Source organism: Xanthomonas translucens pv. cerealis (genome assembly GCF_006838285.1).
In the GTDB taxonomy this organism is placed as follows: domain Bacteria; phylum Pseudomonadota; class Gammaproteobacteria; order Xanthomonadales; family Xanthomonadaceae; genus Xanthomonas_A; species Xanthomonas_A cerealis.
This window is the reverse complement of record NZ_CP038228.1, coordinates 3,483,808-3,598,333: the sequence shown is the minus strand read 5'-3', so window position 1 is coordinate 3,598,333 and position 114,526 is coordinate 3,483,808. Positions and strand designations below refer to the sequence as shown.

The window sequence follows — 114,526 nt, the reverse complement described above, 5'->3', positions numbered from 1 at the left end:
ACCACGTTCCGCTTCAACCCGGCCGCCTTCCAGGGCGTGCTGGTCAAGGAAGCGGACCTGGAGAACACCACCTACCGCTTCGAACTGGAAGACGGCAGCGTGGTGGACGTGAAGGGCAACGAGCAGATCGAATACGACGGCGAAATGCACAGCGCCGCCAACCTGTTCGATGCCCTAAAAGAAGGGTATTACGGCAAGTTCTGAAGGCCACGTGTTGCGCCCTCCGCAGCGGCGGGGGGAACACGGCGGCGGCGGGAAACCGGCGAACGCGGCACGCCGTGCTTCCCAACGTTCGCCTAGCGCCTGTCATTTGTCGCCACATCCGGCTCCACGCTTTGCTTCAATCGGTATAGCATCGCCCGCGTACATAAACACTGACACCCTGAGGAGGGTTTTTTATGAGCAACGGTAATGGTGTGACGGCGACGCTGACGCAAGTCGCCGAAAACGTGAAAGAGACCGCCAGCCACATGGGCGACGCGATCGCCGCCACCGCCAGCGACGCCGTCGCCAGCGTCAAGCAGACCGCCGAGAACGTGCAAAAGCGCGTGCAGGACCAGGTCGCCAAGACCCGCAAGGTGGTCAAGAAGGCCGAAAAGGCCGTGGCCAAGCGCGCGGAGAAGGCCGGCAAGTCGGTGAAGAAGACCGTCGCCAACGCGCGCAAGAAACTGGAAGCGGCCAAGGTCAGCGCCCAGTCCGAAGCCGCCGCGCTGAAGAAGGCCACCAAGAAGACCGCCAAGAAGGCGGCAGTGAAGAAGGCCCCGGCCAAGAAAGCCGCCGCTAAGAAAGCCGCAGTGAAGAAGGCGCCGGCCAAGAAGGCCGCACCGAAGAAGGCGGTCAAGACGGTCGCCGCCAAGAAGGCTGTGACCGCCAAGAAGAGCGCGGTCAAGAAAAGCGTCGGCGCCAGGAAGGCCGTCGCCAAGAAGGCAGTGAAAAAGGTCGCCAAGGCCGTCAAGCAGAGCACCGCCAAGGTCGCCAAGAAGAGCGCCGCGGTGAAGAAGACCGCCGTGCGCAAGAGCGCCGGCAAGCAGGCCGCGGCCACCCGCGCCAGGAAGTAAGCCGTCCCAGCTGCACCCTCTCTCCCGTGCGCGGGAGAGGGGCAGGGCGAGGGACGCGCGCCCCAACACGACACGCACATCAGGAACGCATCATGGCCGTCAAGATCGACAAGAAAATCAAGGGCTACGCCGTCGTCACCGCCGAAGACAAGGCGCGCGACGCGGCGCCACCGGTGCCCGCCGCGTCGATCGACCGCGCCACCGCCCAGGCCGACGTGCCGGTGGACAACATCATCCACATGCACGAGCGCATCGAGCGCCCGGACGTGCTGATCGGCAGCACCTACAAGATCAAATCGCCGTTGGTGGAACACGCCATGTACGTGACCCTCAACGACATCGTGCTCAACGCCGGCACCGAGCACGAACTGCGCCGCCCGTTCGAAATCTTCGTCAACTCCAAGTCCATGGAACACTTCCAGTGGATCGTGGCGCTGACCCGCATCATGTCCGCCGTGTTCCGCAAGGGCGGCGACGTCACCTTCCTGGTCGACGAAATGAAGGCCGTGTTCGACCCCAAGGGCGGCTACTTCAAGGCCGGCGGCGTGTACATGCCCTCGCTGGTGGCCGAACTGGGCTACATCGTCGAAGAGCACATGAAGTCCATCGGCCTGCTGCACGACCCGGAGATGAGCGACCACCAGCGCGCGCTGATCAACGAAAAGCGCAAGCAGTACGAAGAGCGCTCAAAAAAAAACAATGAAATGAAGCCGGCTGTTCCTTCTCCTACGGGAGAAGGTGCCCGAAGGGCGGATGAGGGTACGGTTTCGAGCGACTCCACCGCCGACCACGAAGAAGACATCGCCGTCACCGGCGACGGCGCTAGCTTCCCGCCATCGGCCACGATGTGCCACAAGTGCAACACCAAGGCCTTGGTCATCATGGATGGGTGTGCTACTTGTTTGAATTGTGGGTATTCGAAGTGCGGGTGAGCAGGTATCTCTAGTTGGTTTCCAATGGAACTATAGATTCACTAGTGACACTATGGATTCAAAGGCATCTAATTTTTGGCGAAAATCACATGGTTGAGATATATGGAAGAACTAAAAATAGGTGATCTAGATCAGCTTCAGTCTCTTTTTGCAGAAGGAACTGCAGAAAGTGAGGCGTCGTTCTTGTCTTCAATATTTGTTGCCCCAGAAGATTTTGATTACATCTCTAACCTTAAAAGCGGGACTCCCCGCCTTCTTATTGGAAAGAAGGGGACGGGGAAGTCAGCCTTGGTTCGTGAGCTCGTAAAGAAATGGACGATTGAAAGCAAGCCGGCGCTATTGCTTAAGCCAAAAGATATTCCACTCGGCGCTGACTCCAATGCGTCACTTGGAGAGCTAACGGCTGCTGCTGAAGGACTCTTGATTAAAGCAATTGCCGCCAAAGTTGGCGAGCTTGCAAATGGAATACTTGATCCGGAGTTGGCACTTCTAGACGCTGAAGCTCAGAGAGAGGGCACAAAACGACCGGATTTTGTTCAAAAATTGCGAGGACTTTTAAATCCAATTGCAGCAATGTTTAGTCTGGATTTACCAAGTGACACTGGTGTTGCGCATGCGAATAAAGCGCGTTTCAAGGCGGCTGTGGCGCGTCTGCTTCAAGTCTCTGGCACAACCATGTTGATTGCCCTGGACGATACTGATCAAATTGCACGTGGTGGCGGTGCTGCGGAGCTAGATAGAATATGGGCGTTGATCTTGGCGTGCCGCTCGATCCAGGAAGAATGCCCAAACATAGTTGCAATAATTGTATTACGGTCAGAGGTCTGGCGTCGCCTCGCATCAGAAGGGACTGCGCATCGTGATCAAGTGGATCATTTTAGGAATTCAATATATGAGCTTTCGCCAGGTGTTGATGACGTTCGGACTATATTGATAGAACGATTCAAGGCGGCTGCAGAAAATGCGCGTGGTCCGAAAGCTCCTCCGGCTGAAAGCATATTCTTTGCAGAAAAAGACGTGGTGATTCCGACTTCTGTGGAGCGACGCACTTGGATGGACTTTATCGTCGGGCGGTCTCGCAAGCGGCCTAGAGATTCGATTCAAATGGTAGCGCTACTGGCGGAGCAGGCTAGAAGGCGGCGAAAAGAGGATAAATCAAAAATCAATTCTATTGATGCATCGAAAATAATTGAACGCTATTCTGAAGAGCGAATCGATGATTTGCAAGTGGAATTCGGGGTTGAGTGTCAAAAGTTGAAAGAGGTCCTTAGAGATTTTGCGTGGGCCGAATTCGATGAGGATAGTTTTACATTTACGGCAGATAAGGCTAAGCGATTCATTACTTCTATTTTAAATAATAAACAAGTCATCTTGGAGGGGCAGGTTCTTAGGTCATCAAATAATGATCACGTCTTCTCGCTTTGGCGCCTTCTTTACCAATCTGGATTTTTGAACGCGAGAGTTAGGGATGAGAGTAGGCCGGGTGGATATGCGCATATTCAAGAGGAGAGTAATGCGGAATTCGCTTCTTCCAATCGCTGGAATGAAATGCAGGGTGCGTATTGGGAAGTCAATCCCGCGTATCGGGACTATTTATTGAAAGTGCAGAAAGACTCCCCAATTGGTAAAAGGCTTCCTCCAAAGCGTGAAAAGAGGAGGGTTGATCCAAGGAGCGGCCGACGTTAAGGGGTGTGCCAGATCAAAGGAAAGGGGCGTGCTGGATCAGTGTTAGATTTTTAGAATACGTAGGTGGAATGCCTGGCTCAGAAATTTTATCGATGAATAGTTTGCATTCTTGTCTACAAAGCTAGTTGACGCTGGCTTTGTCAAAGAGCACGATTGAATCGTTGCGTTAAATCACGCAGCCGGGCTTGGCAGCCCGATCACTCAGGCGCACCAGCGCCCATCTTCGATGCCCGGCGCTTTTTTGTTGCCCGGCGTTATCGTGGGCGATAGCTCGCATGCTTCATGGCGGGCGGTACGTGGAGGCCGCAAGGCCTGCCGGTCCCTGAGTCCGGTCTGCCAACCCGTACCGTCCGCCACCCTGCTTGGCAGCAGTGGGCGGACTTCTTTCAACTCAGGAGAAGTCGTCTATGTCCCGCAAAGCAACCGCACCCAAAAGTACCCAAGCTCCACGCCGTACCCGCAAGCCAGTAGCGCCGGAGGCGGCGCACGCCACCACCTCGCCGATGCTGGGGCTCTCGCTCGGCGACATGGCGCGCACCACGCTGTTCCATCCCGTTCCGACGGACGACGAACGGCCGCCCAAGCGCGCGTCGCGTCCGCGCCAACCCGCGCAGTGCACCATTGGCGCCACCTGCCACGACGTGCTGGTGGACGGCCGCTGGCAGAGCCAGGAAATTCCCACCTTGCGCCTGAGCGGTCAATGGCTGGCCGCACTGGGATTCGTGCCGGGCAGCAAGCCGCAGATCGCCGTCGTCGATGGCGCTCTGGTCATCACGGCCGCGCCGCAAGAGTAGGCGCCGCACAATCGCGCTGATCGACGTGTCCCGTCGATCGGCGCTGGTTGTGGATGCCGGCGCCCGCGCCTCGACGGATCATCCGTTCTGCTCGCTATAGATGGGGCAGGTCAGGTTTGCCCTACAACCGCCAGCGTCAGATTTTTCTGACGCCGCTGTGCGGGCTCCGCCTATGTTCCAGGTGCTGGATTGCGCCATTGTTAGTATCGCTGGCAACGCGTTATCCCCGGTATCGGGTCGTCCAGAGCGCGGGGCCGAAGGGGGACGTTCGGCCTGCCAGCCCTTCTTGGTTGCGTCATCGTCTCTTTGGGAGGCAGGTGTGAGCGCCTTGATTGCGTCCTCTGGCGCACGCGTAAGTCAACGCGTCCCCGTCCATGTCTGGGGCTGACCGATCTGCTGCGCGATGAGGTCACGCGCATCGCGCGCATCGAGGTCCACAAGCCGCCGGCGGGCGGCGGCTGACGCCCCTCCCGCATGTGCGGTGCTGCCCGCCACCCTTCCACCGTTCTTCGTTCCACAGGATGCCTGTATGACCGAATCCTCCTATGTTGTCGCCCAAGCCAGTGCGCCGCTGCTGTGCAATCGGATGGGCGATCGTCAGGTACAGGTGCCCGCGGACCGGCCGGGCATCGTGATCTTCATCCACGGCGTCAACGACCCGGGCGCTGGCTATCCCACTGTGGAAACGGGGCTGTGCCAGGGCCTCAACGAGCGCCTGAGCCGTGTGGATCTGCGGGCTGGGCGGTATGGGGTCAAGTATGCTGAAGCAAAGAAATCCCGGCTGAAGCCGGGCGACCAAGGCTACAAGGAAGTGGCGTCGGTCAAATACGACCCGGATACCTACCTTTACCAGCGCAGCGAAGATACCAGCAGCACCACGCCCACCCACAGCATGTTCATTCCGTTTTACTGGGGCTACCGCGCCAGCAACAACGAGATCGCCAAGGACAAGCGCGGCAACCCGACGCGCCTGCGCAGCCAGTATCAGGACACCGCCGGCAACCGGCTGGATGCCAACTTCGCCAAGGCCGGCGGGTTCTTCGCCAATGCCACCAGCAACCTGCCGGATATGTATCGGGAGGGGTTCGACACCAGCCTGCTGACTGCCACGATCCAGCCGGTGGCCTCCGACTTCACCTACTTCGGCAAGGCACCGCCACGGCGCTATTTCGTGTTGGCGGCCGAACGGCTGGCGATGCTGGTGAGCGAGATCCGCCGCTTGGCGCCAGACGACACCATCACCATCATGGGGCACAGCCAGGGCACGCTGATCAGCTTGCTGGCGCAGGCCCTGCTGGCCGATCGCAGCCAGCGCTGCGCGGACTGCCTCATCCTGGTGGACAGCCCCTACAGCGTGCTCGAACCCAATGGCGAGCAGCAGACTGCGCAGGCCAAGCTGCAGACGCTGATCAATATCGTCAAGGCGGTGACCGCCAGGCCGCACGCCAGCCCACCACTGAGCGCACTGCAGGCCGGTCAGCCAACGCAGGGCGGCCGCGCTGGACACGGGTGGACCGCCACCCAGGGCACCCGTCTGGATGCGCAAGGCAAGCAAATCGTGTTCGCCGAGCGCGACAACCGCGGCAAGGTGTACCTGTACTTCTGCCCGCAGGACACCACGGTGGCGCTGGATCAGGTGCAGGGCATCGGCACCTACGGCGTGCCGGACACGGTGCAGGTGGCGTGGAAGCGGCATTTCTACAGCGCCGAGCGCACCGCCACGTTGCCGGCGATGGATGCGCTCAAGGGCCTGCGCTTCCACCAGCGGATGTGGACCAAGGTGCTGCGTGGCGGCAAGCCGGTGCTGGTGGGCCTCCCGCCGCAGCACATCGCGCTGCGCGTGGAAGGCGAGGCGCCCTACCCCGGTGGCAGTGGTGTCGCGGCCAAGGCCAGCCAGACGTCACTGCCGCAGGAGGGGCGCTACATCAACGGCGAGGCGCTGCAACCGCCACACGCCCCTCAAATGGAGGGAGGCGAGGCCGATTCGCGCAAATACAGGAGCAACACGCCGCTGCGCGGCACCCCTACCCGCGCCGGCAAGGACGCACCGGACGATGTGTCGGTGAACGTGGCCTTGGGCAACCCGGCGGCACGCTTGCGACAATACATGGTCACCGAGCGCTTGTCGGAGAAGGAGCTGTCTTCCTCCGAGCTACAGGAGTTGACCCGTCAGTTCAACGTCAGCCGTCCGGACGTCAACGACCAGACGCCCGGCTATGAATGCAACGGTAGCGAGGACATGGGCTGGGCGGTGCAGCGGCACGCCACACCCAACGAGGTGCGTGCAGAGATGGCGCGCAATCCGTCTGCGCTGAGCGACAATTCCTACCATTCGGCGATGCTGCGCAGCACCGAAAACCACCGCTGGGTAACGGCGATGGACGTGGCGATCGGACAGGCGCAGACATTGGACGATCCGGAGTGGCGCAAGGTGCTCATTGCCTTCGCCAACTGGCGCACGCCTTTTCAAAGAAAAAGGAGAGACGACGCTGATTCGCAGACATATTTCAGCGAGCTTGCGAATTTCGAGAAGCTCAGCCCTGGAGCGAAAAAATTGGTTGAAGCGAGTTGCCTCTATTACGAGAAAGGGGTCTTTCCTGCTGGCCTGGTGTCTACATTGCCCCCGGCCAAGTATGTGGAGAGCAGGACCCGCGAGCAACGTGCGGAGAGCAATCAATGAGTGCGTTTCAAAGGCCTGGCATCCTGCGCTACGTGCTGATGTGGCTGGGTGCGCTGCTGGCATGGGTGGCGCTGATCCTTTTCATCTACTATCGCCAATGGCAGTCAACAGGCGTGGAGGGTTCCGGCTTGGGCAACGATATCCGTAATGGCGTGTTGGCGATCACCGCGCTGGTGGGGTTCGCATTTGGGGGACATTGGCTGTGGAAGGTGCGCAGCGCAGTGGCCAAGCAACCAGCGGCCATGGCAAGCGCGCAAGCCACGGCGGCGACGGCCGCGACCCCGCATGGGCGCATGCTTGCTGGCGAGGGGGAGCGCTATGTGCTGGAAGTGCGCGGCCTGGGGTTAGCCGTAGATCGCTATTACCAGGAGGACACGTGGAGGTTGTTCAAAGACAAGGACGACAACTACGTTTCAGTGTTGTCGAAAGACCCGAAGGACTACGACCCAAACACGCGAATTGGCAGTGCGAGTATGGCAGCCAGTGCTGCTTTCGGATACGCGGCCAAGCAGGCGGTGGAGCGTTGGCCGTTGCCGGTGATCATTCTAGGGCCGCCAACGACGATCAACGATGGAAGCACCATGGCCAACGAGATTGCACTCAACAGGCAGTCCGAAAGCCTCGGGCTGACGCTGTTTCTTTGGCAAGATGACGCTAACGTGGTGAGTGCGCAGGCCACGCTGGAGCGGCTGTTCCAGTTCTTCGACCAACATCCTGATGTGCCGGAAGTGCTATTGGTTAGCAGTGACTCTGAAGCAGACCGATATGGCTGGAAATCACCTGGAATGCCAGAGCGACCCGCTGGTGTCCATGTTCCGCTACTGCCCAACAGCATGACTGCGCTATTGGTGGCACGCAGCGATCGGGTAGACAGGTTGGTGCGCCCGTATGCGGTCGATGTGGACGATGGCATCAACAAGGACGACGCGCAGTACGACATCATCAAATTGTGGAATTTCTTCTGGGATAAGTCGGATTCGCAAGAGGAAGGCAGCTTCGATGCGTATTACCGCAAGCTGGCAGCAGAGAAGCACTACGCCTCGGACTATCCACCCGGCACCATGAAAGCCGATTGGTGGATTGCGCAACTGCCCGAGTTGTGGAAGCAGATCAGCAACAAGGGTCCGGGTGAGTTCAAGCCCAGCGCGTATCTGCCGGTACGCTGGGCGCGCTGGCAGGTGCAGCAGTTCGACGAGTCGCCGTTGCTGGGCTACCTGCATCGCCCGGTGCATGTGCCCTTGACCGACGAGCAGGGAAAGCCAATCAAGCGTACCGCGCAGGTGGAGGCGCTGCGCAAGGGTTGGGCGCAAGCGGTGTCGGCACTACCGGAAGATGCCAAGCCAACGCGTGTGTTCTACGACACCAGCTTGGATCGCGAATGGGTCATCCCCCTGACCCAGGCGCTGCATGAGAACGCCGAGGGCATCGAACTGGACGATAAGCACCAGGGCTACGACATCGGCCGGCGGCTGGGCAATACCGGTGTGAGCTCGGCGTTGGTGCAGATCGCTCTGGGTATCGTCTCCGGTTACGACGATGGACGCACCAGTGCCACCGTCAACCTGACCCCGGATGGCTATGCCGGCATCGTGATGGTCAGCCCACCGGACGAGGCCAGCAAAGCCGCCGCAGCTCAAAATGGAAAGCATCCGTTCGACGACCTTTTGCGCGACAAGAAGGCCACGCCATGAGCCGTGCATTCATCGTCGAAGGCGACGCCCACAGCCACGGCGGCCATGTGCTGGCCGGTTCCGAGCACGCAGTCATCGATGGTCAGGCGTTTGCGTGTGAAGGGCATCCTGCGATCTGTCCGTTGCATGGGCGAACCCACATTGCCAGCGCCTCCAGCCACCTGAACATCCATGGGCGCCGGGCCGCTCTGGACGGCGACACACTGGCCTGCGGCGCGACGCTGATCGCAGGGCGGCAAGACCGCGCCAAACACAAGTAATCCAGTCGCCCAATGATGGCGATGTCCACCCCACCTCGCCGATGCGGGGACTCTCGCTCGGCAACATGTCGCGCACCACGCTGTTCCATCCCGTTCCGACGGACGACGAACGGCCGCCCCAGCGCGCGCCGCGTCCGCGCCAACCCGCGCAGTGCACCATTGGCGCTACCTGCCACGACGTGCTGGTGGACGGCCGCTGGCAGAGCCAGGAAATTCCCATCTTGCGCCTGAGCGGTCACTGGCTGGCAGCACTGGGATTCGTGCCGGGCAGCAAGCCGAAGATCGCTGTCGTCGATAGCGCGCTGGTCATCACGGCCGCGCCGCAAGAGTAGGCGCCGCGCCGGATCATCCGTTCCGGTCGCTATAGCCGGTTTGGTCTACACCTGCTCAAGACTTTCACTTTATGCTGTGCTCACACCGCCACGTGGCAGCGCACGGTGATGGCACGTAGAACAGCCGAAGGCATGTTGCGTTCCGCCCTGCTGACGTTGGTTTCCCTCACAGCGGCAACAGGATGTAGTGCCATGAACGATGCCAGCGTTCCGCCGTCCGATACGTTCGCAGATCAGCAATCCGCCGCCGAGGCCAAAGCCCCGTTGGCGCGCTGGATCACGCCCGACGCAGTCATGGCCGATGCTTTACAGACGCCTGGGACACATGGGTCTTCCCGCAGGGCCGCCGCGCCTGCATCCTCCAGTGAACCGCTTTACCAAGCCGTCTACCAACGACAAGCGGACGGTTCCATCCGTGCGTTGCCAGCGGCGCAGGTCAACCTCATCGATCCCGCGCTCCTCAAGAATGCCAAAGTTGTGCAGCAAGAGGCCGCGCCCGAGATTGGCCGCTTCCAGGCGAAGCGCATGAGCGTGTTGGAGCCTGGCGAGATCGAACAGCAGTGGATATTCAAGCAAACGCTAAAGAGCCGGCAGATGGTCAGCCGAACGAATCGTCTAACAACCCTTTAGGAAAGGATGGAAATATGATTCCAGCATCAGGGGAATAGCGGCATCTGCTCGTCGGCGTGAGATTTGGTTCGTATGGCGTTCTAGAACGAGTAAGGGACATATGGTTTCCATTCAAGTGGGTGGCAAGGACAAGACTGCAGAGATCAGAAACTGGTGGATCTGGAGCGATAAGGACGAAGGCCTGCAACTGAGGTGCTCCTACTTGAAAGGGGGGCAGGCCATACATCCGCTCAGTGACTGCCGCATCTCTCCCGTTCGCGAGCTGAGTGGGATGTTGCTGACCAAGTCTGGCAGCACGGTTGTCACGCCCATCGCCAAGGCGAAAATCTACGGCGAACGGTACGCAGTCGTGCACTATCCGGATACCGACAAGCCCATCATTTACAAGATGGACGGTATCGGCTTTGCCGCGCCGACGGCGATGAAGGACACGCCGGTCTTCCGGTATTTCGCTGCTGTAGCCAATTCACGGCAGGATCAGGCGGAGTCGGAGACCGACCGCAAAATCGCCGCCAATATCGTGCACCAACTCGGCAAACTGCCCGCCAGTGCCGACACCGCCTTGCAGGCCTATTGCACGGGACGCAACGGCGCGCTGGCGCCGGGCCAGGGGCTGATCTATCCGTTCGGACTGAACGAGAGCCAGCTCGCGGCGGTCGAGCAAGCGTTCCGCGCGCAGGTCAGCGTGATCGAAGGCCCGCCCGGAACCGGCAAGACCCAGACCATCCTCAACATCCTCGCCAATATCCTGTTGCGTAGACAGACGGTAGCGGTGCTATCCAACAACAATGCGGCTGTCGAAAACGTCTACGAGAAGCTGGAGAAATGTGGCCTCGGCTATCTGGTCGCCAAACTCGGCAACCAGGACAACCGCGAGGAGTTCTTCGCCGATCTGCCGTCTTGGCCATCCTGCGAACCCGAGTCCGCGCCGCCTCTGAAGGAGATCCAGGCTCTGCTGGCGCGCTTGAAGCAATATCTGCACGATCGTAACCGGTTGGCGCAATTGCGAGTGGAAATCGACGAGCTGGCCATCGAGCGGCGTTACCTTCAGCAATGGCAGGCAGACAGCGGGGTGGAGGCGGCCACCTCGCTGGACAAGTATGGACTGTCGCCGCGCAAGACCGCAGACCTGATGGCCTATCTGGCCCATCTGGGTGAGCAGCGCATCCGTCTTAAGGATCGCGTCGAGCTGTTGTTCAACTTCAGGATCTTCCGTACCAAGCCGTTTGTTCAGGGCGATGCGCGCCTGTCAGTGTTCCATGCGCTGCAGATGCACTATTACGACAAGGCGCTACGCGACAAGCAAGCGGAGCTGAAGGCGTTCCGCGATTCTCTGAATCGCGGAGATTTTGATGTCTCGCTTGAGCAATTGAAAACAGCGTCGATGCGCCATTTAAAGCAGTACTTGCAGAATTTACCGCGGCCATCGGAAAACTTTGATGTCAAGACGTATCAGCAGCAGTTCGATGCCTTTGTGCAACGCTTTCCGATCCTGGGCAGCGGCACTCACTCCATCGTCAACTCGATCGCGCCGGGGGCGATTCTTGACTACGTGATCATCGACGAGGCCTCGTTGCAGGACATCGTGCCGGGCATCCTGCCGCTGGGCTGCGCGAAGAATCTGATCGTGGTCGGCGACAACCGCCAGTTGGCGCACATCCCCGTGGTGCTGGGCCTGCCGGCGCCGGCCGAGGCCTACGATTGCGAGCGCTACAGCCTGCTCGATTCGTGTATCGGCGTGTTCAAGGAGGCGCTGCCCAGAACGCTGTTGAAAGAGCATTACCGCTGCCATCCCAGGATCATTCAGTTCTGCAACCAGCAGTTCTACGACAACGCCTTGGTGCCGATGACCGAGGACAGGGGGGAAGCACCGCTGCGCCTTGTGGTGACCGCCAAGGGCAATCACGCCCGCCAGAACACCAACCTGCGGGAGCTGGATTCCCTGCTCAAGCTGCTCGACGACGAGGGCGAGCCCGTCGGGCTCGATAGCGACGGCCGTGGTTTCATCGCGCCGTTCCGGGCACAGGTCAACCTCTCCGGCACATGCCTGCCCGCGGATTTCGTCAAGGACACCGTGCATAAGTTCCAGGGCCGGGAGTGCGACGAGATCGTCTTCTCCACCGTGCTGGACAAGAAACGCTACAACCAGGAGCGCAAACGCCTAAATTTCGTCGATGACCCGCGCATGATCAATGTGGCAGTGTCGCGGGCCAAACACCGCTTCACCCTGGTGACGGGCGACGAGGTGTTCACCGGCAACAATGGTCACATCGCGGCTTTGATTCGCTACGTCGCGTATTATGCGCGAGACGAGGATCTCGTGCGTGCGCCCGTGGTGTCGGCCTTCGACCTGCTGTACCGTGAGTACGACCAGTCGTTGGCGCGCTTGAATGCTCGCTTGCGGTCCGAGGATTCACGCTATAAATCCGAACAGATAGGCGCGCAACTGCTGCGCGAGGCGCTATCCGGCCCAGAATGCCGTGCGTTGATGTGTCATGGTCAAGTCAAGCTGGATCAGGTCGCATCACCGAACAACCCGGATTTGACGCAACCCGAGCGGGCCTTCATGGTGCGTGCCAGGTGCGATTTCGTGATCTATTTCAAGGTGGGCAAGATCCCCCTGGGAGTGATCGAAGTCGATGGTGGCTCCCATGACCGGCCCGATCAGTTGGCCCGGGACGCACTGAAGAACGGTATTCTTGCGAAAAGCGCCATTGCTATCCTGCGTCTGCGCACGGTCGAGAGTCGCATCGAAGAGAGAATCGCCGACTTCATCGCCCAGTGGGCGAGCCCTGCGCTCGGCGCGTAAAAGAACGTCGGAGCGCCCCGTTCTGAATCGTCTCTTCGTGGAATGGGTTCGGCCAGTATCACGCCTGGCCATTAGGTGAAGTGATGAGAAAGTACATCATTCTGTGCACTGCCCCACTTTCCATCGCGCTTGCCGCGTGTGGAACACCAGATAAACCGGAAGCTGGCAGCGCTTCGGTGACACCACCGTCGCAGGTGGCCGTTTCCCCGGCCGACGCAAGCGAACAGCGTTCCGCCGCCAATCCAGCCGATCACGAACGTACCCAGGCGTCGGCGCAGCACCAGGATGCCAGCCAGTATCTTTGCCAGGGCGACGCCGATGCCTGCAAGGTCAGAGGGCCGCTGGTGGCCGATTCCGAGGCAGAAGCGCAGTGGCTGCTGGCGCATGGCTACCCGACGCAGGCCGAACTGGCGCGCCTGGAGCCAATGAGCCTGGTGCAGTTGAAAGCGCAGGCGCAAGCCGGCAACAAACCCGCAGCCGTGCTCTATGGCAAGAAGACCGCGATCGAGGGTGGGCGCTTCCAGGAAGGCCTGGGCATTCTTCGGCAGGCGGCAACGGCGGGGAACCTGTATGCGTACTACGGGCTGTCCGCCGTGTATGGCGCCGAGACGAAGAACAAGAACCTGATCGAGAGTGCAGCCTACCTGCGGCTGGCTTACTTGTTGGGTGACGCACAGGCGTCGGCCGGCACGGTGTTGCATGGCTTGAGTGCCGTTGAACGTGTCGCCGCGGATGAGCGCGCGGCTTTGCTCTACAGGACAGTCGCAACGTATCGCAGCGCGTCGCCCAGGCCGATTGAGTGAATATTTAATGATCCGCAGACGTTGGGGAGTGCCCTTGGGCTTTTCCGATGTCGATCCAACGTGGGCGAAGGCGGCCGGCGGCGCCATCGCCCACCATCGGTGAATCATCTCGGTTCTTTAGCTGGTTTTTTGCGTGGTCTCGACCATGAAGTGTCCGTCCATGCATGTCATCGCCGAAAACCCGATAAGTTTCTGAAAATTTATCTGTTTATTCAGGTTATTTGGTCGCGGCCTTCAAATTCATTTACATGGAATGAATTATTGCCCCGAACGCAGGCGCGTCATTTCGCTTCGGCACCGGGACATTCGCAGACCGATTGCACCCCCCTATGCCGGCAGCGTCAGCATTGTTGCGTCCCAGCATTTTTGGTTTCTGGTATGCGTATACAGCAAAAAAACAGTTCTGCCGGCCAGCTCGCTCCTGCGCTCGGGGAAGCGCCCGTCGCACCGAAAGACGTGCATGTCGCCGACGGGTGGCCGTTTGGGCTTGCGGCGCTGAAGAACAAGAAGAAACCGACGCTGGCCCGGCTGGACGTCGGCCACACGTCGCTGGATGCCGGCCACACGTCCCTGTGGCAATGCGGCGAGGACATCGTCGCCGATATCCAGGAGGCCGAGGCGGCCTACGACGCTTTCGTGGTCGCCAAATATCTTGCCGATCCCTTGCACGGCACAGCCGACAATACGGCCGAACTGATCAACGAGGTGCCCCCGTCAGGCGACTCTGAGTCTGCCCCGAAAGCCGAGCAGCCCGTTCCTCACGAACACGCGCACGTCGACCACGCGCCGGCACACGATCACGCTCGGCCGGCTGCCGATGCCGGGCTCCACCAGGAGCCGCATCCGATCGAAGAGCAGACGCACGAGGGCATCCTGCACACGTTGGCCGAACAGGGCGCACCGGATGGCACCTTCGAGCTGGCGCTGAATTTGAGCATCAGCGGTGCGATGCTGCCGCTGTCGGGCCTGGCGATCTACGCCGCCTACAAGGAAACGCGCGAGGTTTCCGAACAGCGCAGCGCGTTGCGACAGCGCAGCCAGCAGCTGCAATCGGAGCGGGCCTTGCTGCAACCTGCATTGGAGAGCGGCCCGCTTGCGGCTGCGGCAGGTACCGCGATCCATGCCCTGAACGATGCGATCGAAACGGTGGCTTATCACCAACAACGCAACAACCGCGATGGCCACATTGCGCTGACCTCCATGGCGTCGGCCAGCGTGATCTCCGCCAAGGCGACGGAAGGGCTCGCACTGCAGGGCGGGCTGGCGATCGGCGCCAAAAGCACCACGGCCACAGGCCTGATCGGTCACAGCGCCGCGGCGGCAGGCGCGGCCTCCGCTGCGAGTATTTCCAGCACCTTCGTGCTCGCCCCGTTGGCCAGCGTTGCGGCCGTGGGGCTGGGCGGCGCGTTCCTGCACCAGTCGCGCAAGGAGAAAACGCGCATCGTTGCGGATGTGGCGCGTGTCGAACGCTTTCTGCAACAACTGGAACCCAGCGAGCTCAGCCCTGACGCGCAACGCTACCAGCACTTCCTGAGCACCAAGCTGGAGCAGCGCAGCAGCTTTGCCGGCAGCTTCAACGCCTGGAACAAGGGGTTCGTTGCCGGCGGCGCCACCTACACCGCCAGTACGCTCGCCAAGACCGGACTCAGCGCTGCGGTGCTGCTCGGCGGCGCCACCGTGACCGGGCCGGTGGGTACCGGGTTGATCGTCGGTGCCGGCCTGCTGGGTGCGGCCACGATGGGCGTCGGCGGACATCAATTCCTGCTGGCGCATGGCAGGCAGAAACGCTATCGCAATTATGAGACATCGGACACGCCGGGTGCGGACCGGGCATTGCTGGCTGTGGCCGACCTGCTTCCTGCCGCCGAGGCAGCGGCGGCGGCCAGCCAAGATCCAGCCAGCCAAGATCCAGCCAGCCAAGATCCAGCCAGGCTGCGCAGTGCACTGCCCGCCAGCGAGCCCGATCGGGAAACGCCAGCGCAGACGGTCGTGGAGGGCAGCGCCGGCGAGCGACGCAAACACGACCGTACGCTGTCCGGTTCCATCGATGTAGCCATGGCAACCGCGCAACCGGCCGGGCCGGATCAGGTATCGGCTGCCGTGGCCGAGGCGTTGCCCGAGGCCGAGACCACGCCGGTGGTGCCGCAGCATGGATTCGAACTGCGCAGCGCGCTGCATGCCTGTGCCGACGGCCAGGAGAAAGCGCGGGAAACGTTGTTGCAGCGCTGTGCCGGCGATCGCAACAAGCAGTACCGTGCGGTGCCGCGTTCCACCGACGCGCACACCGCACTCGGTCAGCCGGCGCACAAGGCCTCGCTCACGCAACGGGCCAAGGCCGCGCTTTTTGCAGGTGCGACTTACGGGCGCGCCGTGTTGAGCGGCAAGCACCGCCAGGCAGGCGAGAAGGCCGCGCGCAGCTATGCCAAGCACGCCGACACGTTGACCGAAACCGCACTGGCGCAGTGGCTGCAAACCTCGGACTCGGTCAAGCCACAGATCGACTACATGCAATGTTGCCTGGAGTTACAGAAGAAGTACCTACAAACCAAGCTGAGCGCGCGGGTGACGCTCCCGCCGCTGGATGCCGGCACCGATCCGGTCGGTGACGCACAGCGCGAAAACACGCCCGAGCAGCAGGCGCAACTGCGCCTGGCGACCCAATTGCGTGAAGCGCAGGAGCGCGACGAAGTGCAACTGCGCACGGTGAGCCTGATGCTCGAAGAGCTGGGCATGGCAGAGACAGAGCAAGCGAGTCCGGACGCAAGACAGCGTGCGCGTGCGGAAAACAGGCTGCAAGGGCTGCAACAGCGCCTGGTCGGCGCGCTGACCGCGAACGAAATCACGCCGCAACCGGGTGCCGCGGGCTTTGCGCACTTCTGCATGAAGCAGGCCCGTCAGTACACGACCGATTTGCGTGGCACCTTGCTGTCCATCGAAATGCAGGCGGCCCGCATCCGCGAAGACGCAGCGGCCGGCGCAGGGGCGACGGCCGCGCCCGCTGCCTGAGCGGCTGATACGTGCATGCGCAGTGCCCTGTGCGATCGAGGGTGGGCATGGCTCGGGTCGGGGCGCGATGCCACGGCGGTGCAAGCGGACGGCGCCGCCGCGGTGCAAGGCGCGGTTCGGCATCCGCCTAGCCGCGCCGCGCGCGGCTTGCGCCACCACAGGGAGACGCCGGTGAAGGACGGCCTGGTGTTCATGCGTCCCGGGCGAACGGTCGATACCGCCGCGGCACCCGTGCCCCGGTCCATGCCGCGGCGGGCGGCGACTGCGCTGCCGACGGGATGCGAGCGCATGCCGCTGCGGGCACCGTGAGTGCGCCACTACGACTTCCGGCAGGGGAGCGCCGGCAGGGCCTGGCGTAGCATCGGCGGACGCCGCGCAAGGATCGCGTCCCGTCGCCCGCACCTGTCCGCTCCGGAACCCCCACGCCATGCCTTCCCCGCTCCTTGTCCCACGCTCGCTCGGCGCCGTCCTTCTGGCCATCCTCCTGCCGGCCGCCGCCGCCGCGCCGGCGCCGGCCGTCACCGCCGCCGACTATGCGCGGGCCGAGCGCGCGCTCGGGCACCTGACGCAACCGTTGCTGGACCATGCGGTGGAACGCGTGGACTGGCTCGACGCCACCCATTTCGCCTATGTCGATCACGACGCAAACGGCGACCACTTCATGCGGATGGACGCGGTCAGCGGCCAGCGTGCGCCGCTGTTCGACCAGGCCGCGCTGGCCGCGGCGCTCAACAGCTTGCTGGCGCTCAGCGAGCGGCCGCTGGCCGCGGCCGACCTGCCGATCAAGTCGCTGCGCCTGGCCGCCGATGGCCGCTACCGTTTCAGCGTGCGCGACATCCAGGTGTTCTGCGACGCCGACGCGCATTGCAGCCAGGTCTACGCCAAGGACAAGCCCGAGCCGGGCGTCTTGTCGCCGGACAAGAAGACCGAGGCGTTCGTCCGCGACTGGAACCTGTGGCTGCGCGACCTGGCCTCCGGCAAGGAAACCCAGCTCACCACCGATGGCGTGCAGGACTTCGGCTACGCCACCGACAACGCCGGCTGGAAGCACAGCGACACGGCGATCCTGGAGTGGTCGCCGGACGCGCGCAAGATCGCCACGTTCCAGCAGGACCAGCGCAAGAGCGGCGACATGTACCTGGTCAGGAGCAAACTGGGGCATCCGGAGTTGTTGCAGTGGAAGTACCCGATGCCCGGCGACAAGGAGGTGACCATGATCGAACGGGTGATCGTGGACGTACCCACGCGCAAGGTGGTGCGGCTGCAGATGCCGCCGGACCAGCACCGCTCGACCCTGTGCGACGACGTCAGCTGCGGCCCGGACGGCGGCTGGGACGATGTGAAGTGGGCGCCGGACAGCAAAACCCTTGCGTTCGTCTCCACCTCGCGCTACCACAAGGATGCCTGGTTCCGCATCGCCGACGCGGCCACCGGCGCGGTCCGCACCGCGTTCCGCGAAACCGCCAAGACCTACTACGAAAGCGGCCAGGTCGCGGCGAACTGGGCCTACCTGCCGGCGCGCAACGAAGCGGTGTGGTTTTCCGAACGCAGCAACTGGGGCCAGCTGTACCTGTACGACCTGGCCACCGGCAAGCCCAAGCGTGCCATCACCACCGGCGAGGGCAATGTCACCGAATTGCTGAAAGTCGATGCCCAGACCCGCAGCGCCTGGTTCCGCGCCGTCGGCCGCACCCGCGGGCTGGATCCGTACGACCAGCAGTTGTGGAAGGTGAGCCTGGACGGCGGCGCGCCGCAGCTGCTGACGCCGGAGCCGGCCGACCACAGCATCGCCCTGTCGCCGGATGGCCAGCGCTTCGTCGACAGCTACTCCACCACCACGCAGCCGCCGGTGACGCTGCTGCGCCAGGCCGGCGACGGCCGCACCCTCGCCACCGTGGCCAAGGCTGACAGCGGCCGCCTGCAGGCCGCCGGCTGGGTTCCGCCGGTGCCGATCACGGTAAAGGCGCGCGACGGCAAGACCGTGCTGTACGGGCTGATGTTCAAGCCATCGCAGTTCGACCCGGCCAGGAAGTACCCGATCATCGACTACATCTATCCCGGCCCGCAGACCGGCTCGGTGCGCGGGCGCAGTTTCCTGCCCAGCCATGGCGACAACCAGGCGCTGGCCGAACTGGGATTCATTGTCGTGGCCATCGACGGCATGGGCACGCCGTGGCGCTCCAAGGCCTTCCACGACACCTGGTACGCCGACATGGGCGACAACACCTTGCCCGACCAGGTGGCCGGGTTGAAAGAGCTGGGGCAGCGCTACCCGTGGATCGACCTGCAGCGCGTGGGCATCTGGGGCCACTCCGGCGGCGGCAACGCCTCCACCGACGCGATGCTGCGCTACCCGGACTTCTTCAGGGTGGCCTGGTCGGAAAGCGGCAACCACGACAACCGCAACTACGAGGACGACTGGGGCGAGAAGTATCAGGGCCGGCTCAGCGTGGACAAGGATGGCAAGGGCAGCTACGACAACCAGGCCAATCCGCTGCTCGCCGCCAATCTCAAGGGCCGGCTGATGCTGGTGCACGGCAGCCTGGACGACAACGTCCCGCCCTACGAGTCGCTGTTGATGGCCGACGCGCTGATCAAGGCCAACAAGACCTTCGACATGCTGGTGCTACCCAACGCCAAGCACGCCTATGGCGAGGCCGACACCCCCTATGTGACCCGCCGCCGCTGGGATTACTTCGTGCAATACCTGCTCGGCACGCCGCCGCCGGACAACTACCCGATGCAGCCGCTGCCCAAGCATTGACCCGCCAGCGCGGCGCGCGCAGGCCCTGCCGCACGGCGGCCTAGGCCGGTGTGCCGTCGCTGCGGGGTGCAGGCAGCGCCGCTGCCACGATCGCGTGCAGCCGCTGCGCCATGACCTTGCGGTCGGTGCCGTGATCGAGGGCGATCGGCGCGTGGAAGGTCAACCGCACCACGGCGCCGGACATGCCCAGAAAGCGCATGACATGGACGCCGGCCTGCATCGTGCCGTAGAACGCGTAAGCGTCGCGCTCGCCGCCCTGCGCCAGCGGTCGGCCATCGACGGACAGCACCTGCAACGTGAACGCTCGCAGCGTCCATGGCCGGGTGTGGGCGTCGCCGCCCAGGAACAGCGAGAACAGGTTCGACTTGAACGCAGCGACGCGCTCGCCGGAGGAGGTGATGCCTCCGGCGAACAGCACCACGTCATGGTCGGGGCGGATCTGCGCAGCGACGGTCGCTGCCACGTCGGCCGCGTCGATCTCGGCGGCGGCTGATGAACAGGGGCTGCGCCAGTGCGCCGAGGCGGCGCATCCCCCGCGCTCAACGCGGATGCCCATCAGCGTACGCAGGCCGGCGAACCACAGCCGCGGCAGCACGAAGGCGCCGCGGCCGCGGGTGCAGTGCATCAGCAACTATTGCAGCGGCAGCAACGGCACGCTGATCAGGGCCAAGGCGGCGAGCTTGGCGTTCACGCGCAGGGTGGCGAGAACAGTGCCCGCTGCGAGGCGGGACGAGGCGGCGTGGTTCATGGATGAGGAAGGGCGGCCGGGGCGGTCGTGCGCGCAGCGCAACGGGCGCCGGCGTGGGGACGCCGCCGGCGCCGCCGATGGTGGCCGACGCTGCCGCATCCGGCATCCGCGGGCAAGGCCGCGGCAGGATGCGCGCACGGGCAACGGTGCCCGGCGCCATCCGCGCATGCAGCGCATGCGGCGGCAGCGATAGATCAGGTATTGCCGGATGGGCAGCGGAGACGTTGCTCCGCATAGTCGCAGACGCGGCCTGTGTGCGGTGCGCATCGGCGGCAATCCTGCCATCCGACCTCAAGGAGTCATCCATGTATCCCTCGATCAGAGTCGCGCTGCTTGCCGTCCTCGCCCTGTCGGCTGCGCAGGCGCAGGCACAGAAAGCCCCGCCGGGCTGCGGCGCGCTGCCCACCTATGTGCGCGAGGCCATACGCGATGTGTCCGCTTGCATCACCATGCCCAATCCGATCGTGGCCTGCGGTGCCGGCGCCGTCGATGTGCAGGTCTTCGGCAACGACGAGCGGCGCCTGCCCCAGGCCAGCCGTGGCCAGACCTACTACGAGGGCAAGGCGCGGCGCGATCCTGGCGGCGCGGCCGGCACCTATCGGTTGGTGTACTTGGTCACCGACGGCGCTCGGAAGTCTGTCATCGACAAGCGTTACTACTCCGCCGATCACTACCTCAGCTTCTGCGCGATTCCCTGAGCGCTCGCGTGCAGCGTGTCCGCTATCGGCGGGCACGCTGCGCGTGTGGCGTCGTCGGTGGCCCGCAGGCAGCGCTTGCAGTGCACGGTGCACTCGTCGCGGCAGCGGCGGCGGCGCTCGGGTAAACTTTGCCGACTTGCCGACGCGCAAGCCGTGTTCTAGCGCCAGCCCCAGTCGTGAGAATCCGCACAGCGGTGGTCGATGCCGACCTCGGCGCCGCCACCACGCTGAGCGTGGGCTACGACTATCGGAAGAACCGGTCCAAGGGCGTGACCTGGGGCACCTACCCGGTGTTCTACGACGACGCCAGCTTCCTGGGGTGGCCGCGTGGCTTCAGCAGCGCCGCGGACTGGAGCTACTGGAACACCACCGCCACCGCCACCGCCTTCGCCGATCTCAAGCACCCATTCGGCAACGGCCGGATGCTGCGGGCGCTGGCCAGCCAGCGCGCCACCGACGGCGACATGGCGCTGTTCTACGTCTATGGCTTCCCGAACCGCGCCACCGGCGAAACGTTGGTTCCGTCCGCCTACCGCAGCCGCGACCGCGGCCGCCAGAACATGCGCGATGTGTACGCGTCCGGCCCGTTCCAGGCATGGGGCCGCGCGCACGAACTGGTGCTGGGCATGAGCGGCTCGCGCTACAGCAAGACATCACGGGTGAACGCCGCCGAGGCGCTGGCGCCGATCGGCGATGTCCTGCAATGGAATGGCGACTATCCGTCTCCGCAGTTCGCGGCCAACGCCGACAAGGTCACCGACATCCGTCGCAAGACCGTGCCCTGTGCCGGGCTGATCTACGCGATCACCCCGGTGTATTCGGCGTTCGTCGGCTATACCGAGATCTTCGACCCGCAGGACAACCGCCGCCGCGATGGCAGCTTCCTCGATCTGGTGCTCGGCAGCAGCCGCGAGATCGGCCTCAAGGGCCGCCATCTCGATGGTCGCCTCAACACCACGCTGGTGCTGTTCGACACCCGTCAGGACCACGTGGCCGAGGCCGATGTCGGCAAGACCCTGCCCGACGGCCTGACCCAGGCGTACGTGGCGGTGGACGGCACGCGTTCGCGCGGCGTCGAATTGGACGCGTCGGGCGAGCTGAGCGAAGACTGGAGCGCGTCGTTCGGCTGGTCGCATTTCGCACGGGAAGGCCCGGCGGCGCCGACCTGCGCACCGCGCTGCCGCACAGGCTGCTGCGCGTGTTCAGCACCTACCGGCTGCCCGGTGCCTGGAGCCGGCTCAGCGTGGGCGGCGGCGCCAACTGGCAGTCCGCCAGCCATGCCGCGGTGGATGGCCCCAATGGCCCGCAGCGCGTGGACCAGGCCTCGGAGACCCTGCTCGGCGCGATGGCGCGCTACGCGTTCAATGCGCAGGCGGCGCTGCGGGCGTGTTCGAGGTGGAGCCGCTCGCCTGCGTTGCCGAAGGCGCGGCGACAAGCGTTTAGCGCAGCATCTCGGTGAAGGCGCGGTCGGCCTCGATCACGTCCGGCAGCGCGGCGAACAGCGCGTCCAGGTCCACGTCGTCCAGCAGCGGGCCGCCGACCGCCTGCCGCGCTTCCGTGGTGGCGCCGCCATGGCGCTCCAGCGCATCGGCGACCAGCGCCGCCTGCGCCACCACGCGCGGCATCGGCTGGCCGTCCGGCGCCTGCAGCGGCCGTGCCTGGAAGGCGATCGCGGTCTGGATCACCTGCGGCAGCTGCCAGCGCCGCGCCAGTTCGGCGCCCACTTCCGGGTAGCCGAAGCCCAGCTGCACGGTCTCGTCGGCGGCGCGGCCGCTGGAGGACGCGCCCGGATGCAGCTGCGCCGCGTAGTCCGGCGCGCCGGTCTGGATCAGCAGCTCGCCGATGTTGTGCATCATTCCGCAGGTGAACGCGGTTTCCGGATCCAGGCCCTTCTGCTTGGCCAGCAGCCGGCAGATGCCGGCAACCTCGAAGCTGTGCAGCCAGAACGCGCGCAGGTCGAAATGCGCCGGCGCGTGGAACGCGTCGGTCATCGACGAGGCCAGCACCAGGGTGCGCAAGGTGTTGAAGCCCAGGCGCAGCGCCGCGTCCTCGACGCTGGTCGAATCGCGCGCGCCGCGGAACCGCGCCGAGTTGGCCAGACGCAGCACCTTGGCCGCGATCACCGGGTCGCGCTCGATGCTGCGCGCCACGCTGTCCAGGCTGGTGGTGGGATTGTCGAATTGCAGGATCAGCTCCTGCGTCACCTTGGGGATGGTGGGCAGGGTGTGCAGCTGGTCGAACAGCACCTCTAGTTTCATGGGGACCTCAATACGGAACGGGAGGGGTACGCCGTCGGCGCAGGAAGCGGCGGCGCCCGCCACGGGGGCGAACCCCGCGCATCGTAGACCGAATCGCGGCAAGCGGCGTGCACGCCTGGGTGCGCGGTTTGGCACAGATTGCCGGACGTCTGTGGCCCCGTGCCGGAGGTTGCGAGGCAACATTCGCTTGCGTATGCACGCAGGTGCAGCGATCTGCAGGCCGGTTGGCGAAGACACCGCAGCAACAGCGCGAACAGGCGAATGCGTGGCGGTGCAAGCAAGCGCGCGAGCAAGCCGAGCCGCCGCAGATCGCTGCGGCGTCCGCCGGCGCGGCGGCGGGCGATGGCCGCGCAAAGCGCCGCTTCGCCCGACAGGCACCGCCGAGCCGGAGCGGCCAGGCCGTGGCGGCCCACGTCTGGCGTATGTCATCCCGCCGTCACCGGACTGACCCAAACTTGCCGAACTGGGGAGCCGGTCCTGTTGACCGCGCGTCCTTTCTTCTTCGCCAAGGCGACAGGATCGAACCATGAAATACACAGTGCTGGCGCTGGCATGCATCCTGGCGGCACCGGTGGCGCTGGCGCAGTCGGGGTATGTGGAGATCGAGCGTCGCTTGAGTGCCGAGCAGTTGCGCGAGGTCGGGCTGACCCCGACCCAGCTGGCCACGCTCAATCGCCTGCTGCGCGACGCCGAGACGCGCGAGGCGTCGCAGGCCCCGGCGCGGCCCGCCGCGACGCCGGCGGTCGCGGGCGCCGCAGTGGCCGACCCCCAGGCCGAGCAGGGCATGCTGATCGGCCTGGACGACGGCCCGATCAGCGCCCGCGTGCAGGGCGAGGTCGCCGGCTGGGCGCCGGGTACCGTGTTCGTGCTGGACAACGGCCAGCAGTGGAAGGTGCTCAAGGGCAGCATGACCCTGCGCACCGCGCTGGCCTCGCCAGCGATCAAGGTCGTGCCCGGCATCGCCGGACGCTGGTTTCTGCAGGTGGACGAAGACCTGCCGAAGGCGCGGGTTTACCGGATCCGCTGAGCGCCTGCGGCTATCGCGCGTCATGTAGAAGCGGTTTCAACCGAGGCAGCGGCATGAGCGCGGGGCGTCTGCCGCCGCCGGGGCTGATGGCCCAAGGCCACCCAGAGCCCTTTACTGCAGTGCTTACGGCTGGCTCGCCCCCTGTGGGAGCGACGTCAGTGGCGACGCACGAAGCAGAGAACCTGATTGCTTCGGATCGCGTCGGGACAGCATCGCACTGCGATCGACTACGGCTCCTGTAGGAGCGGTTTCAACCGCGACGCAAGGCCCCGGCACGAGGACGGCTTCTGCTGCGGGGCGGATGGCCAGACGGCCACCCCGTGTCCCTCCTGCAGAAACACGCTGGCCCGCGTGCGCATCGCGCACGCCGCCTCACCCCGCCGCGCGCAGCCGCAGGGTCAGCCCTTTGAGGAAGTTGCGCAGCAACTGGTCGCCGCACAGGCGGAAGTTCTTGTGCTCGGGCTGGCGGAACAGCGCCGACAGCTCCGGCTTGGACACCGGGAAGCCGGCCTCGGCGAAGATCTGGTGCATGTCCACATCCTTCAGCTGGAACGCCACGCGCAGCTTCTTCAGCACCACGTTGTTGCTGACCCGGGTTTCCACCGGGCGCGCCGGCAGGCTGTCGTCGCGGCCGCGGTAGTGGAACACCAGCCCGTCCAGGAAATGCGCCAGGACCCGGTCGCTGCATTCGACGAAGCCGTCCTCGTCCTCCTTCTTCAGGTAGGCCGGCACCTCGCTCCTGTCGATCGGGAAGGCCGGATCGGCGAGGTGCACCGTGTCCACGATCATCTGGTCGCTGAGGTCGAGCATGTAGCGGATGGAGCGCAGTACGTCGTTGTTGATCATGGCCGGTCCGGTGCTGCCGGTGGCGTCCGGCGGGGTGCGTAGTCTAGGCCGTGTCGTCGATGGCCGGGTAGGCGCGTCGCGTGGCGCAACGCCGGCCGCGGCTGCGTCGATGCGATGTACGCGATCGCGATCGCGATCGCCGCGGCCGCCTGCGTTTGCATCGGCCTGCGCATGCGCCATCATCGGCGCATGGACAACACGACTCCCAAGCCGAGCGCGGTGCCTGCGCTCAATCCGCGCCAGGAACAGCTGGTGGCGCTGGTGCGACAGCAAGGCTATGCCGAGGTGGAAGGGCTGGCCACGCGTTTCGAGGTGACCCCGCAGACCATCCGCCGCGACCTCACGCTGCTGTGCGAGGCCGGCGTGCTGCGCCGCTACCACGGCGGGGTCAGCCTGCCGTCGAGCGTGGAGAACCTGGCCTACACCGCGCGCAAGGCGCTGCAGGCGCTGGAGAAGCGGCGCATCGCCACGCTGCTGGCGCAGCACATCCCCGACGACGCGTCGCTGTTCATCAATATCGGCACCACCAACGAGGACGTGGCGCGCGCTTTGATGGGGCATAGCGGGCTGCGGGTGATCACCAACAACCTCAACGTGGCGGTGATGATGAGCGCCAATCCGAGCTTCGAGGTGATGGTCGCCGGCGGCCGCGTGCGCGGCCGCGACCAGGGCGTCACCGGCGAGGCCACGATCGAACTGATCCGCCAGTTCAAGGTGGATTTCGGCGTGATCGGCATTTCCGGCATCGATCCGGATGGCACCTTGCTGGATTTCGATTTCCACGAGGTGCGGGTGGCGCAGGCGATCATCGAGCACTCGCGGCAGGTGTTCCTGGCCGCCGACCACAGCAAGCTGGGCCGCAACGCCATGGTCCGGCTCGGGCCGATCGCGCGGGTCCAGGCCTGGTTCACCGACCGCGCGCCGCCGCCGGAGCTGGCCGTGGTGCTGGACGAGGCCGGGACCCGCGTATTCGTTGCCGAAGGCGAGGCCGAGGCGGAAACGGTGGCCGGCGACCAGGCCGATCCGGACTGAGCCGCACCGTCCGCTGGCGTGCAGCGGAGGCCGGGTTACCGTGGGGAGCGACGGCGGACACGGCGATCCCGCATTGCGTGTGCGTTTATGTTCGTATCATTTCGTTATTGTGACGTTACATGCTGCCGGGAGTCGCTAGCGGCGGGAGGCCGGCTGCCGCAAATGGAGCGGTCGCCACACGCCCATGCCGCCCACAGCAAGGCTTTGCGCTGACGTTACGCTGCACTGCAGCGTGCTATGTTCGGAAATGTTCGTTTACGATCTTTTCGTCACTCGTCGTCGTCCCCGGCCTTCTCGCCGCGGACACGACGCTTCCGGAGTCAGGCAATGCGCGAGATCTACGATGTGCTGGTGGTCGGTGGCGGCATCAACGGGGTGGGCATCGCCCGCGACGCGGTGGGCCGTGGTCTGTCGGTGTGCCTGTGCGAGCGCGACGACCTCGCCTCGCATACCTCCAGCGCCAGCACCAAGCTGATCCATGGCGGGCTGCGCTACCTGGAGCAGTACGAGTTCGCGCTGGTCGGCAAGGCGCTGGCCGAGCGCGAAGTGCTGTTGCGCCTGGCCCCGCACATCATCTGGCCGCTGCGCTTCCTGCTGCCGCACCAGCCGCACCTGCGCCCGGCGTGGATGATCCGCACCGGCCTGTTTCTGTACGACCATCTCGGCCGCGGCCGCCGCACCCTGCCGGGGTCCAGGCGCATGGCGCTGCGCTCGGATCCGGTCGGTGCGCCGCTGCGCGAGGAATTCCGCACCGGCTTCGTTTATTCCGACGCCTGGGTGCAGGACGCGCGGCTGGTGGTGCTCAATGCGATGGACGCAGCGCAACGCGGCGCGCGGATCCTGACCCGCACCCGCTGCGTCGCCGCGCGCCGTGTCGGCGGCGTCTGGCAGGTGCAGCTGGAGCAGGCCGACGGCCGCCGCCAGGAGCTACAGGCGCGCGCGCTGGTCAATGCCGCCGGGCCGTGGGCGGTGCAGTTTCTGGACGACGTGGCCAAGGTCGGCCACGACCACGCGCTGCGCTTGGTCAAGGGTAGCCACATCGTGGTGCCGCGGTTGTTCGAGCACGACCATGCCTACATCTTCCAGCAGCCCGACCGGCGCATCGTGTTCGCGATCCCCTACGAGCACGACTTCACCTTGATCGGTACCACCGACGTGGACTACCGCGCCGATCCGTCCGCACCGAAGATCGATGCCGAGGAGACGCGCTACCTGTGCGAGGCGGCCAACCGCTACTTCCTCAAGCAAATCGCGCCCGACGACGTGGTGTGGAGCTACAGCGGCGTGCGCCCGCTGCTCGACGACGAAGAGGACAACGCCGCCGAGGTCACCCGCGACTACCTGCTGGAACTGGACGCGGACGCCGGCGCGGCATTGCTCAATGTGTTCGGCGGCAAGCTCACCACCTACCGCAAGCTGGCCGAGGAGGCGGTGGACCGGCTGGTCGCGCACGCCGGGCGCAAGGCGCCGGCGTGGACCGCGCGCGGCGCGCCGCTGCCCGGCGGCGAGCGCCGCGACATCCATGCGCTGGCGCAGGAACTGCGTGCGGCGCGGCCGTGGCTGGGCGAGGCGACCGCGACGCGGCTGGCGCGCAACTACGGCACCCGCGCGGTGCAGTTGCTGGGCGCTGCGGCCTCGCTGCAGCAACTGGGCGAACACTTCGGCGCCGACCTGTACCAGGCGGAAGTGGACTACCTGCGTGTGCACGAATGGGTGACCCAGGCCGACGACCTGCTGTGGCGCCGCAGCAAGCTCGGCCTGCGCATCGACGCCGCCGGCCGCCAGCGCCTGACCGACTATCTGCAGCAGGCGCCGGCCGCGCTGGCCGCCGCGCCCGCATGAGGCAAGCACCGCGGCCGGCGTGCCCCGTTGTGGGCGCCGGCCGCGCGTGCGCAATCGCCGCGCGCATCGGCAACCGCCGCCGCACGCGAACCTGGAAACGACCGTGGAGGGTGACAGGCATGTACAAGACGACGACCGGGATGACCGGCAAGACGACGACCATAACGCAGGAGCGGCGCGCATGAACCGGCAACTGCTTGGCGAACTGATTTCCGAGGCGGTGGCGATGGTGATCATCATCGCCTTCGGCTGTTCGGTGGCGTGCATGTACGTGCTGTACGACCCCAGTCCGTACCAGAACGCTTACTGGGGCGTGTGCATCGCCTGGGGCCTGGCGGTGACGATCGCCATCTACGCCACCGGCTCGGTCTCCGGCACCCATGCCAATCCGGCGGTGACCCTGGCGCTGGCGCTGTTTCGGGGGTTCGCCTGGAACAAGGTGCTGCCGTACTGGGTGGCGCAGGTGGTCGGCGGGTTCCTCGGTGCGGGCATCGTCTACCTGCTGTTCGCGCCGGTGATCGACCACTACAACCAGGCCCATCAGCTGACCCGCGAAGCGGGCGGCGCGGCCGGCGTGTTCTTCACCGCACCGGGCCTGGCGATTACCCCGATGCATGCGCTGCGCGACCAGGTGATCCTGACCGCGTTCCTGATCTTCGGCATCTTCGCCATCACCGAGCGCTACAACGAGGCCGCGCCCACCGCCAATTCCGGTGCGCTGATCATCGGCCTGCTGGTGGCGACCATCGGCGCCTCGATGGGCTACCTGGAAGCGTGGGCGATCAATCCGGCGCGCGATTTCGGGCCGCGCCTGTTCGCCTACGTCGCCGGCTGGGGCTCCTCGGCGCTGCCGTCGGCCAACAGCTACTGGTGGATCCCGATCATCGGCCCGCTGATCGGCGGCGTGATCGGTGGCGGCGCCTACCAGCTGCTGATCTATCCGTTCCTGCCGGCGCGGGTTAAAGCGCTCGAGGAAGCAGCGGCGTCGCGCCGGGCTTGAGCCGGCGCGCGGTATCCAGCGCCGGCGTCGCCGGCACGCCCCCAATCATTCCGGGCGCCGCCGCGGCGCGCGCCTCACGACCCCCGCAGGAGTCACCGATGGAAAAGAAATTCATCCTGGCCATCGACCAGGGCACCACCAGTTCGCGCGCGATCCTGTTCGACCGCAAGGGCCACATCGCCGGCATGGCGCAGCGCGAGTTCGGGCAGATCTTCCCGCAGCCGGGCTGGGTGGAGCACAACCCGCGCGAGATCATGACCAGCGTCTACACCACGATCACCGAACTACTGAACAACCAGCAGGTGGACGCAAGCGCGATCGCCGGCATCGGCATCACCAACCAGCGCGAGACCGCGGTGGTGTGGGACCGCGCCACCGGGCAGCCGATCTACAACGCCATCGTCTGGCAGTCGCGGCAGACCAAGGATATCTGCGAACAGCTCAAGGCTGCCGGCCACGAGGACATGGTGCGGGCCAAGACCGGGCTGCTGATCGATGCGTATTTTTCCGGCACCAAGGTCAAGTGGATCCTCGACCATGTGGAGGGCGCGCGTGAGCGCGCGCAGCGCGGCGAACTGGCGTTCGGCACCATCGACAGCTGGTTGATCTGGAACCTCACCGCCGGCAAGGTCCACGTCACCGACTACACCAACGCCTCGCGCACGCTGCTGTACAACATCCACGCACTGCGCTGGGACGAGGAATTGCTGCAGATGCTCGACATCCCGGCCTCGATGCTGCCCGAGGTGCGGTCCTCCAGCGAGATCTACGGCACCACCCAGGGCCAGTATTTCTACGGCCACGAAGTGCCGATCGCCGGCATCGCCGGCGACCAGCAGGCGGCGCTGTTCGGCCAGGCCTGTTTCGAGCCGGGCATGGCCAAGAACACCTACGGCACCGGCTGTTTCATGCTGATGAATACCGGCGAGAAGGCGGTGGAATCCAAGAACGGCCTGCTCACCACCATCGCCTGGGGCGTGGACGGCAAGGTGGAGTACGCGCTGGAAGGGGCGATCTTCGTCGCCGGTTCGGTGGTGCAGTGGCTGCGCGACGGCCTGCGCATGTTCGGCAAGGCCAGCGACTCGCAGTCCTACGCCGAACGCGCCGGCGATAACGACGGCGTGTATTTCGTGCCGGCTTTCGTCGGCCTGGGCGCGCCCTACTGGCGCAGCGACATCCGCGGCGCGGTGTTCGGCCTGACCCGCGGCACCACCAAGGAACATTTCATCCGCGCCGCGATCGAATCGATGGCCTACCAGACCCGCGACGTGCTGACCGCGATGCAGGTCGATTCGGGCATCGAGCTGAAGGAACTGCGCGCCGACGGCGGCGCGATCAGCAACGACTTCATGGCCCAGTTCCAGAGCGACATCCTCGACGTGCCGGTGCTGCGTCCGGAGGTGGCGGAAACCACCGCGCTTGGCGCTGCCTATCTGGCCGGCCTGGCGACGGGCTTCTGGAAGGATCGCGCCGAGATCGCGCAGCAGTGGGCGGTGGACCGCCGCTTCGAGCCCAGCATGCCGGCCGAACGCCGCGAGGAACTGTATGCCGGCTGGCGACAGGCGGTGGAGGCGACGATGGGCTTCCGCATTCGTTAGCAGCTGCCAGCGCGTCCTGTGCTTGCTGTAGGAGCAACTGTCTTCAGCCGCGACGAACGCAGTGGTGAATGTACCCAACCGGCGTGCAGTCGGGACTGACGTCCCTCCCACAAGCGGCCTCGCAACTTCAAGGCGCCGGTGAAGCCCGTGTGGGAGCGACTTCAGTCGCGACGAGCGCAGCGGCGAGCCTTGCGGCTTCGGACGTTGTCGCGGCTGAAGCCCTTGCTATAGGGGTTTTCGCGGCCGAACGCTACGCGTACTGCGTCGGCCCACGCGGCCCTGGCACCGGGGCATCGACGTCGCCGATCGGGTCGCTGATCGGCGGGATGGTCGGATCGATCGGCTGGTTCGGGATCGGATCCACCGGCCGGTCCGGTGTCGGGTCCACGCCGGGATTGGGGACCTGTCCCGGCACCTCGTTCGGTGGTTGCTGCGGATCCTGGCCGGGGTTGGGATTCTGCATCTGCATATGCACCTCATGATTCGGAAACCAGGCTGCACCGTGCGCGCCGCGCCGAACGCAGCGCGTGAAGCCGGAGGCAACGGCGGATGAAGGCGCGCAAGCGGCAAAGCGTGATTCCTCCACCCGCATCGTCACCCGGCCGCAAAAACCGCGCGCTGGGTGTTGACTCTGGCAAGCGTTGGACAGCGTTGCGCAACGGGATGGTCGCGCCAGCGCTGGTGGCGCGGCCGCTGCTGCGGCATGCTGCCGCCACATGCGCCGCTACGACCTGGTCATCTTCGATTTCGAAGGCACCCTGGCCGATTCCTTCGCCTGGTTCCTGGACACCATCAACGACGTCGCCGACGCGTTCGGCTTCCGCCGCTTCGAACCGGAGCGGCTGCAGGAAATCCGCAGCCTGAGCGCGCGCGAGCTGATGGCGCGCAGCGGCATCCGCTGGTGGCGAGTGCCGGCGGTGGCGCGACGCATGCGCGCGTTGATGGCCGCACAGATCGAGCGCATCGCCCTGTTCGACGGGGTGGCCGAATTGCTGGACGCGCTCGCGCGGGCCGGCGTGCAGCTGGCGCTGGTGACCTCCAACAGCCGCGACAACGTCGAGCGCGTGCTCGGCGCCGAACTGACCGCGCGCTTCCGCCATATCGGTTGCGGTGCCGCAGTGCTGGGCAAGCGCCGCAAGCTGCGCGCCGCGCTCAAGGCGTGCCGCGCATCGGCCGCGCGCGCGCTGTGCGTGGGCGACGAGATCCGCGACGCCCACGCCGCACGCCAGGCCGGCATCGCCTTCGTCGGCGTCGCTTGGGGCTACACCCTGCCGGCCGCGCTGCAGCCGCACACCGCTGCCGCTGCTGGAACACCCGGCCGACCTGTGGGACCGGCTGGGCCTGCCAAGCCCGGCCTGAGCGCGGCCCGGGGCGCATCGGTGACCGCTGCGTCCACCCGATTCCCCGCTCCCGGTCCGCTCGCACTCCCGCCGCGCCAGCGAGCTGCGCTCCCAACCATTCCCGATTGCCCATTGCCCAATGCTGCACCGCAACGTGCTGTTCACTTGTGATTGATATATTCATATGCGAACAGCTGGCAGGCAGCGTCCGCAATAGTGGCGCCGCGAGCCGGCACCATCCGATTAGCCCATGTGGGCGGAGGCGTGCCATGCGCAACCCCAGCAGCAACCGGTCCCGGAGCGCGCGCGGGGCGTGCGCAGTTGCCACTGGCGCGCACGCCGGCAGGTGCCGTTGAACGCCGTCGGCGCCGCCGCCGAACCCGGCGCGATCGCGCAGCGCCTACTCGGCTGCAGCGGCGTGCGCATCGCCACGCTGGGCTTCGGCGCCGCACCGATCGGCAACCTGTACGCGGAAGTGGACGATGCGGTGGCATTGGCCGCGGTCGCCGACGCCCATGCCGCCGGCATCCGCCATTTCGACACCGCGCCGTATTACGGCTACGGGCTGAGCGAACGCCGGCTCGGGCAGGGCCTGCGCGGGTTGCCGCGTGCGAGCTACACGCTGTCGACCAAGGTTGGGCGCCGCGTCTATGACCAGGCCGGTGCTGCGCCGGGACGCGACGGCTTCGCCGTGGCCGGGCGTGGCGCCGCGTTCGACTACAGCCGCGACGGCGTGCTGCGCGAATTCGAAGCCAGCCTGCAGCGGCTCGGCACCGACCACGTGGACGTCCTGCTGCTGCACGACATCGGCCGCCTCACCCACGGCGAACGGCACCCGGCGATGCTGCGCCAGGCGCTGGACGAGGCCTTGCCGGCAATGGCCGAACTCAAGGCCAGCGGCGCCTGCCGCGCGATCGGCATCGGCGTCAACGAAGAAGACATCGCGCTGGAACTGATGCCGCTGTTCCCGCTGGACTGCGTGATGCTGGCCGGCCGCTACACCTTGCTCGAACAGCACGCGGCGCAGCGGATCATGGCGCAGGCGCTGCAGCACCAGGTCGGCATCCTGGTTGCCGGCCCGTACAGCTCGGGCCTGCTCAGTGACGCGCGCGGCCCCGGCGACACCTACAACTACGCGCCGGTGGACCCGGCCACGCTGGCGCACGCGCAGCGCCTGTTCGCCGCCTGCGCGGCGCAGGGCGTGGACGTGGGCGCGGCGGCGCTGCAGTTCCCGCTCGCGCACCCGGCGGTCGCCGCGGTGGTCGCCGGCATGCGCACCCCTGCGGAGGTGGCCAGCGCCGCCGCGCGTATGCACGCGCCGATCCCGCCGCTGCTGTGGCAACAGTTGCGCGACCAGGACTTGCTGCAGGCGCAGGTGCCGACGCCGTGAACGTGGTCGATGCGCACGTACACTTCTGGCAGCTGGCGCGCGGCGACTACCACTGGCTGAAGCCCGAACTCACGGTGCTGTATCGCGACTTCGTGCCCGAAGACCTGGTTGCCACGCTCGATGCGCACGGCGTGGCCGCGATCGTCGCCATGCAGGCGGCGCAGACCGAAGCGGAGAGCCGCTACCTGCTGCAGCTGGCGCGCGCGCAGCCGCGCATCGCCGGGGTGATCGGCTGGATCGATTTCGAGGCCGGCGACGCCGCCGCGCGCATCGCCGCGCTGTGCGCCGAGGGCGATGGCCTGCTCAAGGGCCTGCGGCCGATGGTGCAGGACCTGGCCGATCCGCAGTGGCTGGCGCGGCCGCAGCTGGACCCGGCGTTCGACGCGCTGCTGCGTCACGATCTGGCGTTCGACGCGCTGGTCAAGCCGCTGCACCTGCCGGCGCTGCAGGCGCGCCTACAGCGCCATCCGCATCTGCGCGTGGTGCTCGACCATGCCGCCAAGCCGGCGATCGGCGGCGACGGTTTCGCCGCCTGGGCCGACGGCCTGGCGCAGTTGGCACGGCACCCGAACGTGCTGTGCAAGCTGTCTGGCCTGCTCACCGAACTGCCCGCCGACGCCGACCTCGCCGCGATCGAGCCGTACGTGGCGCAGGTGTTCGCCTGCTTCGGTGCGCAGCGGGTGATGTGGGGCAGCGACTGGCCGGTGCTGACCCAGCGCGCCGGCTACGGCGACTGGCTGGCGCAGGCGCAGGCGCTGGTCGCGCGGCATGCCGCCGACGCCGGCGCCGATGTATTCGCCGCTACTGCATGTCGTTTCTACCGTTTGCCCGAGCCGATTCTTTCCCCCTGAGCGAGAGTGCCCCACCATGACCATGTCCGCGTTTCACCCACGGAGCCGCGCATGAGCGGCCGGCTGCAAGGCAAGCGTTGCCTGATCACCGCCGCCGGCGCCGGCATCGGCCGCGAAAGCGCGCTGGCCTGCGCGCGCGAAGGCGCGCAGGTGCTGGCCACCGACATCGATGCCGCCGCACTGCAGGCGCTGGCCGCCGACTCCGCTGCGATCGTCACCCAGACCCTGGACGTCACCGACGCCAGCGCGATCCAGGCGCTGGTCGCGGCGAACGCGCCGTTCGACGTGCTGTTCAACTGCGCCGGCTACGTGCACCAGGGCAGCATCCTGGATTGCGACGAGCCGGCATGGCGGCGTTCGTTCGCGATCAACGTCGATGCGATGTACTACCTGTGCCAGGCGGTGTTGCCGGGCATGCTGGAACAGGGCCGCGGCAGCATCGTCAACATGTCCTCGGTGGCCTCCAGCATCAAGGGTGTGCCGAACCGCTTCGCCTATGGCGTGACCAAGGCCGCGGTGATCGGGCTGAGCAAGGCCATCGCCGCCGACTACGTGGCCAAGGGCATCCGCTGCAACGCGATCTGCCCGGGCACGATCAAGACGCCGTCGCTGGGCCAGCGGGTCAAGGCGCTGGGTGGCGACGAGCAGGCGGTGTGGAAGAGCTTCACCGACCGCCAGCCGATGGGCCGCCTCGGCGACCCGCGCGAGATCGCGCAGCTGGTGGTGTACCTGGCCTCGGACGATGCTTCGTTCACCACCGGGCAGACCCACATCATCGACGGCGGCTGGTCGAACTGACCGCGCCTGCCTTCCGCTTCCAAGAGGACATCCCATGAAACTGCTGCGCTATGGCGAACCCGGCCACGAACGTCCTGCCCTGCTCGACGCCGATGGTCACCTGCGCGACCTGTCCGCGGTCATCGACGACCTCGCCGGCGCACACCTCACCGCCGCCGGCCTGGACACGCTGCGCGCGCTCGATCCGGCCACGCTGCCCAAGGTGGAAGGCGAGGTGCGCTACGGACCGGCCGTGGGCCGCGTCGGCAAGTTCATCTGCGTCGGCCTGAACTACGCCGACCACGCCGCCGAGTCGGGCATGGCGGTGCCGGAGATGCCGGTGCTGTTCATGAAGGCCACCACCGCGATCAGCGGCCCCAACGACACCGTGACGATTCCGCGCGGCTCGAAGAAGAGCGACTGGGAAGTGGAACTGGGCGTGGTGATCGGCGATGTCGCCCGCGACGTGGCGCTGGAGGACGCGCTCAAGCACGTCGCCGGCTATGCGGTGATCAACGACCTGTCCGAACGCGAGTTCCAGCTCGAGCACGGCGGGCAGTGGGTCAAGGGCAAGAGCTGCGACGGCTTCGGCCCGCTCGGCCCGTGGCTGGTCACCGCCGACGAAGTGGCCGACCCGCAGAACCTGTCGATGTGGCTGGAGGTCAACGGCCATCGTTACCAGAACGGCAACACGCGCACGATGGTGTTCGGCGTGGCCGAGCTGGTCAGCCACATCAGCCGCTACATGACGCTGATGCCGGGCGATGTGATCAGCACCGGCACGCCGCCGGGCGTGGGCCTGGGGCAGAAGCCGCCGATCTACCTGAAGCCGGGCGACGTGATGGCGCTGGGCATCGAAGGCCTGGGCGAGCAGCGTCAGGCCGTGATCGCCCACCCACGCGACGCGCAGTAACGCTCTAAAGCCCCTCTCCCCTCGGGAGAGGGGTTGGGGTGAGGGTACGGGGCGAAGCCACCTCGCGATGCATGCGCAGCAGTCTTCTTCAGCGCCTTGCTTCGCATATCCCGCGTGTGCAACACGGCTGCTTGCTTTTGCTTCGTTCGTGTTCTGCAGGGGCGGCGACAGTCATGCACTCCCGCACCCTGACCCCAACCCCTCTCCCGGAGGGAAAGGGGCTCTTCACTGCAGTTTCTTCTTTTTCTTCTGCCTCACCACCAGGATCCCCATGAGCAAAATCGTTGCCCTCGAGACCTTCGACGTGCGTTTCCCCACCTCGCGCGAACTGGACGGTTCCGATGCGATGAATCTGGATCCGGACTATTCGGCCGCCTACCTGCGGCTGCGCACCGATACCGACGACGGCCTGGCCGGCTACGGCCTGGTGTTCACCATCGGCCGCGGCAACGACGTGCAGAGCGCGGCGATCGCGGCGCTGTCGCACCATGTGGTCGGGCGCGACGTGGACGCGGTGATCGGCGACCTGGGCGGCTTCGCGCGCAGCCTTACCGACGATTCGCAGCTGCGTTGGCTGGGCCCGGAGAAGGGGGTGATGCACATGGCCATCGGCGGCGTCATCAACGCTGCCTGGGACATGGCCGCGCGCCGCGCCGGCAAGCCGCTGTGGCGCTACATCGCCGAGTTGTCGCCGGAGCAACTGGTGAGCACCATCGACTTCCGCTACCTGAGCGACGCGCTGACCCCCGACGAAGCGCTGGCGCTGCTGCGCGCGGCCGAACCGCAGCGCGCAGCGCGGATGCAGACGCTGTTCGAACAGGGCTATCCGGCCTACACCACCTCGCCCGGCTGGCTCGGCTACTCCGACGAGAAGTTGGTGCGCCTGGCCAGGGAAGCGGTGGCCGACGGCTTCCGCACGATCAAGCTCAAGGTCGGCGCCAACGTGCAGGACGACATCCGCCGTTGCCGCCTGGCGCGCGAAGCGATCGGCCCGGACATCGCGATGGCGGTGGACGCCAATCAGCGCTGGGACGTGGGTCCGGCGATCGCCTGGATGCGCCAGCTGGCCGAGTTCGACATCGCCTGGATCGAGGAGCCGACCAGCCCCGACGACGTGCTCGGCCACGCCGCGATCCGCCAGGGCATCGCCCCGGTGCCGGTGTCCACCGGCGAGCACACGCAGAACCGCGTGGTGTTCAAGCAGCTGCTGCAGGCCGGCGCGGTGGACCTGATCCAGATCGACGCCGCGCGTGTGGGCGGGGTCAACGAGAACCTGGCGATCCTGCTGCTGGCGGCCAAGTTCGGCGTGCGCGTGTTCCCGCATGCTGGCGGCGTCGGCCTGTGCGAGCTGGTGCAGCATCTGGCGATGGCCGATTTCGTCGCCATCACCGGCAAGATGGAAGACCGTGCGATCGAATTCGTCGATCACCTGCACCAGCACTTCGTCGATCCGGTAAGGATTGCACACGGCCGCTACCTGGCACCGACGCTGCCGGGCTTCTCGGCCGAGATGCACGCGCACTCGGTCAGCCAGTACCTGTATCCGGACGGCCCGTTCTGGAGCGCGGACCTGGCCGCGCAGCAGGCATGACGCGACAAGTGCGCGCGGCCCAGTGCCGCGCGCGCACCCCTGTAGAAGCGACTTCAGCCGCGACGTGCTCTACCGATGCACTCTGTCGCGGCTGAAGTTGCTCCTCCAAGGCGGTTTCGGTCTTGCCTCAGTCGCGCTCCTGCATCCGCGCCTGCTCCGCCAACGCCGCCTGCAACGAAAAGATCTGCAGCGCCTCGCGCCATTTCTCTCCCGGCGCCGAACCCGGCAGCGGTTTCTGGAAGCGCCACATCAGCGCCTCCCAGGCCTGCACGCGCGGGTCGGCTGCATCCGCGGCGGCCTTGGCCGCGGGCGAATAGTCGTCGTCCACCTCCATCAGCATCACCAGGCGGTCGCCGCAGCGATGGATGTCCAGTTCGCGGATGCCGGCGGCGCGCAGCGAGGCGACGATCTCCGGCCACACCGTGTCGGGGCGATGCCAGCGTTCGTACTCGGCGATCAGTGCCGGGTCGTCGTGCAGGTCGAGCAGATAGCAATGGCGCGGCATCTCAGGCTCCCGCAACGGTGGCGCGCGTCGCGGTCGCGCGGTCGCGCGCATAGCACGCAAACACCAGGATCACCGCGAAGCACAGCGCCGGCACCGTCATCGCCCAGTGGATGCCGGCACGGTCGGACAGTGCGCCCATCAGCGCGGTCAACGCCGCGCCGCCGATGATCGCCATCACGATCAGCGAGGAGCCGAGCTTGCGCGCGTCGTCGTCCAGCCCGTCCAGGCCCAGCGCGAAGATGGTCGGGAACATCACCGACATGAACACGCTGCTGGCCACCAGCGCGTACAGCCCGGTCCAGCCCGGCAACGCGATCGCCACGCCGCACAGCAGCAGGTTGAGCAGCGCGAACGCGCCCAGCAACACCGCTGGCGACACGAAGCGCAACAAGGCGGTGCCGATGAAGCGGCCGGCCATGAACAGCACCAGCGAGACGGTCAGGAAGCTGGCCGCGGTCTTTTCCGGGGTGCCCGGCACCGCGTCCTGCAGGTAGCGGATCAGGAAGCTCCAGATGCCGACCTGGGCGCCCACGTAGAAGAACTGCGCGACCACCGCGAACACGAAGCGGCGGTTGCGCAGCAACGGGCCAAAATAGGCCTTGCCGGCGCTGGCCACGGCGCCGCTGTCGCGGGTGACCGGGAAGCGGGTCAGCCCGATCAGCAGCGCCCACAGCACCACCACCGCGCCGATGATCAGATACGGGGTCTGCACCGCCGCCGATTCGGCGGCGAAGAAGCCGGCGCGCGCGGCCTGCGCCATCGCCGCCAGTTGCTGCGGCGTGTGCTCCACGCCGGACAGGATGAAGTGCTGGCCGATCAGCACGCCGGTGATCGAGCCCAGCGGATTGAACGCCTGCGCCAGATTCAGCCGCCGCGCCGCGCCTTCGGCCGGGCCGAGCACGGTGACCAGCGGATTGGCGGTGGTTTCCAGGAACGCCAGGCCGCTGGCGATCACGAACAGCGCCAGCAGGAACAAGCCGTAGGTGTGCTCCTGCGCGGCCGGGTAGAACAGGAACGCGCCGGTGGCGTACAGCAGCAGGCCGAGCACCACCGCCGCCTTGTAGCTGAAGCGGCGCATGAACATCGCCGCCGGGATCGCGAACACGAAGTAGCCCAGGTAGAACGCGCTCTGCACCAATCCGGCCTGCAGATCGGACAGCTCGAAGGCTTTCTTGAACTGCTTGATCAGGATGTCGTTGAGGTTGTTCGCCATGCCCCACAGAAAGAACAGGCTGACGATCAGGACCAGGGGCACGATGGCGGTACGCGCCAGGCTGCCGGGCGCCGCTGTTGCGGTGTCGCTGCTGTAGTGCATGCCGCCTACCCCTCCCAGGATGTGCCGCGTCGCGTTGATTGTGGCCGGAGCGTACTGCGCCCGCTGTCGCCATGCAAATATAAAATTCGTGTTTATATTTGCATGGCGGGTGTGGCGTGTCCGCCGGTTGCGCTTGCCGTCCATGCAGGGGCGGTACCGCTCCGCACGGGTCGCCGCGAGCGCGCGATCGGGCCATTGGTGCAGCCCGCCACTGGCCGGATGCGGCGCGCCTCCGTGCAGGGGTATTCCCTGTACCCTAGCGCCCTTCCACTTCCTTGCCGGGTCTCGACGGAATGACCACGCCCCCGCCCAAGTACCGTGCCCCCGCCCTGGACAAGGGCCTGGACATCCTCGAACTGCTGGCGCGCGACGCGCGGCCGATGACGATGAGCGAGATCTCCCAGGGCATCGGCCGCTCGCGCGGGGAGATCTTCCGCATGCTGCAGGTGCTGGAAGAGCGCGGCTACCTGACCAAGGGGCCGGGCGAGGGCGGCTACGTGCTGACCAACCGCCTGTTCATGCTCGGCATGCAGCAGCCGCAGGTGCAGAACGTCACCGACGTGGCGCTGCCGGTGATGCGCCGGCTGGCCGAGGCGATCCGCCAGCCCTGCCACTTGGTGGCGCCGTCGGACGACCAGATCGTGGTCATCGCGCAGATGGACGTGCCCAGTGACCTGGGCCTGGTGGTGCGCCCCGGCCACCGCCGCCCGCTCGCGCATTCCACCTCCGGCCTGGTGCTGTTCGCGTTCCAGCACGAAGACGCGCAGGCGCGGTTGCTGCAGCGCCTGGACGCCAGCGACGTGGCCTACGACCGCGCCGGCTTCCTCGCCGCCGCCGCGCAGGTGCGCGCGCTGGGCTACAGCATCCATCCCAGCGAAGCGGTGGTGGGCGTGATCGACCTGACCGCGCCGATCCTGCAGCACGGCAGCGCCATCTATACGTTGACCGTGCCCTTCATCGAACGCCGCCCGCAGGAAATCGATGCGCAGGCGGCGATGCAGGCGGTGTGCGCGGCGGCGGCGGAGATCAGTGCGGGGTTGGGCGGGTAGGCAGTCGCGTAGCACGGCAGCACCGGGTGGTCTTGCCAGTAGCGGCGCACACAGCAATGGCAGGGCGACAGCGTCACGATCGGGGGATGCGCACGCTTGAACGGGTGGCAAGACAGCGTCGTGTTCGCCGCCGTCGTCGCGTTCGCCGGTTGCGTGGCGTTGCTGTGGTGGCTGCAGCGTCGTCGCGATTACCAGACGGAATCGTCGGTGGAACAGTCCTTCCGGTGCATCTCCTTCACCAGCGACGGCGTGCTCCCCACCGGCGTGGATCTGGTCGTGGTGAAGAAGGCGCAGCAACTCATGGACGCCAATTACGATGCGACCTTCATGCTCGATGGCGACGCCATGAACGGCAGCAACGCGTTCTGGTATTGCAGTGGACCCGGTGCGCGCTGGTTCCTGGCGATCCCGTCAGTTAGCAACTGCGGTGGTGGGGTGGACGTGCGCTGGGCAGTGCGCCGGCTGACCGAGCAACGCATGCGCTCGGTGCTGCCCTTCGATCGCGTGGCGGATCGGCGCGCCTTCGGCAAGACGCCCGACAAGGCATAGCGACGCTGGCAACGACGCGGCCATGCAGGCGTCGGTCAGCTCAATTGTCGTTGTCGCGGAGATGGGTGAAACCAGCCCGAAAGACGCCTGCTGCAGCGCCGCGTGCATTGGTCACGATTTAATAATTACATCGTAATTACAATTTCGGCCGGCTCCGCCACGGCGCGGCGCCGCCCTCCATCCGCCGCCGGAAAGCCTTATGTCTCAGGACTGGAACACCCTTGCTGACAATCGCCGGCAACGCCTGCAGCGCGCCGAAGGGCTGGCGCGCGGGCGCCTGGTGGAGGCCAGGGATGCGGTGGCGCTGCTGGAGGCGGTGATCGAGCCGGGCGACCGCGTGTGCGTGGAGGGCAACAACCAGAAGCAGGCCGATTTCCTCTCGCAATGCCTCACCGAGGTCGATCCGGCGCGAGTGCACGGGCTGCACCTGCTGCAGTCGGTGCTGGCGCTGCCGGCGCACCTGGACGTGTTCGAACGCGGCATCGCGCAGCGCCTGGATTTTTCCTTCTCCGGGCCGCAGGCGCTGCGCCTGGCGCGGCTGGTCGCCGACAAGCGCATCGAGATCGGCGCGATCCATACCTACCTGGAACTGTTCGGCCGCTACTTCGTCGATCTGACCCCGCGCGTGGCGCTGGTCGCCGCGCAGGCCGCCGACCGCCACGGCAATCTCTACACCGGGCCGAACACCGAGGATACGCCGGTGATCGCCGAGGCCACCGCGTTCAAGGGCGGCATCGTCATCGCCCAGGTCAACGCGATCGTGGACACGCTGCCGCGCGTGGACATCCCCGCCGACTGGGTCGGCTACGTGGTGCAGGCGCCGCGCCCGCACTACATCGAACCGCTGTTCACCCGCGATCCGGCGCAGATCTCCGAGATCCAGGTGCTGATGGCGATGATGGCGATCAAGGGCATCTACGCCGAGTACGGCGTGGACCGGCTCAACCACGGCATCGGCTTCGACACCGCGGCGATCGAACTGCTGCTGCCAACCTATGCCGAGTCGCTCGGCCTGCGCGGCAAGATCTGCCGGCATTGGGCGCTCAATCCGCATCCGGCGCTGATCCCGGCGATCGAGTCGGGCTTCGTCAACTCGGTGCACTCGTTCGGTTCGGAACTGGGCATGGAGCAGTACATCGCCGCGCGCGCCGACGTGTTCTTCGCCGGCCCCGACGGGTCGATGCGCTCCAACCGCGCGTTCGCGCAGACCGCGGGCCTGTACGCCTGCGACATGTTCATCGGCTCCACGCTGCAGATCGATCTGCAGGGCAACAGTTCCACCGCCACCCGCGACCGCATCGCCGGTTTCGGCGGCGCGCCGAACATGGGCTCGGATGCGCGCGGCCGCCGCCACGCCAGCCCTGCCTGGCTCAAGGCCGGGCGCGAGGCCGCGCGCCCCGGCGAGATGCCGCGCGGACGCAAGCTGGTGGTGCAGATGGTGGAGACCTTCCGCGAACACATGGCGCCGGCCTTCGTCGAGCGGCTCGATGCCTGGGAACTGGCCGAGCGCGCCAACATGCCGCTGCCGCCGGTGATGATCTACGGCGACGACGTCAGCCATGTGCTGACCGAAGAGGGCATCGCCAACCTGCTGCTGTGCCGTACCCTGGAGGAACGCGAACAGGCGATCCGCGGGGTGGCCGGCTACACCGCGGTCGGCCTGGGCCGCGACAGGCGCGTGGTCGAGAACCTGCGCGACCGCGGCGTGATCCGCCGCCCCGAGGATCTGGGCATCCGCTTGCGCGACGCCAGCCGCGATCTTTTGGCCGCGCGCAGCATCAAGGATCTGGTGCGATGGTCCGGCGGCCTGTATGCGCCGCCGCAACGTTTCCGCAACTGGTAGGGAACCCGATGGAAACCCTTCGCTATCGCTACGACGGGCGCCTGGCGCCGAACGGCCGGCGCGACCACGTGCTGGTCGGCGTGGTGTCCTCCGGCAATCTGGAAGTGCTGATCGAACCGCTGGACCTGGGCGGCGCGATGCAGATCGAGATCGTCACCGCCGCCGACGGCTTCGGCACGATCTGGCAGGCGGTACTCGACGATTTCGCCGCGCGCCATCCGCTGCGCGACGTGCGCATCTCGATCAACGATGTCGGCGCCACCCCGGCGGTGGTCGGACTGCGCCTGGACCAGGCGGTGGAAGCCTTGCAGGAGGAGGCGTGATGCGTTCCATCCGGACACCCGCCATCGCCATGCTCTCTGTAGGAGCGGCCTCAGCCGCGACGGTGTCTGGAGCTGGCGATAGTTTGGCTTCGTTCGTCGCGGCTGAAGCCGCTCCTACAGGGAGCGCTACCCTTTCGAGAGATGCTTCGGTTCCGAAGGCATCCGCGATGGTCGCGGTTCGGGCTTCGCTCGTCGCGACTGAAGTCGCTCCCACAAGGGATGTCGTGTCTGCGAGCAGCCCTGTTGTGGGAGGGGCTTCAGCCCCGACGCGATCCTCCGGCAGCGCGTGGATGGCTGCGGCCGCGATCCAGACGCCTGCTGCAATGAACGAGCGTCCTGCATTGCCCATCCGGCGAGTACGCCGACCACAGCGGAGCTGCGCATGAGCGCGATCCCCAACAACCGCCGCCCGCGCAGCTTCTACGAAGCCGACGCGCGCGAACGCATCGCCGGCCTGCTCGATCCCGGCTCCTTCTGCGAATTCGTCGGCCCGCGCCAGCGCGCGATGAGTCCGCACCTGGCGCAGCTGGACCAGCCCGGCGCGTTCGACGACGGCATCGTGGTCGGCGAGGGCCGGCTCGACGGGCGCACGGTGCTGATCGCCGCGCAGCAAGGCCAGTTCATGGGCGGCGCGGTCGGCGAGGTGCACGGTGCCAAACTCACCGGGCTGCTGCAGCGCGCTGTGGCCACCAGGCCGGCAGCGGTGCTGCTGCTGCCCGACACCGGCGGCGTGCGCCTGCACGAGGCCAACGCCGGGCTGATCGCCATCTCCGAGATCATGCGCGCCACCCTGGACGCGCGTGCCGCCGGCGTGCCGGTGCTGGCGCTGATCGGCAGCGGCACCGGTTGCTTCGGCGGCATGGGCATCGTCAGCCGCTGCTGCTCACGCATCGTGATGTCCGAGGAAGGGCGGCTGGGCCTGTCGGGTCCGGAAGTGATCGAGACCGTGCGCGGGGTGGAGGAATTCGATGCGCGCGATCGCGCCCTGGTGTGGCGCGTAACCGGCGGCAAGCACCGCTATCTGCTCGGCGAGGCGCAGGCCCTTGTCGCCGATGCCATCGAGGACTTCCGCGCCGCGGCGATCGCCGCGCTGGCGGCGCCGCCGGCCGAAGACGACGACGGCCTGGCGCGCATCGCCGCAGAACACGCCGCGCTGCGCCAGCGCCTGGACGCCTACGGCGATTGCCGCGACGGCGTGGAGATCTGGCGCCGTCAGGGCATCGCCGATCCCGACGCGTTGCCGCTGCTGGACACCGACGCTTTCCTCGCCGCCGTCGCTGACCGGAGCCCGCGATGGAACTGACCCCTCTATTGCAGCAACTGTTTCCGCTCGGCCACCGGGTCGAGGTGCGCGCTGGCGTGATCGGCGGCAGCGCCAGCACCGCGCTCGGCGAGGTCACCGTGATCGGCAGCGCCGAAAAGCTGGAAGTGGGCGTGGAGCACGCGCTGGCGCTGGCCGCCGCGGTGCTGGACAGCACGCGCACGCAGCCGCAGCGGCCGATCGTGATGCTGGTCGATACCGCCGGCCAGCGGCCGTCGCGCAAGGACGAACTGCTCGGCATCAACGGCTATTTCGGCCATCTGGCGCAATGCCTGGACCTGGCACGGCGGCGCGGCGCGCGGCTGCTGACGCTGGTCTACGGCGAATCGGTCAGCGGCGGTTTTCTCGCCTTCGGGCTGATGGCCGACGCGATCTACGCGCTGCCCGAGGCGCAGGTGCGGGTGATGGACCTGCGTGCGATGGCGCGGGTCACCAAGCAGCCGCTGGAGAAGTTGCAGGCCTTGAGCAAGAGCTCGCCGGTGTTCGCGCCGGGCGTGGAGAACTACGTGGCGATGGGCGCGGTGGACGCGCTGTGGCAGGGCGATCTGGCGCAAGCGCTGGTCGCCGCGTTGCAGGCGCCGCTGCACGGCGACGTGCGCGCGCAACGCGGCGCCGCGCGCAACGGCCGCCTGCTGGCCGCACCGATCGCCGCGGAGGTCGCCGCCGGCCATGCATGAGCCGCTCGCCCGGCACGACCTGGTCTGGCTGGCGGCCGATGCGCCGTGGCAGGCGCGCACGCCCGGTGTGCAGGCGCGCCTGCGCGACTGGTTCGCTGCCGGCCACCCGGCGATCGTCGCGCGCGGCGATCGCCGCGACGCTGCGCCGCTGCTGCGCCTGGGCGTGCCGTTGCCGCCGGCCGAGGGCAAGCAGCGGCTGTCGCTGTCGGTAGAGCGTGACGCGGTGCGGCGGCAGCGCGCGCCGCTGACGCTGGACGAGGTCTGCGCGCAGGTGCCGGCACTGCACGATTGGCAATTGCCGCTGCGCGAACTGCAGGCAGTGGCCGCCACGCATGGGCTGATCCCGCGCGTGTTCGGCGCCTTCGCCTGGCAGGCGCTGACCGGCTTGCGCTACGTGCAGGCCGGTTCGGACATCGATCTGCTGTGGCCGGTGCCGTCGCCGGCACAGGCCCCCGCGCTGCTCGCCGACCTGGCGCGTTGGGAGCAGCGCCACGGGTGCTGCGCCGATGGCGAAGTGCTGCTGCCCGACGGCGACGCGGTGAGCTGGCGCGAACTGGCCGGCGACAGCGCGCAGCTGCTGGTCAAGGCGCTGCGCGACTGCCGGCTGCAGCCGCGCGCCGAACTGCTGCAGGCATGGGGGGCGTGATGGACCTGCAGGCGCCGCGCGGTACGGAAGATGGCTGCTTCTTGCAGGCGCCCACAGCCGTGGACGCCTCGGCGCCGGAAGCGGTCGGGACTGGAGCCCCTCTTACAGTGGCCCCAGCAGGTTCGCAGGCTCCTGCAGGAGCGGCTTTGACCGCGACGAACGTAGCGTCAAACCTTCCCGCTTCGGAAGCCGTCGGGACTGAAGTCCCTCCCGCAGTGCGGGTAGCTGGCCATCCGCGAGTCCCTGTGGGAGCGGCTTCAGCCGCGACGAACGCAGCCGCGATCTTCCCGACACTGAAAATTGTTGGGGCTGAAATCCCTCCTGCAATGCAATGCACTGGCTATGCGCAAGCGGCTTTATCTGCGGCGAACACCGCAGCGAACGTCCCCAACGCCGCAGCCATGCCACATCGCCTCGGCCGTCTCGCCGTCGCCAGCCTGCATGCCGAGCTGGCCTGCGCGCCGAAGCCCGGTCTGGTCACGCCGTTCGATCGCGGCAGCCACGACGACATGGACGCGTCCACGTTCCTGCGCAGTCTGTTCGCGTTGCGCGGCTACTTCGTCGCGATCGCCGCTGCCGGCATGGCGGATGCGCCGTTCGCCACGTTGCGCCAGCGCGGCATCGAGGCCGAGCGCGCCATGCTGCGCGCCACCGGCGGCGTCAACACCCATCGCGGTGCGATTTTCAGCCTGGGCCTGCTGGTCGCGGCGGCGGCGCGGTTGCGCAGCCAGCAGCATGCGATGCCGGACGGCGTGGCGGTCTGCAATGCCGTTGGCCACTGGCACGATGCGTTGCTGGATGCGCCACTGGATCCGCATAGCCACGGCCAGCGCATGCGTCGCCGGCATGGCGTCGCCGGCGTGCGCGAGCAGGCCGCTGCAGGCTTCCCGCTGCTGCGCGAGGTGGCGCTGCCGACGCTGCGCCGCGCGCTGCGTGCAGGCGTTGCGCACGATGCCGCCATGGCGCAGACCCTGCTGCAGCTGATCGCGCAGACCGACGATCTGAACCTGCTGCAGCGCGGCGGCCGCGATGGCCTGCGCTTCGCGCAGCGCAGCGCGCGGGCGTTCCTCGAGGCCGGCGGTGTGGCGCAGCCGGACTGGCGCCAGCACCTGGCGTGCATCGGCGACGCCTTCGTCGCGCGCCGATTGAGTCCGGGCGGCAGCGCCGATCTGCTTGCCTGCGCCTGTTTCCTGCAGCGCCAGGAGGCCGCATGAGCCTGGCACTGCTATGCCCGGGGCAGGGCGCGCAACATCCGGCGATGTTCGACTACAGCGCCGGCGCGCCGGCGGCCGAGGCGGTGTTGGCCGCGGCCGCGCAGGTGCTCGGCGCCGATCCGCGCGCGCTGGCCGGCGCCGACGCGCGCTACGACAACGCGCTCGCGCAGCCGCTGGTGTGCGCGGCGGCGCTGGCCAATGCCGCCGCGCTGCTGCCGCAACTGCCGCCGCCGGCGTTGCTGCTCGGCTACAGCATCGGCGAACTGGCCGCGCATGCGTTGGCCGGCGGCATGGAGGCGTTCGCCTGCCTGGCGCTGGCGCAGCGGCGCGCGCAGCGCATGGATGCGGCCAGCCGCAAGGGCGACGGCCTGATCGCGGTGCAGGGCCTGTTGCGCGATGCGGCCGAGACGCTGTGCGCGCAGACCGGCCTGCACATCGCCATCGTCAATGGCGACGATCACCTGATTCTTGGCGGTCATGCCGATGCGCTGGTGCAGGGCGAGCGCCAGGCGCGTGCGCAACGCGCGCGGGTCACGCGCCTGCCGGTGGCGGTGGCCGCCCATACGCCTTTGCTGGCCAGCGCTGCGCAGGCGTTCGCCGCCGATCTGCGCGCCGCACCGCTGGCCGCGCCGCGCGCCGCGGTGCTGGCCGGCATCGACGGACACCGCATCGGCGACCGCGACGACGCCATCGGCGCGCTGTCGGCACAGCTGGGCACGACGCTGGATTGGGCCGGAACGCTGCGCCAGGCCGCCGAACGCGGTGCGCGGGTGTTCCTGGAACTGGGGCCGGGCGGGGCGCTGGCGCGCATCGCGCGCGAGCTGCTGCCGCAGTGCCAGGCGCGTTCGGTTGAAGAGTTCGGCAGCCTGGCCGCGGCGGCGGCATGGGCGCGGCAGGCGCAGCAACGCCTGCAGTAAGGCGGCTGCGGCGGCGAGGGGGGACGGCGATGGCCGCCGTCGCGCCGCAACGGCGGTTGGCAGTGGGCGATCGACCCAGAATGGCGGGCGGCCATTCGCGGCAGTGGGACGGATCCAGCAAGCTCGGGAGGGCGCATGAGTCCACAAATCGCGACGATCATCGGCTTGATCGTCATGTTCATCGTGGCCACGGCGTTGCCGGTCAACATGGGTGCCGTCGCGTTCGCGTTGGCCTTCATCATCGGTGGCGTCTGGGTCGGCATGGACGGGAAGGAGGTCCTGTCCGGGTTTCCCGGCGACCTGTTCCTGACCCTGGTCGGCATCACCTATCTGTTCGCGATCGCGCGCAACAATGGCACCATCGATCTGTTGGTGCATTGGGCGGTGCGCGCGGTCCGCGGCAAGATCGTGGCGATCCCGTGGGTGATGTTCATGGTCACCGCGGTACTGACCGCGTTCGGCGCGTTGGGACCGGCGGCGGTGGCGATCATCGGCCCGGTCGCGCTGCGCTTCGCCAGGCAGTACCGGATCAGTCCGTTGCTGATGGGGTTGCTGGTGATCCATGGCGCGCAGGCCGGCGGCTTTTCGCCGATCAGCGTGTACGGCGGGATCACCAACAAGGTGGTGGAGAAGGCCGGGCTGGACGTGACCGAGATGGCGGTGTTCCTGACCAGTCTCGGCTTCAACCTGCTGATGGCGCTGATCTGCTTCTTTGCCTTCGGCGGCCTGGCGTTGCTGCGGCGCGGCCATGCGCCGTCGTTGGCCACCGCCGCGTCCGTGCCGGTGGGCGATCAGTCCTCGCATCGCCAGTTCGCGATCGAAGGCCATGGCGCATTGCTGTCGGCCGGCGGCGGCACCTTGTCCACCGATCCGGTGGCGCTGGAGACGATGAGCCTGAACCGCGATCGGGTGCTGACCCTGTTCGGCCTGCTCGGCCTGGGCATCGCCTCGCTGCTCTACAACCTCAATGTCGGCCTGGTGTCGATGACCGTGGCGGTGGTGCTGGCGCTGCTGTCGCCGAAGGCGCAGAACGGTGCGGTGGACGGCATCAGCTGGTCCACGGTGCTGCTGATCAGCGGCGTGGTCACCTACGTGGCGGTGCTGCAGCAGAGCGGGGCGGTGGACTACATCGGCAACGGCGTGTCCGACATCGGCATCCCGCTGCTCGGCGCGCTGCTGGTGTGCTACGTCGGCGGCATCGTCTCCGCGTTCGCCTCGTCGGCGGCGGTGCTGGGCGCGACCATCCCGCTGGCGGTGCCGTTCCTGCTGCAGGGCCAGCTCGGCGCGGCCGGGGTGATCTGCGCGCTGGCGATTTCGTCCACGGTGGTGGACGTGAGCCCATTCTCGACCAACGGCGCGCTGGTGGTGGCCTCGGCCGCCCCGGACGAACGCGAGTCGCTGTACAAGCGCTTCCTGATCTACAGCGGCCTGGTGGTCCTGTTCGGCCCGCTGCTGGCGTGGCTGCTGCTGGTGGTGCCGGGCTGGTTGTGAGGGACGCGGACCGGGGAGCGGCGACCGCCGATCGCGCTTCCCGATCCGCAACGCGTTGAACAAAAAAAGCGCCGTCCCCTGGGGCGGCGCTTTTGTGTGTATGGCTCTCCGCGAGTGCCTTGCAGTGGCAAAACCTGAAGCGCCGCTTTTTACGACTCCCGCGTCGCGCCTCGCGCGTCCCGCCCACAAGGCAACGGCGCCGGCACATTCAACTTGCCGCCGGCGGCCACGTACATCGCCAGGGCGTTGCCCTGGCTTTGCAGGTGCCGGTTCATGGTGCGCTCGGCGCCTTCGGCGTCGCCGCGGCGGAAGCAGTCCATCAGTTCGCGGTGTTCGCACAGCGATTGCTGCATGCGTCCGGGCGCCAGCAGCTGGCGCCCGCGGTGCATCTTGAGGATGCGGTGCAGGTCGTGGGTGACGCGGATCAGCCAGGGATTGCCGGCGAATTCCTGCACCGATTCATGGATCAGGTAGTTCTGCCGGTAGTACTCGGCCAGGTCGCCTTCGTCGGCCGCCTGCTCCATGCGTGCGTGCAGCGCTTCCAGCCGCGCCAGGCCGGCGGCGTCGACCTTGCGCACCGCCTCGTAGGCGCAGCGGCCTTCCAGCAGCGCCATCACCGGGAACAGCGCGTTGAGGTCTTCCAGGTTCAGCCTGGTCACGCGCGCGCCGCGGCCGGGCTCGATCTGCACCAGGCCTTCGGCGGCGAGCAGCTTCAGGCTCTCGCGCAACGGGGTGCGGCTGATGCCCAGTTCGGCGACCAGCGCCGGCTCGTCGATCCACTCGCCCGGCGGCAGCACGTAGTCGTAGATCTTCTGCCGCAGCCGCTCGGCCACGTCTTCGTACAGCGCCACGCGCTTGCGCGGCGCGCGGGTGTCGGGCGCGAGGGTCATCGGCGGATTGGAACGCTCTGCAGCCGTGCTGGCGATGTCGCCATTCTAGCGGCCGGCGCATGCGATTCACGCGGGTTTGCGCCGCGCCTGGGCAAGGTAGGCGCTGGCAAACCAGGAGCATCCCATGACCCCGAGGCGCATCACCATCCGGCTTTCGATTCTCGCGGCGCTGGCCGCCGTGGCGCTGAGCGGCTGCGGCAAGCCGGGCGAGCAGACCTCGCGCACCGCACCGGCGACCTCGCCGGCCCCGACCGTAGCCCCGGTCGGCGGCGAAAGCGGGCGTGCGCCGATCGCCGGCGACGCCTCGGCCAAGGCGATGCTGCAGGTGCTGGAGGGCAACGCGGTGGCGCTGTCGCAGCAGGCGTTGTCGCGCAACGTCAGCGGCAGCGTCGCCGACTTCGCCCGCGAAGTGGTCGCCGCGCATCAGGGCGCCGCGGCCGCGGACGCAGGCAAAGGTGGTCCCGGCGATGCGCAGAAGATCGCCGCGCAAGTGGCCAAAGGCAAGGCGCAACTGCAGGCGCTGGACCAGGAGACGGACGATTCGGCTTACATGAACGCCTACATGGCGACGATGGTGCGCAGCTATTCCGATGCGCTGGCGGTGATCGATGCCGAACTGGTGCCGGCGGCGCAACAGGACGCGACCAGGCAGGAACTGCAGCAGGCGCGCAAGCGCATCGCCGAGCAACTGGAGCGCGCGCAGGCGCTGGCCTCGGCGCGCTACTGATGTAGCCCCTCTCCCGCCGGGAGAGGGGTTGGGGTGAGGTTCCGGCGCGAACCGGCGCGAAAGCGACTCGCGGAGTTTGGGTGCGCGAGGCTCCGCCCGTACCCTCATCCGGCCCTTTGGGCCACCTTCTCCCGAGGGGAGAAGGGACAGCAGGTTCAACCTTCCCCCGAAAAGGAAGCCATAGTCCCGAGGGAGAAGGGACAAGCGGCATGTGCACAGCACGGCGCGCTACGTTTCCACACGCGCTAACCGTTCGCGATGTCCGCGGCTGCCGCGTGCGGTGCCGGCCGCTCCTCGCGCCCATCCGGGTGTCGCGCGAAGCGGGCCGGATCGCTGCCGTGCACCGGCGCCTCGTCGTTCCATGGCCAGCCGCCGAACTGGGTGCGGCGGTAGTCGGCCATGGTCTGGGCGATCTCGGCCTGGGTGTTCATCACGAACGGGCCGTGCTGGGCCACCGGTTCGGCGATCGGCCGGCCCTGCAGCACCAGGAACTCGCTCACGTCCAGATCGCCGTTGACCAGCTCCACCGCCTGGTCGGCACGCAATTCGATGGCGGCGTGGCGTTGCACGTCGCGTCCGCCCACGGTCACCGCTGCGCCCTTGAAGAAGTACAGGCTGCGGCGCGTGCCGCGACCTTGCGCGGCGGGCAGCGTCCAGCGTGCGCCGGGCGCCATGCGGATCGTCCAGATCGCCACGTCGGCATCGTCCTGCGCCGCCCACGAATCCGGTGGCGGCGCCAGCGGGCCGCCTGCCGCGCCGGGCGCGGCGTCGACCGGGCCGATGCGACCGGCCACGCAGGCCACCTCGGTGCTGCGGCCGGCGTCATCGCTGGCGCTGAAGCGCGGCAGGTCGTGCGCCCAGAACATGGTGAAGTGCGGCGCCACCATCTTGCTGCGCGCCGGCAGGTTGAGCCAGATCTGGAACAGTTCCAGCGGGTTGGGTGCGGTGGTTTCGAGCAGCGGGAACATCTCCGAATGGACGATGCCGGCACCGGCCGTCAGCCACTGCACGTCGCCGGCGCCGAAGCGCGCCACCGCGCCGAGCGAATCGGCATGGTCGATCAGCCCCTGGCGCACGATGGTCACGGTCTCGAAGCCGCGGTGCGGGTGGCCGGGAAAGCCGGGGATCTGCTCGCCGTGGTACATGCTCCAGCCGTCCTTGCGGCTGAAGTCCTGGCCGATGGCGCGGCCCGCGAGCGACGCCGCCGGACCCATCGCGCCGTTGCCGGCGGGATAGGCGTCGTCGTGATAGACGCAGAACAGAAACGGGTCGATCGTTTCCCATGGAAAGCCGAGCGGCTTGATCTGGACGACGGGGTCGGTCATGACGATGTCCTTGGTGCGAACGCCGGCGCAAAGGCGGCAATGCCTTGAACATGGAGCGGGTCCGGCGCAACGGAAGGCCGCTGCGAAGGACATCCTATCCCGCATGTGGAACGCCGCCCGCCCGCGGCCGCCCCGGTCATCGGCCGCGCTACACCCGCCGATCGAGCGCACCACGCCTACCCCGGCGTGCAACTGAATGTCGGCTGGGCGCGCGGCCCCGCATCCGTACCCGCGCGGCCCGTGCGTCATCGGATTGTCATCCGCCGCGACCAGCATCGCAGGCCTTTCCGATCCTGCGAGCGCCTGGTGCGTCCCGAACCCTTGCCAGCCCTGTCGCGGCTGTTCCTGCAATGGCGGCCGTCGCTGAGCCGCTATTTCCTGCGTCGCCGCGCCGCGGCCTGGGACGCCGAGGACCTGGTGCAGGAAGTGTGGCTGCGCCTGCAACGCAGCGAGGCGCATGCCCCGGAGATCGCCAATCCGGAGGCCTACCTGTTCACCATCGCCGCCAACCTGATGCGCGAGCACGCGCTGCTCAACCAGCGCAGCACGCAGCGCGACACCTGCCTGGACGAGGTGCTGGAGCGGCTGGCGGTGCCGTGCGAAGCCGATGCGCACGTGCACCGCGAGCAACGCCGGCAGCGCCTGGCCGAACTGATGGCGCGGCTGCCGCCGAAATGCCGCGCGGCGATGGTGCTGCGCTACCGCGACGAACTCGGCTACCAGGACATCGCCGAGCGATTGCAGATCTCCAGCCACATGGTCAAGAAATACATCATCAAGGGGCTGGCGGTGTGTCGGCAGGGCATGGCGCGCTATGCGTGAGTCGCCGATCGCCGCGGCGGCCGCGGCCTGGTACCTGGCACAGCGCGAGGCGCCGCTGGCGCCGGTGCAGCAGGCCGAATTTCTGGCGTGGCTGCGGCAATCGCCGGCGCACGTGGCCGAATACCTGGGCATCGCCCACCTGCACCAGGACCTGCAGACCGCGGCGCACGCGCAGCAGGCCAGCAGCGAGCAGTTGTGTGCGCATGCGCGCCACAGCGGCGCGGTGGTGGTGCCGTTGCGGCCCGAACTCGGCCGCGGTGCCGCGCCGCGCGCGCGCGCGGCGGCGCACGCGCGCAAGCGCAGCCGGCGCCGGGCGTTGGGCCTGGCCGCGGTGCTCGCGCTGGCCGCAGTGGGCGTGGCCACGCAACTGGCGGCGCCGGCCAGCGTCGCGGCGTCGGTCTACGCCGCCGCCGCCGATGCCGGGCGCGAGGTCGCGCTGGCCGATGGCAGCGTGGTGCGCCTGGACCGCGGCAGCGCCATCGCCGTGCGCTACGGCGCGCAGCGCCGCGACATCGCGCTGCTGCGCGGCAAGGCGCTGTTCGATCTCGGCCACGATCCGGCGCGGCCGCTGCGGGTCAGCGTCGGTACGCTGGTGCTGCGCGACATCGGCACCGTGTTCGGCGTCGACCAACACGACGGTGCCACCCGCGTCACCGTGCTGCAGGGACGCGTGCACGTGCTGCGCGGCGCGCATCCGTGGTGGCGGCGCAACGCGTTGCCCAGCGAGGGCGCGCAGCTGGCGGACCTGGGCGGCGGCCAGCAGGCGCGGCTGGATGCGCGCGGCCAGTTGCTGGGACTGGACGCGCACGCCGACATCGCCGGCGCCACCGCCTGGCTACCGGCGCAGATCGGCGTGCACGACCGCAGCGTGGGCGAGGTGGCGCGGCTGTTCAACGCCTACACCACGCAGCCGCTGCGCATCGCCGACCCGGCGCTGGCCGCGCGCCGCATCAGTGGCGTGTTCCACCTGCGCGATCCGGACGCCTTCGTCGCCTATCTGGGCAGCCTGCCGAACGTGCAGGTGCACCGCGACGCCCACGCGGTGACGATCCGCAGCGCGCCGGCGCCGATGTAAGAAAAAATTCATGCAATTACCGGTAGCCGCGCGGCGCTGTGCGGCACTCCTAGGGAGGCATGGCCGTCGCGCTGCATACGCACGGCCGCCTTCCTCTCCCCTCCGGTAGCACGTCCCATGCGCAACACGCTCGTCGTTTCCATCGCCCTGCTGCTCGGCAGCAGCGCTTCGCTACCGGCCTGGTCGGCCCCCGTCGCCGCCTCTGCGCCGGCGACCGCGCCGATGCCGCTGGATCAGGCGCTGGAGCTGTTCGCCCGCAACAGCGGCCTGCAACTGATGTACGACCCGGCGCTGGCGGCCGGGCAGCGCAGCAACGGCGCACCGGCCGGGCTGGCACCGGCGCAGCAATTGCAGAAGTTGCTGGCCGGCACCGGCCTGGACTACCGCATGCCGACGCCGACTACGGTCAGCATCGTGCGCAGCGCCGCGGCCGCGCCCCGCAGCGCCGCCGCCCCGCGCGCGCCGCAGGCCGCGGCCACGCCGGCCGCCGACCCCGGAGACCGCGACGACGGCCCGCGCGAACTGGCGCCGATCAACGTCACCGCCAACAGCGTCGACACGCTCGCGCCCAGCGCCGCGCCGCTGGAGGCGAGCCAGCCGACCTCGGTGATCGACGAACGCTTCATCCGCGACGGCCTGCGCCTGAACGCGAACTACGACGACATCATCAAGTACGCGCCGAGCGTGGTCACCACCTCGCCGGAAGGCCCGGGCCTGGGCAAGAACGAAGGCATCAGCATCCGCGGCTTCCAGGACGGCCAGTTCAACATCACCTTCGACGGCATCCCGTTCGGCGACGCCAGCGACCTGCACCACACCACGTCCGCTTACTTCAACAACCACGTACTCGGCCAGGCCGAGATCGACCGCGGCCCCGGCGGCGGCGCCACCATCGGCAACGCCACCTTCGGCGGCACGCTGGCGCTGCGCACGCGCAACCCCAGCGCGGTGGACGGGGTCACCGCGTACGTTACCGGCGGCAGCTGGGACACCTGGTCCACCGGGGTCAGCGCCGACGAGCACATCGGCAACACCCGCGTGTTCGCCGACCTGTCCAAGGAAGCCAGCGACACCTACCTGAAAGGTACCGACGACCGCCGCGAGCACGCCTTCGTCAAGACCGTCACCGAGCTGGGCGACGCGACCACGCTGAGCTTCGTCAGCAGCTACAACCAGGAGCACCAGAACACCATGCAGGGCGCCACCCGCGCGCAGATCGAACAGCACGGCTGGCGCTACGGCCTGGGCAACGATCCGACCCTGCAGAACTACACCGGCTACAACAGCGCCGCGTACTATTCCAGCTTCAGCTACCTGGGCCTGAGCACGCGCCTGGGCGACTGGGACCTCGACAACAAGGTCTACTACAACAGCTTCGACCACACCGCCGCCAAGAGCAGCATCCCCACCAGCGAGAGCGCTGCCGACAACGGCGTGACCTTCTACTCCAGCACCGGCAAGAAGCTGTCCAAGTCGGCCACCGACGTGCCCGGCAAGCTGTCGGACAACGATTTCCACGCCTTCGGCGACGTGCTGCGGCTGGCGCGCGATCTGGGTCCGGGCCAGTTGCAGACCGGCGTGTGGGTGGAGCGCAGTCTGGACGAACGCAACCAGCTGCCGGTGGACATGAGCACCGGCGCGGCCAGCGGCACCAAGTACGGCTATCTGTACAACTACCAGCTGCACGACCGCACCGACACGCTGCAGCCCTACGTGCAGTACGACTGGAAGCTGAGCGACACGCTGACCCTCAGCCCCGGCGTGCGCTATTCGCGGGTGGAGCGCCAGCTCGACGCGCAGCTCAACAAGCGCACGCCGCCGGCGCCGGCCTACAGCAGCGCCAGCTACGACGCGACGCTGCCGTCGCTGAGCCTGCACGACGCCTTCAGCGACCACTGGAGCGGCTACGTGCAGGCCGCGCGCGGCTTCCTGGCGCCGCCGATCGACGTGATCGAACTCAACGGCGACCGCGGCCTGCAGCCGGAGCTGACCAGCAACTACCAGCTCGGCACCAGTTACGCCGCGCGCGGCCTCACCTTCGGCGCCGACGTCTACTACATCGATTTCAGCAACTACATCAGCCAGACCCTGGTCGCCACCGACAGCGGCAGCGAGAGCGCCTACGTCAACGGCGGCGGCGCGGTGTACCGCGGCGTCGAGGCCGAAGCCACCTATGCGCTGACACCGACGCTGAGCCTATACGCCAACGCCAGCTACAACGAGGCCACCTACAAGCACAGCAGCACCCAGGTCGCCGGCACCCCGCACGTGACTGGGGCATTGGGCCTGCTGTACAACAGCGGCAGCGGCTACTTCGGCTCGTTGATGGAGAAAGTGGTCGGCGCGCAGTACGGCGTGGACAACGGCACTGACGCCAGCGGCGCCACCGTGTTCGGCAACGACCAGCGCCTGGGCGGCTACGCCAGCCTGGATGCGGCGCTGGGCTATCGCAGCACGCATGGGCCTTACGGCCTGAAGGGGTATTCGATCAGCATGGACATCAACAACCTGCTCGATCGACACGCCTTGATCGGCTATGCCGGCGCGCGCTCCTCCGACAACCAGCCGCTGTACTTCGGCCTGGCCGGACGCGGCGTGTTCCTCGACCTGTCGCTGAAGTTCTGAGGCCGGCGCCATGTACGCCTCCATTGCAACACGCGTCGCTGCCGCCGCAGGTTCGCGGCGGTGGCCGCGCGCGGCGGCGCTGGTGCTGCTGGCGGTGACGGCCTTGCCCGCCGCGGCCGCAGCCGCGCAGGTAGCGAACGGCAACGCGGCGCGCACCAGCGCAAACGCGCCAGCGCAAGTGCGGCTGAGCATCGTGGTGATGCGCCACGGCGTGCGTGCGCCGACCAAGGATCCGCACGCGCTGGCCAGGTACGCGGCGCAGCCATGGCCGCAATGGCCGGTGGCGCCGGGCATGCTCACCGCGCACGGCGCGGCGGGGATGCAGGCGCTGGGCGCACGCTACCGGCAGCGCTGGCTGGGCGAAGGTGTGCTGGCACCTGGCTGCGATGCCGCGCAGCTGGTGCTGATCGCCGACAGCACGCCGCGCAACCACGCCAGCGCCGCGGCCTTCGGCGAGGGCCTGCAGCCGGGTTGCCATGCCCACTACCTGGCACTGCCGACCACGCAGAACAATCCGCTGTTCCACTACGCGGCCGGCGAGGACAAGAACGACGACAAGGACGACGATGCGGTGGCCGCGCCGCTGCATCCGGATGCGGCCACGCGCGCGCGGCTGCACGCACTGCAACGGGTCCTGTCCGGCTGCCAGGGCGCCGCCTGCGCCGCACCAGCGCCGGGCCAGGACACGCCGCGGCTGGACGATCCGCAACGCCTGAACGATCCCGCGCAGGCGGCCAAGCTGCTGAAGACCGCCGGCAGCCTGGCCGAGAACCTGATGCTGCAATACGCGCAGGGCCTGCCGCTGGCGCAGGTGGCATGGGGCCGCGCCGATGCGACCACGCTGCAACGCCTGATCGGCCTGCACAACGCCGCCTTCGACCACAGCAAGCGCGCGCTGCCGGCGGCGCGTGCCGGCGGCTCCAACCTGCTCGCGCACCTGCTGGCGACGCTGCAGGCCGCGGTCGGGCAAACCCCGGCAGTGGCGCCGCTGGCCCCGGCGCAGACCCGTGCGCTGCTGCTGCTCGGCCACGACACCAACCTGGCGCATCTGGCTGGCCTGCTCGGCGTGCCCGGCCTGGTGCGCGGCCAGCCCGACGCCTATCCGCCCGGCGGCGCGCTGCTGCTGGAGCTGGTGCGGCAGGGCGGCCGCGACTACCTGCAACTGCGCAGCGTGGTGCCGACCTTGCAAGCGCTGCGCGACAACCGCTTCGACGGTGCCGCGCTGCGCGAGCGACGCTGGCCGTTGCCGGGCTGCGGCGGTCGCCTGCGCTGCCCGTTGGCGATGGCATTGCCGGCCTTGCAGGCGCGGCTGGACGCGCAGCAGGTGCAGGCCGGAGTGCCGATAATGCGCGTGTGGCCGGTGCAGGCGGCGGTAGCTGGCGACTAGCGCAGTCGTCTCACCGCGTCGTGCACCCTGTAGGAGCGGCTTCAGTCGCGACCGGGCGTTACCGGTCGCGCCCGGTCGCGGCTGAAGCTCCTACACTGGCTCTGCAGTATCCGTCCCATTTCCAGACGAAACGCTGCGCGCGCCATCACGGATCGCAACGCGGCGAAGGCCGATCATCGTGGTTCCCGCGCTGCGCGCCCGCGTGGCGCTGCGCCGTCTTTGCCCAGGTTCCCCGCCATGTCCCCCACCTCCGCCGTTGCGCTCCCCGATTCGATGACCGCGATCGAGATCCGCCACCCCGGCGAGCCGGAGGTGCTAGTGCCGGTGTGCCTGCCGCTGCCGCATCCGCACCGCGGCGAACTGCTGGTGCGGGTGGCCGCGGCCGGGGTCAACCGCCCCGACGTGATGCAGCGCCGCGGCAGCTATCCGCCGCCGCCCGGTGCTTCGCCGCTGCCGGGGCTGGAGTTCGCCGGCGAGGTGGTGGCGTTGGGCGAGGGCGTGGAGCGTTACCGGCTCGGCGATACGGTGTGCGCGCTGGTCGCCGGCGGCGGCTATGCCGAATACGCGGTGGTGCACGAACGCAACGCGCTGCCGGTGCCGGCGCCGCTGAGCCTGGCCGCGGCCGCGGCGCTGCCGGAGACCTTCTTCACCGTGTGGGCCAACGTGTTCCAGCGCGGCCGCCTGCAGGCCGGCGAGACCATGCTGGTGCACGGCGGCACCTCCGGCATCGGCAGCGTCGCCACCTTGCTCGGCATCGCGTTCGGCGCGCGCGTGATCAGCACCGTCGGCTCGGCCGACAAGCGCGCCGCCAGCCTGGCGCTGGGTGCGCAGGCGGCGATCCTGTACCGCGACGAGGATTTCGTCGCCGAAACCCTGCGCCTGACCGGCGGCCGCGGCGCCGATGTGATCGTTGACCTGCTCGGCGGCGACTACCTGCCGCGCAACTACGAGGCGGCGGCGCTGGACGGGCGCATCGTGCAGATCGGCATCCAGCAGGGCAAGGTCCGCGAGCTGGACCTGATGCCGCTGCTGGCCAAGCGCCTGACCCATACCGGCTCGACCCTGCGCGCGCGTTCGGTGATGGAGAAGGCGGCGATCGCGCGCGAGCTGGAGCAGCAGGTCTGGCCGCTGCTCGAACAGGGCCGGATCAAGCCGCAGCTGGACCGCTGCTTCCCGCTGGCCGAGGCGGCGCAGGCGCATGCGCGGATGGAGTCCAGCGCGCATATCGGCAAGATCGTGCTGCTGACGGAGGCGGGGGCGGGGCGGTGAGGATCTGTCGCGGCTGAAGCCGCTCCTACAGAAGGCGCTGTGTAGGAGCGGCTTCAGCCGCGACAGGCACCCACCGGCCGCGCGCCGCTGGCCCTGTTCAAGTCCCACGCCGTATATTGCGCCGCACGCGCGGTGGTCCGCGCTTCCCCTGCCGGTCCCCCGCGTGCGCCTGCCTTCCCGTTCCGCCGTGCTGCTGCCGTTGTTGCGCTGTTCGCTGTTGCTGCTGTTCCTGTGCCTGAGCGCGGCGGCGAGCGCGCAGCCGCAGGACGAGCCGCAGGCGCCCGACCCGCAGGCCTTGCTGAGCGGCGCCGAGCAGACACTGCAGGACGCCCGGCACAGCATGGACAGCGCCGACGACCAGGAGGTGCTGCGCAAGCTGATCGGGCAGGTGGCCGATGCGCAGCGCGATGCCGAAGCCGCGGTCGCGGCGCTGACCCCGCAGCTGGCCCAGGTCGATGCGCGGCTGAAGCAACTGGGTGAGCCTGCCGCGGGCGAGGCGAGCGACATCGTTGCGCAGCGCAAGGATCTGGCCAAGCAGCGCGCGCCGCTGGATTCGGGGATCAAGCGCGGCAAGCTGCTGGTGCTGGACGCCAAGCAGCTCGGCGAGCAGATCGAGGCCTTGCAGGCCGAACATTTCAGCCAGGAGCTGTCGATGCGCTCGGACTCGCCGCTGTCGCCGACGCTGTGGCGGCAGATCGCCAGCGATTTCCCCGATGACCGCGATCGCTTGCTCGCGTTGTACCAGTTGGCGGCGCAGGCGCTGGACGCCGCCATCGCCGAGAACGGCACCGGCGCGCTCGGCATCGGCCTGAGCATCGCGTTCGTACTGCTGTTCCCGCTGCGCTACCTGCTGCGCTGGCTGGGCAAGCGTTACGCGATGTCGCGCGCGCCGGGCAGCCGCCTGCGCCGCTCCGGCCTGGCGTTGTGGTTTCTGCTACTGGGTACGTTGACCGCGGGTCTGGCCGCGCTGGTGCTGGCCGAGAGCCTGCGCAGCATCGGTGCGGTGCCGGCGCGGCTGGAAAGCGTGCTGCGCGGCTTCGTCGTGGTCAGTTTCGCCGCCGCGTTCATGGGCTCGCTGGGCGCCAGCGTGCTGCTGCCGAACCAGCCGTCGTGGCGGCTGTTCCCGATCGACGACGCCACCGCGCGGCGCCTGCGCAAATACACCTGGGCCACCGCGACGCTGGCCTGGGTCAGCAGCATGCTGCTGGTGATCAACCGCGCCAGCCATACCAGCGCCTCGGCGACGGTGGCCGCCGACGGGTTGATCGAGCTGGCCTACGCGGTGCTGATCCTGGCCATCCTGACCAGCCTGTCGCGGCTGCGCCGGCGCCAGTACGCCGAGGCCGCCGCGCAAGCGCTGGAGAACGGCCAGCCGCCACCGCCCGGCCAGCACGGCGGCGCGCTGGCGCTGGTCGGGGTGCTGGTGCGGGTGGCGGTGGCGGTGGCGCTGCTGGCCGCGCTGCTGGGCTATTTGTACCTGGGCCTGTTCATCACCCGGCAGATCATCTGGATCACCATGGTGGTCGGTGCGATCCGCCTGCTGATGACTTTCGCCGACGATTTCGCGCTATGGCTGTTCGCCAGCGAAGGCCGCATCGGCCGTGCCGCCAACGGCGCGTTCGGCGTGCGCCCCAGCCGCCTGGAGCAGGCGGGGGTGCTGAGCTCGGCGGTGATGCGCGTGTGCCTGTTGCTGATCGGCGTGGGCGCGTTGCTGATCCCGTTCGGGACCAATGTCTCGACCATCACCGACTGGTTCTCGGTGCTGTCGCAGGGCATCCCGATCGGCAAGAGCTACCTGTACCCGGGCGCCATATTGCGCGCGGCGCTGGTGTTGGGCCTGGGCCTGCTGGTGATGCAGTACATCCATGGCTGGCTGACCCAGACCTACCTGCCGAAGACCGAGCTGGACGATGGTTCGCGCAATTCGGTCAGCACTGCGGCCCGCTACATCGGCATCCTGCTGGCCGCGCTGTGCGGGCTGGCCGCGTCGGGCATCGAGGTGGCACAGATCGCGCTGGTGGTCAGCGCGCTGTCGGTCGGCATCGGCTTCGGCCTGCAGTCGATCATCCAGAACTTCGTGTCCGGGCTGATCCTGCTGGCCGAGCGCCCGGTCAAGATCGGCGACTGGGTCAAGATCGGCGACCAGGAAGGCGACGTGCGCAAGATCAGCGTGCGTTCCACCGAGATCCAGGTCGGCGACCGCTCCACGCTGATCGTGCCCAATTCCGAGCTGATCACCAAGACCCTGCGCAACATGACCCTGGCCGGGCCGCTGGGCCGGGTGCAGATCCAGTTCGCGGTATCGCTGGGCACCGACGTGGTCAAGCTGCGCACGCTGCTGCTGGAACTCTACGCCGCGCACCCGGGCGTGCTGCAGGATCCGGAGCCGTCGGTGTTCATCGATTCCATCGCCAGCGGCCACGTCACCCTCAACAGCTTCGCCTACGTCGGCAATCCGCGGCTCGTCTACGGCATCCGCAGCGATCTGTTCTTCAGCCTGCTGCAGCGCCTGGCCGAAGAGGGCATCGCCCTGGAATCGCCGCAGGAAGTGCGGCTGCTGCGCAAGGAGCCGTAGCGCGGATGGCGCAAGGCGTCGGCCCGCCTGCGGCCGCGCCTGCAGGGCCATCGGCGCCGCGGCTGTCCGCAGCGCTCAGCGCCGCCGCTTCGTTCGTCGCGGCTGAAGCCGCTTACAGAGGAGCGCCCGCACAGGCCAATGGCGCTGCCACGCTTTCCCGGTCCCCGGTCCCGAGTCCTGTAACAACACCTACCGCCGCCCGCGCTCCTCGCGCGCGCGCCCGGCGGTCGAACAGCACCGCCAGCACCGCGCTGGCGACGCTGCCCAGGCCCAGCGCCACGCCGAGCAGGAACAGCACCATCGCGATGGCCGGGTAGCCGAACAGCTTGGCGCCGCTGTCGATGCGCATCATCTGCGCGGAGGCCAGGATCAGCGCGGCAGTGACGATGCCGGCGGCGACGCGGTTGGCGATCTTCTGCAGGCTTTCCATCAGCCGCGATTCTTCCAGCCCGGCCACGCGCACCTGCAGGCGGTTGTCGGCGGCAAGCGACAGGATGTCCGACAGCTTGCGCGGACCTTCGCGCAGCAGCGCCTGCAGTTCCATCGCCTCGCTGGCCAGGTTCGCCGCCGACAGCGATTTCTTCAGCCGCGCGCGCATCACGTGCTGCAGCTGTTCCTCGACCACGCTGCGCGTATCCAGGTGCGGCGACAGCGCGCGGCACACCGCTTCCAGGTTCAGCAGGGTCTTGCCGAGCAGGCGCAGTTCCGGTGGCGTGCGCAGCCCGTAGGCGGCGGCGATGCGCACCAGGTCCAGCGCCACGCGGCCTTCGCAGGTGGCGTCGTGCGCGGCATAGCGCGCGATCATCTGCTCGGTCTCGCGCTGGTAGCGGTCCTCGTCGAAGTCCTCCAGGCGCGTGCTCAGCGCGATGGTTTCCTCGGCCACTTCCTCGCCGCGGCCATCGACCGCAGCGAACAGCAGCTTGAGCAGGCGCTCGCGCAGCTTCGGTTTCGTAGTTCAGCTCGGCCAGCAGCGCCTTGCCGAACTCGGCCAGCCAGTCGGCGAAGCGGATGCGCCGGCCCAGCCCGGTCAGTTTGTCGGCGGCGTTGGCGAAACTCTTCAGCACCTCCAGGTCCGAACGCACCTGCGCGGCCACCTCCGGCTTGTGCACCTTGATCGCCATCGGCGTGCCGTCGCGCAGCGCGGCGCTGTGCACCTGCGCCAGCGAGGCGGTACCCAGCGGCATGTCGTCGAACGCGGAGAAGGCCGTGTTGACCGCCACGCCGAGTTCGGACTCGACGATCTCGCGGATCCACCGGGAAAGGTTCGGCTCCGGAAATAGCGGGGATTGCGGCAGCCAGTCTGGCCAGGGCCGGGTCGTCGATGGTGAACCCCCGGTGGTCCGTGGCGCGCAGCGCACGGCGCGGATGGGCGGGCTGGTCTAGAATCCGTCGCTCAGGCACATTCGCCGACATCCAGGACATACCATGCGGTCGTTCTCTGCGCTTTTCCCTATGCGCGCCGCGCGGCGTTGCGGTTTGCTCCTGCTGGGCACGCTGTCGCTGGCTGCCACCGCGTCGGCCCAGTCGCGGCACAGCGCCGACGATGGTTTCGATGCGCAGGCCTTCGCCCGCAGCCAGCACGGCACCTATGAGGTGCAGGATTTTTCCGACCGCTACCGGGCGACGCTGGAGATCGAGGACAACAGCGAGCAGTTCCGTCCCGGCATCGTGCGCGTGTTCGCGCGCGGCAGCGCCAAGCCGCTGATCGAGGTGGCCTCGCCCGAACTGGTGCTGGACACCGACGCCAAGGGCGGCAAGGCCAAGGGCAAGGTGCACGAACTGCCGTATGCCAAGCAGAGCGTCCTGATCTATGCCGACTTCAACTTCGACGGGATCAAGGACCTGGCGCTGATGGACGGGCAGAACAGTTGCTACCACGGCCCGTCCTATCAGGTGTACGTCGGTACCGCCAATGGCTTCGCGCCGAGTCCGGCATTCACCCAGTTGGCGCAGAAAAATTGCGGCATGTTCAAGGTGGATGCGCAGGCGCGCGAACTCCAGACCATGACCAAGGACGGCTGCTGCTGGCATCGCTCCGCGGTGTACACGGTGCGCGACGGCGAGCCGTTGCTGCAGCGCGAATTGGTCGAGGACGCCAGCAGCGCGCCGGGTCTGGCCCAGGAGACGCGCTACCGCGACCAGGGCGGCAAGCGCGTGGCGCAGACGCATTACCTGTGGGACGAGCACGGCAGCACGGCGATGTTGCCGCACAAAATCCTGCTGGAATTCCGCCTCGCCCCTGCCGGCAAGCGTATCGTCGTGTTCGCCAGCGAGCAGAACGGTCAGTTCGGTAAGCCGTACTACGCGGCGATCGGCGCGCAGCAGCAGGTGGAGTTGCTGTACCCGGATGGCAAAGGGGAAACCTTCGCCTACAACGCTGCGCGGCATACGTTGAGCTTCGTGCGTGGCACCACCACCTACCGCATCGTCGGCGACGCCGAGGGCGTGCCGCAGCGCATGGACGTGGTGGCGCGCGGCAAGACCCAGCCGCTGGCGCTGCAGCCCGGCTCGGTGCACGGCTCGCTGCAGGCGGTGGCGCAGGCGCTGCGCAGTAAGTAGCAGCGCCTGCGGGGCGCACGCCTCGCTGTCCCTTGTAGGAGCGGCTTCAGCCGCGACCGGCATGCTCGGCAACGCCCGTCGCGGCTGAAGCCGCTCCTGCAAGAAATAAGACAGCGCTGTCCCCACGCCGCGAACGCACGCGTTACCGCGTCGGCGCCTGGATCGAGCACGCCGCGCAGCGCGTCAGCGCCTGTCGTTGCTGCGCAACTGCTTGGCGTCGGACAGGGCGATGTCGTCGGCGACCAGCACGCTGGCCACGTCGACGCCTTCGGCGCGGGCGCGCTCGGCCTGCAGCACGATGCGAGTGCCGCTGGCCGGATCCGAGCGCAACAGCGGTTGCAGTGCGGCGATGGCGTCGAGCACGTCGTCGACGATGGCGCGGGGGCAGTGAGGAACTGGTCCATGGGCGTCTTGCGGGCGGTATTGGTCTGCCTGCGCACGGCAACCGCGCCGGCGTTACGCGCGGTTGAGGCGGTGGGTGCCGCTCACGTCCCGGGCGCGCGGAATCGGCGAGAATCCCCGTTCATCCACCCGAATGGAATCCCCGCATGGCCGGCGCCAGCCTGTTCACCCTGCTCGACGATATCGCCTCGCTGCTCGACGACGTGTCGCTCCTGACCAAGGTGGCGGCGAAGAAAACCGCCGGCGTGCTCGGCGACGACCTGGCGCTGAACGCGCAGCAGGTCACCGGGGTCAACGCCGACCGCGAGCTGCCGGTGGTGTGGGCGGTGGCCAAGGGCTCGTTGCTCAACAAGGCGATCCTGGTGCCGGCGGCGCTGGCGATCAGCGCCTGGCTGCCGTGGGCGATCACGCCGCTGATGATGATCGGCGGCGCGTTCCTGTGCTTCGAGGGCGTGGAGAAGCTGGCGCACCGCTTCCTGCATTCCAGGGACGAGGACGCGCAGCGCCATGCGCAAACGCTGCAGGCGTTGGCCGACGAAAAGGTGGACGTGGTGGCGTTGGAGAAGGACAAGGTGAAGGGCGCGATCCGCACCGATTTCATCCTGTCCGCGGAGATCATCGTGCTGTCGCTGGGTGTGGTCGCCGGGGTGCCGTTCTCCCAGCAAATCATGGTGCTGGTGGCGATCGCGCTGGCGATGACCGTCGGCGTGTACGGCCTGGTCGCCGGCATCGTCAAGCTCGACGACCTGGGCCTGTCCCTGACTCGCAAGGGCGCCGCCGCCGCCGCGGTCGGTCGCGGCATCCTGTGGCTGGCGCCGTGGCTGATGCGGGTGCTGTCGATCGCCGGCACCGCGGCGATGTTCCTGGTCGGCGGCGGCATCCTGGTGCACAGCATCGGCCCGCTGCACCACGTCCTCGAAGGCATCGCACCGCAGGGCGCCTGGGGCAGCGTGGTGCTCAACCTGGGCAATGCGCTGGTCGGTATCGTCGCCGGGGCGCTGGTGCTGGGGGTGGTGGTGCTGTTCCAGATGATTCGGGGACAAGGGCGGGACCGGGGACAGGGGACCAGGGACCCGTAAAAGCAGTTGCGACGCTGCGGATACAGCGCGGCTCGCGTTGCGGTGCGCGATCGGGCGGACGATGCGCTTGCCGGTCCCCGGTCCCGACCCGGCGCCACGCGCCGGGCCCTCAATCCGCTGAAATCACCCGGTTCTTGCCCGCCTTCTTGGCCTCGTACATGGCACGGTCGGCGCGCTTGACCAATACGTCCTGGGTCTCGCCGGCGCGGCGCATCGCCACCCCGGCGCTGAAGCTGATGAACACGCGCTGGTCCTCGTGCACCAGCGCGCGCTGGGCCAGGGCGCGTTGCACCCGGGTCACCGCTGCGGCCGCTTCGAAGATGGTGCAGTCGGGCATCAGCAGCAGGAATTCCTCGCCGCCGAAGCGCGCGATCGCGTCGCTGCCGCGCAAGGTGGTGCGCGCCACCTCGACCACGTGGCGCAGCGCGGCGTCGCCGCCGGGATGGCCGTAGATTTCGTTGAGCGCGCGGAAATCGTCCAGGTCCAGCATCGCCACGCACAGCGGCTGGGTGCTGCGCTCGGTGCGCACCAGTTCGCGCGCGAACAGTTCGTCCAGCCCGCGCCGGTTGAGGCTGCCGGTGAGCTGGTCCACCCGTACCAGCCCGCTGACGTCCTGCAGCTCCTGCTCCAGGCGCAGGATGCGCTGCTCGGCGGCGTCCACTTCCTGGCGCGCGGCGATCAGGTGGTCGCGCGCGCGCAGCGCCTGCTGCTGCACGTGGCCGGTGTCCTGCAGCACTTCCTGCAGCAGACGGTTGAGGTCGCCGATGCTGCGCGCGTCGCGGATGGTCTGCGAATAGTCGGCGATGCGGTCGTGGAATTCGCTGGTGCTGATCGCCATGCCATCCAGGTTCTCGACGAAGGACACCATCATGTCCTTCATCGCCTCCTTGGATTCGGCGATGCCCTGCTTCAGCAGGCCCTGCTTGTAGATCACTTCGCGCAGGCTGCCGCGCGCTTCCTCGATCGAATAGCGGTCCAGTGGGCCGCTGATCATGTCGCGCACCACCGCGATCTGGCCCTGCAGCCAACTGGTGTCGTCGAGCAGTTCGCCGACGTTCTCCAGCAGCAGGTCGAACAGACCCAGCAGCAGGGTCTGCTGCTCCTGGCTGTCGCTGGCGCGCAGCGACACCTGATGGCACAGCTCGCGCACGCGCTGCGCCACCGGCTCCAGCGGCAGATCCGGGCGCCATTGGCGCAGCGCCTCGCCGGTGGCCTCCGCTTCGCTGGCCAGTTCCGGCAGGGCGTGCAGCAGCGAGGCCAGTGCGCCGGCGATGGCCTGGCGCAGCAGGTCGCGCAGGCGTTCGGTGTCGCTGGGTCCGGCCAGCGGATCGCCGACGTCGATGGTGCGGATGTACTTGTCGATCAGCTGGCGCAGCGCGCGGCCGTAGCTGGGCCAGTCGCTGCTGCTGGCGGCCGATTGCAAGCGCCGGCCCATGTCGCCCAGCTCGCCGTGCAGGCCAGCCATGCCGTTGGCGAAGGCGCCGAGCAGCTCCAGCGGCTGGTGGGCGTGGTTGAACAGGTGGATCAGCGCCGCGGTGGCCGCGGCCGGATCGGCGTGCTCGCCCGGCGCCGCAGGCGCGGCACCATGACCATGCGCACGGGCATGGCCATGGCCATGCCCGCGTGGCGCCACCGCGGAGGCGGCCGGCGGCGCCGGTTCACGGCGACGCGGCGACAACAGCTTGCGCAGTCCGCCGACGGGTGGCTCGTCGCGATGGTCCGGCATGCGGACGCTTCCTCCCAGTAAACGCGCCGCCCATGGCGACACTCAGGAACAGGATATCGGCGTTGGCGGCGCGGGCTTGAGCCGGTGGCCGCCAGCCAGCGCCGCGTCACGCAGCGCTGGCTGGCGGTTCGACAACAGGGCGGCCTATTCGGGAATGGAGCGCACGCCTTAAAGTGCAGCGCGGATCTCGTCCAGGCTGGGCGGGTTGGCGCCGGCGCGGGTGCAGTTGATCGCCGCGGCGGCCACGCAGAAGTTCAGCAACTGCTGCAGCGCCGGCGCCGACGGGGCGAGCGCAGCGAGCGCGGCCAGGTCGGGCAACTGGTGCAGCAGCGCGGCCTGGAAGCTGTCGCCGGCACCAACGGTATCGGCCACCTGCACCGCGCGCCCGGCCACGCGCGCCTCGGCATCACCGCGCCAGGCTACCGCGCCGTCGCTGCCCAGGGTCATCACCACCAGCGATGGGCCCTGCTGCAGCCAGCTGCGCGCGATCGCGAACGGATCCTGCTGTGGGTACAGCAATTCGATGTCCTCCTGGCTGACCTTGACCACGTGCGCCAGCGCGATCCAGCGCGCCAGCCGCGTGCGCCACATCGCCATGTCCGGTTCCACCGTCGGCCGCACGTTCGGATCCAGCGAGATCAGCCGCTGCGCGCGCTCGCGCTCGGCCAGGGCCTGGAAGGTGCTGGCGGTGGTCTCGGCGACCAGGGTGTAGGAGCCGAAGTGCAGGCCGCCGACCGCCGCGCCGAGCGCCGGCAGGTCGGCCACGGTCAGCACGCGGTCGGCGCAGCCGGTGCCATAGAACGAATAGTTGGGTACGCCCTGCGCGTCCAGCGCGACCATCACCAGGGTGGTCGCCTCGGCCTTGTCGATGCAGTGCTGCAGGGCCACGCCTTCGCGTTCCAGGGTGTTGCGCAGCTGGCGGCCGAGCGGATCGGTGGACAGCCCGGTGAACAGTGCCGCCGGCGTGCCCAGGCGGGCCAGGCCGATCGCCACGTTGAACGGCGAACCGCCCTGGCGCGCGGTCATGCCGACCGCGGTGCCGGCATAGCCGTCGATGAAGATGTCGTACAGGGCCTCTCCACACACCACGAACATCGAACGGCTCCTCGGTTGGCTGCAGCGGCGCCGGACGGCGCGATGGGCGGCTATTGTGGCGTACAAGCCGCAGCGCGGCGACCATGCGTGGCGTGTGGGCTCGTGGCGGCCGTGCAGGCGCGCGGTTTGTGTGTCGGGCGCGCGAGGCTGCGCCGTGGCGTCATCCGCCCCTTCGGGGCACCTTCCCCCGAAAAGGGGGCCATGGTCCCGAAGGGAGAAGTGAACTGTGACCCCTCTCCCATCGGGAGAGGGGTCAGGGTACGGCACGAAGCGTCTTGTGGATTCGGAAGCCGATCGAATCCGCATGCCGACCGCACTTTGCCCCTGAGCCTGCGATCGTCGTAGCTTCCTCCAACCATCGCGCAAAGGCGCTTTCGATGAAGATCCTGCTCGCCGGTGCCACCGGCCTGGTCGGTTCGCATGTGCTGGCGCAGTTGCTTGCCGCGGCGGAGTGCAGCGCGGTGGTCGCCCCGACCCGGCGCGCGCTGGATGTCGTGCACGCCAAGCTGGACAACCCGTTGGTCGATTTCGAGCAATTGCCGGCGCAGGCGCCGTGGTGGCAGGCAGACGTGGCGATCTGCGCGCTCGGCACCACGATCAAGCAGGCCGGCTCGCGCGCCGCGTTCCGCCGCGTCGATCACGCCTACCCGCTGGCGATCGCGCGGCAGCTGCGGCAGCTCGGCGCCACCGCGTTCGCGCTGAACTCGGCACCGGGCGCCGATCCGCGCTCGCGCCTGTTCTACAACCGGGTCAAGGGCGAACTGGAGCGCGACCTGCAGGCGCTGGGCTTCGCCTCGCTCACGTTGGTGCGGCCGAGCGCGCCGCCGCCGCCGTGCTCGGGATGCTCGCGCCGCTGCTGCCCCGGCGCTATCGGATCAACTCCGCCGCGCTGGTCGAACATGCCCTGCATCCGCGCGCCGGGGGCAGGTGGTGGATGCGGCGCAGTTGGCGGAATGACCGCCGGCTGCGCCGCGGTCGGGACTGAAGTCCCTCCTACAGTTGCCCCTGTCGCTGATCCGAAGCCGGATTGCGGCGAAACGCTGCAACCCTGCGACCGCGCCCGGACCTCTGGCGCCCAGCGACTGCCCGCCGTCTAACGCCAGCACCTGCCCCGTGATCCAGCGCGCCTGCGGCGAGGCCAGGAACAGTGCGGCGTTGCTGACGTCCTCGAGCGCGCCGAAGTCGCCGAACGGAATGGCGGCACGGATGCGCCGGTACAGTTCCGGCTGCTGCGCGCGGCGCTGGTCCCACAGCCCGCCGGGGAATTCGATCTAGCCGGGCGCGATCGCATTCACCCGGATCCGTTCGCGCGCCAGTTCCGCGGCCAGGGTGGTCGTGTAGTAGTTCAGCGCGGCCTTGGCCGCCGAGTACGCTGGCACCCGCGGTGTCGGCCGCAGCGCGTTGATCGAGCTGATGTTGAGGATGCAGGCACGGTGGCTGGCGCGCAGCAGCGGTAGCGCGGCGCGGTTGCAGCGCACAGCGGCCATCAGGTCGATGTCGAATCCGGCCTGCCAACTGGCGTCGGTGATCGCCAGGCCGATGCCGCGGCTGGCGCCGGCGACGAGGACGCCGCAGCCCGCGACGGCGGAAGGGTCGGTCATCGGCAATTCCTGCGGCGGCGCCGGCATGCGCCGGGCACCGATTATCGGCAATCCGCAGCGCGGGGCCGGGTTCTGGCACCATGGCGGCCCGCCGTGCACGCAAGCGGCCAGCGCGACGGCCTGTCCGGGCGCGTCCGCCAGCGGCCGCTGCCGCGCATGCCCGGCCAGCGCCCTCCCTCTTTCCAGGATCCTCCCCGCAGTGAAGAAGACCTACCAGCTCCGCATCGAAGGCAAGCACCCCGACCGCCTGCTCGACGCCAGCAAGCACGACATCCGCAAGTACATCCGCCGCGAACGCCGCAAGACCTTGCCGGCGGGTGCCGACTACTGGGATTTCGACACGCTGTTCGGTGCCGAAGAGGCCAGCGCCGCGGTGGTGCCGCCGGCCGAGCTGCTGCGTTCGATCGACGCGCTGGTCGCTACCGGCGGCACCCAGTTCTATGTGGAAATCCGCAGCAGGCCGGGCAAGCGCACGCCGCGGCCGCAGGGTGACAGCGCCGCCGTGGCCGATCCGTTCGACGATTGAGGGCGGTTCGCGCATCTGCCTGCGGGAGCGGATCCGGGTGGCCAGCGGGGCATCGGCCGCGATGATCGACACGGGGGCGTTGCGGCTGCTGTCGCGGCTGAAGCCGCTGCCATAGTGCCTTCGCCAGCCAGCTGCAAGCTGCTGTAGGAGCGGCTTCAGCCGCGACCGACAGGATCAGCGCACGCAATGCATCGGATCGCTGGCGACCGTCGCGCTGCGAAATAGCGCGCGCATCCCGTGCCACCGGCCGCGCGCAGCGCCGCGAGCCCCATCAATCCTTCGCAGGCGACCCGCCAGCGCCCGGCGCAGTCGCCGCGCGCAGCTTGTCCTTCTTGCTCGGGCGCTTGCCCTTGATGCCTCCCGTCTGCGGCGCCGCTTCGGCAGCGGCCACGGCGGCCACGGCCGCCTGCGCCGGCTCGAAACCGGCAATGCGCTCGCGTGGCACGCGCAACTGCTGGCGCTTTTCGATCAGGCGCAGGTGCGCCGCGCTGGCCGCATCGACGAAGCTCACTGCCAGGCCGTCGGCGCCGGCGCGCCCGGTACGGCCGATGCGGTGGGTGTAGTCGGCGGTGGCGCGCGGCAGGTCGTAGTTGACCACCACCGGCAGCTGCGCGATGTCCAGCCCGCGCGCGGCCACGTCGGTGGCGACCAGCACCTGCAGCTGGCCGCTCCTGAAGCCGGCCAGCGCCTGGTTGCGGCGGCCCTGGCTCAGTTCGCCGTGGAACGGTTGCGCCGGCATGCCGGCCTTGTGCAGTTTCTCGGCCAGGTTGTCGGCGCCGCGCTGGCTGGCCACGAACACCAGCGCCTGCGGCCAGCCCTCGCTGTGCAGCAGGTGCCGCAGCAGCGCGGTGCGCTGCGCGCTGTCCACTTCGATCGCGCGCTGGCGGATCGTCGCCGGGACCGCGGCGGCGGCGTCCTCGCCGATGCGCCGCGGCCCGCGCAGCAGGCGTTGCGCCAGCCCTTCCACCTCGGCCGGGAAGGTGGCCGAGAACAGCAGGGTCTGCCGGCGCCGCGGCAGCAGTGCCAGGATCCGGCCCAGTTCGGCTTCGAAGCCCAGCGCCAGCAGGCGGTCGGCCTCGTCCAGCACCAGCGTGCGCACCGCGCCCAGGTCGAGCGCGTTGTGCGCGGCCAGGTCGAGCAGGCGGCCCGGCGTGGCCACGACGATGTCGGCACCGCCGCGCAACTTCAGCATCTGTGGATTGATCGAGGCGCCGCCGGCAACTGCGGCGACCTTGATGCGGCGCGGCAGGTAGCGCCCCAGCGCCTGCAAGGTGTCGCCGACCTGCGTGGCCAATTCGCGGGTCGGCACCAGCACCAGGCCGTGCACGCGGCGGCCGGGCGGCAGCAGCGCCGCCTGCTGCAGTAGCGGCAGCGCGAACGCGGCAGTCTTGCCCGAGCCGGTCGCGGCACAGGCCAGCAGGTCGTCGCCGCGCAGGATCGGCGCGACCGCCTGCGCCTGGATCGGCGTGGGTGCGGTGTAGCCGGCGGCGTCGAGCGCGCGGGAAAACGCGGGCAGCAGCTCGGGCGCTAGGCCCAGCGTGGCGAATGGCATGCAACGGAATCCAGGCAAGGGGCGGTCGGGCGAATGCGGCACAGGTGCGCCGCATCGCGATGGAGGCAGGCGCGCAGCCTAACCGCAGCCGGCCGTGCGCGCGAGGCGCGTGGCGGCCGACCGCGCGCCGGCAGCGTGTGCGGCGCTGCGCTGCCAATGCCAAATGCCAAATGCCAATAGCGACACGCGACGACGCACGGCTATCCATGGCGGATGGCCGTGCGTGGCGTTGCGCTGGCAGCGGTGCTTACTGGTTGCAGGTCACGCCGACTGAACTGAACGCCGCAGTCACCGCCGCCGCCGAGCGGCCCAGGTCGCTGGCCGCGGTGCGCACGCCGCAGGCGCCGCTGTTGAAGCTGGTGCTCGGGGTCCAGTACAGGCGGTTGGCGCGGGCGAACACCTCGAAGGCGCTGCGCGTGTTCCAGCCGGACGTGGTGGCCAGCTTGTAGAACGCCTTGTTGTAGACGCCGGAGGAGTAATGCACGTCCAACCCATTGCGGTAGTTGGCGGCGTTATCGATCGAGGCGCCATCCTGCGGCGGATTGGCCATGTAGCGCAGCGCGCCGTTGGACTTGAAGATCTCCGGGCCGACCAGGAAATCGTTGCTGCCCTTGAGGTAGTACTCGGTGGCTTCGCCGGCGATGTCCGAATACGCTTCGTTGATGCCGCCGGGCTGGCCGGAATAGGTGAGGCCGGAATTCTGCTCGGTGAAGCCGTGCGAGACCTCGTGGCCGGCGACGTCGATGCTGACCAGCGGATGGAAGCGGGTGTTGCCGTCGCCGAAGTTCATCGTCGAACCGCTCCAGAACGCGTTCTCGTAGCGGGTGCCGTAGTGCACGCGCATCACCAGCTGGAAGCTCAGCGGCGCCACCCCGGCATAGGCGCGGTACATCTTGTCGATGACGCCGCCGAAGTAGTGCGCGTCGTTGATCGGCGAGTAGGCGCCGTTGATGGCCTTGTAGGTGTTGCGCGGGCAGGCGAACTGGTAGGCGGTGCTGCCGGAGCTGCCGCCGTTGAGGTCCACCGACTTGACCGCGCTGTCCTGCATGCGGCAGTTGTTGTCCACTTCAAGGAAGCCGTGGATGCTGCCGCTGCTGCCGTATTCGTATTGCCCGGTCTTGACGTTGCCGCCGGGGCCGCTGGCATCGCGCGTGGTCAGACCCTCCCATTGCCGCAGCACCGCGCCGTTGCGCGCATCGACGATCACGAACGGCCGGGTCGGTTCGCCGCCCTGCGGCGCGTCGGCGAAGAACGACACCACATAGGCCATGTGTGCGCGGTCGTCGTCGTCCAGGTAGATCATCTGCGGCGCCTGCGCGCGCTCGATGCGGCGCGCGGCCAGCGCGTCGCCGAGCGCGGCGCGCTTGGCCACGTCCAGCGCGCGGTCGGCCGGCAGCAGCGCGGCCGCGGCGGCGGGCGCGGTGGCCGGCAGTTCGCTGGCCATGCCGGCCACCGAGCGGCCGAACAGGTTGCGCACGCGGCCGTCGCCGTGCTCGCTGACCACGACGTGCTCGCCCCAGATCGGCACGCCGCGGAAGGTCTGCTGGTAGCGGCTGTGCACGGTGCCGTCGTCGTCGGTGCTGCTGCTCAGCAGGTGCAGTGCGGATTCGGCATCCAACCCGACCAGTTCGGCATGGCGCACCGCGGCGGCGGCGGGTACGCCGCCCAGGCTGGTGGCGGCGGCTTGGTACTGGGTGTTGAGCGCGCCCAGATCCTTGCCGTGCAGATCCACGCGTTCGGCCGCGGAGGCGGAGGTGGCGGCGAGGGCGAGCAGCAACGACGGCAGCGGCGCCAGCGGGCGCTGGCGGCGGATGGACTGGGTCATGTCGAGTTCCTCTGAGCGCTAGGGAAAGGCTTGCCGGCGCGGCAGCGCATGGCGGCCAAGTTGCTTGCGTTTGCGTTGTGGATCACGGCGGCGTTGCGACCGATGGCACGCTGCCGTTCCCCTGGATACGAACATAACGACGCAATTAACATTTTTGGTAGACAGGTTGAGTTCATGTTTCAGATGTGGGATGGCGAGCCTGATGTCCCGCTTCGCCCGCGTGCTGGTCGCTAAGCGGGCCATGAGGATGCGAAACGGTGTTTCGGCAACAGCGCGGTTTCGCTCCAGCCCTGGTGTGCTTCAGGCGCAGCGGGCGGTTCGCGCCAAGCGGAACTCGAACGATAATCGCGCTGCACTGCGTTGCAGCTACGATTTTTATCGTTTATCGCAAGCCGCGCTCGCGCCGCTGCGGTATGCCGGAAAGCCATGATTCGGCATTCGCAAAAAAAGCAAAAAACCACACGTTTTCAGCTGAATTACGCACAATCAACGCGCTTGATTGCGATGCTTTTCTGGGCTGTAGAAGAGCGACGCCGATGCTCGCGCGATATGCATGGAGTTAATCGTAGACGCGGGCGATCCAAAACGCGCGGCAAGTCACCGTTGCGGATATTGGCGATTGCCGCCGCGGAGAGCGGGTTGCTATATAGCTGTCGCCTTGGTGCGCTGCTGGTGCCCGCCTAGTCTTCCTCCTCCCTTTGGAATCGCAACCGTATGCGCGGTTCGCCCCTGTGGCCGATGTCGGCTGCGCTCGCCGTGACGGTGCGCGGATGCCTGCGGTGCGCGCCCGTGCTGGCCATGCGGCAGCGCGGGCGCGATTGCACGGCACGCCGTGTGCTCGGCATGGCGCTGGTCGCGGTGGTGCTGATCCCGCCGTCGCTCTCGGCGCAGGCGGCGGATATCGGCGCGCTGCGGCAGGCGGCGACCGGCGCGCGCTTCAGCTACGGACATTCCACCTACCGCCTGATTCCAGGCGCGATGGTGCGCCTGCACGCCGAACAACGCCTGCGCGGGCCGCATCCGGCGGATGCCGGGGACCGTGTGGCGGCACGGGTCGGCCCGTACGCGATCCTGCTGGGGCGCGAGGCCCGCGACGCGGCGCATGCGCCGCCGGATCCGTTCACGCCGGACGAACGCCTGGTCGCGGCGATCAACGAACTGACCGCGCAGACCGTGCTGGTCGCGCCCAAGCTCAAGTTGTTCGGCACCACGCCGGCGGTGGCCGACGCGCTGGCACGCAGGACCGGCGGCACCACGGTCTACGCCTCGGCGATGGATGGCAGCGCGGCGATCCGCTACGGCTCGGTCGAGGCCGCGCATGCGGCGCTGATGCAACTGCAGAACGCCAGCGGCGTGACCGAGGTGGCGCTGCAGGTCATCCAGAGCGTCGACGAGCGCAACTGATGGATCGCCACGCCGCCGCCGCCGTGTGCGGCGGCGGCGCGCAGTTCAGCCGGCCAACGCCAGCTCGTCGAGCATCGCGCGCAGGAAGCGCGCCGCCTCGCCGCCGGTGCAGGCACGGTGGTCGAAGCTCAGCGACAGCGGCAGCAGCTTGTGCGTTTCCACCCCACCCAGCACCGGCACCAGCTGGTGGCGGGCGCGGCCGGCGGCGATGATCGCCACGCACGGGGGCACCACGATCGGGGTGGCGTAGCGCCCGGCGAACATGCCGAAGTTGGACAGCGAGATGGTGTAGCCGCTGAGTTCCGTGGCGGCGATGCTGCGCGCCTCCACCTGCTGGCGCAGGCGGTTGACGCCTTCGCGGATACCGCGCGCATCGAGCATGTCGGCGTTGCGCAGCGCCGGCACGAACAGGCCGTCGTCGGTGTCCACGGCGATGCCGATATCCACATGCGCGTGCAGGGTGCGGGTCAGCGCCTCGCCGTCGAACCAGGCATTGAGCGCGGGCACCGCGTGGCAGGCGGCGACGATCGCGCGCACCAGGCGTGCGGTCATGTCGTTGCCGGGTGCCCAGGCGTGGAGGTCGGCATCGTCGTTGAGCGTGGTCAGCACCACCTCGCGTTGCGCCTGCGCCATCACCCGCGCCATGTTGCGGCGCACGCCCTTGAGCGGCTCTGGCTGGCCGTGCGCGACGACGCCGGGCGGCTGGGTGCGCATGGGCTTGCCGGTGGTGGACAGTGGCGTGCGCGAGGGTGCTGCAGTTTTTGCAGGAGCGGCTTCAGCCGCAACCTGCGGCGGCGGTGTGGTCGCGGCTGAAGCCGCTCCTACAACGGCCGAACCGTTCGCTGCCGCCTGCTTCACGTCGGCCAGGGTCACGGCGCCGTCGCCGCCGCTGGCGCGCACCCGTGCCAGGTCCACGCCCAGTTTCTTTGCCAGCGCGCGCACCGCCGGCATCGCGCGGACCCCGCCGACCGAAACCGTGCGCTCGCTGTGCACGGCGTTGGAGCTTTGCATCGCGCCGACCACGGTGCCGGCGTCGTCGCGTGCGCCATCGCCTGGCGCCGCGTCGGCATCGCGCAGTTCGCCGCCGGTGTCGGAGGCGATCACGCGGTCGTTGCCGCCCGGCGCATCGGCGCCGGCGCCCTTGCCGGGGCTGGCCGGCGCGGCGCCGCCGTGGTGGTGGCCGGTGTCCTGGCCTTCGGCGCGCTGCGGCATGCTGGCGTCGGGCGCGAACTGCGCCAGCATGCTGCCGGTGACGACGATGTCGCCCGGCGCGCCTGCCAGTTTCAGCACCTTGCCCGAGACGGGCGAGGGCACTTCGACCACTGCCTTGGCGGTTTCCATCGACACCAACGGTTCGTCGAGCTGGATGGTGTCGCCTTCCTTGACGAACCATTCGACGATGGTGGCGTCGGGCAGGCCTTCGCCCAGGTCGGGCAGATTGAAGCTCTTGGTTTGGCTCATGTGGTCTCTTCCAGCAGTTCCAGGTCGCGCGCCGGCAGCCAGCCCTGCGCGCCATCGGCGCGCTCGGCCCACCACCAGTCGCCGTATTCGTGATGCAGGGTCACGGTGTCGCCCTGCACGGCATCCAGTTCGCGCGCGTCGTAGTCGCGCAGCGCTTCGGCGTGGCCGTCGCCGGTGGCGCGCAGCCAGGCCAGCGGCGCCCAGCCGGCGTTGCCGGCGGCGGTGGTGGTCCAGACGAACGCGGGCCATTCCTCGTCGCGCACGCCCAGCAGCACGCGCTCGCCGGCGGCGACGCGAATCGGGTGCCGGTAGGCGGCGCGGTAGTCGCTGAGCAGGCGCGCGCGCATCTCAGCCTGCGGCGACCGCACGCTTGGCCGCCGCGACGATCTTGTCCACGCTCGGCAGGTATTTCATCTCCAGCCGGAACAAGGGAATGTGCGTGTCGTAGCCGGTCACCCGCTGCACCGGCGCGACCAGGTCGTACATCGACTGCTCGGCCAGGCGCGCGGCGATCTCCGCGCCGAAGCCGGCGCTGCGCGGGGCCTCCTGCACGATCACGCAGCGGCCGGTACGCGCCACCGATTCGGCGATGGTGTCGAAGTCCAGCGGGCGCAGCGTGGCCACGTCGATGACTTCGGCGCTGATGCCGTCGGCGGCCAGCTTGTCGGCCGCTTCCAGCGCTTCCTTGACCTGCGCGCCCCAGGCGACCAGGGTCACGTCGCTGCCCTCGCGCAGCACGAAACACACGTCCAGCGGCAGCGCCTCGCCGTCGTCGGCGACCACTTCCTTGTACTGGCGGTAGATGCGCTTGGGCTCCATGTAGATCACCGGATCCGGCTCGCGGATCGCCGCCAGCAACAGGCCGTAGGCGCGCTGCGGCGAGGACGGCAGCACCACGCGCAGGCCGGGCACGTTGGTGAAGATGGCCTCGTTGGCTTCGCTGTGGTGCTCTGGCGCGCGGATGCCGCCGCCCCACGGCACGCGCAGCACCATCGGGCAGTGCAGTCGGCCGCGGGTGCGGTTGCGCAGGCGCGCGGCGTGGCAGATCAGCTGATCCACCATCGGATAGACGAAGCCGTCGAACTGCGCCTCAGCCACCGGCCTCATGCCCTGCGCAGCCAGGCCAACGCTGAGGCCGGCGATGGTGGTTTCGTCCAGCGGCGTGTCCAGCACGCGCTGCGCGCCGAAGCGCTGCTGCAGGCCGGCGGTGGCGCGGAACACGCCGCCGTTGACGCCCACGTCCTCGCCCAGCACCAGCACCGACGGGTCGTGCTGCAGTTCCCAGGCCAGGGCCTGGGTGACCGCTTCGATCAAGGTGATGGGGGTGCTGGTCATGGGGCTGTCTCCGCGCGCTGTGGCCGCGCTGTGGGCGGTGCCGGCCGCGTGTGCGGCGGCCGTGTCGGCGAGGCGAGGGCTGAACTCATCCATGGCGCTGCTCCAGGGCGATGGCGTCGGCGCGCTGTGCGAGCAGGTCCGGCGGCGGATCGGCGTACAGATAATCGAACATCGCTTCCACCGGCTGCACGGGGGTGGCCAGGTAGGCATCGACCTCGATGTCGACCAGGCGCGCGCATTCCTGCTTCCATGCCGCTTCCTCGGCCTCGTTCCACAGGCCCTGCGCGCTCAGCCAGGTGCGCATCCGGGTCAGCGGCTCGCGCTCCCAGGCGTGCTTGACCTCGTCGGCGTCGCGGTAGCGGCGCGCGTCGTCGGCGGTGGTGTGGTCGGACAGGCGGTAGGTCATGAATTCGATGACCGTGGCGCCCTGGCCGCACAGCGCGCGCTCGCGTGCCTTGCGCATCGCTTCCAGCACCGCGATCAGGTCGTTGCCGTCCACCTGCAGGCAGTGCAGGCCGCCGGCCAGGCCCTTCTGCGCCAGGGTCTGCGCGCCGGTCTGCGCCGCGCGCGGCACCGAGATCGCCCAGCCGTTGTTGATCACGCACAGGATCAGCGGCAGTTTGTAGGCGCCGGCGGAATTGAGTGCGGCATAGAAATCGGTCTTCGAGGAGCCGCCGTCGCCGCAAATGGCGACCGCGACATGGCCTTCGCCGCGCAGCTTGAACGCCAGTGCCGCGCCGGCGGCATGCAGGCACTGGGTGGAGATCGGTACGCAGATCGGGAAATCGCGGGCCGCGTCGGAATCGCGCAGGAAGTCGCTGCCGCGTTCGTCGCCGCCCCAGTACAGCAGCACCTCGCGCGGGCGCACGCCGCGCATGAACATGACGCCGTACTCGCGGTAGCTGGGCGCCAGCACGTCGCCGCTGCGCATCGCCGCGCCGATGCCGATGTGGGTGGCCTCGTGGCCCAGGCACGAGGCGTAGGTGCCGAGCTTGCCGGTGCGCTGCAGGGCGACCGCCTTGCTGTCGAAGGTGCGCACGTAGAGCATCTGCTTGAACAGCGCCAGCAGGGTCTGCGGGTTGGCCGAATCGGCCGGGAGGGCGCCGCGAGCCGGCTGGCCGTCCGCGTCGAGGTATTGCATGTACTGGATTTCGAACTGGGCGGCGATGGTCATGACAGCGGCACTCTCGACAACAAGTTTCAAATGATATGACCGGCATGTTAAGGACGGCGTGCACGAAAGCCGTCCTGCACCGCAGCACGGGATCTTGCTGGGTTGCAGCAAAAAACGTGCGCTGTGGGGGCGTTGCGCACTGCTGGCGTTGACTTCGGCGATTGCTGCGTTGCGGTTGGTGGCTGTGCAGCGGGTGGGACAGCGACAGCAACAGCGACAGCAACAGCGACAGCAACAGCAACAGCAACAGCAACGTCTCGAGCGCGATAGCAGAGGCCCGAGCGAGGGCTAAGGCTACATTCGACGGGATGGCTGGGTGGCTACGCCCCGACCCTCACCCCAACCCCTCTCCCGGGGGGAGAGTGGCTTCAACAGCAGAGGCCTCAACGGCAACGGTAGGCTCAGGCGCGGTAGCAAAATAAACGGCGCGGCCGCAATGCCGCGCCTTTTCTGCCCGAACGCGCTTGCGCTCAGCGGCCGATGCGGGTGCTGAAGCGTGCGGCGTTGTCGGAGGGGTCGGCATCGGCCGAGGCCGAGTTGGCGCTGGCTTCGATCACGATGCTGCGGTCGGCCGGCAGCGGGCGGGTCGGGGTGGTCAGGGTGAACGCGGTGCTGGCGCCCGGCGCCAGGTCGGTGCGGGTGCCGCACTGGTATTGCACACTGCGCAGGCCGTGGGCCTGGCGCACGCACTGCCAGCCGTGCGGCGGCAGCAGTAGCGACAGCACCGACAGCGGGTTGCCGCTGACGCTCAGGCTGGCGCGCCTGACCGGTGCATTGCCATGGTTCACGAGGGCGATGCGGTAGTTGGCGCTGAACGCGGTCAGCGGCAGCGTCGCCGGGCCGTCGATGCGCAGCGCCAGGTTGCCGGCAGGCGCGGCCAGCACCGCCACCGCGGTGCTGGCGCCGTTGTTGCTGCCGTTCGGGTCCTCGGTCTGCGTGGCGACCGAGGCGGCCAGGGTCAGCGTGCGCCCGATCAGGTCGGTGCCGGCCGGTAGCGCGACCTCGAAGCGCGGCGCGGCACCGGCGGCGAACTGCGCCGTGGTGCAGGTCACCACGGTCTGCGCGGCCACGTCCGGGGCGGCGCAGGTCCAGCCGGGGGCGGCGGTCACGGTCGGGGTCGCCGCCGCGTCCAGGGCGAAGGCGACAGCGGCGAAGCAGGCCGCATCCGGACCGGCGTTGCCGGCTTGGACCCTGTAGCGGATGGTGTCGCCGGCGTAGACCGAAGTAGTGGCGGCGTTCGCGGTCACGCTCAGGTCGGCGCGCTGCAGCGGCTTGAGCGTGAGCAGCACCATCGCCGGATCGTGGTCGGACAGCCGCGCCGGCGAGTAGGCGGCGTTGCGCGCGGTGGCCGGGAAGTCGGCGTTGAGCCGCGCATGGCTTTCGCTCAGCGTCGCGACCTGTGCCGAGTTCATCAGCGCGCGGTTGGCCAGGATGTGGTCCAGCGACTGCACGTTGCCGTCGTAGGCGTACGAATAGCTCTGCTCCGGCGTGGACAGCAGGGTCAGGTTGTACAGGTCCGGGGTGGCCAGGTCGGCGCCGTCGCCGTCGACCACGGTCTGCGCGTCGGCCGAGGGCAGGCCGGTGACCGTGCCCATCGCATCGACGTAACCGTCGTTGAACTCGAAGGCGTTGAAGTCGCCCATCACCAGCAACTGTTCGCCGGGGTCGGCGGCTTGCCGCGCCTGCAGCAGGTTGGCCAGGAACACCGCCTGCGCCTGGCGCTTGGCGCGGATGCGCAGGCCGCTGGCGTCGTCGGTCTCGGCGCCGTTGAGCGAACGCTGGTGCACCTCGACCACGGTCAGCGGCAACGTGCGGCCGTCGGCGCAATGCACGATCGCCTTCAGCAGCAGCGGCGGGCGGTCGTTGAGCAGGCTGCTGCCGCCGCCCGGCTCGGTCCAGGTGGTGGCCTTGCCTTCCTGGCTGACCGAGAGCACCTCCACGCGGGCGATGCCGGCGCCGACCGCCGCGGTCTTGACCAGGAAGCCGACGTCGATACCGCCCACGTCGTTGCCTTCCTGAAGATAGGCCACGTACTGCGGGTCGGGCTGGCCGGCGGCGAGCGCGTCGGCGTTGATGCGTGCGGCCAGGGTCTGCAGCACGCTCAGGCTTTCCACTTCCACCGTGCCCAGGATGTCGGGCGTGTTGAGGTAGTTGCGGATCGCCATCGAGGCCTTGTTGAGCCGGGCCTGGTAGGCGGCCGCGGTCAGCACCGGTTCGCCGATCTCCGGGTCGTTCTGGTCGTCGAAGAAGCGTTCCATGTTGTAGGTCGCGACGTTGACGTCGTCGGCCTGCGGCGCCGGGGCCGGCTTGGGCTGGTCGGCGCCGTTGCACTGCACGCTGGGCGCGGTTTCCGGATAGATCGTGTAGCGGCGGAAGCTGTAGTCCAGCGGGCCGCTGACGCCGAGCACCACGCAGCCGCTGGCCACGTCGATGCGCTCGCCGCCGAGGCCGGCGCTGCCCACCGCGATCACCTGCGGGTTGCTGTTCCAGCGTGGCACGTCGGACGGCGATCCGGCCGGCAACGGGTCGGGCTGTTGCACGCCGGCCGTGCGCCAGGCGCGCGGCAGGCCGCTGACCACGGCATGGAACACGCCGTTACTGCTGGCGCTGGCGTTGGTCTCGTTCACGCTGCCGCCGGTAGGCGCGTTGACGGTGAGGCTGGGCACGGTCACGCGCATGCCTTCCAGGCGCTCGAGCTGGTCGTAGGTGCCGTTCGGGTCGGGGAAGCGGGTGGTCAGCGTCACCGCGGCCGGCAGCGGATTGCCGGTGGACTGTAGCAGTACGGTTGGGGTGCCCAACTCGGTCAGTGGCGGCTGGGTCGGGTCGGCGCTCGGCACGTACTCGAGCACGCTGGCCTGCACCCGCACCGCATTGCCCACCGCGGCCTCGGCCGGCGGCGCGCTGCCGGTGTAGACGTAGATGCCTTCGGAACTCTGCGTATCGGCGTCGGCCTGGGCGTCGGGCGCCTGCAGGAAGAAGCCGGCGCTGCGCCGCGCGGTGACGATGCCGCTGGTGGCGACGATCTGCCCGACCAGCGGCGAACGCGCGCCGCTGCCCTGGATGCTGTGGATCGGCACCAGGTTGAAGTCGTCGTTGAGGATCACCCCGCTGGCGGTCAGCGCGGCCGGCAGCGCGCCGCTGATGCCGCTGATGTCGAGGGAGAAGGTTTCGTCGGGTTCGTTGGCGGTGTCGCCGTTGACCACCACGCTGACCTGCGCGCTGCTCTCGCCGGCGGCGATGCTCACATCGGTCGCGGCCAGGGCCTGGTAGTCGCTGCCGGCGCTGGCGCTGCCGTCGCGGGTGGCGACGCTGAAGCTGACCCCGCCGCTGCCGGCAGGCTGGCTCAGAGCGATGGTGAACACGAATGCGCTGCTGCCGCTGTCGCCTTCGCCCCGGCTGAGGTTGGCTACGCTGGCCACCGGCTGGTTGCCGCCGCCGCACAGGTTGGCGGCCGCGGCGCTGTTGCGCGGGGTCGGCGCGGCGGTGGCAAAGTCGGCGTTGTTGTTGTCGCTGTCACTGCAGCCGCCGCTGCCGCGCAGCACCGCCAGGGTGTTGCTCGGCGCGGCGCTCGGCGCGCTGCCTTCGGCGCAGCTGGCGCTGCTGCCGTAGCCGACGAAATCGACGAAATCGACGTTGCCGGCGGGGCAGGCGCCGCTTAGCGCGGTCGCCGCGTTGCTGAGCGCGAGCTTGCCGGCGGTGCCGCTCATCGCGGTGGTGCCGGTGGCGTCCGGCGCCGGCAGCGCGGCACTGCCGCCGCTGCCGTCGGCCTGCTTGACCAGGTAGTAGCCGCCTGCGGCGATGCTGCCGGCCAGCGTGGTGACCTGCCAGCTGCTGCCGGCGGCCGAGGCGTACTGCAGCGACCAGCCGGCCAGGCTCACTGCCTGGTTGCCGTTGTTGTGCAGTTCGACGAAATCGCTCTTGTAGATGGCGCCACTGTTGCCGCCGCCGCCATAGACCTGGCTGATGACGACCTGGGCCTGGCCGGTCCCGGCACAGGCACAGGCAAGCGCGCACGACGACGCTGCAGCACGAAGCAGCATGGTTCGCATGACAAAGACTCTCCCCAATCCTTGAAGACGCACGTAACGGCGATGACCGACGGCGCTCCCCGAGGCGCCGGCTCGATTCTGCCCGAGTTTGCCGCCCGCCGCTGACCGGGATGTGACACGCGTCGCTGCGGTACCCTTGCCGGCCCCGGATCGCCGTCCCCGCCCATGCCCGTCGAACAAAACCAGCGCCCGCTCGAAGCCGGGATCCACACCGACCTGCAAGGCCGCCTGAGCTACGGCGGCTACCTGCGGCTGGACCAGTTGCTGTCCGCGCAGCAACCGCTGTCCGATCCGCCGCACCACGACGAGATGCTGTTCATCATCCAGCACCAGACCTCCGAGCTGTGGCTGAAGCTGCTGGCGCACGAGCTGCGCGCGGCGATCATGCATCTGCAACGCGACGAGGTCTGGCAATGCCGCAAGGTGCTGGCGCGCAGCAAGCAGGTGCTGCGCCAGCTCACCGAGCAGTGGTCGGTGCTGGAGACGCTGACGCCGTCCGAATACATGGGCTTCCGCGACGTGCTCGGCCCGGCCTCGGGCTTCCAGTCGCTGCAGTACCGCACCATCGAGTTCCTGCTCGGCAACAAGAACGCACAGATGCTGCGCGTGTTCGGCCACGACCCGCACGGCCAGGCGGCGCTGCAGGCGGTGCTGGAGGCGCCCAGCCTGTACGAGGAATTCCTGCGTTACCTGACCCGCTTCGGGCATGCGATTCCCGCGCAGTACCGGGCGCGCGACTGGCGCCAGCCGCACGTCAGCGATCCGCTGCTGCGGCCGGTGTTCGAGCGCATCTACGAGAACACCGACCGCTACTGGCGCGAATATGCGCTGTGCGAGGACCTGGTGGACCTGGAGACCCAGTTCCAGCTGTGGCGCTTCCGCCACATGCGCACGGTGATGCGGGTGATCGGCTTCAAGCGCGGCACCGGCGGCTCCAGCGGCGTGGGCTTCCTGCAGCAGGCGCTGGCGCTGACTTTCTTTCCGGAGTTGTTCGAGGTGCGCACCTCGGTGGGGTTGCCGGACGGGCGCGACCTTGTGCCGGGACTCGGGACTCGGGACCCGGGACCCGGTGGCGCGCCGCAGCCGTCTTAGTACGCGCTTGGGTGCCGCTTTCAAACGGTTTGCTCAGGTCGAGGGACGTCTACGAGTCCCGGGTCCCCAGTCCCGACCCAATTTGACGCCAGCGCCAACTGTCGGTGATGCTCGCCCGTTGCCCGGCCTGGCCGGGAATCGCCCCAGCCCATACTGAATACGCAAGGGAACACCGCATGAGCGTTGACGACGTCGCGTCGCACCCCCCAGCCTCACCGCCGCAGCCGCCAGCGCAACCGCCCGAATTCAAGACCCTGCTGGGCCATCCGCGGCCATTGTGGCTGTTGTTCATGACAGAATTCTGGGAGCGCTTCGCGTTCTATGGGATTCGCTGGGCGTTGGTACTGTACATCGTGGCGCAGTTCTATGGCGGCCAGGGTTCTGGCCAGGCCTCGGCGAGCGCCACTTACGGCGCGTATCTGGCACTGGTCTACGCGGCAGCTATCTTCGGTGGTTACGTCGCTGATCGAGTGCTTGGCTACCAGCGTTCCATCCTGGTCGGTGCAGCGGTGATGGCTACCGGCCTTTTCATGATCGCCGTACCGAACCAGCAGGTGTTCGAGCTAGGCCTATCCACGATCATCGTCGGCAATGGCCTGTTCAAGCCCAACATCTCGGCCATGATCGGCAAGCTCTACAGTATTGCCGACCCGCGTCGGGACAGCGGCTTTACCATCTTCTACATGGGCATCAATATCGGCGCCATGGTCTCGCCAGTACTGACCCAGATGTTGGCTGAGAAAGTGTTCGGCACTGTGGCGATGCCGTCTTACAAGATGGTGTTCATCGCCTCCGGCATCGGCATGTTGATAAGCCTGCTGTGGTTCTTTGTCGGCCGGGCCCAGCTCAAGGGTATCGGCGCTGCATTCCCAGGTACCGGCGGTAGCGGCCGCGTCATCGCTGTACTGGTGGGCTGCGTGTTCGCGGTCCCGGTCATCTATTTTGTGCTCGGGGGCGCGCTTGCCAGGTATGTGGCCGATGCGCTGATGTCACTGGGATGGCTGCAACCCGTCCATGTGCAAGGCGCGCTCAACTACGAGAAGACGCTTGCCGCCGCGACGGTGCTGGCCTGGATACTCGGTGCGATCTTCATTGCGCTGTCGGTCATGTTGTTGGTCGAGGGCATTCGCAACGGCAAGGTTGCGCGTGACAAGGTGATCGCGATGCTGATCATCTTTGCCTTCAACGTGCTGTTCTGGATGTTCTTCGAACAGGCTGGCAGCTCTTTCACCTTCCTTGCGGACGAGATCGTCAATCGTCAGCTCGGCGACTGGACCTTTCCCACCGCTTGGTTCCAATCGGTGAATTCGTTGGCTATCATCACCTTGGCGCCGGTCATCGCCTGGATATGGGTCAAGGCTGGCCGCTTCAATCCCTCTATCTCGCGCAAGTTTGCGCTGGGCCTGGGGTTCAACAGCCTGGCGTTCTTGCTGCTGATGTTCGCGCTGTCGAGTCTGGTCAACGATGCCGGCAAGATCCCGTTCTGGACCTTGTTCATGGTCTACGTGATCCAGTCGGTCGGCGAGCTTTGCCTGTCGCCGATCGGCCTGTCGATGGTGACCAAGCTGGCGCCACTACGCCTGGTCGGTTTCGGCATGGGCGGTTGGTTCCTGTCCACCGGCATCGGCAACAATCTGTCCGGAATCTTTGCCGGCCATGTCAGCGGCAAAGATGGGATGACAGTATCTTCCGCCTTGGGCGGGTATACCTTCGGTTTCTGGGCCCTGCTCGGCTCGGGTGTGTTGTTGTTCCTGATTGCACCGTTGATCAACAAGTTGATGCACGGTGTCAAATGACGTGAGGTAGATCGCAATGGCGAACAAGACGATCAAGACGATAGGCAGCGCGGCGGCGCTGATGCTGGCCCTGGGCGGCTGCAACAAGGCGCCTGCGCCGGAACCGGAACAGGCGCCGGCCAAGCCGCTGGACACCTCGGTGCAGAAGCCGCCGGTGGCCGATCCGAACCAGCCGGTGGCCTCGGGCAACACGCCCGCCGCGGCCGACGTGGCCGCGGCGGCGGCGTTGGGCGCGCAGTTCGATCCGAACCGCGATCCGGCCAACGACCTGGAAACGGCCGAGGTGGAAGCCAAGCGCGGCGGCAAGCGCATCCTGCTCGACGTGGGCGGCGAGTGGTGCCCGTGGTGCCACGCCCTCGACAACTTGATCGAGGGCGACGCCGAGGTGCGCAGTTTCCGCGACGCCAACTACGTGTGGGTCAAGGTCAACTACAGCGACGCCAACAAGAACGAACCGTTCCTGGCCCAGTACCCGAAGATCGAGGCCTATCCGCACCTGCTGGTGCTCGATGCCGACGGCAAGCTGCTGCACTCGCAGTTGACCGGCGAGCTGGAGAAGGGCGAGGGCTACGACCGCAAGAAGTTCTTCGACTTCCTCAAGCAGTGGGCGCCGCCGAAGACCTGAGCGTAGCGGCCGACTGCGGAGCGTCGCTCGAATCCTGCAGGAGCGGCTTCAGCCGCGACAGGCCTTACCGACGATGCCTGTCGCGGCTGAAGCCGCTCCTACAGGAACGCGTGTCAGCGCCTGCTTCAGGCGCCGCGCCTCACTTGCCGGTCATGCTCGGCAACCCCTCGGCCGCCAGCCGGTCGATCAACCGGTTCAACACGCGCTGCTCTTCCTCGCTGAACGGCGCCAGCAGGCGGCGCTCGCATTCCAGCACCATCGGCGCGACCACCTGGTAGACCTCTACCCCCGCCTCCGACAGGTGCAGCACCGAGCGGCGGCGGTCGTCGCCATGGGTCTCGCGCTGGATGAAGCCGCGCTCGAGCAGGCGCGCCACCGCGCGGCTCACCGCCACCTTGTCCATCGCGGTGCGTTCGGACACCTCGCCTGCCGACAGCCCCGGGTACAGCGCCAGCACCGCCATCACCCGCCATTCGGTCACTGCCATGCCGTAGCGCTCGCCGTAGACGCGGGCGATGTTGCTGCTGATCCGGTTGGACAGCACGCTGATGCGGTAGGGCAGGAACTGCTCCAGGTCGAGCGAAGGCTGCTCGGGAGCGGGCGGGGTAGAGGAAGTGATCGACGTCATGCTGCATTGCACCTTGCTTTTGGTTTCATATGTAACTATAACCGAGGAGAGTACTGACCATTCTCGCGAGTCTGGCGCCCGTCCGCATCCGAAATTTCGGCCGGGCGCTGTCCGCGTTCTCCAGGAGACGAGCCATGAGCGCACAACCGCAGCATCCGTCCCAGCCGGCCAACCTGGGCATGCAGGTCACCACCTTCGAGAACCCGATGGGCATCGACGGCTTCGAGTTCGTCGAGTTCGCCGCGCCGGCCGGGCAGGGCGAACAGTTGCACGCCTATTTCCGCAGCATGGGCTTCAGCGCGGTGCTGCGCCATCGCAGTCGCGCGATCACCGTGTACCGGCAGGGCGGGGTCAACTTCCTGGTCAACGAGGACCCGGATTCGTTCGCCGCCGATTTCGCCGCCGCGCATGGTCCCTGCGCCTGCGGCTTCGCGATCCGCTTCCGGCATCCGGCCGACGCCGTGTTCGCCAAGGTATTGGAGAACGGCGGCGAAGCCATCGCCGACAAGGCCGACACGCGCGCGGTGCCGGCGCCGGTGGTCAAGGGCATCGGCGACTGCATGCTGTACCTGGTCGATCGTTATGGCGAAAAGGGCTCGGTGTACGCCGAGTTCGAGCCGCTGCCGGGCGCCGAGCCGCATCCGGCCGGCTTCGGCCTGACCTTCATCGACCATCTGACCCATAACCTCTACTTCGGCAACATGCAGCGCTGGTCGGACTACTACGAGCGCCTGTTCAACTTCCGCGAGATCCGCTACTTCGACATCAAGGGCGCCAAGACCGGGCTGACCTCCAAGGCGATGACCGCGCCGGACGGCGTGGTGCGCATCCCGCTCAACGAGTCCTCCGACCCGAAGAGCCAGATCAACGAATACCTCGACGCCTACCAAGGCGAAGGCATCCAGCACATCGCCTGTTTCACCGACGATATCTACGCGACGGTGGAGCGCATGCGCGCGGCCGGCGTGGAATTCCTGGACACCCCGGACGCGTATTTCGAGGTCATCGACCAGCGCATCCCCAACCACGGCGAAGACGTGGCGCGGCTGGCCAGGAACAAGATCCTGATCGATGCCGATCAGGAGACCAAGCAGCGCAAGCTGCTGCAGATATTCACCCAGAACTGCATCGGCCCGATCTTCTTCGAGATCATCCAGCGCAAGGGCAACGAAGGCTTCGGCGAGGGCAACTTCCAGGCGCTGTTCGAGAGCATCGAGCGCGACCAGATGAAGCGCGGGGTGCTCTGACGCGATACCGCGGAGAATTCCGATAAGCGCGCTAGCCCCTCTCCCATCGGGAGAGGGGTTGGGGTGAGGGTACGGTGGCTCAATGAGAGTCAAACCGCCGCTCCCCACTTCAACACTGGAAAACGCACGCTTGCTGCGTCGGACTATGACCGATGCCGAACGCAAACTGTGGAGTTGCCTGAGAGGCGGCCAGTTGCAAGGCTTCAAGTTTCGGCGCCAGTATCCTATTCCTCCCTATGTCGCTGATTTTTGCTGTGTCGCATCCAGGCTGATCGTCGAGCTCGATGGCTCGCAACACAGCGAACCACGCGATGCGGCGAGAACGCGCTGGCTTGAGTCGCAAGGCTGGCGAATCGTCCGCTTCTGGAACAACGATGTGCTGCTGTCGACGGACGCCGTGATTCAGGTAATTTGCGGCGTTATGGTGGCTCCGTACCCTCACCCCAACCCCTCTCCCGATGGGAGAGGGGCTTGATCTCGCGAAGGCTCAAGTTCATGCATGACCATCATCGCTACATGTCCGGCTTCGGCAACGAATTCGCCACAGAGGCCGTACCCGGCGCGCTGCCGGTCGGGCAGAACTCGCCGCAGTGCGTGGCCCATGGCCTGTACGCCGAGCAGCTGTCGGGCACCGCGTTCACCGCGCCGCGCGGCGTCAACCGGCGCAGCTGGCTGTACCGGATCCGCCCGGCGGCGGTGCACGGCGGCTTCGCCGCCCACACCCAGGCCGGCGCTTTCCATAACGACTTCAATGCCGGGCCGGTGTCGCCTGACCAACTGCGCTGGAGTCCGCTGCCGCTGCCGCAGACTCCGGTGGATTTCGTCGATGGCCTGTACACGATGGCCGGCAACGGCTCGGCCGCGGCGCAGCACGGCGTGGCGGTGCATCTGTACGCGGCCAACGCGTCGATGCAGGGCCGTTTCTTCTACGACGCCGACGCCGAACTGCTGATCGTGCCGCAACTCGGGCGGCTGCAACTGTGCACCGAACTGGGCACGCTCGAGGTCGAACCGCAGGAGATCGCGGTGATCCCGCGCGGCGTGCGCTTCCGCGTCGTGCTGCTCGACGCGGAAGCGCGCGGCTACGTGTGCGAGAACTTCGGTGCGCTGCTGCGGCTGCCCGAGCTGGGGCCGATCGGCGCCAACGGCCTGGCCAATCCGCGCGATTTCCTGACCCCGGTGGCCGCCTACGAGGAAGACGAAGGCGATTTCGCGCTGATCGCCAAGTTCCAGGGCCACCTATGGCAGGCGCCGATCGCGCATTCGCCGCTGGACGTGGTCGCCTGGCACGGCAACTACGCGCCGTACAAATACGACCTGCGACGCTTCAACACCATCGGCTCGATCAGCTTCGACCATCCCGATCCGAGCATCTTCACCGTGCTCACCGCGCCCAGCGACACGCCAGGCACCGCCAACCTGGACGTGGCGATCTTCCCGCCGCGCTGGCTGGTGGCGCAGCATACGCTCCGGCCACCATGGTTCCACCGCAACGTGGCCAGCGAGTTCATGGGCCTGCTCCACGGCGTCTACGACGCCAAGGCCGAAGGCTTCGCGCCCGGCGGCGCCTCGCTGCACAACTGCATGAGCGGGCATGGCCCGGACGCGGCGACCTTCGACAAGGCCGCGCAGGCGGACCTGTCGCGGCCGGACGTGATCGCCGACACCATGGCCTTCATGTTCGAAACCCGCGCCGTGCTGCGCCCGACCGCGCAGGCGCTGGCCGCAGCGCATCGCCAACGCGATTACCAGCAGTGTTGGCAGGGCCTGCGCCGCAACTTCCGCGCGCCCTGAGCGCGCGCTTCGCTCAGGCGGCTTGCAGCGAGGCGTGCAGCGGCGCCGGCAGCACTTCCAGCACGCGCTCGCGGATGCGTTGCGCATAGCGCTCGGAGGTCATTTCCGGCATCGCGCGCAAGGCGTGCGCGATCGCTTGCAGCGTGTCGGCGTCCTCGCGCGCGTCGCGCAGCAGCTGCTGCAAGGTGCGTGAGGCGGGATGGCGCTGCAGTTGCAGCAGATCGAGCAGGTACATGCGCGCGTTGAGCAGCGCGCGGCGCGGATCCGCCGGCGCTACGGTCGCTGGTGTCGGCGCCGCGGGCGCGGCGGTGCTTGCGCGGCCATCGTCCAGGTAGCCCTGCTGCAGCAGGGCCTGCACGATCGCCGCGGCATTGCTGCCGCCCAGTGCGGCCAGTTCGTCCACGCTGCGCTGGCCGTCGGCCAGGATCAACACACGCCGCTGGCGCATGTCCAGCGGCGCGGCATGGGATTTCAGTGCGGCGAGGGCGAGGGCGGTCTTGCGCGGATGCATGGCAGCGGTACCGGAAGGTGCGAAGCTTGGCCGCCGGCGGTGAAACATTGATGACAGGCGCTGTGAGGCGTGGCTTCGGCGAGGCAATGGCGCGTGTGTGAGCGCGGCCAGGCGCCACGTTTGGTCGGTGCTGCGATAGCGAGGCCGTGCCCTGTGCACTGTATGGCGCGTGGCGATGCGCGGCATGGGGAGCTTATGGGGGCGGTTTCCGCCGAAGCCGAAGCAGCCTCTTGCCCCGACCCCGACCCCGACCCCGACCTGCGTCGCGCAGGTAGCGGGAGCGGACCCCGCGACGCGATTGCGCAACACCAGGCAGTGCATGCGCGCGGCACGCGCGCTAGCCTATGCGCTGCTCTTGCGAGGAACTGCGATGAAGCCGACCCTGCCCGCCGCCGCATTGCTGCTGCTGGCGCTGAGCGCCTGCGACAAGGCGCCGCCACCGCCGCCGGCAACGCCCGCGCCCGCCACGGCGAACGATGACGCCTTGCCGCCGCCGGCGCTGGACCAGCCCGATACCGACGTCCCCCCGGCGCAGGCCCCTGCCGCGGCGATGCCGCCGCAGATGGCGCAGGCCGAGGGTCAGCTCGCCCGCGACGACGGCTATGGCGAGCTGCGCCTGGGCATGAGCGCGGCGCAGGCGCGCGCGGCCTGGGGCGGCGAACTTGACGGCCAGCCCGGCGCGGCCGGCGGCTGCCATGTGCTCAAGCCGCGCTGGGCCAAGGGCAGTGCCGACTTCGGCCTGATGTTCGAAGCCGACAAGCTGGTGCGTTACGACGTGCGCACCGCCAAGGAAACCGCGCCGGGCGGCGGCAAGGTCGGCATGGACCTGGCGCAATTGCGCGCGCTGTACGCCGGGCGCGTGCAGGAGCAGCCGCACAAGTACATCGAAGGCGGCAAGGTCCTGCGTATCGTTGGCCCCAATGCCCAGTCCGGCGTGCTGGTGTTCGAGACCGACGCCGCAGGCAAGGCGACCGCCTGGCGCGTGGGTCTGCCGCCGCAGGTGGACTACGTGGAAGCTTGCGGCTAGGAAAAGCCAATGCGCGTACCCCCGCAGTTCGCCCATGCATCCCGTCGCAAGTCTCTATAGGAGCAACTTCAGCCGCGACGAACGCAGCGGCGGCCCCGACGATATCGGGTAGTTGCCGTGGCCGATGACCCAAAGTCACGCTGAGCCCCTGTCACAGTTCGCCCAACCGGCCCGCCGCAAGCCCCATGTGGGAGCGACTTCAGTCGCGACGAACGCAGCGGCGACCTCGACGGTTTCGGGCAGTTTCCGCAGCCGATGGCCGCAAGCCGCCCGAAGCTGCCCCCATCCAGCGCTAGCCGTCATCCGTGCAGGAACAACTGCGGTCCTCCTGCGACCATCGGGCTACGGCCGACACCGCCGGCGCCCGGCGTCAACGAATCCGCCTGGCCATCCGCACCATGCCACTGCCACGATGACAGCCGCATCATCCGCGCTGCGCATAGAATCGCGCATCGTAATGGCGAGGGGATGGGCGATGGCGAGCGCGATCGGCTTGGTGCTGGTGGGACTGCTGCTGCTGGCCTTGGGCGGCGATTCGATCGTCAAGGCGGCCTCGGGTCTGGCGCAGCGCTGCGGCGCCTCGCCGTTCGTCGCCGGCCTGCTGCTGGTGGCGTTCGGGACCTCGTTGCCGGAGCTGGCGGTCAATGCGCGCGCCTATGCGGTCGGCGCGCAGGACCTTGCGCTGGGTAACGCGGTCGGCAGCAACATCGCCAACCTCGGCCTGACCCTGGCGCTGGCCGCGCTGGCGGCACCGCTGCTGGTGCGCACGCGGATGCTGGCGCCGTTGCTGCTGGTGCTGGCGGTGGCGACGCTGGCGCTGATCGGGTTCGGCCTGGACGGGGCGATCTCGCGCATGGAAGGCGTGCTGCTGTTGCTGGGCTTCGTCGGCGTGGTGGTGTTCCTGCTGCGCCGCGCGCGCAGCGAAGATGCCGCGCGCCAGCTCGGCCTGTCCGGCTATGCGGTAACCCGGACCGCGCTCGGCCTGAACCTGCTGCGGCTGCTGATCGCGGTCTTGCTGCTGTATGTCGGCGCCAAGCTCGTGGTCGATGCGGCGCCGCGGCTCGGCGCCGCCTGGGGCTTGTCGCCGCTGCTGGTGGGCCTGTTGCCGGTGGCGATCGGCACCGCGCTGCCGGAAGCCGCCGCAGCGATCGCCGCTGCGCGCCGCGGCCAGGGCGACATGGTGGTCGGGCATGTGCTCGGCTCCAGCCTGTTCAACCTGCTGGTGGTGATCGGCGGCATGGCGGCGCTGCGCCCGTTGCCGCTGCCGGCCTCATTCGTGCGTCTGGAATTGCCGGCGGCGGTGGCGCTGAGCGTGGTGCTGTATCCGATGCTGCGCGGCGACATGCGCATCAGCCGCGGCGAAGGCGCGGTATTGCTGGTCGCGTTCCTGGCCTGGATCGGGCTGGAAGTGGTGTTGGTGGGGTGAGGCGGGACCGGGGACTCGGGACTCGGAAAAGCGGGGAACCGGTTGCCGGCTGTGCTCCCATGCAGACGACGCCACCTGTAGGAGCGGCTTCAGCCGCGACAGGCTCTACGGGTAGATTCTGTCGCGGCTGAAGCCGCTCCTGCAGGGCTGCGCCAGCGCGGCTAGCGCTCGTCGTCCGGCTGCGCCGGCGGCGGCAAGCCTTCCTTGTCGGCATGGTCGCCGCTGTTGGGCACCTGCGGCCGCTGCTCCATCATCAGCGACAGCGCCGCCTTGGCCATCATATGCGCGCTGATCGGCGCGGTGATGAACAGGAAGGCGGTGATCAGCAGTTCGCGCGGCTGCGGGTCCTGGCCCAGGAACAGGTGATAGCCGACCGAGGCCAGCAGCACGCAGCCCACGCCCAGGGTGCTGGCCTTGGTCGGCGCATGCAGGCGCTTGAAGAAGTCCGACAGCTTCACCAGCCCCAGCGCGCCGAGCAGGATGAAGCCGCAACCGACGATCAGCAGCAGCGACAGCCCGACCTGCAGCAGCGCGATCATTCGACGATGTTCCGGCGCAAGACGAACTTGCTCAGCACCACGGTGCTGCCGAAGCCGAGCATGGCGATGACCAGCGCGGCCTCGAAATACACCGGCGAATCCAGGTACATGCCGAACAGCATCAGCTCGGCGATCGCAGTCACCGACAGCGTGTCCAGCGCCAGGATGCGGTCGGGCACGGTCGGCCCGCGCAGCAGCCGCCACAGCGCCAGCAGCATCGCCAATGCCACCACGTGCATGCACACGGCGATGGTGCCATCGATGAACATGTGGCCGGTCATGGGAAGATCTCCATCAGGGGCGCTTCGTAGCGCGTCTTGATCTGCCGGATCACGGTCTCGGCGTCGTCCAGGTGCAGCACGTGCACCAACAGGTATTTGCGGTCGTCCGACAGCGCCGCCGACACCGTGCCCGGGGTCAGCGTGATCATGCTGGTCAGCGCGGCGATGCCGTGGATGTTGGCGATGTCCAGCGGCACCCAGATGAAGCCGGGGTGGATCCGCGATTCCGGACCCAGCACCTGCAGCGCCACCACCACGTTGGAGCGCACGATGTCCCAGGCGACCACGCACAGCATCTTCGGCACCGAGCGCAGCGAGCCGATGCGCGCGAACTCGCGGTCCAGGCGCGCGGCGAACAGCGGCACCGCCACGCCCAGCAGCGCGCCCAGCAGCAGCTGACCCAGGCCGAAGCTGTCGCTCATCAGCAGCCAGAACACGGTGACGGTGACGCTCAGCGGCCAGGACGGGAACAGGCGGCGCAACCAGGGACGGCGCATGTCAGGGCTCCCGCAGCGCTGGCGCGGTCGCGCGCAGTTCGGTGGCGTAATCGGCCGGGCGCAGCAATTGCGCGGCGGCGGCCTCGGTATAGCGCAGCATCGGCCCAGCGGCGACGGTCATCGCCACGCCGTAGCCGAGCAGCAGCAGCGTCGCGGCGGTTTCCAGCGGCCGCGCGCGCGCCTTGCGCGGCTGCGGCGGCGGCAGCTGTTCGATGCCGTCGTCGTCCATGTGCTGGTCGCCCGGCACGCGCCAGAACAGGCGCACGCCGGCGCGGGTCAGGCCCATGATCACCATCAGGCTGCTGAGCAGCACCGCGGCCCACACCGGGCCGACATTGCTCGCCGGCGTGGCGCTGAGGATCGCGAGCTTGGCCAGGAAGCCGGACAGCGGCGGCAACCCCGCCACCGACACCGCGGCGATCAGGAACAGCACACCGGGCACGGTCTTGCCCGGCAGCGGCGCGATCACTTCCTTGCGGTCGCTGGCATCGCCGCGGCGGCGCCGGATCAGGTCGGCGACCAGGAACAGCGCCGCGGCCACGAAGCTGCTGTGCGCCAGGTAGTACAGGCCGGCGCCGAGCGTGCCCGGCGCGTCCAGCGCGAAGGCGATGAACAGCGTCGCCGCCGACACGATCACCAGGTAGCCGACCAGCACCCGCAGGCGCACTGCGGCCAGCACCCCGAGCGCGGCCAGCAACAGCGTGCCGATGCCCAGCCACAGCAGCCAATCGCGCGCGTAGCCGTCCAGCGCCTGCGCCTGGTTGCCCAGGATCAGCGTGCTCACCCGCAGCACCGCGTACAGCCCGACCTTGGTCATCACCACGAACAGCGCCGCCACCGGCGCCGGCGCGCGCGCATAGGTTTCCGGCAGCCACAGGTACAGCGGCAGCAGCGCGGCCTTGGCGCAGAACACCAGCAGCAACAGGCCGAAGCTGGCCTTGATCAGGCGCAGGTTCTCCGGCGGCGCCTGGGCGATGCGCTGCGACAGCTCGGCCATGTTCAACGAGCCGAGCAGCGCGTACAGCAGGCCCAGCGCGATCAGGAACAGGGTCGAGGAGGTGACGTTGAACACCACGTAGTGGAAGCCCACGCGCAGGCGCAGGCCGCGCCCGCCGCTGAGCAGCAGGCCGTAGGAGGCGATCAGCATCACCTCGAAGAACACGAACAGGTTGAACACGTCGCCGGTCAGGAACGCGCCGTTGAGGCCAACCAGCTGGAACTGGAACAGCGCGTGGAAGTGTGGCGCGCGCCGGTCCCAGCCGGCGCAGGCATGCAGCAGGCAGGCCGCGGCGAGCAGGGTGGTGGTCAGCAGCATCCACGCCGACAGGCGGTCGGCCATCAGCGCGATGCCCAGCCGCGACGGCCAGTCGCCGAGCAGATACACCTGCACCTGGCCGTCGCCGGCGCGCACGAACAGCGCGATCACCGCCGCCGCCAGCGCCGCCATTGCGGTCCAGGCCACCGCGCGGCGCACGTGGCGCCCGTAGCGGCGGTGCTCCACGAACAGCGACAGCGCCGCGCCGAGCAGCGGGATCAGGATCGGCAGGAGCAGCAGATGGTTCATAACGCGCTGTCGCCGTCGTGATCGACGCGCGCATCGACGTGGTCGCTGCGGTTGTCGCCGCGGCTGCGCATCGCCAGCACGATGCTGACCGCGGTCATCGCGAAGGCGATCACGATCGCGGTCAGCACCAGCGCCTGCGGCAGCGGGTCGGCGTGCTCGGCCAGGGTCGGCGCGATGCCGTCGCGCAGCACCGGCGCCTTGCCCTGCACCAGCCGCCCGCTGGCGAAGATCAGCAGGTTGGTCGCATAGGACAGCACGGTCATGCCCAGGATCACGTCAAAGCTGCGCGCGCGCAGCAGCAGGTACACGCCGACCGCAGTCAGCACGCCGATCGCGCTGGCCAATGCCAGTTCCATCAGTGCATCTCCCCGGTGCGGGCCGAACGTTGCGCCGGATCGATCTCGCCGCGCTGCGAGGCGCGCGTGCGCGAGGGCTTGATCGTGCCCATCATCGACAGGGTCAGCATGGTGCCGCCGAACACCACCAGGTACACGCCGGTATCGAAGCCCAGCGCGCTGGCCAGCGGGATGTTGCCGATCAGCGGCACGTAGAGGTCGTAGTGGCCGCTGGTCAGGAACGGCACCCCGAACAGCATCGAGGTCATGCCGCTGAGCGCGGCCAGCAACAGGCCCAGGCCGATGCAGCGGATGTAGTCGAAGCCGAAGCGCGATTCCACCGAGGCCGCGCCCTGGATCACGTACTGAATCAGCAGCGGCACCGCCAGCACCAGCCCGGCGATGAAGCCGCCGCCGGGCGCATTGTGGCCGCGCAGGAACAGGAAGATCGACACGGTGAGGGTCAGCGGGAACATCAGCTGTGCCAGGTCGGCCGGCACCGGCAGCTTGATCGGCGGCCCCGGCATCACTTTTTCCGGCGCCATCCGCGCGCGCCGCAGCAGCGCATGCACCACCAGCGCGGCGATGCCGAACACGGTGATCTCGCCGAAGGTGTCGAAGCCGCGGAAATCGACCAGGATCACGTTGACCACGTTGCGCCCATAGGCCTCCGGCAGCGCGCGCTGCAGCAGCTCGCCGGCCATCGTCGCCGCCGGTCGGGTCATCACCGAATACGCCAGTAAGGCCATGCCGGTGCCGGCGGCGATCGCCAGCGCCGCATCGCGCAACTTGCGCCAGCGCTGCGGCTCCACCGGCGAGGCCTTGGGCAGGTAGTTCATCGCCAGCAGCATCAGCACCAGCGTCACCATCTCCACCAGCAGCTGGGTCAGCGCCAGGTCCGGCGCCGACAGGAACACGAACACCAGGCTCACGCCCAGGCCGCTGCCGCCGATCACCAGCACCGCCAGCAGCCGCTGCCGGTACAGGAACAAGGTGGCCAGCGCGCAGCTGACGATCAGCAGCCACAGCGCCCAGCCCAGCAACGGCATCGGCTGCGGCGCCGGCCACTGGCTCCACAGCGGCGGCGCGGCGACGAACGGCGCCGCCGCGACCACCACCGCGCTCAGCAGCAGCCAGCGCAGGCTGCGCTGCAGGCTGCCGTTGTTCAGCACGCGGGTGAAGCGCGCAGCGATGCCGAACAGTGCGTCCACCTGCCAGTGGAACACGCGCTTGCCCAGCGAGCGGCGCACTTCGGTGTACAGCACGGTCAGCCGGCGCAGGCCGAAGTACAGCGCCACGCCGCCGACCACGCCGGCGATGCTCATCGCCAGCGGCGCGTTCCAGCCATGCCACACCGCCAGGCTGTAGTCGGGCAGCGCATCGCCGAGGATCGCCCCGGCCGCGCTGCGCAACACCGGCGCCACGGTCAGCGCCGGGAAGATGCCGACCGCCACGCACACCAGCACCAGCACTTCCACCGGGATCTTCATCCAGCGCGGCGGCTCGTGCGGCAGCGCCTCCAGTTGCCGCGGCCCGCTGCCGAAGAAGGTTTCGTAGACGAAACGCAGGCTGTAGGCGACGCCGAACACGCCGGCCAGCAACGCCGCGGTGGCGGTGAACACGCGCATCGCCACCGGGCCATCGGCGTCCAGCGCCTGCGCGAAGAACATCTCCTTGGACAGGAAGCCGTTGAGCAGCGGAATGCCGGCCATCGACAGCGAGGCGATGATCGCCAGCGCGCTGGTGAACGGCATCCAGCGGCGCAAGTTGCCGAGCCGGCGCATGTCGCGGGTATGCGTCTCGTGGTCGATGATGCCGGCGGCCATGAACAGCGAGGCCTTGAACACCGCATGGTTGAGGATATGGAACACGCCGGCCACCACCGCCAGCGGCGTGGACAGGCCGAACAGCATGGTGATCAGGCCCAGGTGCGAGATCGTCGAATACGCCAGCAGGCCCTTCAGGTCGTGCTGGAAGATCGCGTACCAGGCGCCGACCAGCAGGGTGACCGCGCCGACGCCGCTGACCGTGTAGAAGAACAGGTCGCTGCCGGCCAGCGCCGGGTGCAGTCGCGCCAGCAGGAACACGCCGGCCTTGACCATCGTCGCCGAATGCAGATACGCCGACACCGGGGTCGGCGCGGCCATCGCATGCGGTAGCCAGAAATGGAACGGGAACTGCGCGCTCTTGGTGAAGATGCCAAGCAGGATCAGCCCCAGCGCCCACGGATACAGCGCGCTGGCGCGGATCGCGTCGCCGGCAGCGAGCACCGCATCGAGCTGGTAGCTGCCGACGATGCGCCCGATCAACAGGATCCCGCCGAGCAAGGCCAGGCCGCCGCCGCCGGTAATCACCAGCGCCATGCGCGCGCCGTCGCGCGCATCCTTGTGATGCGACCAGAACCCGATCAGCAGGAACGAGCTGATGCTGGTCAGTTCCCAGAACACCATCAGCAACAGCAGATTGCCGGCGATCACCATGCCCAGCATCGCGCCCATGAACAGCAGCAGGTAGCCATAGAAGCGCGCCGCGTTCTCGCGCGCGCTGAGGTAGTAATGCGCGTACATCACCACCAGCGCGCCGATCGCCAGCACCAGCCCGGCGAACATCCACGCCAGTCCGTCCAGGCGCAGCGAGAACTGCAGCCCGATCTGCGGCAGCCAGGCGTGGTCGGCGCGCACGATGCCGCCGCCGAGCACGGTCGGGGTCAGCATGCCGAGCAGGATCAGCCCGGCCAACGGCGCCGCCGCGGCGACCCAGGCCAGCGTGGCGCGCGAACGATGGCGCAAGGCGATGACGGCCGCCGCCATCAGGAACGGCAACGCCAGCAGGATGTCCAGAACGGGAATCATGCAGGCAATACGGGATTCGCGCGCAGGAGCCCGAGTGTAACAGGCGCTTCCCGGCGCTGGCCTGCGAGGGTGATCGGCGCATGCAAGCTCATTTTTTCACCATAGCGCAGGCCGGGTGATGCGCGTGCGAGCGCGCAGGCATTGGGCGCAGCGGCGCGCGCTCGCTATGCTTGCGCGATGACCGACCTGCCCATCACTGCCGCTTCCGCCACCACGCTTGCCTGCGCGACGGGAGCGCGCGTGGCGCTGCTGTTCGGCGGCAGCGGTCAGATCGGCGAGCGCCTGTTGCAGGGCTTGCTGGCTGCGGGCTGGCAGGTGCATGCGTTCTCGCGCACGCCGCAGCCGCCGCGCGCCGGCCTGCATTGGCATTTGGGCGAATTGAGCCAGTTGCAGGCGCCGCCGGTGCAGGCCGGGGCGATCTTCAGCTGCGGTCCGCTGGATGCGTTCGCCGACTGGTACCGGCGTACGCCGCTGCATGCGCGGCGCGTGGTCGCGTTCGGCTCCACCAGCCTGGAGGTCAAGCGCGATTCGCTGGATGCCGCAGAACGCGATGTCGCGCGGCGCCTGCGCGAGGCCGAGGCCGCGCTGTTCGCCACCGCGGCCGAGCGCGGCGCTGCGGCCACCGTGCTGCGCCCGACCCTGGTCTACGGCGCTGGCCGCGACCGCACGCTGAGCGCGATCGCCACGCTGGCCCAACGCAGCGGCTGGTTCGTGCTGCCGCACAGCGCGCGCGGCCTGCGCCAGCCGGTGCACGTGCAGGACCTGGCCAACGCGGCGCTGGCAGTACTGGCACATCCGGCCACGCACGGCCGCAGCTATGCGCTGGGCGGCGGCGAAGTGCTCAGTTACCGCGCGATGGTGCGGCGCGTGCTGGCCGCGCTGCAGCCGCCGGCGCGACTGCTGTTGCTGCCGCATATCGTGTTCGCGCTGGCCCTGCGCATCGCCCATGCCGGCGGCCGCCTGCGCGGCATGAACCGCGCCGCGCTGCAGCGCATGGGCGATGACCTGGTCTTCGATCTGGCGCCGGCGCAGCGCGATTTCGGCTATGCGCCGCGCGTCTTCGTGCCCCATGCGGCGATGCTGGGCGTGGAGCGTTGAGCCGAAGGCAGGTGCAGCACCCGCCTCAGTAGCGCCAGTCCATGCGCCGATAGAACTTGGCCAGCACCCAGGCCGGCCCGATCAGCAGATACACCAGATCTGTGAGGAAGCTGGGCCTGCGGCCTTCCAGTGCATGCCCGACGAACTGCGCGATCCAGGCCGCCACGAACACGCCTACCGCCAGCCACAGCAGGCCTTGCAGGCCGAGCCGCGCCTCCAGCAACCGGCACAGGCAACCGCAGAAGAAGAACGCGGCCAGCATGCCGTAGCCCAGCGGCCGCGACAGCCGGTTGTAGAACATCCACGCCGCGAACATGCCCAGTGCCGCCCACAGCCCGCTCTGGAACCAGCTGCCACCGACCGGGATGCACCACAGCAGCGCCACTACCGACCACAGGATCGCCGGCACCGCGAGCACATGGATGCGCTGGTTGGCGACATGGCGGTGATCGTCGGAATAGCTGGCGAAATAGCGGTCGATCGGGCGCGCGTAGGCGGTGGTATCCATCGTCCCTCCCAGGAGTCGAGCCAGCATAGCGCCATCCTGGCGGTGGCGCGGAGACAGCGTTGGCCGGCGTTTTCCTTGCCGTTTCAGCGGCTACGGCCTGACTCGATCTGCAGCGGTGTCGCAAGCGCATGCCTTGCGTCTGCGCGATGGTCGCGCGAGCGTCGGCGTTGCAGCCGGCAAGCGCGATGCGGGAAGCTGCCTGTGCGGCGCGCGCCACGCTTCAGCGACGCTTGGCGCGCGCCGCATCGCGCTCAGTCGATCGAAATCCCCGCCAGCCGCTGCAGCGCCTCGGCGTACTTGCCGCGGGTGCGGTCGATCACGTCCTGCGGCAGGCGGGGGCCGGGCGCGGTCTTGCCCCAGTCCAGCGTCTCCAGGTAGTCGCGCACGAACTGCTTGTCGTAGCTGGGCGGGCTGCTGCCCACTTCGTAGTCGTCGGCCGGCCAGTAGCGCGAGGAATCCGGGGTCAGCATCTCGTCCATGATGTACAGGCGGCCGTCGACGTCGGTGCCGAACTCGAACTTGGTGTCGGCCAGCAGGATGCCGCGTTCGGCGGCGAAGTCGGCGGCGAAGCGGTAGATGCGCAGCGTGGCGTCGCGCACGCGCTCGGCCAGTTCGGCGCCGACGGTCTTGACCATCGCGTCGAAGTCGATGTTCTCGTCGTGGTCGCCGACCGCGGCCTTGGTCGAGGGCGTGAAGATCGGCTCGGCCAGTTTCTCGGCCTGGCGCAGGCCATCGGGCAGCTCGATGCCGCTGACCTTGCCGGTGCGCTGGTAGTCCTTCCAGCCGCTGCCGATCAAATAGCCGCGCGCGATCGCCTCCACCGGCACCGGCTTGAGCTTCTTGGTCACCACCGCACGCCGCGCGTACAGCGCCGCGTCCACGCCGGCGGGCAGCACCGCGGCCACGTCGATGCCGGTCAGGTGGTTGGGCATCAGGTGCTCGGTCTTCTTGAACCAGAAGTTGGAGACCTGGCACAACATCTCGCCCTTGCCGGGAATCGGATCGGGCAGCACCACGTCGAACGCGGACAAACGGTCGGTGGCGACCATCAGCAGGTAGTCCCCGGACGGGGCGTCGGCAGGCAGGCGGTCGCGGGGGAGATCGAATACGTCGCGGACCTTGCCCCGGTGACGCAACGGCAGGCCGGGCAGATCGGATTGCAACAGCGTGGTGGACACAGGCACTCCTACGGACTTCGCAATGGCGGCTGTCCCGGGACCCGGCGGGCCCGCGGCTCGACAGCGGGCCGCGTAGTGTACGGCCGGAAAGCCCCGCTGTGCCGTAAAATGCGAGGCCTTGTCCGCCGAGCCCGCCCTCGCTCATGCACTGGTACGGAAAACTGCTCGGCGCCATCGTCGGGGCGCTGCTGTTCCGGCCCAATCCGGTGGTCGGCGCGGTGCTCGGGCTGCTGGTCGGGCACGCCTTCGATGCTGACTGGTTCAAGTTCGGCCAGCGCGACGATCCCTACCGCGAGCTGGGCGTGCGCCGCGACGCCACCGATGCCGAGATCGAACTGGCCTATCGCCGGCTGATGTCCCAATACCACCCCGACAAGGTTGTCGGCGGCAGCCCGGAGCTGCGCGCGCGGGCCGAGAAGAAGGCCAGCCAGCTCAACACCGCCTATGACCGTATCCGCACCCTGCGCAAGCGCTGAGACCTCGCCATGTCCGATTGCATCATTTCCCCGTCCATCCTGTCCGCCGATTTCGCCCGCCTCGGCGAGGAAGTGGACAACGTCCTCAAGGCCGGCGCCGACTGGATCCATTTCGACGTGATGGACAACCATTACGTGCCGAACCTGACCATCGGCCCGATGGTGTGCCAGGCGCTGCGCAAGCACGGCGTCACCGCGCCGATCGACGTGCACCTGATGGTCGAGCCGGTGGACCGGTTGATCCCGGACTTCGCCGAGGCCGGCGCCAGCCTCATCAGCTTCCACCCCGAGGCCAGCCGCCACGTGCACCGCACGATCCAGCTGATCAAGTCGCACGGCTGCAAGGCCGGCCTGGTGCTCAACCCGGCTACGCCGGTAGACATCCTCGACTGGGTGCTGGACGACCTGGACCTGGTGCTGGTGATGTCGGTCAACCCGGGCTTCGGCGGCCAGGCATTCATCCCCTCGGCGCTGGACAAGCTGCGCGCGATCCGCACCAGGATCGACGCCAGCGGCAAGCCCATCCGGCTGGAGATCGACGGCGGGGTCAAGCCCGACAACATCGCCGCGATCGCCGCCGCCGGCGCCGACACCTTCGTCGCCGGCTCGGCCATCTTCAATACGCCCGACTATGCCGCGGTGATCGCGCAGATGCGGGCGGCGGTGGCGGCGCGCTGAGATGGCCGCGCTGCACATCCGCCCGGCTACCGCCGACGATGCCGCGCTGATCCTGCGCCTGATCCGCGACCTGGCCCGCTACGAGCGCGCCGAGGACGCGGTGCAGACCGACGAGGCCGGGCTGCGCGCCAGCCTGTTCGGCCCCGGCGCCAGCGCCCACGCGCTGATCTGCGAGGTCGACGCGCAGCCGGTCGGCTACGCGGTGTACTTCTACAACTACTCGACCTGGCTCGGCCGCAACGGCCTGTACCTGGAAGACCTGTACGTGGCCCCGGAACACCGCGGCAGCGGTGCCGGCAAGGCCTTGCTGCGGCATCTGGCGCGGCAGGCGCTGGCCGAGGGCTGCGGCCGTTTCGAATGGTCGGTGCTGGACTGGAACCAGCCGGCGATCGACTTCTACCAAGCCGCTGGCGCGCAGGCGCAGGACGAATGGACCGTGTATCGCCTGCAGGGCGAGGCGCTTGCCCGGTTCGCGGCCGGCTGAGCGCCGGCGCAAAAAAGAACCGCACTGTCGCCAGTGCGGCACCTGGGAGAAATCGGAGGCTGATCCTGCCTCCATCCGTCGTCCTTGCTATGGCCTTCCATGTTCCGGGCGGTCGGTGACGCACGTATGACATGCGGCCGACATCGCGCTGCTTGCCGGCCGCTGCGCCAGCGACCAATTCACGATCTCCGCATCCGCTGCCGGCTAGGCTGCAGGCCTGATCCCGGGAAGGTCCGCATGGCAGCAGCGCACTGGCGTCTGATCCTCAATGGCAAGTCGGCGGGCGACGAGCCGCTGCGCGCCGCCGTGTCCGCGCTGCGCGCGCGCGGCATCCAGTTGCAGGTGCGGGTGACCTGGGAGGAGGGCGATGCCGAACGCTACGTGGCCGAGGCGGTCGCCGACGGCGCCGACTGCATCGTCGCCGCCGGCGGCGACGGCACCCTGAGCGAAGTCGCCAGCGCGCTCGCGCATCATGACGCCGATGCCGCGGCGCTGCCGGCGCTGGGCCTGGTGCCGTTGGGCACGGCCAACGATTTCGCCACCGCCGCCGGCATTCCGGACACGCCGCTGGCGGCGCTGGAGCTGGTCGCGCAGGCGCCGGCCGTGGCCATCGACCTGCTGCGCATCAAGGCCGAGCACGGGCCGCACTGGTGCGCCAACGTCGCCAGCGGCGGCTTCGGCACCCAGGTCACGGTGGAAACCGACGAGGGCCTGAAGAAGATGCTCGGCGGCCTGGCCTACCTGATCACCGGCATGGGCAAGCTGGGCCAGATCGATCCGATCCAGGCGCGCTTCGAAGGGCCGGAGTTCGCCTGGGAAGGCGAATTCATCGCGCTCGGCCTGGGCAACGGACGCCAGGCCGGCGGCGGCCAGGCGCTGTGCCCGGACGCCTTGCTCGACGACGGCCTGCTCGACCTGACCATCGTCCCGGAGATGAACGGCGAACTCGCCGCGACCCTGGGCACGCTGCTCACCTCCGGCAAGCAGGCCGCGCTGGAGCGGGTCGCGGTGCGCGCGCAACTGCCGTGGCTGCGCATCGACGCGGCCATGCCGCTGACCTTGAACCTGGACGGCGAACCGGAGACCTCGCGGCACTTCCGCATCGATTGCGTCGCCGGCCGCCTGCGCATGCACCTGCCGGCCGACTCGGCCTTGCTGCGCGGCCGGGTTGGGTAGCGGCTTGCCGCTCGCTGGTCTGGAGAGTGGGTCGCGTCGCGACTGAAGTCGCTCCCACAATTGGACTTGCGGTGCGCCGGCTGTGTGCACTGTGGGAGGGACTTCAGTCCCGACTGGCATCCAGCCCAGGCAGTCCTGTCGTTTTCCAGGCTGCAACAGTCCATGCAGCGCAGCGTCGATGGTCCCTTCTGCAACCGTTGCCAGTCGCCGCAGTTGCGGTAAAGTAGCCGCCGTGTCCAGCCTGACGACCCCGCGTTCCTTCACTTCCGCTCGCCGTGCGTGGCGATGGTGGCCTGCAGCCGTCGTCCGCCCCGCCACCGAGTCCCGGAAGGAAAGCCGTCTTGATCACCCGCGAGCTGTTCCAGCGCTACGCCGCTGAAGGTCACACCCGTATCCCCGTCGTCCGCGAAGTGCTGTCCGACCTGGACACGCCGCTGTCGGTCTATCTCAAGCTCGCCGACGCCCCGCATACCTATCTGTTCGAATCGGTCGAAGGCGGCGAACGCTTCGGCCGCTACTCGATCATCGGCCTGCCGGTGCGCCGCGTGTACACCTTCAGCGGGCATACGCTGGAAGTGCGCGATCACGGCGAGTTGATCGAGCGCCGCGAGGTCGCCGATCCGTTCGCCGAGGTCGAGGCGCTGCGCTCGGCGCATTCGGTGCCCAGGCTCGACGGCGTGCCCGGCTTCACCGGCGGCCTGGTCGGCTGGTTCGGTTTCGAATGCATCGGCTACATCGAGCCGCGCTTGGCCAGCGGCGACAAGCGCAACGAGCTGGACACGCCGGACATCCTGCTGATGCTGTCCGAAGAGGTCGCGGTGTTCGACAACCTCAAGGGCCGCCTGTACCTGATCGTGCACGCCGATCCGCGCGACGCCGATGCCTGGGACCGGGCGCAGGCGCGGCTGGACGCGCTGACCGCCACGCTGCGCCAGCCCGGCGCCGGCTACCCGGTGCCGCTGGCGCGCGACGTGCTCGACGAAAGCGACTTCGTGTCTGGCTTCACCCGCGACGGCTTCATCGCCGCGGTGGAGAAATCCAAGGACTACATCCGCGCCGGCGACATCTTCCAGGTGGTGCTGAGCCAGCGCCTGAGCGTGCCGTTCAGCGCGCGCCCGGTGGACGTGTACCGCGCGCTGCGCGCGTTGAACCCGTCGCCGTACATGTATTTCCTCGATGTCGGCGACACCCAGGTGGTCGGTTCCTCGCCGGAGATCCTGGTGCGATTGGAAGCCGGCCAGGTCACCGTGCGCCCGATCGCCGGCACCCGCCCGCGCGGCAAGACCGTGGAAGAGGACCTGGCGCTGGAAGCGGAGCTGCTGGCCGATCCGAAGGAGCGCGCCGAACACCTGATGCTGATCGACCTGGGCCGCAACGACGCCGGCCGCGTGTCGCAGGCCGGCACCGTCGCGGTCGGCGAGCGCTTCGTGATCGAGCGCTACAGCCACGTGATGCACATCGTCAGCGAAGTCACCGGCACCTTGCTGCCCGGGCTCAGCTACGCCGACGTGCTGCGCGCCACGTTCCCGGCCGGCACCGTCAGCGGCGCGCCGAAGATCCGCGCGCTGGAAGTGATCCGCGAGCTGGAGCCGATCAAGCGCAACGTCTATGCCGGCAGCATCGGCTACCTCGGCTGGCACGGCGACGCCGACACCGCCATCGCCATCCGCACCGCGGTGATCAAGCACGGCCGCCTGCACGTGCAGGCCGGCGCCGGCATCGTCTACGACTCCGATCCGCAGAAAGAGTGGGACGAGACCATGAACAAGGGCCGCGCGCTGTTCCGCGCGGTGGCCGAGGCGGCGAAGGGGCTGTGAGCGTGCCCGCAGCGACCGCGCGGACCGGCTTCCGCAACGACTACAGCGAAGGCGCGCATCCGCGCCTGTTCGCCGCCCTGGCCGCGGCCAGTGCCGAGCAGAACGGCGGCTACGGCCTGGACCGGCACAGTGCACGCGCCGCGCAAATGATCCGCCGCGAATGCGCCTGCGCCCATGCCGAGGTGCACCTGCTGGTCGGCGGCACCCAGACCAACCTGGCCGCGATCGGCGCGTTCCTGCGCCCGCACCAGGCGGTGATCGCCGCCGCCTGCGGGCATATCGCCACCCACGAGACCGGTGCGATCGAGGCCACCGGGCACAAGGTGTTGACCGTGGACGCGGCCGATGGCCGGCTCAGTCCCGAACGGATCGCGCCGCTGCTGGCCGAACACGGCAACGAGCACATGGTGCAGCCGCGGCTGCTGTACGTGTCCAACACCACCGAACTCGGCACCATCTATCGCAAGCGTGAACTGCAGGCCTTGCGCGCGTTCTGCGATGCGCACGGGCTGTGGCTGTTTCTGGATGGCGCGCGCATCGGCAGCGCGCTCACTGCCGAGGGCAACGATCTGAGCCTGGCCGATGTCGCCGCGCTGACCGACGCGTTCTACATCGGCGGCACCAAGAACGGCGCCTTGCTCGGCGAAGCGCTGGTGATCGTCAACCCCGCGTTGCAGGCTGATTTCCGCTACCTGCTCAAGCAGCGCGGCGCGCTGCTGGCCAAGGGCATGGTGCTGGGCGCGCAGTTCGCCGCGCTGTTCGAGGATGGGCTGTTCTACGAACTGGCCGCGCACGCCAACCGCATGGCCGCGCGCCTGCGCGAGGGCCTGGCCGCGGCCGGCGCGCAGTTCGCGTCGGACTCGCCGACCAACCAGCTGTTCGTGACGCTGCCGGCCGACGCCGTCGAGGCGCTGGCGCAGCGCTACGATTTCGAGCGCTGGCAGCTGCTGGCCGACGGCCGCTGGGTGATCCGTTTCGTGACCTCGTGGGCCACGCAGGCCGTGGCGGTGGACGCGCTGTGCCGCGATTTCGCTGCGCTTTCGTACCCCGGCGCGCAGCGCGCGGCCGGCTGACATTCTTTCCGAAAACGTCCATGCGGTTCCTGATCGCGCAATGAGTCCTTTGCCATGCTGCTGATGCTCGACAACTACGACAGCTTCACCTACAACCTCGTGCAGTACCTGCAGGCGCTCGGCGCCGAGGTCAAGGTGCTGCGCAACGACGCGCTCAGCGTGGACGAGATCGAGCGGCTGGCGCCGGAGCGCATCGTGATCTCGCCCGGCCCGTGCACGCCGAACCAGGCCGGGGTGTCGCTGCAGCTGATCGAGCGGCTCGGCCAGCGCACGCCGATCCTGGGCGTGTGCCTGGGCCACCAGAGCATCGGCCAGGCCTACGGTGGCGAGGTGGTCCGCGCCGGCACCATCATGCACGGCAAGACCTCGCGCATCCGCCATGAAGGCCGCGGCGTGTTCGCCGGGTTGCCGGACCGCTACGAGGCCACCCGCTACCACTCGCTGGTGGTGGAGAAGACCACGCTGCCGGACTGCCTGGAAGTGACCGCCTGGACCGAAAACGAAGACGGCACGATGGAAGAGATCATGGGCCTGCGCCACCGCCAGTTCCCGGTCGAGGGCGTGCAGTTCCATCCCGAGTCGATCCTCACCGAGCACGGCCACGCGCTGCTGAAGAACTTCCTGAAGCGATGAGCATGCGCCTGCTCTATTTCCCGATGCGCGACGGCGACTGCGTGCTGATGGGCCAGGAAATCCTCGCGCACGCCAGCCTCTGATCCTTCCAGGAACCGCCATGACGCTGACCCCCCAACAAGCCCTGCAACGCACCATCGAGCACCGCGAGATCTTCCACGACGAGATGGTCGGGCTGATGCGGCAGATCATGCGCGGCGAAGTGTCGCCGATGATGACCGCGGCGATCCTCACCGGGCTGCGGGTGAAGAAGGAGACGATCGGCGAGATCGCCGGCGCGGCCGCGGTGATGCGCGAATTCTCGCGCACCGTCGAAGTGGCCGACCGCACCCATATGGTCGATATCGTCGGCACCGGCGGCGACGGCTCGCAGACCTTCAACATCTCCACCGGCGCGATGTTCGTGGCCGCCGCGGCCGGGGCCAAGGTGGCCAAGCACGGCAACCGCAGCGTCTCCTCCAAGTCCGGCAGCGCCGACGCGCTGGAGGCGCTGGGCGCGGCGATCGAGCTGCAGCCAGAGCAGGTGGCGCAGGCGCTGGCCGCCACTGGCATCGGCTTCATGTACGCGCCGGTGCACCACCCGGCGATGAAGGTGGTGGCGCCGGTGCGGCGCGAAATGGGGGTGCGCACCATCTTCAACATCCTCGGTCCGCTGACCAACCCGGCTGGCGCGCCGAACATCCTGATGGGCGTGTTCCATCCCGACCTGGTCGGCATCCAGGCGCGCGTGCTGCACGAGCTGGGCGCCGAGCGCGCGCTGGTGGTGTGGGGCCGCGACGGCATGGATGAACTCTCGCTCGGCGCCGGCACCCTGGTCGGCGAACTGCGCGACGGCCAAGTGCGCGAGTACGAAGTGCATCCGGAGGATTTCGGCATCGCCATGTCGGCCAGCCGCAATCTCAAGGTGGCCGACGCCGCCGAATCGATGGCGATGCTGCTCGGCGTGCTCGACAACGTGCCTGGCCCGGCGCTGGACATCGTCGCCTTCAACGCCGGCGCGGCGCTGTACGTGGCCGGCGTGGCGGCCGACATCGGCGCCGGCATCGTCCTGGCGCGTGCCGCGATCGCCGACGGCCGTGCGCGCGAAAAGCTAGAGGCGTACGTGGCGTGCACGCGACAGTTGGCGGCAGTCCGCGATGCAGAGCGCTTTCCCGCCTGAGCGCGGCGGATCGGCAAGGCCGCCGGCGCTGCTCATGCTCTTTGCCGATGGTGTTAGCGGCATCACGCATTGTGTGTACGCTCGCCTTCATGATCTTGGCCGATAATGCCCGGCCACCCTGCCCGGACACTGTGCACATGAGCGATATTCTCCGCACCATCCTCGCCCACAAGGCCGAAGAGGTGGCCACGCGCAGCGCGCGCGTGCCGCTGGCCGACTTGGTCGAGCGCGCCAAGGCCGCGCCGCCGGTACGTGGCTTCGCCCGCGCGCTGAAGGCCGCGGTCGCCAACGGCGATCCGGCGGTGATCGCCGAGGTCAAGAAGGCCAGCCCGTCCAAGGGCGTAATCCGGCCCGACTTCCATCCGGCCGACATCGCGGTCAGCTACGAGTTCGGCGGCGCCGCCTGCCTGTCGGTGCTGACCGACGAGAAATTCTTCCAAGGCCATGACCGCTACCTGCAGGAAGCGCGCGAGGCGTGCACGCTGCCGGTGCTGCGCAAGGACTTCATCAGCGACCCGTACCAGGTCTACGAGGCGCGCGTGCTCGGCGCCGACTGCATCCTGCTGATCGTCGCCGCGCTGGACGACCTGCAGCTGGCTGAACTGTCGGCGCTGGCGCTGCAGCTGGGCATGGACGTGCTGGTCGAAGTGCACGACATCGACGAGCTGGAGCGTGCGCTCCAGGTGCCGGCGCCGCTGATCGGCATCAACAACCGCAATCTGCGGACCTTCGAGGTCTCCCTGCAGACCACGCTGTCGATGCGCGACGCGGTGCCGCGCGACCGCCTGCTGGTCACCGAGAGCGGCATCCTCGGCGCGGCCGATGTGGCGATGATGCGCGCCGCAGGCGTGCACGCGTTCCTGGTCGGCGAGGCCTTCATGCGTGCCGAGGAACCCGGAGAGGCGCTGCGCCAGCTGTTCTTCGAGTCATGACCGGCGGCTATCCCGCCCCGCGTGCCGATGCGCCGCTGGTGGTGTTCGATTTCGACCACACGCTGTACGACGGCGACTCGGGTAGCCACCTGTTCGCCTGGCTGATCCGGCGCAATCCGCTGCGTCTGGCCGCCGCGCTGCTGGCCACGCCGCTGCTGGGTCCGCTGGTGGCGATGCTGCCGACCCGGCGCAGCGGCATTTCCGGCTACGTGTGGATCGCCAGCTTCGGCCTGCACCGCGCGCGCGAGTTCAACCGGGTGATCGACCAGTACGTGCTGCGGCACGAGGCGCGGATCCGCCAGCGCCTGCTGCCGCACGCGCTGGAGGTGTTCGCCCGGCACCGTGCCGCCGGCGACCGGGTGGTGGTCGCCACCGGCGCGCCGCCGGAGCTGGCGCGCGCCATCCTCGGCTTTGTCGCGCACCAGGACGTGCCGGTGGTCGGCAGCCTGATCGGCCCGCGGCTGGGCGCGGTCACCGCCACCCGCCACTGCCACAACGAAGAGAAGATGCGCATGCTGCGCGAGCTGGGCTATGGCGAGATCGCCACCGCCTATTCCGACAGCACCGCCGATCTGCCGTTGCTGCAGGCGGCCGCGGTGCCGGTGGTGGTCAATCCCAAGGCCTCGGCGGTGGCGCGCTTCCGCCGCGAACTGCCGTCCGGCACGCCGATCCTGAATTGGGGTTGCCGCGACCGCGCTGGCGACTAGGGCTTTGCGCCTGTCGCCCCGAGTGGGGGGCGGCGCCTGGAATAAGCACCATCGCTCGACACCAGCGCCCGGTGCAGCGGTTCGATCCAATGTCCCTGGCCGATGTCGTAGGCGCCGAAGCTGCCTTCGAATTGCCAGTACGCCCACGCGAAATGGCGTTTCTCGGCAGCATTGACCACCGCGGCGGTCAATGCCAGGCGATCGGCATTCGGCGCCTTCCGCGGCCGAGTCGGGCGAAGGCGTCGGCATCCGCCAGCGGTGTCAGCATCGCAGAGCCAACAGTATGGCGATCGTCGCAAGTCCACGGTTGCGCTGCATCGCGATCTCGCAAGTGGGGAGCAGGGAGCAGCATGCCGACCGAACGGCGGCGCGCGCCGGCGGCGTTCGCTGCGCATCACCGCGCCTGCCGGCGCCACGAATGCGAACCTGCAATCACCAAGGCGGCCGATGCGTCCGCAACGCCCTCGTGGCGAACGCTGCTGAACACTCCTGCAGCGCGATCTTTCGGCGGCTCTCCGGCGTCGCCCGGCAGCGTGCCGTGCGCGCGCATCCGCTTGCACTGTCTTGCCCGGCTAGGCCAGCCAGCGCGCCAGGGTGCTGCCGATCTGGTACAGGCTGATCCCGAGCACCAGCAGGCCTACCGCTACCAACACCCAGCGTTCGCGCACGCGCTTGACCAGCAGCGCCGCCAGCGGCGCGGCCAGCATGCCACCGACCAGCAGGCCGAGCACGATCTGCAGGTGCTGAATGCCCATGCTCAGCAGGAAGGTCAGCGAGATCGACAGCGTCACCAGGAATTCGGCGGCATTGACCGTGCCGATCGTGGTGCGCGCTTGGCCGCCGCGCGCCAGCAGGGTCGAGGTCGCCACCGGCCCCCAGCCGCCGCCGCCGCTGGCATCGAGCAGGCCGGCGACGAAGCCCAGCAGCGGCACCCGCCGCACCTGCTGCCGCGGCAGCGTGCGGCCGGCGGCGCGCAACAGGATCAGCAACGCCAGGCCCAGCAGATACAGATGCACGAACGGGCGGATCACATCGCCCGGCAGTTGGGTCAGCACGTAGGCGCCGAGGATGCCGCCGGCCATGCCCGGCAGCGCCAGGCGCAGGAACAGGCGCTTGTCGACATTGCCCAGCGCCAGATGCGACAGACCCGAGGCGCCGGTGGTGAACACTTCGGCGCTGTGCACGCTGGCGCTGACCGCCGCCGGCGGCAGGCCCATGCTCAGCAGCACCGACGAGGACACCAGGCCGAAGGCCATGCCCAGCGCACCATCGACCAGCTGCGCCGCCAGGCCGACCAGCACGAACCAATAGAACGTCTCGCTCAGCACCATCGCGGTGGACCGCCGCCGCCAGCGCGGCGCGCGGTCACGGCCTTGCGCTCAGCGCGCGCCGTACAGTACTACGGTCTTGCCGCGGGCGTGCAGGATGCCGTCCACTTGCAGTTTCTTCAGCACGCGGCCGGCCATCTCGCGCGAGCAGCCGACCAGCCGCGCCAGCTCCTGCCGCGATACGCGCAACTGCATGCCCTGCGGGTGACTCATCGCTTCCGGTTCCTGCGCCAGGTCGTGCAGGGTGCGCACGATGCGGTCGGTGACGTCCAGGAACGCCAGGCGGCTGGCCTTACGCGAGGTGTCGAGCAGGCGCTTGGACAGCTGCACGCCGATCGCGTAAAGCACACGCGGCGCATCGGCCGACAGCGAGCCCAGGAACAACTGGTGCAATCGTTCGTAGCTGATCTCGGCCAGCTCGCACGGGGTACGGGTGCGCAGGATCACCTCGCGCTGGTCCGATTCGATGAACAGGCCCATCTCGCCGACGAACTCGCCGCTGCCGAAATAGCCCAGCACCAACTCGCGGTCGTCATCTTCCTCCGCGATGATGCTGACCGAGCCGCTGACGACATAGTACAGGGTGCCGGCCGGATCGCCGGGTCTGAACACGTCGGTACGCGCCGGATAGCGTCGCCGATGGCTATGCGCCAGAAAGCGATCCATGGTGGCGGTATCCAACGTCAGAGGACTTGGAGCGATGCGCACAGGTGTTGCTGTGGAGGTGTTTCCGGGACTCATGGCGGCTTCGCTACTACGTGAGGCCCGAAGCTTAACGGGACACGTTGTCTGCGGCAAACGAGCGCCAGTCCCCACGTTTCGCTACGCGTGCGTTTGTCGCATAATTGCTGCCCTTTATACCCCGTCCATCTTTTTAGAGGATTCACGCCCGTGGTCAAGCCGTTGCCTCGTCTGAGGCTGCAAGGTTTCAACAACCTCACCAAGGCGTTGAGCTTCAACATCTACGACGTCTGCTATGCGGTTTCCGAAGAGGAGCGCCAGCGCTACATCGAGTACATCGACGAGCAGTACGACGCCGACCGGCTGACCGAGATCCTCACCGATGTGGCCGAGATCATCGGCGCCAACATCCTCAACATCGCGCGCCAGGACTACGATCCGCAGGGCGCCTCGGTGACCATCCTGATCTCCGAAGAGCCGGTGATCGACAAGAAGCTGGCCGGCAAGGAGATCATCTCCGACGCGGTGGTCGCGCACATGGACAAGAGCCACATCACCGTCCATACCTACCCGGAAACCCATCCGCAGCACGGCATCGCGACCTTTCGCGCGGATATCGACGTCGCCACCTGCGGGGTGATCTCGCCGCTGAAAGCGCTCAACTACCTGATCGAGCGGCTGGAATCGGACATCGT

The 114,526-nt window shown here is 68.2% G+C and carries 100 protein-coding genes and 4 pseudogenes (2 of these 104 running past the window's edge); 71 read left to right on the top strand and 33 right to left on the bottom strand.

Annotated elements, in window-relative coordinates:
* From E4A48_RS15990 to E4A48_RS15925, 14 genes are all read left to right on the top strand, one after another.
* On the top strand, positions 1–204 hold the 3' end of the coding sequence (locus E4A48_RS15990) for an adenosylcobalamin-dependent ribonucleoside-diphosphate reductase (RefSeq protein WP_142742773.1). Its footprint begins 1,950 nt before the window's first position; only the last 204 of its 2,154 coding nucleotides appear in the window; its start codon lies beyond the left edge, outside the window; it ends in the stop codon at positions 202–204.
* A 194-nt stretch (positions 205–398) separates the two neighbouring features.
* Entirely contained in the window at positions 399–1,058 is a 660-nt protein-coding gene (locus tag E4A48_RS15985; RefSeq protein WP_039008316.1) for a hypothetical protein, read from the top strand.
* A gap of 92 nt (positions 1,059–1,150) precedes the next feature.
* Positions 1,151–1,990, top strand: coding sequence for a TSCPD domain-containing protein (locus E4A48_RS15980; RefSeq protein WP_142742772.1), 840 nt, complete (start codon positions 1,151–1,153; stop codon positions 1,988–1,990).
* Between the two features lie 102 nt (positions 1,991–2,092).
* On the top strand, positions 2,093–3,676 hold the full coding sequence (locus E4A48_RS15975; protein WP_142742771.1) for a P-loop ATPase, Sll1717 family: 1,584 nt from the start codon (positions 2,093–2,095) through the stop codon (positions 3,674–3,676).
* Positions 3,677–4,083: 407 nt separating this feature from the next.
* On the top strand, positions 4,084–4,470 hold the full coding sequence (locus tag E4A48_RS15970) for a SymE family type I addiction module toxin (protein WP_142742770.1): 387 nt from the start codon (positions 4,084–4,086) through the stop codon (positions 4,468–4,470).
* 529 nt (positions 4,471–4,999) lie between these two features.
* Entirely contained in the window at positions 5,000–7,150 is a 2,151-nt protein-coding gene (locus E4A48_RS15965; protein ID WP_260607974.1) for a T6SS effector phospholipase Tle3 domain-containing protein, read from the top strand.
* Positions 7,147–8,841: a type VI lipase adapter Tla3 domain-containing protein gene (locus tag E4A48_RS15960; protein WP_142742768.1), complete on the top strand. Its 1,695-nt coding sequence runs from the start codon at positions 7,147–7,149 to the stop codon at positions 8,839–8,841. Before E4A48_RS15965 ends, E4A48_RS15960 begins: the two co-directional genes overlap by 4 nt.
* Complete coding sequence (locus E4A48_RS15955; RefSeq protein WP_039008303.1) at positions 8,838–9,101, top strand: PAAR domain-containing protein; 264 nt, start codon at positions 8,838–8,840, stop codon at positions 9,099–9,101. Before E4A48_RS15960 ends, E4A48_RS15955 begins: the two co-directional genes overlap by 4 nt.
* A 41-nt stretch (positions 9,102–9,142) precedes the next feature.
* Entirely contained in the window at positions 9,143–9,433 is a 291-nt protein-coding gene (locus tag E4A48_RS15950) for a SymE family type I addiction module toxin (protein WP_080763464.1), read from the top strand.
* A 192-nt stretch (positions 9,434–9,625) separates the two neighbouring features.
* Positions 9,626–10,063, top strand: a complete 438-nt coding sequence (locus tag E4A48_RS15945; protein WP_039008301.1) for a hypothetical protein — start codon at positions 9,626–9,628, stop codon at positions 10,061–10,063.
* Positions 10,064–10,163: 100 nt separating this feature from the next.
* The gene (locus E4A48_RS15940) at positions 10,164–12,872 is read left to right on the top strand and encodes an AAA domain-containing protein (RefSeq protein ID WP_142742767.1); all 2,709 of its coding nucleotides are present in this window, start codon (positions 10,164–10,166) and stop codon (positions 12,870–12,872) included.
* An 83-nt stretch (positions 12,873–12,955) separates the two neighbouring features.
* Entirely contained in the window at positions 12,956–13,675 is a 720-nt protein-coding gene (locus E4A48_RS15935) for a hypothetical protein (RefSeq protein WP_039008297.1), read from the top strand.
* Positions 13,676–14,053: 378 nt separating this feature from the next.
* Positions 14,054–16,681: a type III secretion system effector XopK gene (gene xopK / locus E4A48_RS15930; RefSeq protein WP_142742766.1), complete on the top strand. Its 2,628-nt coding sequence runs from the start codon at positions 14,054–14,056 to the stop codon at positions 16,679–16,681.
* Positions 16,682–17,108: 427 nt separating this feature from the next.
* Positions 17,109–19,445, top strand: a complete 2,337-nt coding sequence (locus E4A48_RS15925; RefSeq protein ID WP_142742765.1) for a S9 family peptidase — start codon at positions 17,109–17,111, stop codon at positions 19,443–19,445.
* A 40-nt stretch (positions 19,446–19,485) separates the two neighbouring features.
* On the opposite strand, the gene E4A48_RS15920 is transcribed toward E4A48_RS15925, so the two are convergent.
* Positions 19,486–20,040 carry a 1-acyl-sn-glycerol-3-phosphate acyltransferase gene (locus E4A48_RS15920; protein ID WP_260607973.1) on the bottom strand — a complete coding sequence of 185 codons (555 nt, stop codon included), beginning with the start codon at positions 20,038–20,040 and terminating at the stop codon, positions 19,486–19,488.
* A gap of 458 nt (positions 20,041–20,498) precedes the next feature.
* On the opposite strand from E4A48_RS15920, the gene E4A48_RS15915 reads away from it, so the two are divergent.
* From E4A48_RS15915 to E4A48_RS20640, 3 genes and pseudogenes are all read left to right on the top strand, one after another.
* Positions 20,499–20,891, top strand: coding sequence for a ribonuclease domain-containing protein (locus tag E4A48_RS15915; RefSeq protein WP_142742764.1), 393 nt, complete (start codon positions 20,499–20,501; stop codon positions 20,889–20,891).
* A gap of 176 nt (positions 20,892–21,067) precedes the next feature.
* Positions 21,068–22,147: pseudogene (locus E4A48_RS21635) on the top strand (TonB-dependent siderophore receptor); the annotation flags it as partial.
* Positions 22,090–22,350, top strand: coding sequence for a hypothetical protein (locus tag E4A48_RS20640; protein WP_185910667.1), 261 nt, complete (start codon positions 22,090–22,092; stop codon positions 22,348–22,350). The pseudogene E4A48_RS21635 and the gene E4A48_RS20640, both read left to right, overlap by 58 nt.
* On the opposite strand, the gene E4A48_RS15905 is transcribed toward E4A48_RS20640, so the two are convergent.
* Complete coding sequence (locus E4A48_RS15905) at positions 22,331–23,149, bottom strand: HDOD domain-containing protein (RefSeq protein ID WP_142742763.1); 819 nt, start codon at positions 23,147–23,149, stop codon at positions 22,331–22,333. The genes E4A48_RS20640 and E4A48_RS15905 overlap by 20 nt on opposite strands.
* Positions 23,150–23,675: 526 nt before the next feature.
* On the opposite strand from E4A48_RS15905, the gene E4A48_RS15900 reads away from it, so the two are divergent.
* Positions 23,676–24,176 (top strand): hypothetical protein, encoded by a 501-nt coding sequence (locus E4A48_RS15900; protein WP_039008288.1) that lies wholly within the window; start codon positions 23,676–23,678, stop codon positions 24,174–24,176.
* 372 nt (positions 24,177–24,548) lie between these two features.
* Here the strand turns inward: E4A48_RS15900 and E4A48_RS15895 are convergent, their stop codons facing one another.
* The gene (locus E4A48_RS15895; protein ID WP_009610059.1) at positions 24,549–25,022 is read right to left on the bottom strand and encodes a YehS family protein; all 474 of its coding nucleotides are present in this window, start codon (positions 25,020–25,022) and stop codon (positions 24,549–24,551) included.
* 171 nt (positions 25,023–25,193) lie between these two features.
* Between E4A48_RS15895 and E4A48_RS15890 the strand changes: the two genes are divergently transcribed.
* From E4A48_RS15890 to glpK, 4 genes are all read left to right on the top strand, one after another.
* Complete coding sequence (locus E4A48_RS15890; RefSeq protein WP_312845582.1) at positions 25,194–26,054, top strand: DeoR family transcriptional regulator; 861 nt, start codon at positions 25,194–25,196, stop codon at positions 26,052–26,054.
* Between the two features lie 327 nt (positions 26,055–26,381).
* Complete coding sequence (glpD, locus tag E4A48_RS15885) at positions 26,382–27,896, top strand: glycerol-3-phosphate dehydrogenase (RefSeq protein WP_142742762.1); 1,515 nt, start codon at positions 26,382–26,384, stop codon at positions 27,894–27,896.
* 181 nt (positions 27,897–28,077) lie between these two features.
* A complete protein-coding gene (locus E4A48_RS15880; RefSeq protein WP_039008282.1) occupies positions 28,078–28,896 on the top strand; it encodes an MIP/aquaporin family protein in 819 nt (272 codons plus the stop codon).
* Between the two features lie 98 nt (positions 28,897–28,994).
* On the top strand, positions 28,995–30,494 hold the full coding sequence (gene glpK / locus E4A48_RS15875; protein WP_039008281.1) for a glycerol kinase GlpK: 1,500 nt from the start codon (positions 28,995–28,997) through the stop codon (positions 30,492–30,494).
* A 250-nt stretch (positions 30,495–30,744) separates the two neighbouring features.
* On the opposite strand, the gene E4A48_RS15870 is transcribed toward glpK, so the two are convergent.
* On the bottom strand, positions 30,745–30,963 hold the full coding sequence (locus E4A48_RS15870) for a hypothetical protein (protein WP_039008278.1): 219 nt from the start codon (positions 30,961–30,963) through the stop codon (positions 30,745–30,747).
* 247 nt (positions 30,964–31,210) lie between these two features.
* On the opposite strand from E4A48_RS15870, the gene E4A48_RS15865 reads away from it, so the two are divergent.
* The 6 genes from E4A48_RS15865 to E4A48_RS15840 all read left to right on the top strand — a co-directional run bounded on the left by E4A48_RS15865 (position 31,211) and on the right by E4A48_RS15840 (position 37,356).
* On the top strand, positions 31,211–32,005 hold the full coding sequence (locus E4A48_RS15865; RefSeq protein ID WP_260607971.1) for an HAD-IA family hydrolase: 795 nt from the start codon (positions 31,211–31,213) through the stop codon (positions 32,003–32,005).
* Between the two features lie 217 nt (positions 32,006–32,222).
* The gene (locus E4A48_RS15860) at positions 32,223–33,224 is read left to right on the top strand and encodes an aldo/keto reductase (RefSeq protein WP_142743191.1); all 1,002 of its coding nucleotides are present in this window, start codon (positions 32,223–32,225) and stop codon (positions 33,222–33,224) included.
* Complete coding sequence (locus tag E4A48_RS15855) at positions 33,221–34,075, top strand: amidohydrolase family protein (RefSeq protein ID WP_058196760.1); 855 nt, start codon at positions 33,221–33,223, stop codon at positions 34,073–34,075. Before E4A48_RS15860 ends, E4A48_RS15855 begins: the two co-directional genes overlap by 4 nt.
* Positions 34,076–34,126: 51 nt before the next feature.
* Positions 34,127–34,873 (top strand): SDR family oxidoreductase, encoded by a 747-nt coding sequence (locus E4A48_RS15850; RefSeq protein WP_039008273.1) that lies wholly within the window; start codon positions 34,127–34,129, stop codon positions 34,871–34,873.
* 34 nt (positions 34,874–34,907) lie between these two features.
* Complete coding sequence (locus E4A48_RS15845) at positions 34,908–35,765, top strand: fumarylacetoacetate hydrolase family protein (protein ID WP_039008271.1); 858 nt, start codon at positions 34,908–34,910, stop codon at positions 35,763–35,765.
* Between the two features lie 271 nt (positions 35,766–36,036).
* A complete protein-coding gene (locus E4A48_RS15840) occupies positions 36,037–37,356 on the top strand; it encodes an L-fuconate dehydratase (protein ID WP_039008269.1) in 1,320 nt (439 codons plus the stop codon).
* Positions 37,357–37,483: 127 nt separating this feature from the next.
* Here E4A48_RS15840 and E4A48_RS15835 read toward each other — a convergent pair whose 3' ends face one another.
* Together E4A48_RS15835 and fucP are read right to left on the bottom strand one after the other, a co-directional pair.
* Positions 37,484–37,861, bottom strand: a complete 378-nt coding sequence (locus E4A48_RS15835; RefSeq protein ID WP_058196761.1) for an L-rhamnose mutarotase — start codon at positions 37,859–37,861, stop codon at positions 37,484–37,486.
* Position 37,862: 1 nt separating this feature from the next.
* Positions 37,863–39,176, bottom strand: a complete 1,314-nt coding sequence (gene fucP / locus E4A48_RS15830) for an L-fucose:H+ symporter permease (RefSeq protein WP_142742761.1) — start codon at positions 39,174–39,176, stop codon at positions 37,863–37,865.
* A 293-nt stretch (positions 39,177–39,469) separates the two neighbouring features.
* Between fucP and E4A48_RS15825 the strand changes: the two genes are divergently transcribed.
* From E4A48_RS15825 to E4A48_RS15780, 10 genes are all read left to right on the top strand, one after another.
* On the top strand, positions 39,470–40,225 hold the full coding sequence (locus E4A48_RS15825; RefSeq protein WP_039008265.1) for an IclR family transcriptional regulator: 756 nt from the start codon (positions 39,470–39,472) through the stop codon (positions 40,223–40,225).
* A gap of 96 nt (positions 40,226–40,321) precedes the next feature.
* Positions 40,322–40,774: a hypothetical protein gene (locus E4A48_RS15820; RefSeq protein ID WP_142742760.1), complete on the top strand. Its 453-nt coding sequence runs from the start codon at positions 40,322–40,324 to the stop codon at positions 40,772–40,774.
* A gap of 199 nt (positions 40,775–40,973) precedes the next feature.
* Positions 40,974–42,617, top strand: coding sequence for a malonate decarboxylase subunit alpha (gene mdcA, locus E4A48_RS15815; RefSeq protein ID WP_039008262.1), 1,644 nt, complete (start codon positions 40,974–40,976; stop codon positions 42,615–42,617).
* Between the two features lie 8 nt (positions 42,618–42,625).
* The gene (gene mdcC, locus E4A48_RS15810; protein WP_039008261.1) at positions 42,626–42,940 is read left to right on the top strand and encodes a malonate decarboxylase acyl carrier protein; all 315 of its coding nucleotides are present in this window, start codon (positions 42,626–42,628) and stop codon (positions 42,938–42,940) included.
* A 382-nt stretch (positions 42,941–43,322) separates the two neighbouring features.
* The gene (locus E4A48_RS15805; protein WP_142742759.1) at positions 43,323–44,243 is read left to right on the top strand and encodes a biotin-independent malonate decarboxylase subunit beta; all 921 of its coding nucleotides are present in this window, start codon (positions 43,323–43,325) and stop codon (positions 44,241–44,243) included.
* Positions 44,234–44,938, top strand: coding sequence for a biotin-independent malonate decarboxylase subunit gamma (gene mdcE, locus E4A48_RS15800; RefSeq protein WP_142742758.1), 705 nt, complete (start codon positions 44,234–44,236; stop codon positions 44,936–44,938). Before E4A48_RS15805 ends, mdcE begins: the two co-directional genes overlap by 10 nt.
* The gene (mdcG, locus tag E4A48_RS15795) at positions 44,931–45,584 is read left to right on the top strand and encodes a malonate decarboxylase holo-[acyl-carrier-protein] synthase (RefSeq protein ID WP_142742757.1); all 654 of its coding nucleotides are present in this window, start codon (positions 44,931–44,933) and stop codon (positions 45,582–45,584) included. Before mdcE ends, mdcG begins: the two co-directional genes overlap by 8 nt.
* 401 nt (positions 45,585–45,985) lie before the next feature.
* Positions 45,986–46,798 (top strand): triphosphoribosyl-dephospho-CoA synthase MdcB, encoded by an 813-nt coding sequence (gene mdcB, locus E4A48_RS15790; protein WP_058197228.1) that lies wholly within the window; start codon positions 45,986–45,988, stop codon positions 46,796–46,798.
* Positions 46,795–47,715 (top strand): acyltransferase domain-containing protein, encoded by a 921-nt coding sequence (locus tag E4A48_RS15785; RefSeq protein WP_142742756.1) that lies wholly within the window; start codon positions 46,795–46,797, stop codon positions 47,713–47,715. The genes mdcB and E4A48_RS15785 overlap by 4 nt, the downstream gene beginning before the upstream one ends.
* A 135-nt stretch (positions 47,716–47,850) precedes the next feature.
* Positions 47,851–49,206 (top strand): SLC13 family permease, encoded by a 1,356-nt coding sequence (locus E4A48_RS15780; protein ID WP_039008255.1) that lies wholly within the window; start codon positions 47,851–47,853, stop codon positions 49,204–49,206.
* Positions 49,207–49,355: 149 nt separating this feature from the next.
* On the opposite strand, the gene E4A48_RS15775 is transcribed toward E4A48_RS15780, so the two are convergent.
* Positions 49,356–50,096 (bottom strand): GntR family transcriptional regulator, encoded by a 741-nt coding sequence (locus E4A48_RS15775; protein ID WP_142742755.1) that lies wholly within the window; start codon positions 50,094–50,096, stop codon positions 49,356–49,358.
* Positions 50,097–50,220: 124 nt separating this feature from the next.
* Between E4A48_RS15775 and E4A48_RS15770 the strand changes: the two genes are divergently transcribed.
* Positions 50,221–50,823 (top strand): DUF4142 domain-containing protein, encoded by a 603-nt coding sequence (locus tag E4A48_RS15770; RefSeq protein WP_039008251.1) that lies wholly within the window; start codon positions 50,221–50,223, stop codon positions 50,821–50,823.
* A 245-nt stretch (positions 50,824–51,068) separates the two neighbouring features.
* Here E4A48_RS15770 and E4A48_RS15765 read toward each other — a convergent pair whose 3' ends face one another.
* Positions 51,069–52,148 (bottom strand): pirin family protein, encoded by a 1,080-nt coding sequence (locus E4A48_RS15765; RefSeq protein ID WP_142742754.1) that lies wholly within the window; start codon positions 52,146–52,148, stop codon positions 51,069–51,071.
* A gap of 306 nt (positions 52,149–52,454) precedes the next feature.
* On the opposite strand from E4A48_RS15765, the gene E4A48_RS15760 reads away from it, so the two are divergent.
* From E4A48_RS15760 to E4A48_RS15735, 6 genes are all read left to right on the top strand, one after another.
* Positions 52,455–52,970, top strand: a complete 516-nt coding sequence (locus E4A48_RS15760) for an RNA polymerase sigma factor (RefSeq protein ID WP_068830304.1) — start codon at positions 52,455–52,457, stop codon at positions 52,968–52,970.
* On the top strand, positions 52,963–54,045 hold the full coding sequence (locus E4A48_RS15755; RefSeq protein WP_142742753.1) for a FecR family protein: 1,083 nt from the start codon (positions 52,963–52,965) through the stop codon (positions 54,043–54,045). Before E4A48_RS15760 ends, E4A48_RS15755 begins: the two co-directional genes overlap by 8 nt.
* Before the next feature lie 117 nt (positions 54,046–54,162).
* Positions 54,163–56,670, top strand: coding sequence for a TonB-dependent receptor domain-containing protein (locus E4A48_RS15750; RefSeq protein ID WP_142742752.1), 2,508 nt, complete (start codon positions 54,163–54,165; stop codon positions 56,668–56,670).
* A gap of 10 nt (positions 56,671–56,680) precedes the next feature.
* Positions 56,681–58,057, top strand: coding sequence for a histidine-type phosphatase (locus E4A48_RS15745; protein ID WP_142742751.1), 1,377 nt, complete (start codon positions 56,681–56,683; stop codon positions 58,055–58,057).
* Positions 58,058–58,294: 237 nt separating this feature from the next.
* A complete protein-coding gene (locus tag E4A48_RS15740) occupies positions 58,295–59,326 on the top strand; it encodes an NAD(P)H-quinone oxidoreductase (protein ID WP_142742750.1) in 1,032 nt (343 codons plus the stop codon).
* A gap of 187 nt (positions 59,327–59,513) precedes the next feature.
* Positions 59,514–61,901 carry a DUF3772 domain-containing protein gene (locus E4A48_RS15735; protein ID WP_185910782.1) on the top strand — a complete coding sequence of 796 codons (2,388 nt, stop codon included), beginning with the start codon at positions 59,514–59,516 and terminating at the stop codon, positions 61,899–61,901.
* A 189-nt stretch (positions 61,902–62,090) separates the two neighbouring features.
* Here E4A48_RS15735 and E4A48_RS15730 read toward each other — a convergent pair.
* Positions 62,091–63,151 (bottom strand): annotated as a pseudogene (locus E4A48_RS15730) (AarF/UbiB family protein); the annotation flags it as partial.
* 175 nt (positions 63,152–63,326) lie between these two features.
* Between E4A48_RS15730 and E4A48_RS15725 the strand changes: the two are divergent.
* Entirely contained in the window at positions 63,327–64,460 is a 1,134-nt protein-coding gene (locus tag E4A48_RS15725; protein WP_039008239.1) for an XAC2610-related protein, read from the top strand.
* Positions 64,461–64,643: 183 nt separating this feature from the next.
* Here the strand turns inward: E4A48_RS15725 and E4A48_RS15720 are convergent, their stop codons facing one another.
* Positions 64,644–64,823: a hypothetical protein gene (locus E4A48_RS15720; protein WP_039008238.1), complete on the bottom strand. Its 180-nt coding sequence runs from the start codon at positions 64,821–64,823 to the stop codon at positions 64,644–64,646.
* A gap of 185 nt (positions 64,824–65,008) precedes the next feature.
* Between E4A48_RS15720 and E4A48_RS15715 the strand changes: the two genes are divergently transcribed.
* Positions 65,009–65,941: a DUF808 domain-containing protein gene (locus E4A48_RS15715; protein WP_068830237.1), complete on the top strand. Its 933-nt coding sequence runs from the start codon at positions 65,009–65,011 to the stop codon at positions 65,939–65,941.
* Positions 65,942–66,050: 109 nt separating this feature from the next.
* On the opposite strand, the gene E4A48_RS15710 is transcribed toward E4A48_RS15715, so the two are convergent.
* Together E4A48_RS15710 and E4A48_RS15705 are read right to left on the bottom strand one after the other, a co-directional pair.
* Positions 66,051–67,667: a GGDEF domain-containing protein gene (locus E4A48_RS15710; RefSeq protein WP_039008234.1), complete on the bottom strand. Its 1,617-nt coding sequence runs from the start codon at positions 67,665–67,667 to the stop codon at positions 66,051–66,053.
* A 168-nt stretch (positions 67,668–67,835) separates the two neighbouring features.
* Positions 67,836–68,762, bottom strand: coding sequence for a carbohydrate kinase family protein (locus tag E4A48_RS15705; RefSeq protein ID WP_142742749.1), 927 nt, complete (start codon positions 68,760–68,762; stop codon positions 67,836–67,838).
* A 377-nt stretch (positions 68,763–69,139) separates the two neighbouring features.
* On the opposite strand from E4A48_RS15705, the pseudogene E4A48_RS15700 reads away from it, so the two are divergent.
* A pseudogene (locus tag E4A48_RS15700) lies at positions 69,140–69,719 on the top strand (NAD-dependent dehydratase).
* A 116-nt stretch (positions 69,720–69,835) separates the two neighbouring features.
* Here the strand turns inward: E4A48_RS15700 and E4A48_RS15695 are convergent.
* Positions 69,836–70,580, bottom strand: a pseudogene (locus E4A48_RS15695) (SDR family NAD(P)-dependent oxidoreductase); the annotation flags it as partial.
* Here E4A48_RS15695 and E4A48_RS15690 point away from each other — a divergent pair.
* Entirely contained in the window at positions 70,563–70,889 is a 327-nt protein-coding gene (locus E4A48_RS15690) for a DUF6172 family protein (RefSeq protein WP_039008228.1), read from the top strand. The pseudogene E4A48_RS15695 and the gene E4A48_RS15690 overlap by 18 nt on opposite strands.
* 271 nt (positions 70,890–71,160) lie before the next feature.
* Here the strand turns inward: E4A48_RS15690 and E4A48_RS15685 are convergent, their stop codons facing one another.
* Together E4A48_RS15685 and E4A48_RS15680 are read right to left on the bottom strand one after the other, a co-directional pair.
* Positions 71,161–72,441: a DEAD/DEAH box helicase gene (locus E4A48_RS15685; RefSeq protein WP_142742748.1), complete on the bottom strand. Its 1,281-nt coding sequence runs from the start codon at positions 72,439–72,441 to the stop codon at positions 71,161–71,163.
* 247 nt (positions 72,442–72,688) lie between these two features.
* Positions 72,689–74,266, bottom strand: a complete 1,578-nt coding sequence (locus tag E4A48_RS15680; protein ID WP_142742747.1) for a M4 family metallopeptidase — start codon at positions 74,264–74,266, stop codon at positions 72,689–72,691.
* A gap of 202 nt (positions 74,267–74,468) precedes the next feature.
* Here E4A48_RS15680 and E4A48_RS15675 point away from each other — a divergent pair, with 202 nt between their 5' ends.
* Complete coding sequence (locus tag E4A48_RS15675) at positions 74,469–74,696, top strand: hypothetical protein (RefSeq protein WP_142742746.1); 228 nt, start codon at positions 74,469–74,471, stop codon at positions 74,694–74,696.
* Positions 74,697–75,064: 368 nt separating this feature from the next.
* Positions 75,065–75,670, top strand: a complete 606-nt coding sequence (locus tag E4A48_RS15670) for a hypothetical protein (RefSeq protein WP_230812958.1) — start codon at positions 75,065–75,067, stop codon at positions 75,668–75,670.
* 45 nt (positions 75,671–75,715) lie between these two features.
* On the opposite strand, the gene E4A48_RS15665 is transcribed toward E4A48_RS15670, so the two are convergent.
* From E4A48_RS15665 to E4A48_RS15645, 5 genes are all read right to left on the bottom strand, one after another.
* Positions 75,716–77,131, bottom strand: coding sequence for a dihydrolipoamide acetyltransferase family protein (locus tag E4A48_RS15665; protein ID WP_142742745.1), 1,416 nt, complete (start codon positions 77,129–77,131; stop codon positions 75,716–75,718).
* On the bottom strand, positions 77,128–77,478 hold the full coding sequence (locus E4A48_RS15660) for an SH3 domain-containing protein (protein ID WP_039008219.1): 351 nt from the start codon (positions 77,476–77,478) through the stop codon (positions 77,128–77,130). Before E4A48_RS15660 ends, E4A48_RS15665 begins: the two co-directional genes overlap by 4 nt.
* Position 77,479: 1 nt before the next feature.
* Positions 77,480–78,559: an alpha-ketoacid dehydrogenase subunit beta gene (locus E4A48_RS15655; RefSeq protein WP_185910666.1), complete on the bottom strand. Its 1,080-nt coding sequence runs from the start codon at positions 78,557–78,559 to the stop codon at positions 77,480–77,482.
* Positions 78,552–79,640 (bottom strand): pyruvate dehydrogenase (acetyl-transferring) E1 component subunit alpha, encoded by a 1,089-nt coding sequence (gene pdhA, locus E4A48_RS15650; RefSeq protein WP_039008215.1) that lies wholly within the window; start codon positions 79,638–79,640, stop codon positions 78,552–78,554. The genes E4A48_RS15655 and pdhA overlap by 8 nt, the downstream gene beginning before the upstream one ends.
* Positions 79,641–80,110: 470 nt before the next feature.
* Complete coding sequence (locus E4A48_RS15645; protein WP_142742743.1) at positions 80,111–83,689, bottom strand: lamin tail domain-containing protein; 3,579 nt, start codon at positions 83,687–83,689, stop codon at positions 80,111–80,113.
* A 165-nt stretch (positions 83,690–83,854) separates the two neighbouring features.
* Here E4A48_RS15645 and E4A48_RS15640 point away from each other — a divergent pair, with 165 nt between their 5' ends.
* The 3 genes from E4A48_RS15640 (at position 83,855) to E4A48_RS15630 (ending at position 87,202) form a co-directional block, all read left to right on the top strand.
* On the top strand, positions 83,855–84,781 hold the full coding sequence (locus tag E4A48_RS15640; RefSeq protein ID WP_039008211.1) for a tryptophan 2,3-dioxygenase: 927 nt from the start codon (positions 83,855–83,857) through the stop codon (positions 84,779–84,781).
* A 176-nt stretch (positions 84,782–84,957) separates the two neighbouring features.
* Positions 84,958–86,577, top strand: coding sequence for a peptide MFS transporter (locus E4A48_RS15635; RefSeq protein ID WP_142742742.1), 1,620 nt, complete (start codon positions 84,958–84,960; stop codon positions 86,575–86,577).
* A 16-nt stretch (positions 86,578–86,593) separates the two neighbouring features.
* A complete protein-coding gene (locus E4A48_RS15630; RefSeq protein WP_142742741.1) occupies positions 86,594–87,202 on the top strand; it encodes a thioredoxin family protein in 609 nt (202 codons plus the stop codon).
* A gap of 139 nt (positions 87,203–87,341) precedes the next feature.
* Here E4A48_RS15630 and E4A48_RS15625 read toward each other — a convergent pair whose 3' ends face one another.
* Positions 87,342–87,830 (bottom strand): MarR family winged helix-turn-helix transcriptional regulator, encoded by a 489-nt coding sequence (locus E4A48_RS15625; protein ID WP_039008205.1) that lies wholly within the window; start codon positions 87,828–87,830, stop codon positions 87,342–87,344.
* 134 nt (positions 87,831–87,964) lie between these two features.
* Here E4A48_RS15625 and hppD point away from each other — a divergent pair, with 134 nt between their 5' ends.
* From hppD to hmgA, 3 genes are all read left to right on the top strand, one after another.
* Positions 87,965–89,077, top strand: a complete 1,113-nt coding sequence (gene hppD / locus E4A48_RS15620) for a 4-hydroxyphenylpyruvate dioxygenase (RefSeq protein ID WP_039008203.1) — start codon at positions 87,965–87,967, stop codon at positions 89,075–89,077.
* 145 nt (positions 89,078–89,222) lie between these two features.
* A complete protein-coding gene (locus tag E4A48_RS15615; protein WP_230812667.1) occupies positions 89,223–89,552 on the top strand; it encodes an endonuclease domain-containing protein in 330 nt (109 codons plus the stop codon).
* Positions 89,553–89,572: 20 nt separating this feature from the next.
* Positions 89,573–90,871 (top strand): homogentisate 1,2-dioxygenase, encoded by a 1,299-nt coding sequence (gene hmgA / locus E4A48_RS15610; RefSeq protein WP_142742740.1) that lies wholly within the window; start codon positions 89,573–89,575, stop codon positions 90,869–90,871.
* Positions 90,872–90,884: 13 nt separating this feature from the next.
* Here the strand turns inward: hmgA and E4A48_RS15605 are convergent, their stop codons facing one another.
* Positions 90,885–91,382: a hypothetical protein gene (locus E4A48_RS15605; RefSeq protein ID WP_058196622.1), complete on the bottom strand. Its 498-nt coding sequence runs from the start codon at positions 91,380–91,382 to the stop codon at positions 90,885–90,887.
* A gap of 370 nt (positions 91,383–91,752) precedes the next feature.
* Between E4A48_RS15605 and E4A48_RS15600 the strand changes: the two genes are divergently transcribed.
* Both E4A48_RS15600 and E4A48_RS15595 read left to right on the top strand, forming a co-directional pair.
* Complete coding sequence (locus E4A48_RS15600; protein WP_142742739.1) at positions 91,753–92,409, top strand: lectin; 657 nt, start codon at positions 91,753–91,755, stop codon at positions 92,407–92,409.
* Positions 92,410–92,884: 475 nt separating this feature from the next.
* Positions 92,885–93,835, top strand: a complete 951-nt coding sequence (locus tag E4A48_RS15595) for a calcium/sodium antiporter (protein ID WP_142742738.1) — start codon at positions 92,885–92,887, stop codon at positions 93,833–93,835.
* A gap of 161 nt (positions 93,836–93,996) precedes the next feature.
* On the opposite strand, the gene E4A48_RS15590 is transcribed toward E4A48_RS15595, so the two are convergent.
* From E4A48_RS15590 to E4A48_RS15565, 6 genes are read right to left on the bottom strand one after another with little or no spacing between them, the layout of a single operon-like run.
* The gene (locus E4A48_RS15590) at positions 93,997–94,374 is read right to left on the bottom strand and encodes a Na+/H+ antiporter subunit G (RefSeq protein ID WP_039008194.1); all 378 of its coding nucleotides are present in this window, start codon (positions 94,372–94,374) and stop codon (positions 93,997–93,999) included.
* Positions 94,371–94,655 (bottom strand): K+/H+ antiporter subunit F, encoded by a 285-nt coding sequence (locus E4A48_RS15585; protein ID WP_004426328.1) that lies wholly within the window; start codon positions 94,653–94,655, stop codon positions 94,371–94,373. Before E4A48_RS15585 ends, E4A48_RS15590 begins: the two co-directional genes overlap by 4 nt.
* The gene (locus tag E4A48_RS15580) at positions 94,652–95,152 is read right to left on the bottom strand and encodes a Na+/H+ antiporter subunit E (protein WP_039008193.1); all 501 of its coding nucleotides are present in this window, start codon (positions 95,150–95,152) and stop codon (positions 94,652–94,654) included. The genes E4A48_RS15585 and E4A48_RS15580 overlap by 4 nt, the downstream gene beginning before the upstream one ends.
* A gap of 1 nt (position 95,153) precedes the next feature.
* Positions 95,154–96,716, bottom strand: coding sequence for a monovalent cation/H+ antiporter subunit D (locus E4A48_RS15575; protein ID WP_142742737.1), 1,563 nt, complete (start codon positions 96,714–96,716; stop codon positions 95,154–95,156).
* Entirely contained in the window at positions 96,713–97,072 is a 360-nt protein-coding gene (locus E4A48_RS15570) for a Na+/H+ antiporter subunit C (protein WP_142742736.1), read from the bottom strand. The genes E4A48_RS15575 and E4A48_RS15570 overlap by 4 nt, the downstream gene beginning before the upstream one ends.
* Entirely contained in the window at positions 97,072–99,903 is a 2,832-nt protein-coding gene (locus E4A48_RS15565) for a monovalent cation/H+ antiporter subunit A (RefSeq protein WP_142742735.1), read from the bottom strand. The genes E4A48_RS15570 and E4A48_RS15565 overlap by 1 nt, the downstream gene beginning before the upstream one ends.
* Before the next feature lie 192 nt (positions 99,904–100,095).
* Here E4A48_RS15565 and E4A48_RS15560 point away from each other — a divergent pair, with 192 nt between their 5' ends.
* On the top strand, positions 100,096–101,001 hold the full coding sequence (locus E4A48_RS15560) for an SDR family oxidoreductase (protein WP_409976381.1): 906 nt from the start codon (positions 100,096–100,098) through the stop codon (positions 100,999–101,001).
* Between the two features lie 25 nt (positions 101,002–101,026).
* On the opposite strand, the gene E4A48_RS15555 is transcribed toward E4A48_RS15560, so the two are convergent.
* Complete coding sequence (locus E4A48_RS15555) at positions 101,027–101,509, bottom strand: Mpo1 family 2-hydroxy fatty acid dioxygenase (RefSeq protein WP_142743189.1); 483 nt, start codon at positions 101,507–101,509, stop codon at positions 101,027–101,029.
* A gap of 251 nt (positions 101,510–101,760) precedes the next feature.
* Positions 101,761–102,687, bottom strand: coding sequence for a phosphoribosylaminoimidazolesuccinocarboxamide synthase (locus E4A48_RS15550; protein WP_058196732.1), 927 nt, complete (start codon positions 102,685–102,687; stop codon positions 101,761–101,763).
* Positions 102,688–102,830: 143 nt separating this feature from the next.
* Between E4A48_RS15550 and E4A48_RS15545 the strand changes: the two genes are divergently transcribed.
* From E4A48_RS15545 to E4A48_RS15500, 10 genes are all read left to right on the top strand, one after another.
* Positions 102,831–103,163, top strand: a complete 333-nt coding sequence (locus tag E4A48_RS15545; protein WP_039008185.1) for a J domain-containing protein — start codon at positions 102,831–102,833, stop codon at positions 103,161–103,163.
* A gap of 9 nt (positions 103,164–103,172) precedes the next feature.
* Positions 103,173–103,841: a ribulose-phosphate 3-epimerase gene (rpe, locus tag E4A48_RS15540; protein ID WP_142742732.1), complete on the top strand. Its 669-nt coding sequence runs from the start codon at positions 103,173–103,175 to the stop codon at positions 103,839–103,841.
* Position 103,842: 1 nt separating this feature from the next.
* On the top strand, positions 103,843–104,325 hold the full coding sequence (locus tag E4A48_RS15535; RefSeq protein ID WP_142742731.1) for a GNAT family N-acetyltransferase: 483 nt from the start codon (positions 103,843–103,845) through the stop codon (positions 104,323–104,325).
* 237 nt (positions 104,326–104,562) lie between these two features.
* Positions 104,563–105,501 (top strand): lipid kinase YegS, encoded by a 939-nt coding sequence (gene yegS / locus E4A48_RS15530; RefSeq protein WP_142742730.1) that lies wholly within the window; start codon positions 104,563–104,565, stop codon positions 105,499–105,501.
* 341 nt (positions 105,502–105,842) lie between these two features.
* Complete coding sequence (trpE, locus tag E4A48_RS15525; RefSeq protein WP_039008181.1) at positions 105,843–107,318, top strand: anthranilate synthase component I; 1,476 nt, start codon at positions 105,843–105,845, stop codon at positions 107,316–107,318.
* Positions 107,315–108,391: a threonine aldolase family protein gene (locus E4A48_RS15520; protein WP_409976344.1), complete on the top strand. Its 1,077-nt coding sequence runs from the start codon at positions 107,315–107,317 to the stop codon at positions 108,389–108,391. Before trpE ends, E4A48_RS15520 begins: the two co-directional genes overlap by 4 nt.
* A 54-nt stretch (positions 108,392–108,445) precedes the next feature.
* Positions 108,446–109,024 (top strand): anthranilate synthase component II, encoded by a 579-nt coding sequence (locus tag E4A48_RS15515; RefSeq protein WP_142742728.1) that lies wholly within the window; start codon positions 108,446–108,448, stop codon positions 109,022–109,024.
* Positions 109,025–109,124: 100 nt separating this feature from the next.
* The gene (trpD, locus tag E4A48_RS15510) at positions 109,125–110,183 is read left to right on the top strand and encodes an anthranilate phosphoribosyltransferase (RefSeq protein ID WP_142742727.1); all 1,059 of its coding nucleotides are present in this window, start codon (positions 109,125–109,127) and stop codon (positions 110,181–110,183) included.
* Between the two features lie 137 nt (positions 110,184–110,320).
* Positions 110,321–111,115, top strand: a complete 795-nt coding sequence (trpC, locus tag E4A48_RS15505; protein WP_039008176.1) for an indole-3-glycerol phosphate synthase TrpC — start codon at positions 110,321–110,323, stop codon at positions 111,113–111,115.
* A complete protein-coding gene (locus tag E4A48_RS15500) occupies positions 111,112–111,822 on the top strand; it encodes a haloacid dehalogenase-like hydrolase (RefSeq protein ID WP_039008174.1) in 711 nt (236 codons plus the stop codon). The genes trpC and E4A48_RS15500 overlap by 4 nt, the downstream gene beginning before the upstream one ends.
* On the opposite strand, the gene E4A48_RS15495 is transcribed toward E4A48_RS15500, so the two are convergent.
* The 3 genes from E4A48_RS15495 to crp form a co-directional block, all read right to left on the bottom strand.
* The gene (locus E4A48_RS15495) at positions 111,819–112,013 is read right to left on the bottom strand and encodes a hypothetical protein (protein WP_058196734.1); all 195 of its coding nucleotides are present in this window, start codon (positions 112,011–112,013) and stop codon (positions 111,819–111,821) included. The two genes, E4A48_RS15500 and E4A48_RS15495, sit on opposite strands and share 4 nt — an antisense overlap.
* A gap of 381 nt (positions 112,014–112,394) precedes the next feature.
* Complete coding sequence (locus tag E4A48_RS15490; RefSeq protein WP_142742726.1) at positions 112,395–113,153, bottom strand: sulfite exporter TauE/SafE family protein; 759 nt, start codon at positions 113,151–113,153, stop codon at positions 112,395–112,397.
* A gap of 48 nt (positions 113,154–113,201) precedes the next feature.
* Positions 113,202–113,891, bottom strand: coding sequence for a cAMP-activated global transcriptional regulator CRP (gene crp / locus E4A48_RS15485; protein ID WP_003470245.1), 690 nt, complete (start codon positions 113,889–113,891; stop codon positions 113,202–113,204).
* 150 nt (positions 113,892–114,041) lie between these two features.
* On the opposite strand from crp, the gene speD reads away from it, so the two are divergent.
* Positions 114,042–114,526 carry the 5' portion of an adenosylmethionine decarboxylase gene (gene speD / locus E4A48_RS15480; protein WP_003476431.1) on the top strand. Its footprint extends 310 nt past the window's final position, so only the first 485 of its 795 coding nucleotides appear in the window; its start codon is at positions 114,042–114,044; its stop codon lies beyond the right edge, outside the window.

Coding starts and splice junctions, on each gene's coding strand:
- E4A48_RS15985 (WP_039008316.1), top strand. CDS start 399: ATGAGCAACGGTAATGGTGTGACGGCGACGCTGACGCAAGTCGCCGAA.
- E4A48_RS15980 (WP_142742772.1), top strand. CDS start 1,151: ATGGCCGTCAAGATCGACAAGAAAATCAAGGGCTACGCCGTCGTCACC.
- E4A48_RS15975 (WP_142742771.1), top strand. CDS start 2,093: ATGGAAGAACTAAAAATAGGTGATCTAGATCAGCTTCAGTCTCTTTTT.
- E4A48_RS15970 (WP_142742770.1), top strand. CDS start 4,084: ATGTCCCGCAAAGCAACCGCACCCAAAAGTACCCAAGCTCCACGCCGT.
- E4A48_RS15965 (WP_260607974.1), top strand. CDS start 5,000: ATGACCGAATCCTCCTATGTTGTCGCCCAAGCCAGTGCGCCGCTGCTG.
- E4A48_RS15960 (WP_142742768.1), top strand. CDS start 7,147: ATGAGTGCGTTTCAAAGGCCTGGCATCCTGCGCTACGTGCTGATGTGG.
- E4A48_RS15955 (WP_039008303.1), top strand. CDS start 8,838: ATGAGCCGTGCATTCATCGTCGAAGGCGACGCCCACAGCCACGGCGGC.
- E4A48_RS15950 (WP_080763464.1), top strand. CDS start 9,143: ATGCGGGGACTCTCGCTCGGCAACATGTCGCGCACCACGCTGTTCCAT.
- E4A48_RS15945 (WP_039008301.1), top strand. CDS start 9,626: ATGAACGATGCCAGCGTTCCGCCGTCCGATACGTTCGCAGATCAGCAA.
- E4A48_RS15940 (WP_142742767.1), top strand. CDS start 10,164: ATGGTTTCCATTCAAGTGGGTGGCAAGGACAAGACTGCAGAGATCAGA.
- E4A48_RS15935 (WP_039008297.1), top strand. CDS start 12,956: ATGAGAAAGTACATCATTCTGTGCACTGCCCCACTTTCCATCGCGCTT.
- xopK (WP_142742766.1), top strand. CDS start 14,054: ATGCGTATACAGCAAAAAAACAGTTCTGCCGGCCAGCTCGCTCCTGCG.
- E4A48_RS15925 (WP_142742765.1), top strand. CDS start 17,109: ATGCCTTCCCCGCTCCTTGTCCCACGCTCGCTCGGCGCCGTCCTTCTG.
- E4A48_RS15915 (WP_142742764.1), top strand. CDS start 20,499: ATGTATCCCTCGATCAGAGTCGCGCTGCTTGCCGTCCTCGCCCTGTCG.
- E4A48_RS15905 (WP_142742763.1), bottom strand. CDS start 23,149: ATGAAACTAGAGGTGCTGTTCGACCAGCTGCACACCCTGCCCACCATC.
- E4A48_RS15900 (WP_039008288.1), top strand. CDS start 23,676: ATGAAATACACAGTGCTGGCGCTGGCATGCATCCTGGCGGCACCGGTG.
- E4A48_RS15895 (WP_009610059.1), bottom strand. CDS start 25,022: ATGATCAACAACGACGTACTGCGCTCCATCCGCTACATGCTCGACCTC.
- E4A48_RS15890 (WP_312845582.1), top strand. CDS start 25,194: ATGCGCCATCATCGGCGCATGGACAACACGACTCCCAAGCCGAGCGCG.
- glpD (WP_142742762.1), top strand. CDS start 26,382: ATGCGCGAGATCTACGATGTGCTGGTGGTCGGTGGCGGCATCAACGGG.
- E4A48_RS15880 (WP_039008282.1), top strand. CDS start 28,078: ATGAACCGGCAACTGCTTGGCGAACTGATTTCCGAGGCGGTGGCGATG.
- glpK (WP_039008281.1), top strand. CDS start 28,995: ATGGAAAAGAAATTCATCCTGGCCATCGACCAGGGCACCACCAGTTCG.
- E4A48_RS15870 (WP_039008278.1), bottom strand. CDS start 30,963: ATGCAGATGCAGAATCCCAACCCCGGCCAGGATCCGCAGCAACCACCG.
- E4A48_RS15865 (WP_260607971.1), top strand. CDS start 31,211: ATGCGCCGCTACGACCTGGTCATCTTCGATTTCGAAGGCACCCTGGCC.
- E4A48_RS15850 (WP_039008273.1), top strand. CDS start 34,127: ATGAGCGGCCGGCTGCAAGGCAAGCGTTGCCTGATCACCGCCGCCGGC.
- E4A48_RS15845 (WP_039008271.1), top strand. CDS start 34,908: ATGAAACTGCTGCGCTATGGCGAACCCGGCCACGAACGTCCTGCCCTG.
- E4A48_RS15840 (WP_039008269.1), top strand. CDS start 36,037: ATGAGCAAAATCGTTGCCCTCGAGACCTTCGACGTGCGTTTCCCCACC.
- E4A48_RS15835 (WP_058196761.1), bottom strand. CDS start 37,861: ATGCCGCGCCATTGCTATCTGCTCGACCTGCACGACGACCCGGCACTG.
- fucP (WP_142742761.1), bottom strand. CDS start 39,176: ATGCACTACAGCAGCGACACCGCAACAGCGGCGCCCGGCAGCCTGGCG.
- E4A48_RS15825 (WP_039008265.1), top strand. CDS start 39,470: ATGACCACGCCCCCGCCCAAGTACCGTGCCCCCGCCCTGGACAAGGGC.
- mdcA (WP_039008262.1), top strand. CDS start 40,974: ATGTCTCAGGACTGGAACACCCTTGCTGACAATCGCCGGCAACGCCTG.
- mdcC (WP_039008261.1), top strand. CDS start 42,626: ATGGAAACCCTTCGCTATCGCTACGACGGGCGCCTGGCGCCGAACGGC.
- E4A48_RS15805 (WP_142742759.1), top strand. CDS start 43,323: ATGAGCGCGATCCCCAACAACCGCCGCCCGCGCAGCTTCTACGAAGCC.
- mdcE (WP_142742758.1), top strand. CDS start 44,234: ATGGAACTGACCCCTCTATTGCAGCAACTGTTTCCGCTCGGCCACCGG.
- mdcG (WP_142742757.1), top strand. CDS start 44,931: ATGCATGAGCCGCTCGCCCGGCACGACCTGGTCTGGCTGGCGGCCGAT.
- mdcB (WP_058197228.1), top strand. CDS start 45,986: ATGCCACATCGCCTCGGCCGTCTCGCCGTCGCCAGCCTGCATGCCGAG.
- E4A48_RS15785 (WP_142742756.1), top strand. CDS start 46,795: ATGAGCCTGGCACTGCTATGCCCGGGGCAGGGCGCGCAACATCCGGCG.
- E4A48_RS15780 (WP_039008255.1), top strand. CDS start 47,851: ATGAGTCCACAAATCGCGACGATCATCGGCTTGATCGTCATGTTCATC.
- E4A48_RS15775 (WP_142742755.1), bottom strand. CDS start 50,096: ATGACCCTCGCGCCCGACACCCGCGCGCCGCGCAAGCGCGTGGCGCTG.
- E4A48_RS15770 (WP_039008251.1), top strand. CDS start 50,221: ATGACCCCGAGGCGCATCACCATCCGGCTTTCGATTCTCGCGGCGCTG.
- E4A48_RS15765 (WP_142742754.1), bottom strand. CDS start 52,148: ATGACCGACCCCGTCGTCCAGATCAAGCCGCTCGGCTTTCCATGGGAA.
- E4A48_RS15755 (WP_142742753.1), top strand. CDS start 52,963: ATGCGTGAGTCGCCGATCGCCGCGGCGGCCGCGGCCTGGTACCTGGCA.
- E4A48_RS15750 (WP_142742752.1), top strand. CDS start 54,163: ATGCGCAACACGCTCGTCGTTTCCATCGCCCTGCTGCTCGGCAGCAGC.
- E4A48_RS15745 (WP_142742751.1), top strand. CDS start 56,681: ATGTACGCCTCCATTGCAACACGCGTCGCTGCCGCCGCAGGTTCGCGG.
- E4A48_RS15740 (WP_142742750.1), top strand. CDS start 58,295: ATGTCCCCCACCTCCGCCGTTGCGCTCCCCGATTCGATGACCGCGATC.
- E4A48_RS15725 (WP_039008239.1), top strand. CDS start 63,327: ATGCGGTCGTTCTCTGCGCTTTTCCCTATGCGCGCCGCGCGGCGTTGC.
- E4A48_RS15715 (WP_068830237.1), top strand. CDS start 65,009: ATGGCCGGCGCCAGCCTGTTCACCCTGCTCGACGATATCGCCTCGCTG.
- E4A48_RS15710 (WP_039008234.1), bottom strand. CDS start 67,667: ATGCCGGACCATCGCGACGAGCCACCCGTCGGCGGACTGCGCAAGCTG.
- E4A48_RS15705 (WP_142742749.1), bottom strand. CDS start 68,762: ATGTTCGTGGTGTGTGGAGAGGCCCTGTACGACATCTTCATCGACGGC.
- E4A48_RS15685 (WP_142742748.1), bottom strand. CDS start 72,441: ATGCCATTCGCCACGCTGGGCCTAGCGCCCGAGCTGCTGCCCGCGTTT.
- E4A48_RS15680 (WP_142742747.1), bottom strand. CDS start 74,266: ATGACCCAGTCCATCCGCCGCCAGCGCCCGCTGGCGCCGCTGCCGTCG.
- E4A48_RS15675 (WP_142742746.1), top strand. CDS start 74,469: ATGTCCCGCTTCGCCCGCGTGCTGGTCGCTAAGCGGGCCATGAGGATG.
- E4A48_RS15670 (WP_230812958.1), top strand. CDS start 75,065: ATGCGGCAGCGCGGGCGCGATTGCACGGCACGCCGTGTGCTCGGCATG.
- E4A48_RS15665 (WP_142742745.1), bottom strand. CDS start 77,131: ATGAGCCAAACCAAGAGCTTCAATCTGCCCGACCTGGGCGAAGGCCTG.
- E4A48_RS15660 (WP_039008219.1), bottom strand. CDS start 77,478: ATGCGCGCGCGCCTGCTCAGCGACTACCGCGCCGCCTACCGGCACCCG.
- E4A48_RS15655 (WP_185910666.1), bottom strand. CDS start 78,559: ATGGATGAGTTCAGCCCTCGCCTCGCCGACACGGCCGCCGCACACGCG.
- pdhA (WP_039008215.1), bottom strand. CDS start 79,640: ATGACCATCGCCGCCCAGTTCGAAATCCAGTACATGCAATACCTCGAC.
- E4A48_RS15645 (WP_142742743.1), bottom strand. CDS start 83,689: ATGCGAACCATGCTGCTTCGTGCTGCAGCGTCGTCGTGCGCGCTTGCC.
- E4A48_RS15640 (WP_039008211.1), top strand. CDS start 83,855: ATGCCCGTCGAACAAAACCAGCGCCCGCTCGAAGCCGGGATCCACACC.
- E4A48_RS15635 (WP_142742742.1), top strand. CDS start 84,958: ATGAGCGTTGACGACGTCGCGTCGCACCCCCCAGCCTCACCGCCGCAG.
- E4A48_RS15630 (WP_142742741.1), top strand. CDS start 86,594: ATGGCGAACAAGACGATCAAGACGATAGGCAGCGCGGCGGCGCTGATG.
- E4A48_RS15625 (WP_039008205.1), bottom strand. CDS start 87,830: ATGACGTCGATCACTTCCTCTACCCCGCCCGCTCCCGAGCAGCCTTCG.
- hppD (WP_039008203.1), top strand. CDS start 87,965: ATGAGCGCACAACCGCAGCATCCGTCCCAGCCGGCCAACCTGGGCATG.
- E4A48_RS15615 (WP_230812667.1), top strand. CDS start 89,223: ATGACCGATGCCGAACGCAAACTGTGGAGTTGCCTGAGAGGCGGCCAG.
- hmgA (WP_142742740.1), top strand. CDS start 89,573: ATGCATGACCATCATCGCTACATGTCCGGCTTCGGCAACGAATTCGCC.
- E4A48_RS15605 (WP_058196622.1), bottom strand. CDS start 91,382: ATGCATCCGCGCAAGACCGCCCTCGCCCTCGCCGCACTGAAATCCCAT.
- E4A48_RS15600 (WP_142742739.1), top strand. CDS start 91,753: ATGAAGCCGACCCTGCCCGCCGCCGCATTGCTGCTGCTGGCGCTGAGC.
- E4A48_RS15595 (WP_142742738.1), top strand. CDS start 92,885: ATGGCGAGCGCGATCGGCTTGGTGCTGGTGGGACTGCTGCTGCTGGCC.
- E4A48_RS15590 (WP_039008194.1), bottom strand. CDS start 94,374: ATGATCGCGCTGCTGCAGGTCGGGCTGTCGCTGCTGCTGATCGTCGGT.
- E4A48_RS15585 (WP_004426328.1), bottom strand. CDS start 94,655: ATGACCGGCCACATGTTCATCGATGGCACCATCGCCGTGTGCATGCAC.
- E4A48_RS15580 (WP_039008193.1), bottom strand. CDS start 95,152: ATGCGCCGTCCCTGGTTGCGCCGCCTGTTCCCGTCCTGGCCGCTGAGC.
- E4A48_RS15575 (WP_142742737.1), bottom strand. CDS start 96,716: ATGAACCATCTGCTGCTCCTGCCGATCCTGATCCCGCTGCTCGGCGCG.
- E4A48_RS15570 (WP_142742736.1), bottom strand. CDS start 97,072: ATGGAACTGGCATTGGCCAGCGCGATCGGCGTGCTGACTGCGGTCGGC.
- E4A48_RS15565 (WP_142742735.1), bottom strand. CDS start 99,903: ATGATTCCCGTTCTGGACATCCTGCTGGCGTTGCCGTTCCTGATGGCG.
- E4A48_RS15555 (WP_142743189.1), bottom strand. CDS start 101,509: ATGGATACCACCGCCTACGCGCGCCCGATCGACCGCTATTTCGCCAGC.
- E4A48_RS15545 (WP_039008185.1), top strand. CDS start 102,831: ATGCACTGGTACGGAAAACTGCTCGGCGCCATCGTCGGGGCGCTGCTG.
- rpe (WP_142742732.1), top strand. CDS start 103,173: ATGTCCGATTGCATCATTTCCCCGTCCATCCTGTCCGCCGATTTCGCC.
- E4A48_RS15535 (WP_142742731.1), top strand. CDS start 103,843: ATGGCCGCGCTGCACATCCGCCCGGCTACCGCCGACGATGCCGCGCTG.
- yegS (WP_142742730.1), top strand. CDS start 104,563: ATGGCAGCAGCGCACTGGCGTCTGATCCTCAATGGCAAGTCGGCGGGC.
- E4A48_RS15515 (WP_142742728.1), top strand. CDS start 108,446: ATGCTGCTGATGCTCGACAACTACGACAGCTTCACCTACAACCTCGTG.
- trpD (WP_142742727.1), top strand. CDS start 109,125: ATGACGCTGACCCCCCAACAAGCCCTGCAACGCACCATCGAGCACCGC.
- trpC (WP_039008176.1), top strand. CDS start 110,321: ATGAGCGATATTCTCCGCACCATCCTCGCCCACAAGGCCGAAGAGGTG.
- E4A48_RS15500 (WP_039008174.1), top strand. CDS start 111,112: ATGACCGGCGGCTATCCCGCCCCGCGTGCCGATGCGCCGCTGGTGGTG.
- E4A48_RS15490 (WP_142742726.1), bottom strand. CDS start 113,153: ATGGTGCTGAGCGAGACGTTCTATTGGTTCGTGCTGGTCGGCCTGGCG.
- crp (WP_003470245.1), bottom strand. CDS start 113,891: ATGAGTCCCGGAAACACCTCCACAGCAACACCTGTGCGCATCGCTCCA.